Source organism: Rhodococcus sp. NPDC058532 (genome assembly GCF_042719255.1).
GTDB lineage: Bacteria > Actinomycetota > Actinomycetes > Mycobacteriales > Mycobacteriaceae > Rhodococcus_G.
Genome location: NZ_JBHXNU010000012.1, coordinates 1 through 112,737, shown reverse-complemented (window position 1 = coordinate 112,737; position 112,737 = coordinate 1). Strand labels below are relative to the sequence as shown.

The 112,737-nt window shown below is 70.4% G+C and carries 108 protein-coding genes and 3 pseudogenes (1 of these 111 only partly in view); 63 read left to right on the top strand and 48 right to left on the bottom strand.

Annotated features, from left to right (window positions below; translation table 11 throughout):
• Both ACFWQG_RS15620 and ACFWQG_RS15615 read right to left on the bottom strand, forming a co-directional pair.
• On the bottom strand, positions 1–701 hold the 5' portion of the coding sequence (locus ACFWQG_RS15620; RefSeq protein ID WP_378508536.1) for a thiolase family protein. It extends 493 nt beyond the left edge of the window; 701 of the gene's 1,194 nt are visible here — the first part of the coding sequence; its start codon is at positions 699–701; the stop codon falls past the left edge of the window.
• Between the two features lie 44 nt (positions 702–745).
• Positions 746–1,549 carry a crotonase/enoyl-CoA hydratase family protein gene (locus ACFWQG_RS15615; protein ID WP_378508535.1) on the bottom strand — a complete coding sequence of 268 codons (804 nt, stop codon included), beginning with the start codon at positions 1,547–1,549 and terminating at the stop codon, positions 746–748.
• A gap of 170 nt (positions 1,550–1,719) precedes the next feature.
• Between ACFWQG_RS15615 and ACFWQG_RS15610 the strand changes: the two genes are divergently transcribed.
• A complete protein-coding gene (locus tag ACFWQG_RS15610) occupies positions 1,720–2,688 on the top strand; it encodes an NADPH:quinone oxidoreductase family protein (protein ID WP_378508534.1) in 969 nt (322 codons plus the stop codon).
• Between the two features lie 24 nt (positions 2,689–2,712).
• Here ACFWQG_RS15610 and ACFWQG_RS15605 read toward each other — a convergent pair whose 3' ends face one another.
• From ACFWQG_RS15605 to ACFWQG_RS15580, 6 genes are all read right to left on the bottom strand, one after another.
• Positions 2,713–3,342, bottom strand: coding sequence for a TetR/AcrR family transcriptional regulator (locus tag ACFWQG_RS15605; RefSeq protein WP_378508533.1), 630 nt, complete (start codon positions 3,340–3,342; stop codon positions 2,713–2,715).
• Positions 3,343–3,410: 68 nt separating this feature from the next.
• Complete coding sequence (locus tag ACFWQG_RS15600; RefSeq protein ID WP_378508532.1) at positions 3,411–4,190, bottom strand: ESX secretion-associated protein EspG; 780 nt, start codon at positions 4,188–4,190, stop codon at positions 3,411–3,413.
• Positions 4,187–5,377: a PPE domain-containing protein gene (locus ACFWQG_RS15595; RefSeq protein WP_378508531.1), complete on the bottom strand. Its 1,191-nt coding sequence runs from the start codon at positions 5,375–5,377 to the stop codon at positions 4,187–4,189. Before ACFWQG_RS15595 ends, ACFWQG_RS15600 begins: the two co-directional genes overlap by 4 nt.
• Positions 5,378–5,407: 30 nt before the next feature.
• On the bottom strand, positions 5,408–5,716 hold the full coding sequence (locus ACFWQG_RS15590) for a PE family protein (RefSeq protein ID WP_378508530.1): 309 nt from the start codon (positions 5,714–5,716) through the stop codon (positions 5,408–5,410).
• Positions 5,717–5,829: 113 nt separating this feature from the next.
• Positions 5,830–6,180: a metallopeptidase family protein gene (locus ACFWQG_RS15585; protein ID WP_378508529.1), complete on the bottom strand. Its 351-nt coding sequence runs from the start codon at positions 6,178–6,180 to the stop codon at positions 5,830–5,832.
• On the bottom strand, positions 6,180–7,322 hold the full coding sequence (locus tag ACFWQG_RS15580) for a septum formation family protein (protein ID WP_378508528.1): 1,143 nt from the start codon (positions 7,320–7,322) through the stop codon (positions 6,180–6,182). The genes ACFWQG_RS15585 and ACFWQG_RS15580 overlap by 1 nt, the downstream gene beginning before the upstream one ends.
• A 125-nt stretch (positions 7,323–7,447) precedes the next feature.
• Here ACFWQG_RS15580 and serS point away from each other — a divergent pair, with 125 nt between their 5' ends.
• Positions 7,448–8,707, top strand: coding sequence for a serine--tRNA ligase (serS, locus tag ACFWQG_RS15575; RefSeq protein WP_378508527.1), 1,260 nt, complete (start codon positions 7,448–7,450; stop codon positions 8,705–8,707).
• Between the two features lie 98 nt (positions 8,708–8,805).
• On the top strand, positions 8,806–9,195 hold the full coding sequence (locus tag ACFWQG_RS15570; protein WP_378508526.1) for an ankyrin repeat domain-containing protein: 390 nt from the start codon (positions 8,806–8,808) through the stop codon (positions 9,193–9,195).
• Between the two features lie 91 nt (positions 9,196–9,286).
• On the opposite strand, the gene ACFWQG_RS15565 is transcribed toward ACFWQG_RS15570, so the two are convergent.
• Entirely contained in the window at positions 9,287–10,834 is a 1,548-nt protein-coding gene (locus ACFWQG_RS15565; protein WP_378508525.1) for a Rieske 2Fe-2S domain-containing protein, read from the bottom strand.
• Positions 10,835–10,986: 152 nt separating this feature from the next.
• Here ACFWQG_RS15565 and ACFWQG_RS15560 point away from each other — a divergent pair, with 152 nt between their 5' ends.
• Together ACFWQG_RS15560 and ACFWQG_RS15555 are read left to right on the top strand one after the other, a co-directional pair.
• Complete coding sequence (locus tag ACFWQG_RS15560; protein ID WP_378508524.1) at positions 10,987–11,745, top strand: lysophospholipid acyltransferase family protein; 759 nt, start codon at positions 10,987–10,989, stop codon at positions 11,743–11,745.
• A gap of 4 nt (positions 11,746–11,749) precedes the next feature.
• Complete coding sequence (locus tag ACFWQG_RS15555) at positions 11,750–12,430, top strand: vancomycin high temperature exclusion protein (RefSeq protein WP_378508523.1); 681 nt, start codon at positions 11,750–11,752, stop codon at positions 12,428–12,430.
• Between the two features lie 70 nt (positions 12,431–12,500).
• On the opposite strand, the gene ACFWQG_RS15550 is transcribed toward ACFWQG_RS15555, so the two are convergent.
• Positions 12,501–13,466: a hypothetical protein gene (locus ACFWQG_RS15550; RefSeq protein WP_378508522.1), complete on the bottom strand. Its 966-nt coding sequence runs from the start codon at positions 13,464–13,466 to the stop codon at positions 12,501–12,503.
• A 280-nt stretch (positions 13,467–13,746) separates the two neighbouring features.
• On the opposite strand from ACFWQG_RS15550, the gene ACFWQG_RS15545 reads away from it, so the two are divergent.
• The 7 genes from ACFWQG_RS15545 to ACFWQG_RS15515 all read left to right on the top strand — a co-directional run bounded on the left by ACFWQG_RS15545 (position 13,747) and on the right by ACFWQG_RS15515 (position 19,608).
• Positions 13,747–14,169, top strand: a complete 423-nt coding sequence (locus tag ACFWQG_RS15545) for a hypothetical protein (RefSeq protein ID WP_378508521.1) — start codon at positions 13,747–13,749, stop codon at positions 14,167–14,169.
• Positions 14,166–14,774: an Ig-like domain-containing protein gene (locus ACFWQG_RS15540; RefSeq protein WP_378508520.1), complete on the top strand. Its 609-nt coding sequence runs from the start codon at positions 14,166–14,168 to the stop codon at positions 14,772–14,774. The genes ACFWQG_RS15545 and ACFWQG_RS15540 overlap by 4 nt, the downstream gene beginning before the upstream one ends.
• A gap of 130 nt (positions 14,775–14,904) precedes the next feature.
• Complete coding sequence (locus ACFWQG_RS15535; protein ID WP_378508519.1) at positions 14,905–15,735, top strand: HAD family hydrolase; 831 nt, start codon at positions 14,905–14,907, stop codon at positions 15,733–15,735.
• A 120-nt stretch (positions 15,736–15,855) separates the two neighbouring features.
• Positions 15,856–17,661: an Hsp70 family protein gene (locus tag ACFWQG_RS15530; RefSeq protein ID WP_378508518.1), complete on the top strand. Its 1,806-nt coding sequence runs from the start codon at positions 15,856–15,858 to the stop codon at positions 17,659–17,661.
• Positions 17,662–17,802: 141 nt separating this feature from the next.
• Positions 17,803–18,537: a hypothetical protein gene (locus ACFWQG_RS15525; protein ID WP_378508517.1), complete on the top strand. Its 735-nt coding sequence runs from the start codon at positions 17,803–17,805 to the stop codon at positions 18,535–18,537.
• A 73-nt stretch (positions 18,538–18,610) separates the two neighbouring features.
• Positions 18,611–18,997 carry a hypothetical protein gene (locus ACFWQG_RS15520; RefSeq protein WP_378508516.1) on the top strand — a complete coding sequence of 129 codons (387 nt, stop codon included), beginning with the start codon at positions 18,611–18,613 and terminating at the stop codon, positions 18,995–18,997.
• Between the two features lie 62 nt (positions 18,998–19,059).
• Positions 19,060–19,608, top strand: a complete 549-nt coding sequence (locus ACFWQG_RS15515) for an RNA polymerase sigma factor (RefSeq protein WP_378508515.1) — start codon at positions 19,060–19,062, stop codon at positions 19,606–19,608.
• A 26-nt stretch (positions 19,609–19,634) separates the two neighbouring features.
• On the opposite strand, the gene ACFWQG_RS15510 is transcribed toward ACFWQG_RS15515, so the two are convergent.
• Positions 19,635–21,089, bottom strand: coding sequence for an alanine/glycine:cation symporter family protein (locus tag ACFWQG_RS15510; protein ID WP_378508514.1), 1,455 nt, complete (start codon positions 21,087–21,089; stop codon positions 19,635–19,637).
• Between the two features lie 119 nt (positions 21,090–21,208).
• On the opposite strand from ACFWQG_RS15510, the gene ACFWQG_RS15505 reads away from it, so the two are divergent.
• The 18 genes and pseudogenes from ACFWQG_RS15505 (at position 21,209) to ACFWQG_RS15420 (ending at position 40,936) form a co-directional block, all read left to right on the top strand.
• Positions 21,209–22,831: a long-chain fatty acid--CoA ligase gene (locus ACFWQG_RS15505; protein ID WP_378508513.1), complete on the top strand. Its 1,623-nt coding sequence runs from the start codon at positions 21,209–21,211 to the stop codon at positions 22,829–22,831.
• 60 nt (positions 22,832–22,891) lie between these two features.
• On the top strand, positions 22,892–23,281 hold the full coding sequence (locus ACFWQG_RS15500; RefSeq protein WP_378508512.1) for a hypothetical protein: 390 nt from the start codon (positions 22,892–22,894) through the stop codon (positions 23,279–23,281).
• 317 nt (positions 23,282–23,598) lie between these two features.
• The gene (locus tag ACFWQG_RS15495; RefSeq protein WP_378508511.1) at positions 23,599–23,985 is read left to right on the top strand and encodes an NADH-quinone oxidoreductase subunit A; all 387 of its coding nucleotides are present in this window, start codon (positions 23,599–23,601) and stop codon (positions 23,983–23,985) included.
• Positions 23,986–24,065: 80 nt separating this feature from the next.
• Complete coding sequence (locus tag ACFWQG_RS15490; RefSeq protein ID WP_378508510.1) at positions 24,066–24,620, top strand: NuoB/complex I 20 kDa subunit family protein; 555 nt, start codon at positions 24,066–24,068, stop codon at positions 24,618–24,620.
• Positions 24,617–25,375, top strand: coding sequence for an NADH-quinone oxidoreductase subunit C (locus tag ACFWQG_RS15485; RefSeq protein WP_378508509.1), 759 nt, complete (start codon positions 24,617–24,619; stop codon positions 25,373–25,375). The genes ACFWQG_RS15490 and ACFWQG_RS15485 overlap by 4 nt, the downstream gene beginning before the upstream one ends.
• Positions 25,375–26,685 (top strand): NADH dehydrogenase (quinone) subunit D, encoded by a 1,311-nt coding sequence (nuoD, locus tag ACFWQG_RS15480; protein WP_378508508.1) that lies wholly within the window; start codon positions 25,375–25,377, stop codon positions 26,683–26,685. The genes ACFWQG_RS15485 and nuoD overlap by 1 nt, the downstream gene beginning before the upstream one ends.
• Positions 26,682–27,389, top strand: coding sequence for an NADH-quinone oxidoreductase subunit NuoE (gene nuoE, locus ACFWQG_RS15475; RefSeq protein WP_378508507.1), 708 nt, complete (start codon positions 26,682–26,684; stop codon positions 27,387–27,389). Before nuoD ends, nuoE begins: the two co-directional genes overlap by 4 nt.
• Positions 27,386–28,696, top strand: coding sequence for an NADH-quinone oxidoreductase subunit NuoF (gene nuoF, locus ACFWQG_RS15470; protein WP_378508506.1), 1,311 nt, complete (start codon positions 27,386–27,388; stop codon positions 28,694–28,696). The genes nuoE and nuoF overlap by 4 nt, the downstream gene beginning before the upstream one ends.
• Positions 28,693–31,119 carry an NADH-quinone oxidoreductase subunit G gene (locus tag ACFWQG_RS15465; protein ID WP_378508505.1) on the top strand — a complete coding sequence of 809 codons (2,427 nt, stop codon included), beginning with the start codon at positions 28,693–28,695 and terminating at the stop codon, positions 31,117–31,119. Before nuoF ends, ACFWQG_RS15465 begins: the two co-directional genes overlap by 4 nt.
• The gene (nuoH, locus tag ACFWQG_RS15460) at positions 31,116–32,399 is read left to right on the top strand and encodes an NADH-quinone oxidoreductase subunit NuoH (RefSeq protein WP_378508504.1); all 1,284 of its coding nucleotides are present in this window, start codon (positions 31,116–31,118) and stop codon (positions 32,397–32,399) included. The genes ACFWQG_RS15465 and nuoH overlap by 4 nt, the downstream gene beginning before the upstream one ends.
• Positions 32,396–32,965, top strand: a complete 570-nt coding sequence (gene nuoI, locus ACFWQG_RS15455) for an NADH-quinone oxidoreductase subunit NuoI (protein ID WP_378508503.1) — start codon at positions 32,396–32,398, stop codon at positions 32,963–32,965. Before nuoH ends, nuoI begins: the two co-directional genes overlap by 4 nt.
• Positions 32,962–33,747 carry an NADH-quinone oxidoreductase subunit J gene (locus tag ACFWQG_RS15450; protein ID WP_378508502.1) on the top strand — a complete coding sequence of 262 codons (786 nt, stop codon included), beginning with the start codon at positions 32,962–32,964 and terminating at the stop codon, positions 33,745–33,747. Before nuoI ends, ACFWQG_RS15450 begins: the two co-directional genes overlap by 4 nt.
• On the top strand, positions 33,744–34,043 hold the full coding sequence (nuoK, locus tag ACFWQG_RS15445; protein ID WP_378508501.1) for an NADH-quinone oxidoreductase subunit NuoK: 300 nt from the start codon (positions 33,744–33,746) through the stop codon (positions 34,041–34,043). The genes ACFWQG_RS15450 and nuoK overlap by 4 nt, the downstream gene beginning before the upstream one ends.
• Positions 34,043–35,920, top strand: a complete 1,878-nt coding sequence (nuoL, locus tag ACFWQG_RS15440; protein WP_378508500.1) for an NADH-quinone oxidoreductase subunit L — start codon at positions 34,043–34,045, stop codon at positions 35,918–35,920. Before nuoK ends, nuoL begins: the two co-directional genes overlap by 1 nt.
• Positions 35,921–35,922: 2 nt before the next feature.
• Positions 35,923–37,527, top strand: coding sequence for an NADH-quinone oxidoreductase subunit M (locus tag ACFWQG_RS15435; RefSeq protein WP_378508499.1), 1,605 nt, complete (start codon positions 35,923–35,925; stop codon positions 37,525–37,527).
• Between the two features lie 77 nt (positions 37,528–37,604).
• Complete coding sequence (nuoN, locus tag ACFWQG_RS15430) at positions 37,605–39,119, top strand: NADH-quinone oxidoreductase subunit NuoN (RefSeq protein WP_378508593.1); 1,515 nt, start codon at positions 37,605–37,607, stop codon at positions 39,117–39,119.
• Between the two features lie 466 nt (positions 39,120–39,585).
• Positions 39,586–39,927, top strand: a pseudogene (locus ACFWQG_RS15425) (transglycosylase family protein); the annotation flags it as partial.
• Positions 39,928–40,099: 172 nt separating this feature from the next.
• A complete protein-coding gene (locus ACFWQG_RS15420; protein WP_378508498.1) occupies positions 40,100–40,936 on the top strand; it encodes an NAD-dependent epimerase/dehydratase family protein in 837 nt (278 codons plus the stop codon).
• Positions 40,937–40,952: 16 nt separating this feature from the next.
• Here the strand turns inward: ACFWQG_RS15420 and ACFWQG_RS15415 are convergent, their stop codons facing one another.
• Entirely contained in the window at positions 40,953–42,464 is a 1,512-nt protein-coding gene (locus ACFWQG_RS15415; RefSeq protein WP_378508497.1) for an acetyl-CoA hydrolase/transferase family protein, read from the bottom strand.
• 167 nt (positions 42,465–42,631) lie between these two features.
• Here ACFWQG_RS15415 and ACFWQG_RS15410 point away from each other — a divergent pair, with 167 nt between their 5' ends.
• The 3 genes from ACFWQG_RS15410 (at position 42,632) to ACFWQG_RS15400 (ending at position 45,893) form a co-directional block, all read left to right on the top strand.
• Complete coding sequence (locus ACFWQG_RS15410) at positions 42,632–43,099, top strand: FABP family protein (protein WP_378508496.1); 468 nt, start codon at positions 42,632–42,634, stop codon at positions 43,097–43,099.
• A 119-nt stretch (positions 43,100–43,218) separates the two neighbouring features.
• Positions 43,219–43,623, top strand: coding sequence for a VOC family protein (locus tag ACFWQG_RS15405; RefSeq protein ID WP_378508495.1), 405 nt, complete (start codon positions 43,219–43,221; stop codon positions 43,621–43,623).
• Between the two features lie 86 nt (positions 43,624–43,709).
• Positions 43,710–45,893: a thiamine pyrophosphate-dependent enzyme gene (locus ACFWQG_RS15400; RefSeq protein WP_378508592.1), complete on the top strand. Its 2,184-nt coding sequence runs from the start codon at positions 43,710–43,712 to the stop codon at positions 45,891–45,893.
• Here the strand turns inward: ACFWQG_RS15400 and ACFWQG_RS15395 are convergent.
• Positions 45,815–47,260: an ABC1 kinase family protein gene (locus ACFWQG_RS15395; RefSeq protein ID WP_378508494.1), complete on the bottom strand. Its 1,446-nt coding sequence runs from the start codon at positions 47,258–47,260 to the stop codon at positions 45,815–45,817. The genes ACFWQG_RS15400 and ACFWQG_RS15395 overlap by 79 nt on opposite strands.
• Before the next feature lie 171 nt (positions 47,261–47,431).
• Between ACFWQG_RS15395 and ACFWQG_RS15390 the strand changes: the two genes are divergently transcribed.
• Together ACFWQG_RS15390 and ACFWQG_RS15385 are read left to right on the top strand one after the other, a co-directional pair.
• Positions 47,432–48,886 (top strand): DUF4185 domain-containing protein, encoded by a 1,455-nt coding sequence (locus ACFWQG_RS15390; protein WP_378508493.1) that lies wholly within the window; start codon positions 47,432–47,434, stop codon positions 48,884–48,886.
• Between the two features lie 38 nt (positions 48,887–48,924).
• Complete coding sequence (locus ACFWQG_RS15385) at positions 48,925–49,410, top strand: hypothetical protein (protein WP_378508492.1); 486 nt, start codon at positions 48,925–48,927, stop codon at positions 49,408–49,410.
• A 77-nt stretch (positions 49,411–49,487) separates the two neighbouring features.
• On the opposite strand, the gene ACFWQG_RS15380 is transcribed toward ACFWQG_RS15385, so the two are convergent.
• On the bottom strand, positions 49,488–49,958 hold the full coding sequence (locus ACFWQG_RS15380) for an alpha-isopropylmalate synthase regulatory domain-containing protein (protein WP_378508491.1): 471 nt from the start codon (positions 49,956–49,958) through the stop codon (positions 49,488–49,490).
• A 339-nt stretch (positions 49,959–50,297) separates the two neighbouring features.
• Here ACFWQG_RS15380 and ACFWQG_RS15375 point away from each other — a divergent pair, with 339 nt between their 5' ends.
• The gene (locus ACFWQG_RS15375) at positions 50,298–51,059 is read left to right on the top strand and encodes a hypothetical protein (protein ID WP_378508490.1); all 762 of its coding nucleotides are present in this window, start codon (positions 50,298–50,300) and stop codon (positions 51,057–51,059) included.
• A gap of 67 nt (positions 51,060–51,126) precedes the next feature.
• On the opposite strand, the gene ACFWQG_RS15370 is transcribed toward ACFWQG_RS15375, so the two are convergent.
• Together ACFWQG_RS15370 and ACFWQG_RS15365 are read right to left on the bottom strand one after the other, a co-directional pair.
• The gene (locus tag ACFWQG_RS15370) at positions 51,127–51,768 is read right to left on the bottom strand and encodes a YdcF family protein (protein ID WP_378508489.1); all 642 of its coding nucleotides are present in this window, start codon (positions 51,766–51,768) and stop codon (positions 51,127–51,129) included.
• Positions 51,769–51,880: 112 nt separating this feature from the next.
• Complete coding sequence (locus ACFWQG_RS15365) at positions 51,881–54,100, bottom strand: MMPL family transporter (RefSeq protein ID WP_378508488.1); 2,220 nt, start codon at positions 54,098–54,100, stop codon at positions 51,881–51,883.
• 130 nt (positions 54,101–54,230) lie between these two features.
• On the opposite strand from ACFWQG_RS15365, the gene ACFWQG_RS15360 reads away from it, so the two are divergent.
• From ACFWQG_RS15360 to ACFWQG_RS15345, 4 genes are all read left to right on the top strand, one after another.
• A complete protein-coding gene (locus tag ACFWQG_RS15360) occupies positions 54,231–55,973 on the top strand; it encodes a cholesterol oxidase substrate-binding domain-containing protein (RefSeq protein ID WP_378508487.1) in 1,743 nt (580 codons plus the stop codon).
• 52 nt (positions 55,974–56,025) lie between these two features.
• The gene (gene ald, locus ACFWQG_RS15355) at positions 56,026–57,126 is read left to right on the top strand and encodes an alanine dehydrogenase (protein WP_378508486.1); all 1,101 of its coding nucleotides are present in this window, start codon (positions 56,026–56,028) and stop codon (positions 57,124–57,126) included.
• 33 nt (positions 57,127–57,159) lie between these two features.
• Positions 57,160–57,960 carry a crotonase/enoyl-CoA hydratase family protein gene (locus ACFWQG_RS15350; RefSeq protein WP_378508485.1) on the top strand — a complete coding sequence of 267 codons (801 nt, stop codon included), beginning with the start codon at positions 57,160–57,162 and terminating at the stop codon, positions 57,958–57,960.
• 79 nt (positions 57,961–58,039) lie between these two features.
• Positions 58,040–58,642: a ribonuclease H gene (locus tag ACFWQG_RS15345; RefSeq protein WP_378508484.1), complete on the top strand. Its 603-nt coding sequence runs from the start codon at positions 58,040–58,042 to the stop codon at positions 58,640–58,642.
• Between the two features lie 13 nt (positions 58,643–58,655).
• On the opposite strand, the gene ACFWQG_RS15340 is transcribed toward ACFWQG_RS15345, so the two are convergent.
• Both ACFWQG_RS15340 and ACFWQG_RS15335 read right to left on the bottom strand, forming a co-directional pair.
• Positions 58,656–59,567 (bottom strand): amidohydrolase family protein, encoded by a 912-nt coding sequence (locus ACFWQG_RS15340; RefSeq protein WP_378508483.1) that lies wholly within the window; start codon positions 59,565–59,567, stop codon positions 58,656–58,658.
• A gap of 314 nt (positions 59,568–59,881) precedes the next feature.
• Positions 59,882–63,364: an indolepyruvate ferredoxin oxidoreductase family protein gene (locus tag ACFWQG_RS15335; protein ID WP_378508482.1), complete on the bottom strand. Its 3,483-nt coding sequence runs from the start codon at positions 63,362–63,364 to the stop codon at positions 59,882–59,884.
• A gap of 158 nt (positions 63,365–63,522) precedes the next feature.
• Here ACFWQG_RS15335 and ACFWQG_RS15330 point away from each other — a divergent pair, with 158 nt between their 5' ends.
• On the top strand, positions 63,523–64,035 hold the full coding sequence (locus tag ACFWQG_RS15330) for an Lrp/AsnC family transcriptional regulator (protein ID WP_378508591.1): 513 nt from the start codon (positions 63,523–63,525) through the stop codon (positions 64,033–64,035).
• A gap of 14 nt (positions 64,036–64,049) precedes the next feature.
• Here the strand turns inward: ACFWQG_RS15330 and ACFWQG_RS15325 are convergent, their stop codons facing one another.
• Positions 64,050–64,424, bottom strand: coding sequence for a WhiB family transcriptional regulator (locus ACFWQG_RS15325; protein ID WP_378508481.1), 375 nt, complete (start codon positions 64,422–64,424; stop codon positions 64,050–64,052).
• A gap of 161 nt (positions 64,425–64,585) precedes the next feature.
• Here ACFWQG_RS15325 and ACFWQG_RS15320 point away from each other — a divergent pair, with 161 nt between their 5' ends.
• Positions 64,586–65,524, top strand: coding sequence for a DNA-3-methyladenine glycosylase family protein (locus tag ACFWQG_RS15320; RefSeq protein ID WP_378508480.1), 939 nt, complete (start codon positions 64,586–64,588; stop codon positions 65,522–65,524).
• Positions 65,525–65,722: 198 nt separating this feature from the next.
• Entirely contained in the window at positions 65,723–67,195 is a 1,473-nt protein-coding gene (locus ACFWQG_RS15315) for an MFS transporter (RefSeq protein WP_378508479.1), read from the top strand.
• Here ACFWQG_RS15315 and ACFWQG_RS15310 read toward each other — a convergent pair.
• Complete coding sequence (locus tag ACFWQG_RS15310) at positions 67,101–68,987, bottom strand: GAF domain-containing protein (RefSeq protein WP_378508478.1); 1,887 nt, start codon at positions 68,985–68,987, stop codon at positions 67,101–67,103. The genes ACFWQG_RS15315 and ACFWQG_RS15310 overlap by 95 nt on opposite strands.
• An 88-nt stretch (positions 68,988–69,075) precedes the next feature.
• Here ACFWQG_RS15310 and ACFWQG_RS15305 point away from each other — a divergent pair, with 88 nt between their 5' ends.
• On the top strand, positions 69,076–70,473 hold the full coding sequence (locus ACFWQG_RS15305) for an FAD-binding oxidoreductase (protein WP_378508477.1): 1,398 nt from the start codon (positions 69,076–69,078) through the stop codon (positions 70,471–70,473).
• Between the two features lie 5 nt (positions 70,474–70,478).
• On the opposite strand, the gene ACFWQG_RS15300 is transcribed toward ACFWQG_RS15305, so the two are convergent.
• Positions 70,479–71,111, bottom strand: a complete 633-nt coding sequence (locus tag ACFWQG_RS15300) for a helix-turn-helix domain-containing protein (RefSeq protein WP_378508476.1) — start codon at positions 71,109–71,111, stop codon at positions 70,479–70,481.
• A 97-nt stretch (positions 71,112–71,208) separates the two neighbouring features.
• On the opposite strand from ACFWQG_RS15300, the gene ACFWQG_RS15295 reads away from it, so the two are divergent.
• Positions 71,209–72,360 (top strand): alpha/beta fold hydrolase, encoded by a 1,152-nt coding sequence (locus ACFWQG_RS15295; protein ID WP_378508475.1) that lies wholly within the window; start codon positions 71,209–71,211, stop codon positions 72,358–72,360.
• Between the two features lie 66 nt (positions 72,361–72,426).
• Here ACFWQG_RS15295 and ACFWQG_RS15290 read toward each other — a convergent pair whose 3' ends face one another.
• The 4 genes from ACFWQG_RS15290 to ACFWQG_RS15275 form a co-directional block, all read right to left on the bottom strand.
• Positions 72,427–73,170: an SDR family NAD(P)-dependent oxidoreductase gene (locus ACFWQG_RS15290; RefSeq protein WP_378508474.1), complete on the bottom strand. Its 744-nt coding sequence runs from the start codon at positions 73,168–73,170 to the stop codon at positions 72,427–72,429.
• A gap of 31 nt (positions 73,171–73,201) precedes the next feature.
• Entirely contained in the window at positions 73,202–74,122 is a 921-nt protein-coding gene (locus tag ACFWQG_RS15285) for a 3-oxoacyl-ACP reductase (protein WP_378508473.1), read from the bottom strand.
• Positions 74,123–74,324: 202 nt separating this feature from the next.
• The gene (locus ACFWQG_RS15280) at positions 74,325–74,834 is read right to left on the bottom strand and encodes a nuclear transport factor 2 family protein (protein ID WP_378508472.1); all 510 of its coding nucleotides are present in this window, start codon (positions 74,832–74,834) and stop codon (positions 74,325–74,327) included.
• Between the two features lie 22 nt (positions 74,835–74,856).
• Positions 74,857–75,726, bottom strand: coding sequence for an LLM class F420-dependent oxidoreductase (locus tag ACFWQG_RS15275; RefSeq protein ID WP_378508471.1), 870 nt, complete (start codon positions 75,724–75,726; stop codon positions 74,857–74,859).
• 220 nt (positions 75,727–75,946) lie between these two features.
• Between ACFWQG_RS15275 and ACFWQG_RS15270 the strand changes: the two genes are divergently transcribed.
• Complete coding sequence (locus ACFWQG_RS15270; RefSeq protein ID WP_378508470.1) at positions 75,947–76,843, top strand: IclR family transcriptional regulator; 897 nt, start codon at positions 75,947–75,949, stop codon at positions 76,841–76,843.
• Between the two features lie 21 nt (positions 76,844–76,864).
• Here ACFWQG_RS15270 and ACFWQG_RS15265 read toward each other — a convergent pair whose 3' ends face one another.
• Positions 76,865–77,365, bottom strand: coding sequence for a hypothetical protein (locus tag ACFWQG_RS15265; RefSeq protein ID WP_378508590.1), 501 nt, complete (start codon positions 77,363–77,365; stop codon positions 76,865–76,867).
• 156 nt (positions 77,366–77,521) lie between these two features.
• Here ACFWQG_RS15265 and ACFWQG_RS15260 point away from each other — a divergent pair.
• Positions 77,522–77,680: pseudogene (locus tag ACFWQG_RS15260) on the top strand (alpha/beta fold hydrolase); the annotation flags it as partial.
• A 56-nt stretch (positions 77,681–77,736) separates the two neighbouring features.
• On the opposite strand, the gene ACFWQG_RS15255 reads toward ACFWQG_RS15260, so the two are convergent.
• The 5 genes from ACFWQG_RS15255 to nrdH all read right to left on the bottom strand — a co-directional run bounded on the left by ACFWQG_RS15255 (position 77,737) and on the right by nrdH (position 82,244).
• Positions 77,737–78,120, bottom strand: a complete 384-nt coding sequence (locus tag ACFWQG_RS15255; protein ID WP_378508589.1) for a VOC family protein — start codon at positions 78,118–78,120, stop codon at positions 77,737–77,739.
• A 234-nt stretch (positions 78,121–78,354) separates the two neighbouring features.
• Positions 78,355–79,317: a class 1b ribonucleoside-diphosphate reductase subunit beta gene (gene nrdF, locus ACFWQG_RS15250; RefSeq protein ID WP_378508588.1), complete on the bottom strand. Its 963-nt coding sequence runs from the start codon at positions 79,315–79,317 to the stop codon at positions 78,355–78,357.
• 49 nt (positions 79,318–79,366) lie between these two features.
• The gene (nrdE, locus tag ACFWQG_RS15245; protein WP_378508469.1) at positions 79,367–81,553 is read right to left on the bottom strand and encodes a class 1b ribonucleoside-diphosphate reductase subunit alpha; all 2,187 of its coding nucleotides are present in this window, start codon (positions 81,551–81,553) and stop codon (positions 79,367–79,369) included.
• The gene (nrdI, locus tag ACFWQG_RS15240; protein WP_378508468.1) at positions 81,511–81,969 is read right to left on the bottom strand and encodes a class Ib ribonucleoside-diphosphate reductase assembly flavoprotein NrdI; all 459 of its coding nucleotides are present in this window, start codon (positions 81,967–81,969) and stop codon (positions 81,511–81,513) included. Before nrdI ends, nrdE begins: the two co-directional genes overlap by 43 nt.
• 41 nt (positions 81,970–82,010) lie before the next feature.
• Complete coding sequence (gene nrdH / locus ACFWQG_RS15235) at positions 82,011–82,244, bottom strand: glutaredoxin-like protein NrdH (RefSeq protein WP_378508467.1); 234 nt, start codon at positions 82,242–82,244, stop codon at positions 82,011–82,013.
• 418 nt (positions 82,245–82,662) lie between these two features.
• Between nrdH and ACFWQG_RS15230 the strand changes: the two genes are divergently transcribed.
• On the top strand, positions 82,663–83,499 hold the full coding sequence (locus ACFWQG_RS15230; RefSeq protein WP_378508466.1) for a siderophore-interacting protein: 837 nt from the start codon (positions 82,663–82,665) through the stop codon (positions 83,497–83,499).
• A 23-nt stretch (positions 83,500–83,522) separates the two neighbouring features.
• On the opposite strand, the gene ACFWQG_RS15225 is transcribed toward ACFWQG_RS15230, so the two are convergent.
• The 8 genes from ACFWQG_RS15225 to ACFWQG_RS15190 form a co-directional block, all read right to left on the bottom strand.
• On the bottom strand, positions 83,523–84,119 hold the full coding sequence (locus ACFWQG_RS15225) for a CHAP domain-containing protein (protein WP_378508465.1): 597 nt from the start codon (positions 84,117–84,119) through the stop codon (positions 83,523–83,525).
• A gap of 81 nt (positions 84,120–84,200) precedes the next feature.
• Entirely contained in the window at positions 84,201–85,901 is a 1,701-nt protein-coding gene (locus ACFWQG_RS15220) for an MDR family MFS transporter (protein WP_378508464.1), read from the bottom strand.
• Between the two features lie 94 nt (positions 85,902–85,995).
• Positions 85,996–86,454 (bottom strand): MarR family winged helix-turn-helix transcriptional regulator, encoded by a 459-nt coding sequence (locus tag ACFWQG_RS15215; RefSeq protein WP_378508463.1) that lies wholly within the window; start codon positions 86,452–86,454, stop codon positions 85,996–85,998.
• A gap of 74 nt (positions 86,455–86,528) precedes the next feature.
• Positions 86,529–86,963, bottom strand: coding sequence for a MarR family winged helix-turn-helix transcriptional regulator (locus ACFWQG_RS15210; protein ID WP_378508462.1), 435 nt, complete (start codon positions 86,961–86,963; stop codon positions 86,529–86,531).
• Between the two features lie 102 nt (positions 86,964–87,065).
• Positions 87,066–88,526, bottom strand: coding sequence for an MFS transporter (locus ACFWQG_RS15205; RefSeq protein WP_378508461.1), 1,461 nt, complete (start codon positions 88,524–88,526; stop codon positions 87,066–87,068).
• A gap of 131 nt (positions 88,527–88,657) precedes the next feature.
• Positions 88,658–89,470, bottom strand: a complete 813-nt coding sequence (locus tag ACFWQG_RS15200; RefSeq protein WP_378508460.1) for an SDR family oxidoreductase — start codon at positions 89,468–89,470, stop codon at positions 88,658–88,660.
• 5 nt (positions 89,471–89,475) lie between these two features.
• Positions 89,476–90,702: an acyl-CoA dehydrogenase family protein gene (locus ACFWQG_RS15195; RefSeq protein WP_378508459.1), complete on the bottom strand. Its 1,227-nt coding sequence runs from the start codon at positions 90,700–90,702 to the stop codon at positions 89,476–89,478.
• A 34-nt stretch (positions 90,703–90,736) separates the two neighbouring features.
• Complete coding sequence (locus tag ACFWQG_RS15190; protein WP_378508458.1) at positions 90,737–91,552, bottom strand: SDR family oxidoreductase; 816 nt, start codon at positions 91,550–91,552, stop codon at positions 90,737–90,739.
• A 282-nt stretch (positions 91,553–91,834) separates the two neighbouring features.
• Between ACFWQG_RS15190 and ACFWQG_RS15185 the strand changes: the two genes are divergently transcribed.
• Positions 91,835–92,818, top strand: a complete 984-nt coding sequence (locus ACFWQG_RS15185; protein ID WP_378508457.1) for an alpha/beta fold hydrolase — start codon at positions 91,835–91,837, stop codon at positions 92,816–92,818.
• Here the strand turns inward: ACFWQG_RS15185 and ACFWQG_RS15180 are convergent.
• Complete coding sequence (locus ACFWQG_RS15180) at positions 92,724–93,311, bottom strand: hypothetical protein (protein WP_378508456.1); 588 nt, start codon at positions 93,309–93,311, stop codon at positions 92,724–92,726. The two genes, ACFWQG_RS15185 and ACFWQG_RS15180, sit on opposite strands and share 95 nt — an antisense overlap.
• A 125-nt stretch (positions 93,312–93,436) precedes the next feature.
• The gene (locus tag ACFWQG_RS15175) at positions 93,437–94,252 is read right to left on the bottom strand and encodes a MerR family transcriptional regulator (RefSeq protein WP_378508455.1); all 816 of its coding nucleotides are present in this window, start codon (positions 94,250–94,252) and stop codon (positions 93,437–93,439) included.
• An 89-nt stretch (positions 94,253–94,341) separates the two neighbouring features.
• Here ACFWQG_RS15175 and ACFWQG_RS15170 point away from each other — a divergent pair, with 89 nt between their 5' ends.
• Together ACFWQG_RS15170 and yidC are read left to right on the top strand one after the other, a co-directional pair.
• Positions 94,342–94,668: a DUF6412 domain-containing protein gene (locus tag ACFWQG_RS15170; protein ID WP_378508454.1), complete on the top strand. Its 327-nt coding sequence runs from the start codon at positions 94,342–94,344 to the stop codon at positions 94,666–94,668.
• A 120-nt stretch (positions 94,669–94,788) separates the two neighbouring features.
• A pseudogene (gene yidC, locus ACFWQG_RS15165) lies at positions 94,789–95,623 on the top strand (membrane protein insertase YidC); the annotation flags it as partial.
• 15 nt (positions 95,624–95,638) lie between these two features.
• Here yidC and ACFWQG_RS15160 read toward each other — a convergent pair.
• From ACFWQG_RS15160 to ACFWQG_RS15150, 3 genes are read right to left on the bottom strand one after another with little or no spacing between them, the layout of a single operon-like run.
• Complete coding sequence (locus ACFWQG_RS15160; protein ID WP_378508453.1) at positions 95,639–96,322, bottom strand: TetR/AcrR family transcriptional regulator; 684 nt, start codon at positions 96,320–96,322, stop codon at positions 95,639–95,641.
• A 29-nt stretch (positions 96,323–96,351) separates the two neighbouring features.
• Positions 96,352–96,996 carry a response regulator gene (locus ACFWQG_RS15155; protein WP_378508452.1) on the bottom strand — a complete coding sequence of 215 codons (645 nt, stop codon included), beginning with the start codon at positions 96,994–96,996 and terminating at the stop codon, positions 96,352–96,354.
• On the bottom strand, positions 96,984–98,234 hold the full coding sequence (locus ACFWQG_RS15150; RefSeq protein ID WP_378508451.1) for a sensor histidine kinase: 1,251 nt from the start codon (positions 98,232–98,234) through the stop codon (positions 96,984–96,986). Before ACFWQG_RS15150 ends, ACFWQG_RS15155 begins: the two co-directional genes overlap by 13 nt.
• Before the next feature lie 109 nt (positions 98,235–98,343).
• On the opposite strand from ACFWQG_RS15150, the gene ACFWQG_RS15145 reads away from it, so the two are divergent.
• The 5 genes from ACFWQG_RS15145 (at position 98,344) to ACFWQG_RS15125 (ending at position 103,431) form a co-directional block, all read left to right on the top strand.
• Positions 98,344–99,114, top strand: coding sequence for an ABC transporter ATP-binding protein (locus ACFWQG_RS15145; protein WP_378508450.1), 771 nt, complete (start codon positions 98,344–98,346; stop codon positions 99,112–99,114).
• A gap of 2 nt (positions 99,115–99,116) precedes the next feature.
• On the top strand, positions 99,117–101,624 hold the full coding sequence (locus ACFWQG_RS15140; RefSeq protein WP_378508449.1) for an FtsX-like permease family protein: 2,508 nt from the start codon (positions 99,117–99,119) through the stop codon (positions 101,622–101,624).
• Between the two features lie 163 nt (positions 101,625–101,787).
• On the top strand, positions 101,788–102,531 hold the full coding sequence (locus tag ACFWQG_RS15135) for a putative protein N(5)-glutamine methyltransferase (RefSeq protein WP_378508448.1): 744 nt from the start codon (positions 101,788–101,790) through the stop codon (positions 102,529–102,531).
• Positions 102,532–102,563: 32 nt separating this feature from the next.
• Positions 102,564–102,851: a hypothetical protein gene (locus ACFWQG_RS15130; RefSeq protein ID WP_378508447.1), complete on the top strand. Its 288-nt coding sequence runs from the start codon at positions 102,564–102,566 to the stop codon at positions 102,849–102,851.
• A gap of 91 nt (positions 102,852–102,942) precedes the next feature.
• Positions 102,943–103,431: an FBP domain-containing protein gene (locus tag ACFWQG_RS15125; RefSeq protein ID WP_378508446.1), complete on the top strand. Its 489-nt coding sequence runs from the start codon at positions 102,943–102,945 to the stop codon at positions 103,429–103,431.
• An 86-nt stretch (positions 103,432–103,517) separates the two neighbouring features.
• Here the strand turns inward: ACFWQG_RS15125 and ACFWQG_RS15120 are convergent, their stop codons facing one another.
• Positions 103,518–104,081 (bottom strand): NADPH-dependent FMN reductase, encoded by a 564-nt coding sequence (locus tag ACFWQG_RS15120; RefSeq protein WP_378508445.1) that lies wholly within the window; start codon positions 104,079–104,081, stop codon positions 103,518–103,520.
• Positions 104,082–104,202: 121 nt separating this feature from the next.
• Between ACFWQG_RS15120 and ACFWQG_RS15115 the strand changes: the two genes are divergently transcribed.
• Together ACFWQG_RS15115 and ACFWQG_RS15110 are read left to right on the top strand one after the other, a co-directional pair.
• Entirely contained in the window at positions 104,203–104,781 is a 579-nt protein-coding gene (locus ACFWQG_RS15115; protein WP_378508587.1) for a TetR/AcrR family transcriptional regulator, read from the top strand.
• A 36-nt stretch (positions 104,782–104,817) separates the two neighbouring features.
• The gene (locus tag ACFWQG_RS15110; protein WP_378508444.1) at positions 104,818–105,600 is read left to right on the top strand and encodes an META domain-containing protein; all 783 of its coding nucleotides are present in this window, start codon (positions 104,818–104,820) and stop codon (positions 105,598–105,600) included.
• Between the two features lie 18 nt (positions 105,601–105,618).
• Here ACFWQG_RS15110 and ACFWQG_RS15105 read toward each other — a convergent pair whose 3' ends face one another.
• Positions 105,619–106,218 carry a nucleosidase gene (locus ACFWQG_RS15105; protein WP_378508443.1) on the bottom strand — a complete coding sequence of 200 codons (600 nt, stop codon included), beginning with the start codon at positions 106,216–106,218 and terminating at the stop codon, positions 105,619–105,621.
• Positions 106,219–106,270: 52 nt separating this feature from the next.
• Here ACFWQG_RS15105 and nadE point away from each other — a divergent pair, with 52 nt between their 5' ends.
• The gene (nadE, locus tag ACFWQG_RS15100; protein WP_378508442.1) at positions 106,271–107,110 is read left to right on the top strand and encodes an ammonia-dependent NAD(+) synthetase; all 840 of its coding nucleotides are present in this window, start codon (positions 106,271–106,273) and stop codon (positions 107,108–107,110) included.
• Positions 107,111–107,116: 6 nt separating this feature from the next.
• On the opposite strand, the gene ACFWQG_RS15095 is transcribed toward nadE, so the two are convergent.
• Both ACFWQG_RS15095 and moaA read right to left on the bottom strand, forming a co-directional pair.
• A complete protein-coding gene (locus ACFWQG_RS15095; protein ID WP_378508586.1) occupies positions 107,117–107,359 on the bottom strand; it encodes a MoaD/ThiS family protein in 243 nt (80 codons plus the stop codon).
• 4 nt (positions 107,360–107,363) lie between these two features.
• Positions 107,364–108,431 (bottom strand): GTP 3',8-cyclase MoaA, encoded by a 1,068-nt coding sequence (moaA, locus tag ACFWQG_RS15090; RefSeq protein WP_378508441.1) that lies wholly within the window; start codon positions 108,429–108,431, stop codon positions 107,364–107,366.
• A gap of 135 nt (positions 108,432–108,566) precedes the next feature.
• Here moaA and glp point away from each other — a divergent pair, with 135 nt between their 5' ends.
• The 4 genes from glp to ACFWQG_RS15070 form a co-directional block, all read left to right on the top strand.
• Positions 108,567–109,751 carry a gephyrin-like molybdotransferase Glp gene (glp, locus tag ACFWQG_RS15085; RefSeq protein ID WP_378508440.1) on the top strand — a complete coding sequence of 395 codons (1,185 nt, stop codon included), beginning with the start codon at positions 108,567–108,569 and terminating at the stop codon, positions 109,749–109,751.
• A complete protein-coding gene (moaCB, locus tag ACFWQG_RS15080; protein WP_378508439.1) occupies positions 109,748–110,740 on the top strand; it encodes a bifunctional molybdenum cofactor biosynthesis protein MoaC/MoaB in 993 nt (330 codons plus the stop codon). Before glp ends, moaCB begins: the two co-directional genes overlap by 4 nt.
• Positions 110,733–111,146, top strand: coding sequence for a molybdenum cofactor biosynthesis protein MoaE (locus ACFWQG_RS15075; RefSeq protein ID WP_378508438.1), 414 nt, complete (start codon positions 110,733–110,735; stop codon positions 111,144–111,146). The genes moaCB and ACFWQG_RS15075 overlap by 8 nt, the downstream gene beginning before the upstream one ends.
• Positions 111,147–111,408: 262 nt before the next feature.
• The coding region (locus tag ACFWQG_RS15070; protein ID WP_378508437.1) for a DEAD/DEAH box helicase at positions 111,409–112,737 on the top strand (1,329 nt) is incomplete at its 3' end.

The following is a 112,737-nucleotide window of genomic DNA, read 5'->3' as shown; positions in this document are numbered from 1 at the left end:
GCGTCGGTGCGGAACGACGGTCGCAGTCCCGCGAGGCCCTCGGCGGTGGTAGCGGCGCGGACGGTCTCGTCGACGGTGTGCGCGACGACGTCACCGGAGGCGGTGGTGACGTCGATCGGGACGATCTCCCTGTCGAAGGTGCCCGCGGTGCTCGCGGCGGCGGCGCGCTGGTGTGACCGGGCCGCGTAGGTGTCGAGGGTGTCCCGGTCGAGCTTCCACCTCGCGGAGATCAACTCCGCCGAGATGCCCTGGTGAACCAGGCCTTCCGGATACCGCGCGGCGATTCCGGGGCCGTTCGCATCCTGCCCGATCGGGGAGGTGCCCATCGGGATGCGGCTCATCGATTCGACGCCGCAGGCGATGGCGATGTCGTAGGCGCCCGCGATGACCCCCTGTGCGGCGAAGTGCGCCGCCTGCTGGCTCGATCCGCATTGCCGGTCGATTGTGGTGGCGGGCACCGAATCCGGGAACCCGGCGGAGAGCAACGCGGTGCGGGAGATGTTCAGCGCCTGCTCGCCGACCTGTTGCACGCATCCGCCGATGACGTCGTCGACCTGCGCCGGGTCGATGCCATTGCGGTCGACGATGGCGCGCAGGACGTGGGCGAGAAGCTCGACCGGGTGGGTGCCGGATAGGGCGCCGCCGGTCTTGCCCTTCCCGGAGGCGAGCCGGACCGCGTCGACGATGACTGCGTTGGTCATGGGAGTTCCCTTCGGGACGTGGGGATCACGGTTTCGGTCATGCTTCAGCGCCCCTGCCAGATCGGTGCGCGCTTCTCGGCGAAGGCGGCCGGGCCCTCCTGGGCGTCGGCGCTGGAGAACACGACGCCGATCGCCTTCGCGTTGGCGTCCCACACCTCCTGCTCCCAGTCCGGCCCGAGTGCGGTCGCGTGGATCATTGCCTTCGACTCGCGCACCGCGAGCGGCGCGTTGGCGGCGATCGTCTCGGCGAGCTCGAGTGCGACCTCGAGGGCGGTGCCCGCGGGGGCGACGCGGTTGACGAGACCGAGGCGCCTGCCCTCGACGGCGCTGATCGGCTCACCGGTGAGGGCCATCTCCATCGCGATCTTCTTCGGGATCTGCTGCTGAAGTCGGATGACGCCGCCTGCCGCGGCGAACAGGCCGCGCTTGACCTCGGGCAGGCCGAGCGTGGCGTTCTCGTCGATGACCGCGAGGTCGCTGGCGAGGACGAGTTCGGTGCCGCCGCCGAGCGCGAAGCCGTTGACGGCGGCGATGGTCGGCTTGCCGACCCAGTGCTGGACGTAGCCAGCGAAGCCCCAGCCCGGGTGGCCGTCCGCGTCGAGGGACTGGCCGGATCCGAGCGCCTTGAGGTCGGCGCCAGCGCAGAACGCTCGTCCCGCGCCGGTCAGCACGATGACCCGGACGTCGTCGTCGGCATCGGCCCGCTCGAGCAGGGTGCCGAGGGCGGTGGACAGCGCCGCATTGACCGCGTTCATCGCGCGCGGTCGGTTCAGGGTGATGAGGGCGACGTTGCCGCGGCGCTCGTACAGCGCCGCCTGCTCGGGCGGGGTGGACGGATCGTCGGCCATGGTGCTCCTCCGGTGACGGGAACTCGCAATTACTGAACGCTCGCTAAGACACCTATCACGCCGGTGGCGAGCGGTCAACGGTCGGCTTTCGCCCAGCGACCGCTCCGGTGCGTCTGGTACTGATGGGGAGGGTCGCGCCTGCGGCCGACAGTCGAACAAGGAGAGACGGCATGCGGGCAGTGCAGGTTGTCGAGGCGATCGGGCCGGACGGAGTGCGGGTCGTCGACGTTCCGGAGCCCGACCCGGCAGGCCTGGTGGTCGTCGACCTCGACGCGGCGGGCGTCTCGTTCCCCGACCTGCTCCAGACGTCCGGCAGTTACCAGGTGGTGCGCCCGGTGCCGTTCACGCCGGGCGTCGAGGGTGCCGGGATCGTCCGGGATGCGCCATCCGACAGCGGATTTCGCTCCGGCGACCGGGTTGCGGTGCTGGCGTTCGGCGGCGCATGGCAACGGACCGTCGCGGTCCCCGCGGCGGCGGTGTTCCGGCTCCCCGACGCGGTGTCGCTGACCGCGGGGGCCGGGTTCCTGATGAACTACTTCACCGCCCACTTCGCGCTCACCGAACGGGCCGGGTGCCGTCCGGGGGACACGGTCCTCGTGCACGGCGCCGCAGGCGGGCTCGGGACGGCGTCCCTGCAGGTCGCAGCCGCACTCGGGCTCGACACCATCGCCGTCGTGAGCACCGAGGAGAAGGGCCGGGTCGCCGCGGCCCATCGGGCAACGCACACGGTCCTCGCCGACGGGTTCAAGGGCGCCGTCGCCGAGATCACCGGTGGCCGTGGCGTCGACATCGTCCTCGACCCGGTCGGGGGCGACCGATTCCTGGACAGCCTGCGCAGCCTCGCCGTCGGCGGCAGGCATGTGGTGCTCGGCTTCACCGGGGGCGAAATCCCCACCGTCAAGGTGAATCGTCTACTGCTGAAGAATATTTCGGTGCTCGGTGCCGGTTGGGGCGAGTATCTGCGGGAGGATCTCGGCTACCCGGCCCGCCAGTGGGCCGAGCTCGAGCCGCTCCTCGCGTCGGGCGTCCTGCGGGTTGCCGAACCGGTCCTCCACCCGATCGGCCGCGCGGCCGACGCGCTGCGCAGCCTTGAATCGCGGGGCGCCACCGGCAAAGTGGCGCTCGACCTCCGGCCGTGAGGGTGGGCTCACTCGATCCGGGTCCTACTTCACCCCAACGGTTTTCATTGCGATGGCGGCATACTTCCCCGCGACCTTCTCGGGGGACAGGGTGCCCTCCGCGTGGTACCAGCGGGGGATGGACTGGCACATGCCGAGCAGCGCCCGGGTCGTCTCCGCGGGGTCATCGACATCGAAAACCCCACTGGCCGAGCCATCTTCGACGATTCGCAGCACGACCTGCTCGATCCCCTTGCGCACCGCCCGGTACCGCTGCCGGTTCTCCGCGCTCAGGTACCGCACCTCTCCCTCAAGCGATGCCAACCGCGCGCGTTGCGTCATCCGCAGAACGATCGCCTCGATCACGTTCGCGAGTCGCCGCACCGGATCGTCGCCGCCGTCGGCATCGGCGTTGTGCGCCCGCGCAAGCACGTCGGCCGTCGACAACTCGAGCAGGGCAATCAGCAGCCCTTCCTTGTTGTCATGGTGGTAGTACAGCGCAGGCACCGTGACGCCGACCCGCCTGGCCACCTCGCGGACCGTGGTCCCGTGATAGCCCAGCTCGTAGAAGGCGTCGAGTGATGCCGACAGGATCGGGGTCAGTTCGACGTCGTCGAGTTGCCGCCAGCCGCCGGACGTCTCGACGAGAGCCGGCTCGTCGACGGGTTCACCCATTGCCCTACCAAACGTCTCGATCGCCACACGGTCACTGCACAGGATACCGGCCGCCGCGCCGCGTCCCGTCAGGACGAGACGGCCCCGGCCTCTGCCAGGACCTCGCGGACGGCCTGCCGAACCCGAGCATCCCCGCCCGGGCCGAGGGTGGACCAGGAGGACAGGTCGGCCGAGACGGTCGTGGTGCCGACGATGCGGCCGCAGGCGGTGTCGAACACCGTGACCGGGCCACCGACCCGGGTGGTGCCGTTGCGGCGCGTGACGGTGACGATCTCGGCGTGTGCCCGGCAGGAGGCCAATGCGTGCGCAAGCCGGTCGGCGTCCCGGTCCGCGGCGCCGAGGCCAGTCAACCTGCCCGCGACGGTCGATGGGTCGGTCACGTCCCGCAGCGCCGCGGACAGCAGCTCCGTCGGGGCACTGACGGAGCCGACCGCGAGCCCGCTGCCGCGCCCAATCAGCTCGAACACCAGGTCGGGGTCGGCGGCCGGAACCCCCGCGAGCACGTACTCGTCCGCGGCGCGCAGCGCGAGCACCGCACCGGCGGGCCCCTGCGCGAGGCAGCCCCGGAATACCTCGCCGCCGGTGTACCAGCGCACCGCGAGCTCGACGGCAGGCCGCGCCAACACCGCCACCCGGTCGACGAGGCACGGGTGCGGATTGTTGCCGCGCAGCAGGCCACGGGCGCGAAGCGAGTCCCTGGCTGCGCCGTCCGCTGCGGCGCGGGCGGTCGTCGTGTCGAACCGGGATCCGGCGGACAGCACGACAGGCAACTCGTCGACATCGAGCAGCCGCAGCACCAGGTCCAGTTCGTCGCCGCCGAGCACCGTCGACCCCACCCGCCCGGTCACCGGTCGCCGCCGATCACCGACGGGATCACCAGCCGGCCGTCGTCGAAGTGCTCGAAGCTCTTCAGGTAGTCCGGTGTCCGGTGCTCCTCGTCGTCCGTGGCGCGTCCGGTGCCCGCGCCTACCGGCGCGCCGACGGGTCCGGTCCGGGCCGCCGCATCGCCGGCGGCTGGCGCGGCCACCGGTTCGACGCCCGGCGCTGCGAGCGCCGCCGTGCCACGGCCCGCGACGGCCTGCGCCTCGCTGCCGCGGGCACCCCACCCGTCGGGGAGCGTGATCCGCGCTGCGCCGCCACCCGTGACGCCCGCTGCCGCGACCGATCCGACGGGACGGGGCCCGCCCCCGGTCCGCGGCGACATGGCACCGGCGGCCCCGCCCGCCCCCATCCCGCCGAACGCTGCCCCGCCGAACGCTGCCCCGCCGAAGACGGGGGCGGCGGCGGATGCCATTGAGGCCGTGGGCCCGGCGACGGCGCCGACCGCGGTCCCGGCGATCGTCCCGAGGTGCGACGCGGTCGCCGCCACTGCCGGGTTCTGGGCCTGCGTCAGTACCGCACCGAGCACCGCCTGCGCGGGAGTGACCGCGACGTCCGTGAGCGCAGGACCCTGGGGGACGGCGGCACGGGCTGGCTCCGCGGGCGCCGCGACCGTCCCGCCCGCGAGCGGGGGCGGCGGAGCGAAACCCTGCGGAACCGCCACGCTGTTGGACGCCGACTCGTACGCCTCCATCACCAGTGCGGCCCGCAGGTCCAGCGCCCGGTCCGCGGCCTCGGTGGCGGCGCCCGCGCCCGCCAGCGACCCACCGACCGTGTGCGCGGCCACCTGCGCCGCCTTGACCGCCGCGATCTCCGCGAGACTCGGCATCGTGGCCCGGGCCACGGTGTGCGCGGTGGCCTGGGCGCCCGCCTTCGCCGCGGTCTCCGCGGCCAGCACGGCGGCCTGCTGCGTCCACGCCTGGAACGGCGCCAACTTCGACAGCGCGGCGTCGGAGGCGACGCCCTCCCAGCCGACCCGCAACTCGGCCATCACCTTCGTGACGGTCGCGGTGGCGTCGGTGAGGCCGGTCGCGATCGCGGACCAGGCCGCACCCGCCGCCGCCAGCGGGGCAGGCCCAGGGCCCGCGTTCAGTGCGGTCGAGTTCCAGGTGGCCCCCCGCGGGAACCACACGACGCCGGTGAAGCCCATGGTCATGTCAACGCTCCTGTCGGTCGAGAGGTCGGGTCACATGCCCGCGGCGAGCGTGGCGCCGAACGACTGGTCCAGGCTCGCGTACTCGGCGGCCTGCGCGCGCAGCGTCGCTGCGGCAGACCACAGCTGGCCGATGCTCGCGGCCGCGGACGGCAGGAAACTGTCGGCGACCGAGGTGAAATATGACGCCGCCAGCACCGACACCTCTTCGGTGCCTGCGGGAGGCAGGTGCAGCGCGGGCGCGTTCGCGTCGACGGTGGCCTGCAGCCGCTGGGCGAGGGCCTCGAGCTGGGTGGCCGCGGAGAGCAGGGCGTCGGGTGAGACGAACACGTGTCCGGGCATGAGGGCCTCCTGGCAGGTTCGATCGAAATGATCCGTCAGGGGTTTTGGACGCGACCGGATCCCGGATGGTTCCCCGCGGCCGACATCCGTTCGCGTCGCCCGCGGATCCCGGGTCAGCCCCAGCCGAGTTCGTGCAGCCGGTCCTCTTCGATCCCGAAGTAGTGCGCGATCTCGTGGATCACGGTGATCGCGACCTCCTCAACGACCTGCTCCTCACTCCCGCACATTTCGAGGATCGCGTCGCGGTAGATCGTGATGGTGTCCGGCAGGGAGCCGCCGTAATGACTGTCCCGTTCGGTGAGGGCGATGCCGTGGTAGAGACCGAGCAGGCCCGGATCGTCCGCGTCGCGGCCGTCGACCAGGACGACGACGTTGTCGATTGCGGACGCCAACTCCGCCGGGATCAGGTCGAGCGCCTCGGAGACCAGTTCGTCGAACCTGGCCTCGCTCATGTGCACCGCCATCAGTTCTCCAGCGGCGCGGCACCGGGCAGCGGCGTCGGCAGCGAACGACCCTCGGGCAGCGGCGGCGGCGCGACCGGGGGCGCGCCGTTGATCAGGATGTCGCCGGTCGCGGCCCCCACGATCGGTGCGAAGCCGCCCCCCTCGAGTTCCTTGCCGACGGAGCAGTTCACCTTGCGGCTGCCCGCCAGCCAGCTGCTCAGGTCCAGGTTGTCCCAGAACAGGGTGAGGGTCTTGTTCCGCAGGGCATCCGGTGACCCGAGGTACTCGGTCGCGGCCTGCGTGCAGGTCTCCTCCAAGTACTTGTCCTGGTCGGCGACGGCGGGGAAGCCGCCCGGGAACTTCGCGCCGAGATCGACCACCGAGATCACTTCGAAGGCGTGGGCCTGCGAGCAGTCCACCGGATCGGACGGCGCGCTCTGGTTGATGCCGATGCAGGTACCGGCATCCCATACCTTCGACTGATCCTGCCCCTGGACGGGGCCGGTGACCGCGAGGACGGTGCCGGTGGTGCTCGAGCGTTGCAGCCCGCACCGGATGGTCCGCTCGCCCGCCGCCCAGCCTGCCTCCCCCGGGTTGATCAATCCGACGCTGAACTTGCCGTGCGGGTCGAAGTGCGCGCCGAGGTACTCGGTGACGGCGGGGGTGCAGTGCTCGTCGCGCAACTGGGAGAAGCGCAGGACGCTCGGGAAGCGGGAACCCGGGCCGAACTCGGCACCGGGGAACACGCTCAGGTCTACCTCGGACGCCACCTCGAACAGGTGCTCGTCGTTGCAGTCGACCTTGGTGAGGTCGCTGGCGTCCGCCTCGCTCCACGACAAGCAGTCGCCTGCTGCTGCGGTGCCGAATGCCTTGCCCGCGACCGCGCCCGTCGCGAGCGGGCCACCGGCATTGGCGTCGGGCCGCAGTTCGTCGCCGCCCTTGAATCCACCGGAGATGACGACCGTCGCGATCGCCGCGATCACCGCACCCAGCGCGACCGCGATCAGGGCGCGGCGGGTGGCCGTCGCGGACAGTTGCCTGCCGCCCGTCCACCGCTCGGCGGCGGCCCACCCGTCGCCGGACGCGGCATCGCCCCGGTCACCCTGCGGGGCGGCCGGGTCGGGTGTGGGGTCGCCGTCTGCTGCGCTGCGTTCGTCGGACATCGCCCTCCATCATGCCTGGCGGGGGCCGCGCGGTCGCCGACACACCGGAACCGAAATGAGGTGGACCCGACACTGGACCGCTCCGCGGCCGCCGGGCCGCACGCCGACCAAGTAGGGTTTCCGTCGTGATTGACCTCAAGTTCCTGCGGGAGAACCCCGACGTCGTCCGCCAGTCACAGCGCACCAGGGGCGAGGACCCCGCGCTGGTCGACGCGCTGCTCGCGGCCGACGAGTCCCGCCGCGCGGCGGTGCTCGCGGGCGATAACCTGCGGGCCGAGCAGAAGGCGCTCGGCAAGAAGGTCGGCAAGGCCTCCCCCGAGGAGCGGCCCGCGCTGCTGGACGGGGCGAAGGAGCTCGCGCAGCAGGTCAAGGACGCGGAGGCGGCACAGCACGAGGCCGACGCCGCGCTCGAAGCCGCGCAGCGGGCGATCTCGAACATCGTCCAGGACGGCGCGCCCGCGGGCGGCGAGGACGACTTCATCACCCTCGACACGGTCGGCGAACCGCCCGCCTTCGACTTCGACCCGAAGGATCACCTCGAGCTCGGCGAGTCGCTGGGCCTGCTCGACATGGAGCGCGGCGCGAAGGTGTCCGGCGCCCGCTTCTACTTCCTGACCGGCTACGGCGCTCTGCTGCAGCTCGGGCTGCTGCAGCTGGCGGCGCAGAAGGCGACCGCGAACGGGTTCACGATGATGATCCCGCCGGTGTTGGTCCGGCCCGAGATCATGCAGGGAACCGGGTTCCTCGGACAGCACTCGGAGGAGGTGTACCACCTCGAGCAGGACGACCTGTACCTCGTCGGCACCTCCGAGGTTCCGCTCGCCGGCTACCACTCAGGTGAGATCCTCGACCTGAGCGGCGGCGCGAAGCGGTACGCGGGCTGGTCGTCGTGCTTCCGGCGGGAGGCGGGCAGCTACGGCAAGGACACCCGCGGCATCATCCGCGTCCACCAGTTCGACAAGGTGGAAATGTTCACCTACTGCAGGCCGGAGGACGCGGACGCCGAACACCAGCGACTGCTCGGCTGGGAGCGGGAGATGCTCGCCGCGATCGAGGTGCCGTACCGCGTCATCGACGTCGCGGGCGGGGACCTCGGGTCGTCCGCGGCACGCAAGTTCGACTGCGAGGCGTGGGTGCCGACGCAGCAGCGGTACCGCGAGCTGTCGTCGACGTCGAACTGCACCACCTTCCAGGCTCGCCGCCTCGGGGTCCGCTACCGCGACGACAACGGCAAGCCGCAGACCGCCGCGACCCTCAACGGCACCCTCGCGACCACCCGCTGGATCGTGGCGATCCTGGAGAACCACCAGCAGGCCGACGGCTCCGTCCGCGTGCCCGCGGCGCTGCAGCCGTTCGTCGGGACGGACGTCCTGCGCGCCCCGTAGCCCCCGAGCTGTGACCGAATGTGGCACTCGGTCAGTCAGACTGACCGAGTGCCACATTCGCTCAGGCGGGGCGGGGCGGGGCGGTAGCGTCGGGTGGTATGACCGACCACCCGATCGACCCGCGGCTGCAGGAGATCGCGGAGCGGGTGTTCGACGCCGCCCGCGCAGGCGACGCCGACGCCCTGACCGCCTACCTGGACGCCGGGGTCCCGGCAAACCTGACGAACGGCACCGGCGACACCCTCGTGATGCTCGCCGCCTATCACGGGCACGCGGCCGCGGTCCGGCTGCTCGTGGACCGGGGCGCAGACGTGAACCGGCTCAACGACCGCGGCCAGTCCCCGGTCGCGGGTGCCATCTTCAAGGGTGAAGAGGCGGTGGTGCGGGTACTCGCGGCCGCCGGTGCCGACCCGCGCGCCGGGCACCCGACCGCCGTCGACGCGGCGACCATGTTCGGGCGCGAGGACTACCTGGCGTTGTGGGCGTAGTCGTCGAACGCGTCGCCCCGGTGGTTCCCTAATGTCACAGCGGATAACGCCAAGTGACCCGATGTGACATTAGGGAACCTTCGTTGGGGTACTACAGCTTGGCCGTACGGAGCTCGTGACCCTTGCTGGTCTTGCAGCGGCCGGACTCGAGGTCCCACTGCCAGCCGTGCAGGTTGCAGGTCAGGGTGTTGCCGTCGACGACACCGAACTTCGACAGGTCCGCCTTGAGGTGCGGGCAGCGGCGCTGGATCTCGTAGCCGCCGACCTCGATGGACGCGGTGTCGTCGTGCGCCTCGGCGAACCAGCCGTCCGCGTACGCGATCCGCTCGTCGGTCAGGCACTTGAAGAAGGTGTAGAGGAACTCGTTGTAGCCGCCGACCCGCCACGCCTCGAACCGGGTGGACAGGAAGATGGTGTTCACCCAGTCCGGCTCGTCGTCCCGCAGCACGGTCCGCACAAGCTCGGGTGCGATGCGGAAACCGTAGCGGTACTTGCCGTCTCCCTCGGCAGGCGCACGGACGGCGCGGTTCGGGAAGTCCAGCACGACGGTCTCGTCGCCCATCACCAGGCCGACCGGGTAGCCGATGCCGTCGCAGATCAGGTCGGACTGCGCCATGATCGGCTCGAACTTCGCACTGAGCGGGCCGATCAGCGGTTCGCCGGACGCGGGCGCCCAGGATGCCTTCTCCGCCGCGATGACCGGCGCCATCCGCTGCGCCATGTCCTCGATGTAGGCGGCCTTGTCGGAGAAGATCGCGTCGACGTCGGCGTCCGGGATCGGGTGGCTCAGGGTGGCCTGCGCGCCGTGAATGTCGACCGTCGAGCCGGGGATCATCAGCAGGCCACCGTCGTTGCCGTGGATCCGCATCTGCTCAAGGAAGACGATCTGGTCGGGGAAGATGTTGCCCTCGTCGCCGTGGTCGTCGTTGAGGTCGCGCAGCGCGGCGTCGAGGAAGACCGGCGGGCCCGCGGACGGCACCACCCAGGTGGCGTTGACCTGCTCGATGTAGCTGCGGCAGCGGTCCATGCCGCGCTGCCGCTTCTGCTTGCCGAAGTTGCGCTTGGTGCCGGCCGGGATGTCGTAGACCATCGGGTACCAGATCGCGCCCGAGTACTGCAGCAGGTGGATGTCGATCGTGCCGAACGCCTCGTGCAACACGTCCATGTCGACGGGCCGGGCGTCGTTCATGTTGAAGCAGGTGGTCTCGCCGTCGGAAACGACCAGCCCGGAGTCGCCGATCGGGCCGTCCGCCGGGGCCCGCAGCGCGATGATCATGACGTCCAGGTCGCCGTTCGGTCCCGGCACGGTGTGCTTGACGGAGTCCTGGGTCTCGAAGAACTTCGTGAAGCCGAGCTTCTCCAGCTCGCGGCGCAGGTCCGGCACCGGGTAGTCCGGCAGCAGCACCGTCGCGTCCTTGTTGACGTGCTTGGACAGTGTCTGCGGGTCGAAGTGGTCCTTGTGGAGGTGCGACACGTAGAGGTAATCGACGTCGCCGAGGGCGTCCCAGTCGAGCCCGGTGTTGTCGGGGAACGGGAACCACGACGCGAAGTAGGCCGGATTGACCCACGGGTCGCAGAGGATGGACCCCGCCTCGGTCTGGATGTGGAACCCGGCGTGTCCGACGCTCGTGACCTGCACTTCGAATGCCTCCTACGGTGATGCGACGCCTACCAGGGTAGGCGGCGGCGCAAACCGGGCCGGGTGCGCGCGGCCCGGTCGCCCGGATTGGGGTGTACATCACCCGCGAGCGCCGACGGACGCTGTGTGCGCCCACACACTAGGCTGGCCGCGTGGAACCCTTCTACAGAACGATCATCGGTGTCGCCCGCACGCTGTTCTTCGCGGAGGGGCTGCGGTTCACGATCAGCGGCGCCGAGCACATCCCGGCGTCGGGTGGTGCGGTGATCGCGATCAATCACACCGGCTACATGGACTTCACCTACGCGGGCATCCCGGCACGAGAAGTGAAGCGGTACGTCCGCTTCATGGCCAAGAAGGAGGTCTTCGACAACCCCATCGCCGGGCCGATGATGCGGATGATGAAGCACATCCCGGTAGACCGGTCCGCTGGCGCGGACTCCTACCGGGCCGCGGTCCAGGCGTTGCGTGACGGTGAGCTGGTCGGGGTGTTCCCGGAGGCGACGATCAGCCGCAGCTTCGAGATCAAGGACTTCAAGTCCGGCGCGGCCCGGATGGCGATCGAGGCGGGCGTGCCGATCATCCCGGTGGTGATCTGGGGTTCGCAGCGGGTGTGGACGAAGGGGCATCCGAAGCGGCTGGGCCGGACCAATACCCCGATCTCGATGGCGGTCGGCGAACCGATCGCCGCGGTCGGTCCGGCCGACGCGCTGACGGCGACGGTGCACGCGTCGATGGAGTCGACGCTGCACGCGCTGCAGGAGAACTACCAGCACCCGGCGGGGGAGTACTGGGTTCCCGCCCGCCTCGGCGGCGGTGCGCCCACCCTCGCGGAGGCCGATCGGATGGACGCGGAGGAGGCGGCGGCGAAGGCCGCGCGCCGGTCCGCGTCGGGCGGTGACGGGGCCTGACGGCGTGCCGGTGGATCGACGCAGGCGTCGCAGGCGGCTCGCACTCGGCGGCGGGGCCGTCCTCGCTGCCGGGGTGACCGCCGCGGTCGGGTCGATGGCGGTGATCGCGGCCGCCGCCGCCGGGCGGGTTCACGAGCCGGCCGACGCGCCGGAGGCGCCGGTGGTGATCGTGCTCGGCGCGAAGGTGCAGGACGGCAAGCCGATGTCGTTCCTCGCCGGCCGGCTCGACGTCGCGGCGGCCTTGGTGCGCGACGGCAAGGCCCGTGCGGTGCTGGTCTCGGGCGACGCCAACGGGACCTCCGGGAACGAGATCGCCGCAATGACCGGATATCTGGTCGATTCGGGGATCGACCGGGACCTGATCGTTGGGGACGATCACGGCCTGGACACCTACGACACCTGCGCGCGGGCCGTGCAGACGTTCGGGGTGACCCGCGCGCTGATCGTCAGCCAGGAGCCGCATGTCACCCGTGCGGTTGCGTTGTGCAGGCATGCCGGCATGGATGTGGACGGGGTCCGCGGCGACTGTGACTGCCGGACCATCACCGTCGCGCGGAACACCGCGCGGGAGTGGTTGGCGCGCCCGAAGGCGGTGCTGGACATGGTGTCCGGGCGACCGCCGCAGGTGGCGACACCGCCGACCGATGCGCTCGACCGCGCGCTGGCGTCGAGCGCCGGAGGATAGCCGAAAGGGCCGGTCCCGCAGGGGGACCGGCCCAGCCCGCCGGGCGTCAAGGATCGGGGAGGGGCTCCGGTTAGGAGCCGAGCAGCCCGGTCACCGAACCCATGTCGACGGAACCGAAGTCGAAGTCGAGGTCGGAGGAACCGCCGCCGATCGATCCGTCACCCTCTCCGGTGCCCGGGCCCGGGTTCGGGCCGGGATCGACCGGCCCGCCCTCGCCGACGGTGATCGTGGCGAGGGCCTGGCCGCCCGCGTTGACCGGAACGTCGTTGCCGGGGCGCTTGCCGTCCTTCGGGGTGCAGAACGACGGCGCGTTCTGGACGGAGCCGAGCGCGTTGGCGCGGGCAAGGAACGTGTCGTAGTTGGTGTCGCTGTTGTAGTTTGCGGCATCACCCGCGACCCGCACGGTGGGGGTGACGACCCCCTCGGCGAGCGCCTTGACGGTGACCGTGACGGCCGGGAGCTGGAACTGCGTTGAGCCGTCCGCGGTGGGGTTGCCCGCCATGTCGGTCTTGGTCTTCTCGACCGCGATGCCGCCGGGGGTGGTGGCGCTGGACTTCGGGCCGTTGGCGACCGTCTCGTTGTCGCCGGAGAGCCGGATGACCGTGCCCGCTGCGTCGGGGACGCCTGCCTCGTTGACGAGGATCGCGGTCGGCGCGACCCCGGTCAGTCCCTTCGACGTGCCGGGGACGACTGCGGCGGAGACAAATTCGGTGTTCGCGGGTAGATCCCAGTCGATCTTGAGGCGCTGGATGTCGACCGTGGTTGCGATGGATTCCTTGTCGGGCAGCGAGCTGACCGTCGGCTGGACGGTGTAGCTGAACTCGTCGCCCGCATTGACGGTGTCCGGCGCGGTGATGCTCATGCCGAGCGTCTGGGAAATGTGCTGGGTGAGAATCGCGCGCGCCTGGCAGGCTCCTGCGAACTCGATGGTGTTGGTTGCCGCGGCGGCGGGGGACGCCGACAGCAGGGCACCCGCCGCGACAGCGGCGGCCGCGGCGACGGGGACGGCACCACGACGGACGTGGGTCAGGGCCATGACTCTCCTCTTAGATAGTTGCTTCCGGAACAGAAGGAAAAAGTGTGATTCGGACCATAAACGAGAACTTGTTCATTAGTGTCCGAATCGACCGAAATCGTCGAAATCGCGTCTAGCGCCGAATGATGCGGCCAGCCAGAACCCCCGAATCGACACGTGTTGCACACCTGCCCCGTGTGCATGCTGCGCGTTGTCGGCCGCCACCCCACCCTCGAGGAGAGACCCCGTGATCAGACCATCCCGAATTCGCTGGGCCGTTGCCCCGGCCGCATCGGTCGTCGTGGCCGCAGGCCTGCTGCTCGCCGCGACGCCGGCATCCGCACAACCGGCCGTCTCGCCGCTCGGGGTGACCGCGGCCGACGAGGCGGGGACTCCGGTCACCGCCACCATCACCCAGCCCTCCTCGACGCCCGTCGCGGGCAAGACGACCACGATCAAGCTGGCCTTCGGCTCGAAAGTCAGCGGCAGCCTGGAGTGGCAGGTCGACGGCAAGCACGTGATGTGGAACGCCTACACCGGGGTCGACGTCGGGACCGTGACCGATTCCGCGTCAAGCAGCCTCTGGAATCATGTGTTCCTCACGCCGGGCAGTACACCCTCACCGCACGCTTCACCGGCGCAGCAGGATTCGGCAACGCCACCGCCTCGACCACCATCACGGTCACCGCGGCGACCACCGCGGCGACGACCAGGACCACCGTGACCGCACCCGAGACCGCTGTCGCCGGAACGCCGTTCGCGCTTGCGGTCACGATCTCGCCGTCCGCGACGTCCGGCACCGTCCAATTCCGTGACGGCGATACCGACCTCGGCGCACCGGTCCCGGTTGCCTACGGCAAGGCGACCCTGACGGACGCGGTGCTGGCCACGCCGGGTGCTCACGCGATCACCGCGGTCTACAGCGGCGGCCCGTCGTTCGCTGGCTCCACCTCGGCCGCGGTCACCGTCACCGTCCCCGACATTGCCACCAGCACCGTCGTCACCGCCCCGGCGACCGCGACCGTGGGTACCGCGGTCGCGCTTCAGGCAACGGTGACCCCGGCGACGGCCGGCGGAACCGTGCAGTTCATGAACGGTGCCGTCCCGATCGGTGCGCCCGTCGCGGTCGTCGACGGTGTCGTGACGTTGTCGCACACGTTCGACACCGCGGGTGCGCACAGCATCACCGCCGTCCACACTCCGGGCGAAGGCCACGCCGGTTCCACCTCCGCCGCCGCAACCGTCACCGTGACGGCCGCCGAATCCGGCGGCTCCGCCGACTTCGGGTCGCTCGACCTGGGTTCGATCGGCTCACTCTTCGGTTCCTGAGGTCCGTTCGGGTGACCGGGTCGGCGAACCGCCGCCCGGTCACCCGCGGCCGGATCCGTGCTGCGTGCCGCCGGACCGGATGCTCCGAGGCGCCCGGCGCCGGTGCCGCCGCTGCGGCAAGATGGGTGCAGTGCACGATCACCGCGATTCCAAACCCGAACTGATCGCCAGCGACGTCGACGGGACCCTCATCGACGACGACGAGCAGGTCAGCGCCCGTACCCGTGCCGCCGTGCACGCCGCCCTCGCCGACGGTGTGCCGTTCGTCCTGGCCACCGGGCGTCCGCCGCGGTGGATCGGCCCCGTCGTCGACGGCCTCGATTACGCCCCACTTGCGGTGTGCGCCAACGGCGCCGTCCTCTATGACAGCAACACCGACCGAGTGCTGCGTGCCGAAACCCTGTCTGCCGGCACCCTGTCCTGGCTCGCCGACCTGACTGAGGATGCGCTCCCCGGGTCCGGTCTCGCCGCGGAACGGGTCGGGGCCAGCGCCCACGATGCCGCAACACCGCAGTTCGTCAGTTCCCCCGGCTACGAGCATGCCTGGCTCAATCCGGACAACACGGAGATGTCCGCGGAGGACGTGCTCGCCCACCCGGCGGTGAAGTTGCTGATCCGGCTCCCCGGCATTGCCAGTTCGCACATGATCGCCCGCCTCGCCCCGCTGGTCGGGGACCGGGTCGACCTGACCTATTCGACGAACAACGGGCTGATCGAGGTCTCCGCCCCCGGCGTGACGAAGGCGTCCGGGCTGGCCGCGCTCGCGGAACACCTCGGGGTCACCGACTCCGCGATCATCGCGTTCGGGGACATGCCGAACGACGTTCCGATGCTGACGATGGCGCGGCATGGTGTCGCGGTGGCCAACGCCCACGACGACGCGATCGCGGCGGCCAACGAGGTCACTGCGTCAAACGCCAACCACGGCGTGGCCCGGGTGCTCGAACGGTGGTGGAACTGAACCCGGCCCGAACACCCCAGCTCAGAGCCGCCGGACCGCCGGATCGTCCGGGACCTCGGCGCCGCCGGGCGCGGCATCGGTCGGGTGGTAGTGTGCCGCGAGCGACGAACAGGGGGCTTGATGACCACGCCGGACTGGTTGCTGAGTATCGACTTCGGCACCTCCAACACCGCGGCAGCACATTCCGGCGCGACGAGCGGGCGGGTGGAGACCCTCGCCCTATCCCATGCGAGCAATCTGATGCCGTCGGCCGTCCACGTCGAGACGCCGGACCGGATCGCCGTCGGTGAGGTCGCGGCCAATGAGGCCACCCGCAATCCCGCCGGTTATCTCCCCGCGCCGAAGCGCCTGATCGGCGCGCCGACGATCGCGGTGGGCGGATTCACGGTGCCCACCTTCCTTCCGGTCGCGGCCGTGCTCCGCAGCGTGCTCGACCGGGCGGTCGCCGCGCACGCGGGGGTGCCGCCGTCCGGGGTGGTGCTGACCCATCCCGAGGCGTGGTCACCGGAACAGATCCAGGTGCTGGCCGACGCGGCCCGGCACGCCGGAATCGACCCGGCGCGGATCACCTTCATCTCCGAACCCCGCGCCGCGGCACAGCATTACAGCCGATCGCACACCCTGCAGCCGGGTGCGAAGATCGCCGTGTTCGACTTCGGTGGCGGCACCCTCGACGTGGCGGTCCTCACCGTCGACGAGCGGGGCGGCTTCCGGGTCATCGCCGCCCGCGGCGACAACGGACTCGGCGGCAAGAACGTCGACGCCCTCGTCGCCCGCTGGGTGGACCGGCAACTCGACGACCGCGACCCCGACCTGCGGGAATACCTGCGGCGCGGGGCACCGATCGACGTGCGGCACGCGCTGGACGAGTCGGTGCGACGCGCGAAGGAACTGCTGTCGGAGGCACCGTCGGCGACGATCACGGTGACGGGCAACGGGACGCGGGAGACGCTGCAGATCACCCGCGGCGAGTTCGACGAGCTGATCGCGCCGACGGTCGACCGGGCGGTGCACCTGACCCGCGAAACCCTGCTCGACGCCGGGGTGACCGCACCCGATCAGCTTGCCGCGCTGTACCTGACCGGCGGGACAGCGCGAATCCCGTTGGTACACGACCGGCTGCGGGCCCTCGGTCCCGTCGCCACGCTCGACGACCCGAAGACGGTGGTGGCGCAGGGAGCGCTAACCGGTCTGTCCGCCGCCCCGCCCGCCGCCCCGCCGCGTCCGGTCCCCACCGCCGCCGACCTCGCACCGACCCCGCGGGAGGAGACCCCCGCCCCGACCCGGTCCCGGCGGCCCAGCCGCACCCTGCTGGTGGGTGCTGCCGCGGTAGTCGTCATCGGCGGAGCGGCCGCTATCGGCGGAATGCTGATGCGCGACACCGGGGAGTCGGCCGACGCTGCCCCAACGTCGGCGCAGACCACCGGGGGATCGGCACCGTCCGGCGCGGACGCGACCTCGTCGGCGCCGGTCACCAATGCGAACGGTGATGCCGTCGCGAAGGAGGTCGACCAGGTCCTCGCCGCGGTCCCCACCACCCTCCGGTCGGATCTGGCCGACTGCGAGAACGGTCACCTGGTCACCGATAACGGTGGCGTGCAGGTCATGTGCAGCCTGGACGAGTCGGGCGATCTCGCCGGACTCACCACCCCGCCGTGGAACAGCGTCACGATCTCCCTCGACCAGGCCGAGGCACGGAAGGACATCATCGGTGCGCGGCGGGGGTCGCTTGAGGGACCGAACAGCACCCTCGTCGAGAGCATCGACCGGATGTCGGCCGCGGACATTTCCGCTCCGGACCCGGCGGACGGGCTCGTCGATGTCACGACCGTGAACACCAACACGGGTGTGCGGGTGACCGTGCGGGATGTGAACGGCGTCGAGGATGCGAAGAAGTTCCTGTCCCGCTCCGGTCTGGTGAACTGACCTTCCCCAGCTGGACGGGGCGGAGGGTGGGGTTCCCGCCCGCCGGAGATTTGTTTCGGATCGTCGGGAACATTGTCGGCCCGGCCCGCATCTCATTGTCGACAGCGCACGACAGAGCTTGCCGACAGAAGGGCCGAACCGATGTCCGACACCACCGCAACCACCCCCTCCACCACCGCGGCGACCGAGTACCCGACCCCGGCGACCGGAGCCGCGGCGCAGGACGCGGCAGCCCCGAGCACGCCGACCGCCGAGGCGACCTCGCCGCAGCCGGCTCCGACGTCGGTCGCCCGCGACGTGGACGGTGACGGCACCGTCGACGTCGTCCACTCGACCGACGCCGCGGGACACACCGTCACCGCCCACCTCGACGACAACGGGGAGATCACCCTGGTCGAGGCGGACACCGACGGCAACGGCACGTTCGACACCGTCGCCACCGCCGCGCCGGACGGCACGATCGTGGTCGGGCAGGACGCCGACGACGACGGCCAGGTGGACGTGATCGCGCACTACGACGCCGACGGCAGCCTGCGCCGGGTGGACACCCTCGAGGACGGTCGGCTGGTCGAGTCGACCTTCGACACCGACGGGGACGGGGCCCCGGACACCGTCAAGTCGGACACCGACGGGGATGGCCGCGCGGACAGCGTCGGGGTCGACTCGGACGGCGACGGACTCATCGACACCGTCATGATCGACACGAACGGCGACGGCTACACGGACATCCTCGCCGTCGACAGCGACGGCGACGGGGTGGAGGACTTCCGCCTCAACGCCGAAGACATCCCCTCCGACCCGGGGTACAGCACCGACCTCGGCGCCCCGGATCAGGACGCGGCCGGCTACGACACCTCGGCCGACGCCGCCTTCTGACGCGGCTCCCGCGTCGTGGTCTCGCTACCATCGATGACAGCGTTCCGCCCACCCACACCCCGGGAGTGACAGCATGCAGGATGATGACGACGCGGTCGGCGCCCTCCTCGCTGCCCTGCAGGCCGATTCGGCCGACGGTCCCGCTCCCGGGGTGTGGGAGGAGGCGTTGGCCGCCGCGTTCGCGGCGGAGCCCGGTGCCGCCCCCGCCGATCTGGTTCCGGTGATGGACGACGACGCGGTGCTGGTCGACGAGGACGAGCTGGTCCTCACCGACGACGACCCGGCCACCGAGGTGACGGCCGGGAACGACGCGGCGGGCGCTGCCGACGACCCGGACGATCCCGACCTCGATGGTGGGCCCGCCGCGGAGGAGCCGTTCACGACGGCCGACGACGCAGCGGCGGACGCCGACATCGATCTCGGTGAACCGGACAATCTCGACGGAGATTCCGGCTGGTGAACGTCCGGGTCGACGTGCCTCGCTACGATCATCCGGATACGCGAGACGCGGGGGGACGCTGAATGGACGACGTGACGCTGCTCGTGCAGGCGCGTGGTGGCGATCAGGCGGCGTTCGCGCAGCTCGTCGAGCGCCACCGCACCCACGTCTGGGCGGTGTGCCTGTCGACCACCGGTAACCGTCACGACGCCGAGGACGCACTGCAGAACACCCTGATCGCGGCGTGGCAGCATCTCGACCGGTTCCGCGGCGAGGCACGGTTCGGGACCTGGCTGCACCGGATCGCGGTCAACAACGCGCTGATGGTGGTGCGGAGCCGGAAACCGGACACCGACCTCACGGACTTCACCGATGCGGACGTGTCCGTCACGTTGACCGACGACGGCCCCGGCTTCGACGAGTCGATCGCCACCCGTGACGAGCTCCGGAGTGCGCTGGCCCGGCTGCCGGAGGACTTTCGAACGGCGCTGATCCTCCGCGAGTTCGGCGATCTCACCTACGCCGACATTGCCGAGCATCAGGGCGTCGGCGTGCAGACCGTGAAGTCCCGATTGAACCGGGCGAGAAGGCAACTCGCGCAGATCCTCGGCGAGTCCACGCGCGGCAGCTGAGCGTCGGGCCGCGCGCGGACGCGCCGTCACCGCTCGCTGACGACCGCTCCCGGGGTGTGCCACACCGAGTCGGGGAGCTCGCCGGGCAGGTCGGGATTGTCCCGGTCGGTGAACACCGGGTCGAGCCCGGCGCTCACCTGCCGGTCGTAGTCCCGGAACGCGCCGAACGCCCACTTACCGAGCAGCACGATCGCGACCAGGTTGACGATCGCCATCAGTGCCATCGCCACGTCGGCGAGCGCCCACACCGCGGCGAGCGCCATCACCGACCCCAGACCGACACCGGCGAGGACGAGCACCCGGAACACCTGCAGGGTGCGCGGGCCCGCCCCGAGGTAGGTCATGTTCACCTCGGCGTACGAGTAGTTGCCGATCACCGAGGAGAACGCGAACACGAAGATCAGCACGGTCATCAGCCAGGTCGACCAGGAGCCCAGCTCGTGCTGCACCGCCTGCTGCGTCAGCGATGCGCCCATCCCGGATCCGGTGACGCCGGGTTGGTACACCTCGGGACCGGCCATCATGATGATCATCGCGGTCGCGGTGCACACGATCATCGTGTCGACAAACACGCCGAGGGCCTGGACGAAACCCTGCTTGACCGGGTGCGAGACGGTCGCGGTCGCGGCGGCGTTCGGGGCGCTGCCCATGCCCGCCTCGTTGGAGAACAGCCCGCGCTTGACGCCGTTGAGCATGGCCGCGGCGATGCCGCCGGTGATGCCTGCCGCCGCCTCGCCGATCCCGAAGGCCCCGCCGATGATCCAGCCGAACACCTCGGGGACCCGGCCGATGTTGATGACGATGATGACCAGTGCGAGCAGGGCATAGGCCCCGGCCATGACCGGCAGCACCAGTTCGGCGACCTTCGCGACCCTGCGGATCCCGCCGAACAGCACCGGTGCGGCGAGCAGCATCAGCACCAGCGCCGTCCACTTCTGGTCGACGGTGTGCGCCTGCGCGAGCACGTCCGCGATCGTGTTGGCCTGGACCATGTTGAACGCGAACCCGAAGGTGAGCACCAGCAGGACCGCGAACAGCAGCCCGCCTGCGCGTGAGCCGAGCCCGCGCTGAATGTAGTAGGCGGGTCCGCCGCGGAAGGCGCCGTCCGGGCCGCGGACCTTGAACAGCTGCGCCAGGGTCGCCTCGACGGCGGCGGTGGCCATGCCGAACAGGGCGACGCACCACATCCAGAAGATGGCGCCGGGGCCGCCGAGGGTCAGCGCGATCGCGACACCCGCGATGTTGCCGGTGCCGACCCGCGAGGCCACCCCGACACAGAACGCCTGGAACGAGGAGATCCCGCCGCCCGCCCCGGACCGGGACGCGCCGAGCTGGCGGACCATGGCCCCGAACTTGCGGAACTGGACACCGCGGGTGCGGACGGTGAAGTACAGCCCGGCCCCGATCAGCAGGTAGATCAGCACATAGGTGTAGAGAACGTCGCTGACCGGGTCGATGAAGCGCTGCTGGATGAAGTCCACTCGACGACAGTAGGGCAGGAGCCCCCGCCGACCGGGTATCCGGTGACCGGCCGGTCGCCGCCCTAGCAAATGTGCGATGGGTCACAATGGTCGCTCACGACCCGAGCAAGGAGTGACCCATGTTGAGCACGATGCAAGACGCCCCCCTGTCGATCGCGCAGCTGCTGCGCCACGGTGCCACGGTGCACGGCGGTGCGGAGGTCGTAACGTGGACCGACGCCGGGGCTCGGCGCCGCAGCTACGCCGAGGTGGGTCGGCGCTGTGCTGCCCTGGCGCACGCCCTGCGCGATCTCGGCGTCACCGGGGACCATCGGGTCGCGACGTTCATGTGGAACAACGCCGAGCATCTCGAGGCGTACCTGGCCGTGCCGTCGATGGGCGCGGTGCTGCACACCCTCAACATCCGGCTCTTCCCGGAGCAGCTGGTGCATGTCGCGAACCATGCCGAGGATCACGTGATCATCGTCGATCCGACGCTGATTCCGCTGCTTGCCCCGCAGTTGCCGCAGCTGCGCACGGTCCGGCACGTGATCGTCACCGGCGACTCCACCGCCGGACTGGAGGTGCCCGACGGGGTGCAGCTGCACGCATACGAGACGCTGATCGACGGCAGGCCGACGGACTTCGATTGGCCGGAGCTCGACGAACGGGCTGCGGCCGCAATGTGCTATACCTCCGGCACCACCGGTGACCCGAAAGGTGTTGTCTATTCCCACCGTTCGATCTACCTGCATTCGATGCAGGTGTGCATGACGGACGGCCCGGGGCTGCAGCAGGGGGACCGCGCGCTGGCGGTGGTGCCGCAGTTCCACGCGATGTCGTGGGGCCTGCCGTACGCGGCCTTCATGATCGGGGCGTCGCTGATCATGCCGGACCGATTCCTGCAGCCTGCCCCGCTCGCCGAACTGATCGCGGCGGAACGTCCCACTTTCGCGGCGGCGGTCCCGACCATCTGGTTGGGCCTGCACCAGCATCTGGAGGCGCACCCGCAGGACATCTCGTGCATGCGCGAGGTGCTGATCGGCGGCTCCGCGGTGCCGCCGTCGCTGATGCACGCGTTCGCGGACGACCACGACGTCCAGGTGCTGCACGCCTGGGGCATGACCGAGACCTCCCCGCTCGGATCGGTGGCCCGTCCGCCCGCCGATGCCGCGGGCGACGAGCGGTGGCGCTACCGCTACTCCCAGGGCCGCTTCCCGGCGTCGGTGCGGGCCCGCCTGGTCGACGATGCGGGCGCGCCGGTGCCGCACGACGGCGCGTCCATCGGTGAGGTGGAGGTCCGCGGCCCGTGGATCACCGGGTCCTATTACGGTGTCGACGCCGCGGACAAGTTCGACGACGGCTGGCTCCGCACCGGCGATGTCGGCACGATCACCCCGGACGGCTACCTCACCCTCACCGACCGCACCAAGGACATCATCAAGTCCGGTGGCGAGTGGATCTCCTCGGTGGACCTGGAGAACGCCGTGATGGGTCACCCGGATGTCCTCGAGGCCGCCGTCATCGGCATCCCCGACGAGAAGTGGGACGAGCGTCCCCTCGTCGCGGTGGTGCTCCGTGAGGGCAGCGCCACCACCATCGACGGTCTGCGCCAGTACCTTTCGGAGAAGGTTGCCAAGTGGCAGCTGCCGGAGAACTGGACCGTCCTCGGCGAGGTGCCCAAGACCAGCGTCGGCAAGTTCGACAAGAAGCGGCTGCGCTCGCAGTTCCGCGACGGTGGCCTGGAGGTCACCCGGGTCTGATCGACCGGAGCGGGCCGCGCCTGACCCGGCGTGGCCCGCTCCGCCGGTAGCATCCCGCGGATGAGTGGCAATCGCCTGCAGGTCCTCGTCTACAGCGACGACGCGAACACGCGGGCACAGGTCGTCAGCGCGCTCGGCACCCGACCGCATCCGGACCTGCCGGAGGTCGAGTGCATCGAGGTCGCGACCGCACCGGTCGTGGTGCGCCGACTCGACGCCGGGGACATCGCGATCGCGATCCTCGACGGTGAGGCAACCCCGGCCGGTGGGATGGGCCTCGCCAAGCAGCTCAGGGACGAGATAGCGCACTGCCCCCCGATCGTCGTCCTGACCGGCCGCGCCGACGATGCGTGGCTCGCACGATGGTCGCGTGCCGAGGCGAGCGTCCCGCACCCAATCGACCCGATTCGCCTGACCGACGAGGTCGTCGCGCTGCTCCGCGGCCGCTGAGGGACCGTCGACCAGCATCGGAGTGTCGTGGCTCACACCGGTGCGCGGGCGGGGGTATGTTCGGCTCCAGGGAGAGGACATGGCCGGGTCACGCACCCGACGGTCCGCTCCGAGTGGCTGTGGAACGTGCGGTGTGCCGTGCGGTCGCGGCCGCGGGACAGCTCGCGGGAAGTGCATGCATCGGACCAGGGAGCAGGTCATGAGGCGGGTCGAGCAGGACGGGCAACGGGATCGGCACACTGCCGGTCGGCGTCCGGGTGCCGCCCGCGCCGGCATGATCCGGCGGACACTCCAGCGGGGAGAGGAGCCAGGAGGCCGTGAACGTCTACATTCCGATCCTGGTGCTCGGCGCGATCGCGATCGTGTTCGCACTGTTCTCGGTTCTGGTGGCGTCGATCGTCGGGCCGCGGCGCCTGAACCGGGCGAAACTGCAAGCGTACGAATGCGGTATCGAGCCGACGGCGCAACCGGACCGGCACGGCAGCGGGATCGGCGGTGCGACCGGGCAGCGGATCCCGGTGAAGTACTACCTGACCGCGATGCTGTTCATCATCTTCGACATCGAGATCGTCTTCCTCTACCCGTGGGCGGTGCACTTCGATGCGCTCGGCGTGTTCGGGTTCAGCGCGATGGCCCTGTTCGTCGTCAACGTCTCCGTCGCCTACGCCTACGAGTGGCGGCGCGGCGGACTGACCTGGGACTGACCGGACATCTCCGACCACCCGGGACGGATGCCGGTGCGACACACCAGGTCCGGATCGAGTAGGAAGTCGAGGCGACACGGATGGGGCTCGAGGAAAAACTGCCCGGTGGGTTCCTGTTGACGACGGTCGAGTCGATCGCTGGCTACGCACGCAAGGGATCCCTATGGCCAGCGACCTTCGGTCTCGCGTGCTGTGCGATCGAGATGATGGCCACCAGTTCCGGTCGCTATGACCTCGCCCGATTCGGCATGGAGGCCTTCCGCGCCTCCCCCCGGCAGGCCGACCTGATGATCGTCGCCGGCCGGGTCAGCCAGAAGATGGGGCCAGTGCTGCGGCAGGTGTACGACCAGATGGTCGAGCCGAAATGGGTACTGGCGATGGGGGTCTGCGCCTCGTCCGGCGGAATGTTCAACAACTACGCGATCGTGCAGGGCGTCGATCATCTGGTCCCGGTCGACATCTACCTGCCCGGCTGCCCGCCCCGCCCCGAGATGCTGCTCAACGCGATCATCGCGCTGCACGAGAAGATCGCGCAGATGCCGCTCGGGGTGAATCGGGAAGCGGCGGTGCAGGCCGCCGAGGCGGCCGCCCTCGCGGCCACCCCGACCATCGAGATGAGGGGGCTGCTGCGGTGACGGCGGACTCGCCGGAAGATCGGGCCGAGGGCCGGGTCGACGCGGAGGCGACGGCAGGGCCGGAGGGGAGCCCGCCCGCCGACGAATCCACCAGGCCCGATGTGATCGACGTCCGGCAGGGGATGTTCGGTGTCCGCGGCACCGGCGACACCTCCGGATACGGGCGCCTGCAGCGACCGGTGACCCTTCCTCCCGGCACCACCCGCCCGTTCGGGGGCTGGTTCGACACCGTCGCCGACGGACTCGACATGGCGCTGACCGAGGCCGGGGTGCCGCCGGGGGAGGCGATCGAGAAGGTCGTCGTGTTCCGCGACGAACTCACCTTCCACGTCCGGGCCAGACACCTGCCAGCGGTGGCACGCGCGTTACGGGACACTCCCGCACTGCGTTTCGAGATGTGCCTCGGTGTGAACGGTGTGCACTACCCGCAGGACTCCGGCCGGGAACTGCACGCCGTGTATCCGCTGCAGTCGATCACCTGGGGGCGCAGGCTTCGGCTGGAGGTGGCGGTGCCGGACGCGGACCCCCACGTGCCGTCGCTGTACGCCGTCTACCCGACCAACGACTGGCACGAGCGGGAGGCGTACGACTTCTTCGGCATCGTGTTCGACGGGCATCCGGCGCTGACCCGGATCCAGATGCCGGACGACTGGCAGGGCCATCCGCAGCGGAAGGATTACCCGCTCGGCGGTGTCCCGGTCGAGTACAAGGGGGCGCGGATCCCGCCACCCGATCAGCGGAGGGGGTACAGCTGATGAGCGGCGTTAGCGGCGACCCGATCGGCACCGTCTACAGTGCAGGCGGGCAGGATTGGGATGAGATCGTCGGTGCGGCAGCGCAATCCGGTGACGAACGGATCGTCGTCAACATGGGCCCGCAACATCCGTCGACGCATGGGGTGCTGCGGCTGATCCTCGAGATCGAGGGGGAGACGGTCACCGAGGCGAGGTGCGGGATCGGCTATCTGCACACCGGCATCGAGAAGAACCTGGAGTACCGCAGCTGGATTCAGGGGGTCACCTTCGTGACCCGGATGGATTACCTGTCCCCGTTCTTCAACGAGACCGCGTACTGCCTGGCCGTCGAGAAGCTGCTCGGCGTCACGGACCTGATTCCCGAGCGCGCCACCGTGATCCGGGTGCTGCTGATGGAGCTGAACCGGATCGCCTCGCACCTGGTCGCCCTGGCGACCGGCGGCATGGAGCTCGGTGCGGTCACCGCGATGCTGTTCGGATTCCGGGAACGGGAGCTGATCCTGGACGTGTTCGAGAAGTTCACCGGGTTGCGGATGAACCACGCCTACATCCGCCCCGGCGGCCTTGCGCAGGACGCGTCCGACGGCGCCATCGCCGCGGCGCGGGAGCTGCTCACCATTCTCCCGAACCGGTTGCGGGACATGGAGTTGATGCTCAATGAGAACCCGATCTGGAAGGCTCGGACCAAGGGCGTCGGCTACCTCGATCTGACCGGGTGCATGGCGCTCGGCATCACCGGACCGATCCTGCGCGCCACCGGCCTGCCGCACGACCTGCGGCGCGCCGAACCGTACTGTGGCTACGAGACCTACGACTTCGACGTCGTCACCGACAGCGGCAGCGACTGCTACGGCCGATATCTGATTCGGATCCGGGAGATGCGGGAATCGGTGAAGATCGCCCGGCAGTGCCTGGACCGGCTGCGGCCCGGCCCGGTCATGCTCGACGACAGGAAGATCGCCTGGCCGGCGGACCTCGCGCTCGGGCCGGACGGGCTTGGCAATTCGGCCGAACACATCGAACACATCATGGGCACCTCGATGGAGGCGCTGATCCACCACTTCAAGCTGGTCACCGAGGGCTTCCGGGTGCCTGCCGGGCAGGTGTACGTGGCCGTCGAGTCGCCCCGCGGCGAGCTGGGGGTGCACATGGTCAGTGACGGCGGCAGCAGACCGTACCGGGTGCACTACCGCGACCCGTCGTTCACCAACTTGCAGGCGGTGTCGGTGATGTGCGAGGGCGGCATGGTGGCGGACGTGATCGCCTCGGTGGCCAGCATCGATCCCGTCATGGGCGGGGTGGACCGGTGACCGCGGCGCACGGGTACCCGGCGGAGGTCCGGGTTCGGCTCGAGGTGGACGCCAAGGAGATCGTCGGCCGATACCCGCAGGCGCGGTCGGCGCTGCTGCCGCTGCTGCACCTGGTCCAGTCGGAGGACGGCCACGTCACCGCAGCCGGGATCGAATTCTGCGCCGCCCAAGTGGATCTCACGGCCGCGGAGGTGTCGGCGGTGGCCACCTTTTACTCGATGTACCGACGCAGCCCCACCGGGGACTACCTGGTCGGGGTGTGCACGAACACACTGTGCGCGGTGATGGGTGGCGACGCGATTCTCGACCGGCTCCGCACTCATCTCGGGCTCGACCCGGGACACACCGCCGCCGACGGCACCGTCACCCTCGAACACCTCGAGTGCAACGCGGCGTGTGACTACGCGCCGGTGGTGATGGTGAACTGGGAGTTCTTCGACAACCAGACGCCCGAGACGGCCGTCGAGTTGGTGGACACCCTGCGCGCGGGGGGCACGGCGATCCCGGTCCGCGGCGCACCACCGTGCACGTTCCGGGAGACCGAGCGGATCCTCGCTGGGTTCCCCGACCCCCGTCCGGACGCGGTGGATGCCGGCGCGGCCGGGGACGCCACCCTTGCCGGGCTGCGGGTTGCGAACGAACGGGGCATGCGGGCACCGGATCCCGCACCCGGGCCGGGCGCGGAGGGGGCGGAGCCGTCATGACCCTGACCCCGGTCCTGAGCCGCTACTGGGACGAGCCCCGATCGTGGACGCTCGAGACGTACCTGCGCCACGACGGCTACCGGGCACTGCGGACCGCGCTGGGGATGGACCCCGATGCGGTGATCGACGCGGTCAAGGCGGCGGGCCTACGCGGACGCGGCGGGGCGGGCTTCCCGACCGGGGTGAAATGGTCGTTCATCCCGCAGGATCGGGACGGAGCCGATGCCGCCCCGCACTACCTGGTGATCAACGCCGATGAGTCCGAGCCGGGCACCTGCAAGGACATGCCGCTGATGCTCGCCACCCCGCACGCCCTGATCGAAGGGGCGATCATCGCGGCGTATGCGATCCGCGCCGGGCAGGCATTCATCTACGTCCGCGGCGAGGTGCTGCCGGTGCTGCGCCGCCTGCAGACCGCGGTCACGCAGGCGTACACGGCCGGGTATCTCGGACGCGACATCCTCGGCAGCGGGGTCGACATCGACATCGTCGTGCACGCCGGGGCAGGCGCCTACATCTGCGGCGAGGAGACCGCGCTGCTCGACTCCCTCGAGGGCCGGCGCGGCCAGCCCCGGCTGCGGCCACCGTTCCCCGCGGTCGCGGGCCTGTACGCCAGCCCCACCGTCGTCAACAACGTCGAATCCATTGCGAGCGTGCCGCCGATCCTGCTGCACGGACCGGACTGGTTCCGGTCGATGGGCGGCGAGAAGTCGCCGGGATTTACGCTGTACTCGCTGTCCGGGCACGTGACCCGGCCGGGACAGTACGAGGCGCCCCTCGGGGTGACGCTGCGCGAACTGCTCGACTGTGCAGGCGGGGTGCGGGCCGGGCACCGGCTCAAGTTCTGGACCCCGGGAGGGTCGTCCACACCGCTCTTCACCGACGCGCACCTCGACGTGCCCCTGGACTACGAGGGTGTCGTCGGCGCCGGGTCGATGCTCGGCACCAAGGCGCTGCAGATCTTCGACGAGACGACCTGCGTGGTGCGGGCGGTGCTGCGCTGGACCCGGTTCTACGCACACGAATCCTGCGGCAAGTGCACCCCCTGCCGTGAGGGCACCTACTGGTTGGTGCAGGTGATGGAACGGATGGAGGCGGGCAACGGCACCGCGGCGGACCTGGAGACCCTTCTCGACATTGCCGATGGTGTCGCTGGAAAGTCGTTCTGCGCGTTGGGGGATGCCGCCGCGAGTCCGATCACGTCCTCGTTGACGTACTTCCGCGAGGAGTACCTGGCGCACTTCGAGCACGGTGGGTGTCCGTTCGATCCGGCGCTGTCCGAACTGACCACGGGGGGGACGCGATGACCGCCGACGAGCACCCCGCCGACCCGGTGACGCTGACGATCGACGGGGTCGAGGTCCGGGTCCCGAACGGCACCCTGGTGATCCGGGCGGCGGAACTGGTCGGCATCCAGATCCCGCGGTTCTGCGACCATCCGCTGCTCGAGCCGGTCGGGGCGTGCAGGCAATGCCTCGTCGAGGTGGAACTGCCGGGGCGCGAGCCCGGGGCGCCACCGGTGCGGCAACCGAAGCCGATGGCGTCCTGCACGATCGCCGCCACCGACGGAATGATCGTGCGCACCCAGCTCACCTCGCCCGCGGCGGACCGGGCGCAGCGCGGTGTGATGGAGATGCTGCTGATCAACCATCCACTGGACTGCCCGGTGTGCGACAAGGGCGGCGAGTGCCCGCTGCAGAACCAGGCGATGTCCAACGGCCGCAGTGAAACCCGCTTCGACGGCACCAAACGCACCTTCCCGAAGCCGATCCCGCTGTCCACCGAGGTCCTGCTGGACCGCGAGCGGTGTGTGCTGTGCGCCCGATGCACCCGCTTCTCCCAGCAGATCGCGGGCGACCCGTTCATCGACCTCCTCGAACGGGGTGCCCAGCAGCAGGTCGGGATCGGTGCGGGAGAGCCGTTCGAGTCCTACTTCTCCGGCAATACCGTGCAGATCTGTCCCGTCGGTGCCCTGACCGGAGCCGCGTACCGGTTCCGTGCCCGCCCGTTCGACCTGGTGTCCACGCCCAGCGTCTGCGAGCACTGCGCGTCCGGGTGCGCGCAGCGCACCGACCACCGGCGCGGCACGGTCCTGCGTCGCCTCGCGGGCGACGATCCCGAGGTCAACGAGGAATGGAACTGCGACAAGGGTCGGTGGGCGTTCGGCTATGCGACCTCCGACGACCGGCTGACCACCCCGCTGGTCCGCGGTGCGGACGGTCGCCTCGCACCCGCCTCCTGGTCGCAGGCGCTCGCGGTCGCGGCCCGCGGCCTGCGGGAGGCGGCGGGGGTTGGGGTGCTGCCCGGTGGTCGTCTCACCATCGAGGACGGCTATGCCTACGCGAAGTTCGCGCGAATCGCCATCGGCACCAATGACATCGACTTCCGGGCTCGGCCCCACTCCGCAGAGGAGGCGGCCTTCCTCGGCGCCAGGGTCGCGGGGCGAGGGCTGGGCGTCACCTACGCGGATCTCGACCACGCCCCGGTCGTGCTGCTCGTCGCGTTCGAACCCGAGGAGGAATCCCCGATCGTGTTCCTCCGCCTGCGGAAGGCGGTGCGCCGGTCGGGGACCGCGGTGCACGCGGTCGCCCCGTACCGGAGTCGCGGGCTGACGAAGCTGTCCGGTCGCCTGGTGCAGTCCGGGCCGGGCGGCGAGGCGGAGGTGCTGCGCACGCTCGGGGACGGCGACCTGCTCACCGCGCCGGGGACGGTGCTCCTGGTCGGCGAACGCGCCGCCGACTCACCGGGAACGCTCACCGCGGCAGTGGAACTGGCCGACCGCAGCGGGGCGCGGCTGGCCTGGATCCCCCGCCGCGCGGGGGAGCGGGGTGCGCTCGAGGCCGGTGCCTTCCCGACGCTGCTGCCCGGCGCGCACCCGGTCGCCGACCAGACGGCCCGGCGCCGGGTCGCGGCCCGCTGGAGCGTCGACGATCTGCCGGAGACGCTGGGCCGGGACACCGCGGCGATCCTGGACGCCGCCCGATCCGGCGCGCTTGGCGCGCTGGTGGTCGGTGGACTCGAGGTCGACGACCTCCCCGACCCGGCTGCCGCACGGGACGCGATCGCGGCCGCGGCGTTCGTGGTCTCGCTCGAACTCCGACGCAGCGACGTCACCGACCTCGCCGACGTCGTGTTCCCGGTGGCCCCCGTCGCCGAGAAGGACGGCAGCTTCGTCGACTGGGAGGGCAGGGACCGCCCCTTCCCCGCGGCCCTCATCGGGGGGACCGCCATCCCGGATCATCGGGTACTGCACGCGCTCTCGGCGAGCCTGGGGCGGCCGATCGGGCTGCCCGACGTCGCAACCGCACGCGCCGAACTCCGCGCGATCGGCCGATGGGATGGGGCGCCGGTGGCGGCCCCGGCGGCGGCCGGGGTGCCGCCGCGCCTGCCGGGACCGGGGCAGGCGGTCCTGTGCGGCTGGCGGCAACTCCTCGACTCCGGTCGGCTGCAGGACGGCGAACCGCACCTCGCTGGCACCGCACACGCCCCGGTGGCGCGGATCTCCGCGGACACCGCAACCGAGATCGGCTGCCGCGACGGTGACCCGCTCACCGTCAGCACCGACCGTGGCACCGTCACCCTGCCCGTCGCGGTCACCGATATGCCCGAGCGGGTGGTGTGGCTGCCGATGTATTCGCCGGGCAGCGCCGTCCACCGCGACCTCGGTGTGTCCGTGGGCGCCGTGGTCCGGATCCGACCGGCCCGAGTGCACGGTGGGGAGGCGCGATGACGCCGCTCCTCGCCGCGGGCAGCGACCTGTCCGCATTCGGCCGCGACCCGTGGTGGCTGGTGGTCGGGAAGGCGTTGGCGATCTTCGTCTTTCTGATCCTGACGCCGCTGGTCGCCCTCCTCGCCGAGCGCAAGGTGATGGCGTGGATGCAGATGCGGGTCGGACCGAACCGGGTCGGCCCCCGCGGCACCCTGCAGTCCCTCGCGGACGGCATCAAGCTCGCCCTCAAGGAGGGCATCGTCCCCGCCGGGGTGGACAAGCCGGTCTACCTGCTGGCCCCGATCATCGCGATCGTCCCCGCGATCATGGCGTTCGCGGTGATCCCGTTCGGCCCGGAGGTGTCGGTGTTCGGGCACCGCACCCCGCTGCAACTGACTGACCTGCAGGTCGCGGTCCTCTACGTGCTGGCGGTCACGTCGGTCGGGGTCTACGGAATCGTCCTCGCCGGCTGGGCGTCCGGGTCGACGTATCCGCTGCTCGGCGGCCTACGGTCGACCGCCCAGGTGATCTCCTACGAGGTGGCGATGGGCCTGTCGTTCGCGGCGGTCTTCCTCGACGCGGGCACCATGAGCACCTCCGGCATCGTCGCGTCCCAGGTCGGAACCTGGTATGTCTTCCTGCTGCTGCCCTCGTTCCTGATCTACGTGACGTCGATGGTCGGGGAAACCAACCGCGCACCGTTCGACCTGCCGGAGGCGGAGGGGGAACTGGTCGGCGGCTTTCACACCGAGTATTCGTCGCTGCGGTTCGCGATGTTCATGCTCGCCGAGTACATCAACATGGTCACCGTGTCGGCGCTCGCGACGACGCTGTTCCTCGGCGGCTGGCACGCGCCGTGGCCGATCAGCATCTGGGACGGCGCGAATTCCGGCTGGTGGCCGGTGCTGTGGTTCACCGCGAAGGTCTGGGGCTTCCTGTTCGTCTTCATCTGGCTGCGCGCCACCCTGCCGCGGCTGCGCTACGACCAGTTCATGAACCTCGGCTGGAAGGTACTGATCCCGGCGTCGCTGCTGTGGGTGATGCTGGTGGCTGCGGCGCGGGCCCTGCGGCTCGCGGGCCACGACGTCGCCACCACCTCGATCGTGCTCGCAGGCGGGATCGTCGGCGTTGCGTTGATCGCGGTGATCGCGCGGGCGCTGCGGCACCGCCGAGGGGGTGCCGCGGCGCCACAACAACAACCGGAGCCGCCGTTCGACCCGATGGCGGGTGGCTTCCCGGTGCCGCCGCTGCCCGGCCAGACCCTGCCCGGCCACGATCATGCCGTTGGAGGTCCACGATGACCGGATTCCTCGACGCCCTCGCCGGTTTCGGCGTCACCTTCGGGACGATGTTCAAGAAACCCAACACCGAGTTCTACCCCGAACAGAAGCCGCCGACCGCCCCCGGCTACCACGGACGGCACCAGCTGAACCGGCACCCGGACGGGTTGGAGAAGTGCATCGGCTGCGAACTGTGCGCCTGGGCCTGCCCGGCCGACGCGATCTACGTGGAGGGCGCCGACAACACCGAGGACGAACGATTCGCCCCCGGCGAGCGGTACGGCAGGGTGTACCAGATCAACTACCTCCGGTGCATCGGATGTGGGCTCTGCGTCGAGGCCTGCCCGACCCGGGCCCTGACGATGACCGACGCGTACGAAGAACTCGTCGACGACAACCGCGCCGACCTGATCTTCGGCAAGGACCGGCTGCTCGCGCCGCTGCAACCCGGAATGACCGCCCCTCCCCATCCGATGGCGCCGGGCAGCACCGACGAGGACTACTACCGCGGCACCATCACCCCCCGTGAGTCCTTTCGGCCCACACCGGGACCGGAAGGACTCACGGGCGAGGGGGCGGACTCGTGACGGCGGGCGGTGCGCTGGCGGCCGCCGTGCTCGCAGAACCGCTGACGCGGACCTCGGACGGGGAGGCCGTGCAGTTCTGGATCCTCGGTGCGCTCTGCGTGATTGGTGCGCTCGGCGTGGTGTGTGCTCCGAAGGCGGTGTACTCGGCGATCTTCCTTGCGATGACGATGATCATCCTCGCGTTCTTCTACATTGCGCAGGAGGCGCTGTTCCTCGGGGTCGTCCAGATCGTCGTCTACACCGGCGCGGTGATGATGCTGTTCCTGTTCGTCCTGATGCTGATCGGTGTCGACTCGTCCGACTCGCTGGTGGAAACCCTTCGCGGACAGCGGGTTGCCGCCGCCGTCGCGGGCATCGGCTTCGGCGTTCTGCTGATCGGCGGAATCGGCAGCGTGACGGTGTCCACCTTCGCCGGGCTGCCCGACGCGAACGTCGCTCCCGGTCCGGACGGCACGCTCGGCAACGTGCCCGCGCTGGCGGAGCTGATCTTCCTGCGGTATGTGTGGGCCTTCGAGCTGACCGGTGGCCTGCTGATCGTGGCGACGATCGGCGCGATGGTGCTCGCCCACCGGGAACGGATCGACCCCAAGCCGGACCAGAGGGCGCTGGCGGAGCAGCGGTTCCGGGACGGCGGCCAGGTCACCCCGCTCCCGAGCCCCGGCGTCTACGCCAGGCACAACGCGGTCGACATGGCGGCCCTGCTCCCGGACGGTTCCCCGGCACCCGGGTCCGTCAGCGGCATCCTCACACCCCGGCGGAGCAAGAAGGAGGGGGAGCGGTGAACCCGGAGAACTACCTGTACCTGTCGGCGCTGCTGTTCACCATCGGCGGCGCCGGAGTGTTGCTGCGCCGCAACGCGATCGTGGTGTTCATGTGCATCGAACTGATGCTTAACGCGACGAATCTCGCATTCGTGACGTTCGCCCGCATGCACGGCAACCTCGACGGGCACGTGTTCGCGTTCTTCACGATGGTCGTCGCCGCCGCCGAGGTGGTCGTCGGGCTGGCGATCATCATGGCCATCTTCCGCACCCGCCGGTCGGCCTCGGTCGACGTCGCGAATCTCCTCAAGTTCTGATGACGGCCGGAATCTGGCTCCTCGTTGCCCTGCCCGCGGCAGGTGCCGCCGCGCTGCTGCTCGTGGGCAGGCGCGGCGACCGGTGGGGGCACCTGCTCGGGTGTGCCACCGCGATCGCGTCGTTCGTGGTGGCGCTCGCACTGTTCGCCGGGATGCTCGGCCGCGACAGCGCGGACCGCGCTCTGCACGAAACCCTGCTGCGCTGGGTTCCGGTCGCGGGGCTGCGGGTCGATTTCGGGCTCCAACTCGACGAGCTGTCGGTGTGCTTCGCGCTGCTGATCACCGGTGTCGGGTCGCTGATCCACGTCTACTCGGTCGGGTACATGGCTGCCGACCCGGGACGGCGGCGGTTCTTCGGATACCTGAATCTGTTCCTCGCCGCGATGCTGCTGCTGGTGCTCGCCGACAACTATCTCGGCCTGTACCTGGGCTGGGAGGGCGTCGGTCTCGCGTCGTACCTGCTGATCGGCTTCTGGCAGCACCGGCCGAGCGCCGCCGCGGCGGCGAAGAAGGCGTTCGTGGTGAACCGGGTCGGCGACATCGGGCTGGCGGTCGCGTTGATGATCATGTTCGCGACGTTCGGCACCCTCTCCTACTCCGGCGTGTTCGGCGGTGTCGACGACGCGGGCCAGGGCACCGTCACGGCGCTCGGACTGATGCTGCTGCTCGCCGCGTGCGGCAAGTCCGCGCAGGTGCCGCTGCAGTCGTGGCTCGGGGACGCGATGGAGGGCCCGACCCCGGTGTCCGCGTTGATCCACGCCGCGACGATGGTGACCGCCGGCGTCTACCTGATCACCCGGTCCGGCGCGATCTTCGATGCGGCACCCGCCGCCCGCGCGGGCGTGGTGATCGTCGGTGCGGTCACCCTACTGTTCGGCGCGATCATCGGCTGCGCGAAGGACGACATCAAGAAGGCGCTCGCCGCGTCGACGATGAGCCAGATCGGGTACATGGTCCTCGCCGCCGGGCTCGGGCCCGCCGGATACGCGTTCGCGATCATGCACCTGCTCACCCACGGCTTCTTCAAGGCCGGCCTCTTCCTCGGTGCCGGGTCGGTGATGCACGCGATGAACGACGAGGTCGACATGCGCCGCTACGGCGGGCTGCGCATCGTCATGCCGATCACGTTCGCCACCTTCGGGTTCGGCTACCTCGCGATCATCGGGATTCCGCCGTTCGCCGGGTTCTTCTCAAAGGACAAGATCATCGAGGTCGCGTTCGGTGCGGGCGGTGTGCCGGGGCTGCTGCTCGGCGGTGCCGCGCTGCTCGGCGCCGGGATCACCGCGTTCTACATGACGCGGGTGATGCTGATGACCTTCTTCGGGACACGCCGATGGCGCAGCGACGCGCACCCGCACGAGTCGCCTGCGGTGATGACCGGGCCGATGCTGCTGATCGCGATCGGGTCGGTGTGCTCCGGCTTCCTCCTTGCCACCGGGGGAGCGTTGCAGGGGTGGCTCGCGCCCGTCGTCGGGGAACACCATGCCGACCTCCCGGTCCCGGCCTGGACGATCACCCTCACCACCCTCGCGGTGGTGCTGGTCGGGATCGCGATCGGGGTCCGCCAGTATGCGGGGGCCCGGATCCCGGTCGAGGCTCCGGCGGAAGTGTCGGCCGTGACGGTCGCCACGCGCCGCGACCTGTACGGCGACGCCGTCAACGAGGCGGTGTTCATGCGGCCCGGTGCTGCCCTCACCCGGGCGTTGTCGGTCGTGGACGACCGGGGGGTCGACGGGGTCGTTGCCGGGGTCGCGGGCGGCGTCGCGGGAGCATCGACGCGAGTCCGCAAGCTGCAGAACGGATTCGTGCGGACCTATGCGGCCTACATGTTCCTCGGCGCGGCCGCGGCGGTCGCGATGCTGGCGTTGGTGAGGTGATCGTGGACGGGTTCGCGTGGTTGAGCGCACTGTGGCTGACGCCGCTCGTCGGCGCCGCGCTCGTCGGGTGCCTGCCGTCCCGCAGGCGGGACGCGGTGAGGTGGGTCGCGCTCGGTGCGGCACTCGTGGTGTTGGCGGTGGCGGTGGTCGTCGCGGTCCGGTTCGATCCCGGCGGTGACCGGTTCCAGTTCGTCGAATCCCACGCGTGGATACCGTCGTTCGGCACCCGCTACGAACTTGGTGTCGATGGGATCGCGTTGGTCCTGGTGTTGTTGACGGCCGTGCTGGTGCCGGTGCTCCTGCTCGCGGGGTGGCGGGACGGCACCGGGGGCAGCGGCAACGCGGAGGCGGTCGCCCGCAGCAGGCGCCCCGTGCACACCCACGTCGGGCTGGTCCTGATCGTAGAGTCGATGGTGCTGATGTCGTTCCTGTCCCTCGACATCCTGCTGTTCTACATCTTCTTCGAGGCGATGCTGATCCCGATGTACTTCCTGATCGGCGGCTTCGGTGACGCGCGGGGACCGCGGGCTGCGGTGAAGTTCCTGCTGTACAACCTGTTCGGTGGCCTGATCATGCTGGCCGCGGTGATCGGTCTGTACGCGGTCACCGCCGGCGGGTCGAGTCCGTTCGCCTCCGGCACCTTCGACTTCCGCGCGATCGCGGACGCGGTGTCGGCGGGCACCCTGACGATCGACGCGCCCGTCGCCAACGCGCTGTTCCTCGGGTTCCTCTTCGCCTTCGCGGTGAAGGCCCCACTGTGGCCGCTGCACACCTGGCTGCCCGACGCCGCCGTGCATTCCACCCCGTCCACCGCCGTGCTGATGATGGCGGTGGTCGACAAGGTCGGGACGTTCGGCATGCTGCGGTACTGCGTGCAACTGTTCCCCGAGAGCACCCGCACCTTCGCGCCGGTGATCGTGACGCTCGCGGTGATCGGCATCGTGTACGGCGCGCTGGTCGCGATCGGGCAGGCCGACATCATGCGCCTGATCGCCTACACCTCGATCTCACACTTCGGGTTCATCGTGCTGGGGGTATTCGCGCTGACCAGCCAGTCCCAGGGCGGGGCGGCCCTGTACATGGTCAACCACGGGCTCTCCACCGCGGCGCTGATGCTGATCGCCGGCTTCCTGATCGCGCGCCGCGGGTCCCGGGCCATCGGCGACTACGGCGGCGTGCAGTCCAGTGCCCCGATCCTGGCCGGGACCTTCCTCGTCGCGGGTCTCGCCACCCTGTCGCTCCCCGGTCTGGCGCCGTTCATCAGTGAATTTCTGGTGCTGGTCGGCACATTCACCCGCTATCCGGCGGTCGCGGTCGTCGCGACCAGTGCGCTGGTGCTCTCCGCGGTCTACATCCTGTGGCTGTACCAGCGGGTGATGACCGGGCAGGCAGGTGCCGACCACGACCGGGTGCGGGACCTGGTTCCGCGCGAAATCGCCGTGGTGGCACCGCTCGTCGTGCTGCTGCTGGTGCTCGGCTTCTATCCGCGTCCCGCACTGGACGCAATCACACCCGCGGTCGCCGACACCCTGACCGCCGTGCACCAGGAGGATCCCGCACCGACCGTCCCGGTGACGGAGGCCGAACAGGGAGGGGGACCGCGGTGAACCCGAGTGCCGCACCGCTCGTGCTCGCGCAGGCGCCGCTTCCGGTGCCCGACATCGAGTACGGCAAGCTCGCGCCGATGCTGATCGTGTTCGCGGTCGCGGTGCTCGGGGTGCTGGTCGAGGCGTTCGCCCCGGCCCGGGCGCGGTACGGCAGCCACCTGGTCCTCGCGGTCGGCGGTCTTGGTGCCGCGTTCGTCGCGGTGCTGCTGCTGCGCGACACCAGGGGAACCGCGGTGGCGGGGGCGGTGATCATCGACGGCCCGACCCTGTTCCTGCAGGGGTCGATCCTGCTGGTCGCCCTCCTGTCGGTCCTGCTGATCGCCGAGCGTGGCCTCGAGCGCGCGGGGATCCCGGCGAACGCGGATGCGGAGGCCGTCGCGGACGCGTTCACACCGCAGGCGTCGGTGGTGCCCGGCAGCGTCGCGGAGCGGGCGGCCATCCAGGCGGGCGTCACCCGCACCGAGGTGTTTCCGCTGACCCTGTTCGCCGTCGGCGGCATGCTGCTGTTCCCCGCGTCGGGGGACCTGCTCACGATGTTCGTTGCGCTCGAGGTGCTGTCATTGCCGCTGTACCTGCTGTGCGGGCTGGCCCGCAGGCAGCGGGTCCTGTCGCAGGAAGCGGCACTGAAGTACTTTCTGCTCGGCGCCTTTTCGTCGGCATTCTTCCTGTACGGCGTGGCCTTCCTGTACGGGGAGACGGGCACCGTGCGGCTGTCGGGCATCGCGGAGCGCACCGCGTCGGGCGGCACCGCCCTCGCGCTGATCGGCACCGCGTTGCTGTCGGTCGGGCTGCTGTTCAAGGTGGGTGCGGTCCCCTTCCACACCTGGATCCCCGACGTCTACCAGGGCGCGCCAACCCCGATCACGGCGTTCATGTCGGCGGCAACGAAGATCGCGGCGTTCGGGGCGATGCTGCGGATCTTGATGGTGGCCCTGCCGGGGCTGCGGGACGACTGGCGTCCGCTGCTGTGGGCGGCGGCGATCCTGACGATGGTGGTCGGATCGGTGTTGGCGGTCACCCAGACCGATGTGAAGCGGATGCTCGCGTACTCGTCGATCGCGCATGCCGGCTTCCTCCTGACCGGGGTGGCGGCCGCCGATCGGGCCGGCCTGGCCGCGACGCTGTTCTACCTGGTCGCGTACGGGTTCGGGTCGGTTGCGGCGTTCGCGATCGTCGGCCTGGTCCGCGGTCCGACGGCCGAGGCGACGCACCTGTCGCACTGGGCGGGGCTGGGTCGGCGGTCACCGCTGATCGCGGGCACCTTCGCGGTGCTGCTGCTCTCGTTCGCGGGCATTCCGCTGACGGCCGGGTTCACCAGCAAGTTCGCGGTGTTCTCGGCTGCGGCGGGCGCGGGCGCGGTTCCGCTGGTGGTGGTCGGCGTGGTGTGCAGCGCGATCGCGGCGTTCTTCTATGTGCGGGTGATCGTGCTGATGTTCTTCTCCGACCTGCCGGAGTCGCCGCCGCAGGTCGTGGTGCCGAGCCCGCTGACGACGGCGTCGGTCGCGGTGGGTGCGGCGGTGACGGTGTTGCTCGGCGTCGTGCCGCAACCGGTGCTGGATCTGGCGGAGCGGGCGGCGCAGTTCCTGCAGTGACGCCTGCCCTCGGCCGCCCGTGACCGATCCGAGACAGCGATTCTGCGTCTTGGGCGTGCGTTCGTATGCCGGACAGGCCCGCACAGGCCCGCATCCGCTGTGATCTGGCTCACAATAACGTAACGATAACAAACTATCTCGCGAATGGTCTCGACCCGGAGCGACCAGCGCGAATCGAGTGTACGAAAGTGGTGGTCTGGACATCCGACCGGGACTGTGACGGCGAAAACCCCTGGTTTGCAAGGGCGCTCGTCGTCCGTATCGTCGGTGACGGCTCAGAGATCGACGAGCAGCACGCTCACCGAGTCACCTGCCGGACCGCCGCCTCGTCTGCCCCCGCGGATCCGGACCCGAGAACCACCCCCCAGGGGCAGCGACGAGACCATCGCGGAATCCATCGCGGTGCTCATTCCACTCCGACATCGGACTCCGGCCTCGTACGCGGCTGCGAAAGGAACCCTCTCGAATGACCATCACCCGTATTCAGACCACCACCTCCAAGGCGAAGAAGGCCCTCGGCTGGGTGGCCGTGACGGGCGCGCTCGTCGCCGTCCCGATGGGACTGGCCACCGGCACCGCGAGTGCCAACAACTGGGATGCCGTCGCGCAGTGCGAGAGCGGCGGCAACTGGGGCACCAACACGGGCAACGGCTACTCCGGCGGCCTGCAGTTCACCCCGAGCACCTGGGCCGCCTACGGCGGCACCGGATCACCCGAGAACGCCTCCAAGGCAGAGCAGATTCGGGTCGCCGAGAACGTGCTGGCCGGCCAGGGCGCTGGCGCGTGGCCGGTGTGCGGGCAGTACCTCTGAACTGCAACAGAACTGACGTCCTGATGCGCCGCTGACAGCGGTGCTCGACAGCGGTGGCCACCCCCACTCCTCGCGAGTGCGGGTGGCCACTTCGCTGTTGTTCGGGTGCGGTCGAGGTGATTCGATGGAGTCGAGTCCGTACGGGTCGTTCGATGGTGAAGGAGTGTCGATGCGAATTCTGGTGGCGGGTGCAACGGGCGTCATCGGGAAGGCCCTCGTTCCGGAGTTGGTCGCCGCCGGGCATGAGGTCTGGGGAATCACCCGCAGGGCCGCTGCTGCGTCATGGCTCGAATCTGCTGGGGTACACCCGGTTACGTTGGACATCTACGATGCCTCCGCCGTTGATTCGGTGGTGGCGGGCGTGGCGCCGGACGTGATCATGCATCAGCTGACCGCGTTGTCGGAGTATGACCTCGCGGCCAACGCCCGCATTCGCACCGTCGCCACCCGCACGCTCGTCGATGCGGCGCGGGCGCACGGCATCGAGAGGATGGTCGCGCAGTCCATCTCGTTCGTGTATCCGCCCGGCCTCGGGTCGGCCACCGAGGCCGACCCGATCGACGCGGCGGCGACCGCCACCCTCGACGGCGTTCGCGCCCTCGAATCGGCGGTGGCTGAACTGGCGGGGGGAGTGGTGCTGCGGTACGGCACCCTGTACGGCCCGGGCACCTGGTACGCCCCGGACGGGACCATGGCGGAGAAGGCACGGGCGGGAGACCTGCCCGCCGGCGACCAGGTCAGTTGCTTCCTCCATGTGAAGGACGCGGCCGCCGCCGCGGTGGCCGCGGTGAGCTGGCCGGCCGGGGTGGTCAACGTCGTCGATGACGAGCCCGCTGCGGCCGACGTCTGGGTGCCGATCTATGCCGAGTCGGTCGGCGCTCCCGCGCCGACCGTCCGAGCCGACCTCGGCCCGGGCCGTCCGGTCTCGAATGCCCGCGCCCGGGCACTCGGCTGGACGCCCCGGCACCCCAGCTGGCGGGACGGTTTCGTGACCGCCAACGGCTGATCACGCCCCGGGCGGGCTATCGGAGCATCGACCCCGTCGCGGTGAACCGCTCGTGGAACGAGAACGCCTCACCGAGCAGGTGCGGGGTGTGCCCAACGCCCGGCTGCGCCTGCGCCCGGGCCAGGTAGTCGTGCAGCATCGGCCGGAAGCTGGGATGTGCGCAGTTGTCGATCACCAGTCGGGCACGTTTGCGGGGGGAGAGCCCGCGCAGGTCCGCCAGCCCCTGTTCGGTGACGAGCACCTGCACGTCGTGCTCGGTGTGGTCGACGTGCGGCACCATCGGCACGATCGACGAGATCTGACCGTCCTTCGCGGTGGACGGGCTCAGGAACAGTGACACGTACCCGTTGCGGGCGAAGTCACCTGACCCGCCGATGCCGTTCATGATCCGCGTGCCCATCACGTGCGTCGAGTTGACGTTGCCGTAGATGTCGGCCTCGAGCATGCCGTTCATCGCGATGATCCCGAGCCTGCGCACCACCTCGGGATGGTTGCTGATCTCCTGGGGTCGCAGCGTGATGCGGCTGCGGTAGAAGTCGATGTTGTCGGTGAGCTCTGCGAGACCCTTCGCGGACAGCGCCAGCGAGGTCGCCGAGGCATGCGCGACGGTGCCGTCCTTGATCAGCCGCAGCATCGAGTCCTGGATGACCTCGGAATAGCAGGTCAGATTCCGGTAGCCACCGCGGTCGAGGCCGCCGAGGACCGCGTTCGCCACATTGCCGATCCCGGCCTGCAGCGGCAGCAGGGTGTCGGCGGGCAGGCGCCCCGCCGTGACCTCGTGCGCGAAGAAGTCGACGACGTGCCCGGCAATCGCGAGGCTCACCTCGTCGGGTTCGGTCAGGGCGCTGGCGCTGTCCGGGGTGTTCGTTTCGACGACGGCCACCACCTTCGCCGGGTCCACCCGGAACGTCGGCTGCCCGATCCGATCCTCCACCCGGGTCAGTTCGAGCGGGGTGCGGTGCGGTGGGAGCGCGGTGCCGTAGTAGATGTCGTGCATGCCCTCCATGGCCGTCGGCACCCACGAGTTGACCTCGAGGATGATCCGGTCGGCGACGTCGAGCCAGGTCTTGTTGTTGCCGACGGATGCGGACGGGATCAGGTCGCCGGACTCGGTGATGCCGGAGATCTCGACGATCGCGACATCCACCCGGCCGTAGTAGCCCTCCCACACCTGCTGCGCGACGTGCGAGAGGTGGATGTCGACATAGTCCATCCGGCCGTCGTTGATCTTGCGGCGGGCAGTCGGCTCCGACTGGTAGGGCATCCGCAGCGCGATGCCGTCGATCTCGGCAAGGGCCCGTTCGGTGTGCGCGGACACCGAGGCGCCGGTGAGCAGATTGATGGTGAAGTTTGAGCCCTCCCCGCGCACGCCGTGGATCCGCTCGGCCAGCGCGGGGATCACGGCCTTCGGGGTGCCTGCCGAGGCGAAACCGCTGATCGCAACGGTGTCGCCCGGGTGAATCTGCGCCGCTGCGGCAGCCGCCGTTGTCACCTTGGCTGCGAAGGTGGAGTTGTGGATCCTGCTCACGATCTGCTCGTTCCCTGCGTGGATGTGATGTTTAGCAGGGCTAAATGCTATCGGCCGCCGATCACCGCCCCGATGGTGGCCCACCTCACGCACACGCCACCGGTCGGGCACAATGCCGACAGCAGCGGGCGTCGAAACCCGTGATGCAACCGAGCCGGAGGTGGCACATGGGCGGGACGATCGATCCACTCGGCGAGCTGGGCGTCTTCGCGGGGACCTGGGTCGGCGGCGGCGACGGCCACTACCCGACGATCGACGACTTCTCCTACGAGGAGGAGATCGACTTCACCGCGACCCCGGGCAAGCCGTTTCTCGCGTACCGTTCCCGCACCTGGTCTCCCGGCCGGGAGCGGCCGATGCACACCGAGAACGGCTACCTGCGCAGGGCAGGCGATGCCATCGAACTGCTGGTCACCCAGCCGACCGGTTTCGTGGAGATCCAACGCGGCGACCTGATCGACGGGGTGCTGGACCTGACGCCCGTCGCGCTCGCCGCCTCACCCGACGCCAAACCCGTCCACGAGATCCGCCGCCGGATCACCGTCGACGGTGACGCGCTGTCCTACGACCTGTGGATGGCGCACGCCGACACCCCGCTCACCCACCACCTGACGGCGCGGCTCCGGCGGGCCTGACGGCCGTACCCGGCCCGACTTCTCGGCGATGAGTTTTCGTGACCGGGGCGGTCTGTACATCCGAGACCCCAACAACCGAGGATGGAACCAGGCCTCGCTCAACGGAAACGGAGCACCCGATGTCCCGTATGTTGTTCGCCAATCTGCCGGTCAGTGACGTCACCGCCACCCGAAAGTTCTTCGACGGACTCGGCTTCGAGTTCAACGACCAGTTCTGCGACGAGCAGACCGCCTGCCTGGTGATCAACGACCAGGCGATGGTGATGCTGCTCGAGGAGCCGAAGTTCCGGGTCTTCATCGCCGACGACATCTGCGACACCAGCTCGGCCCGTGAGGTGCTGTTATGTGTGTCCGCGGACAGCCGCGAGGAGGTCGACACGCTCGTCGACGGGGCGATCGCGGCGGGCGGCAGCGCCTGGATGGAGCCGCACGACAACGGCTTCATGTACAGCAGGGCGTTCCGTGACCTCGACGGGCACGTGTGGGAGGTCATGTGGATGGACATGCAGGCCGGCCAGGACTGAACACGCCCGACGACCCCGTCGGCGCCCACTTCGCCGCCGCCGTCCGCTCGACGACGGCGGCGCCGGGTGCGGCCCCGGCGGGGTTCGTGCGTCCCGGGTCGGGGCTGACGGTGCAGCGGTGCCTCGACCTGTTCGATGCCCAGCTCGTCAGCAGGCACCTCGACCTGGCGGCGCGCAGGCTGCGCGCCGCCGCGCGCGGCTACTACACGATCGGATCGGCGGGGCACGAGGGCAACGCCGCGGTCGCCGCGGCCCTGCGGCCAACGGACCCCGCTCTGCTGCACTATCGTTCGGGTGCCTTCTTTCTTGAACGTGCACGCCAGGTCGGTGGCCGCGACCCGGTGCGGGACGTGTTGCTCGGTGTCGTCGCCGCCGCCGCCGACCCGATCTCGGGTGGCAGGCACAAGGTCATCGGCCGCCGCGACCTCGCGATCATCCCGCAGACGTCCACCGTCGCCTCCCATCTGCCGCGCGCGGTCGGGTTGGCCTTCGCGGTCGAGCGGGCCGACCGGCTCGGGGTGCAGTCCGAATACCCGGCCGACGCGGTCACGGTGTGCAGCTTCGGTGACGCCTCCGCGAACCACTCGACCGCGGTCGGCGCGATCAACGCCGCCGCCAACCTCGCGCACCGCGGCCTGCCGCTCCCGCTGCTGCTGGTGTGCGAGGACAATGGGATCGGTATCAGCGTGCCCACCGCGCCGGGATGGATCGCCGCCGCGTACTCCGGCCGGGCGGGACTCGAGTACGCCACCGCCGACGGATGCGACCTCGCCGACACCTACGACGTCGCCGTCCGCATCGCTGATTGGGTTCGCGCACACCGGCGTCCGGCGTTCCTCCACCTGCGGATGGTGCGGCTGATGGGGCACGCGGGCTCCGACGTCGAGTCCGCCTACCGGACGCCAGCCGCGCTCGCCGCCGACCTGGAACGGGACCCGCTGATCGGGACCGCGCGGCTGCTGATCGGGGCGGGCGCACTCCGCCCCGACCAGGTCCTGCGCCGATCCCGGGAGGCGGGGGAGCGGGTTGCGGCGGCAGCCGATGCGGTGTCGCGGGCCGCGCCGCTGCGCACCCGCACCGAGGTGACCGCCCCGCTGCGCGCCCCGGCTCCCGCGGTCGTCGCAGGCCACGTGCGGCAGCTGCGCGCATCGGCAGAACTCGCGCCGCCGCCGGACGCGGCGCTCACAGTGGCGCGGACCGTGAACCGGGCGCTCGCGGACATCCTCGCCGCCGACCCCGGCGCGCTGGTGTTCGGTGAGGATGTCGGCCGCAAGGGTGGCGTGTACGGGGTGACCCGCGGACTCGCCGACCGGTTCGGCGCGGCCCGCGTCTTCGACACGCTGCTCGACGAGCAGGCGATCCTCGGCCTCGCCGCCGGCGCGGGGCTCGCGGGCCTACTGCCGATCCCCGAGATCCAGTACCTCGCATACCTGCACAACGCGGAGGATCAGATCCGCGGCGAGGCAGCAACATTGGGCTTTTTCTCCGGTGGGCGGTACCGCAACCCGATGGTCGTTCGGGTCGCCGGATACGGCTACCAGGAGGGGTTCGGCGGGCACTTTCACAACGACGACGCCGTCGCCGTGCTCCGCGACATCCCCGGCATCGTGGTCGGGTCCCCGGCCAGGCCCGACGACGCGGCCGCAATGCTGCACACCTGCGCCGCTGCGGCCCGGACGTCCGGCGCGGTGTGCGTGCTGATCGAACCGATCGCCCGCTACCACACCCGCGACCTGCACCAGCCCGGCGACGGCGGCTGGCTGGCACCGTATCCCGGCCCGGACGTGCACGTGCCCATCGGTGCGGGGCGCACCACCGGCGCCGGTACCGACCTGACCATCGTCACGTTCGGCAACGGCCTGTACCTGAGCCTGCGCGCCGCGAAAGCGCTCGAACGCAAGGGGATCGGGGTGCGGGTGCTGGACCTGCGCTGGCTGGTACCGCTGCCGGTGGCGGACCTGCTGCGGGAGGCGGAGGCCACCGGCCGGGTCCTGGTCGCGGACGAGACCCGCCGCTCCGGCGGGGTGTCGGAGGGTGTGCTCGCCGCCCTCGTCGACGGCGGGTTCACCGGGACGATGGCCCGGGTCACCAGTGCCGACAGTTTCGTCCCGCTCGGCGACGCGGCCCGCCTCGTCTTGCTCTCCGAACACGACATCGAGGCGGCGGCGATCGGGTTGGTGCGGGGCCGGGATCAGTCCTCCGGCAGCGTGACGCCCAGCTCGTCCGCCCGCCGGGCCACCTCCTCGGGAAAGACGTTGCGGAACAGGTAGAGATCGCTGCCCATCACCCAGCCGGGTGCCATCCGCGTCGCGTACCGCTCGAAATAGCCGAGCTGCTTGCCGAACAGCACCAACTCCTCCGGGCTCGCCACCCCCCACTGCCTGCCGATCGTCACCAGCGCCATGATGAGCGAGCTGAGCTTCAGTTCACCGAGATCGTTCGCGAACACCGGCGCCAGCACCGCGCCGACCTGGGCGCCGATCTCCGCGTCGGACGCGTCGAGGTCCGCGGTGTAGCCGAGTGCCCGGATGCCGCGGGCCACCGGGGCGTAGTCGCCGTCAAGCAACGTCGCGTGGAACATGTCCCGCAGGATCGCCCGCCATTCCTGCGGCAACTCGCCGACGATGCCGAAGTCGAGCAGCGCGATCCGGCCGTCGTCGAGGAGCCACAGGTTGCCCGCGTGCACGTCGCCGTGGAAGGGCCCGTGCAGGGTGATCGCCTCGATCCATGCCTTGACGCCGCGGCGGATCAGCAGCCGGGTATCCGGGCCGGTCGGCGGCTCCGCCGACTCCGCGTCCTCCGCGGCGTCCGGCCCGGTCTCGATGCGGTCGAACGGGAGGCCGCGCATCCGTTCCATGCAGATGACGCGCGGGCCGCAACGGTCCCAGTACACCTCGGGGGCGGTCACCCACTTGTTGTCCCCGAACGTCCACAACGCGTCCCGGAACCGGGTCTGCCGGTCCGCCTCGACGGCGCTGTTCAGTTCCGTCATCGTCGCGTTGTGCAGGTCCCGAATGATCGCGGTGGCGTTCGCGATCCGGAAGAACTCGTGCACCCGTTCCAGCTGCCGTGCACCCCAATACGCCGTCCGCAGGTCGAGCAGCATTCGGTGCCGGATGCCCGGACGCTGCACCTTGATCACCGCCTCCCTGCCGTCCGGCAGCACGCAGGCATGCACCTGCGCGACCGACGCCGCAGCCAACGGCACGTCGTCGAACTCGGCGAACAACTCGTCCATCGGAGCGCCGAGGTCGGCCTCGATCACCCCCCGCGCGGCGGCGGCGGACACCGGCGGGACGTCGTCGAGGCAGCGCAGGCACGCATTCGCGAGCGGCGCAGGGAACATCCCGGACGACGACGCCATCAGCTGACCGAGCTTGACGAAGGTGGGGCCGAGCACCTCGAAGCCGTTGACGAGGCCCTCGGATGCGGCGTCCGCCCAGCCCATGTTCCGGCGGGTGAACGGCTTGGTGACCGTCGCGAACAGGGCACAGCCGAGCAGGACCACGCCGACCACCAGCGCGCGCAGCAGCTGCGCGGGGCCGAACCGGTCCAACGCCGGAATGTGGACGGCCAGGGCGTCCGCGGGTGGCCCCGATACATAGGGGCCGCCCTGGCGCGGTAGGGATTCGGGCACAGTCAACCTCGCTTCGGTTCCAGCCCGTCACACTAGGCGGGCGGGTGCGGTTAGTCGATGGCCGGTGACCGGCCGTCCAGCCTGTCCGGGGACCGGCCCGCGAGGCGCGCCGGAAACGTCCGCTGTGCGCGGGTCCGCATCATCGGGCACGCTGACAGCAAGGAGGTACCGATGCCGAAACGGGTCCCGGTCGTTGCTGCGGTGTGTGCGCTGGTCGCGGCCGGTGCGGTGACCGGCGGCGGATACGTCGCCGGTGCCGCACCGGTGGTCGGGACCGGTCCGTGCGCGACGGATCCGCCGGCCGAGCACGAGTCGATCATCCCGAAGAAGCTCGACATCCCGATCCCGTACCCGTGGGTGGAGCCGGTGCCGTATCCCGCACCGGAATCGCCCGCCGTCCGGATCAACCCCGATCCGCTGCCCGCCGATCCCTGCGTCAACCCGTGCCCCGACCTGACCGACGTCCCGAACCCGCCCGGCGGGCTGTCGTCGACGCTCGGGGTGCCGGAGATCGGCGTCGACTTCAACCCGTTTGTCTTCGGGATCCCGGTGCCCGGACCCGACCGGGGGCCCGCGCCGGAGCCGCCGCCGACCGTGCACCCGCCGACCCAGACGGCACCCGTCGCGCCGCAGCCGCCCACCCCGCAGGTCCGCGACGTGCGGATGGTCGCGAAGGTGACCGGCGCGAGCTCCACCAACCGCACCGACAAGCGGTGGCAGATCAACGGCACCGACCTCGGCATCATGTGGGAGTCCGAGCCGGGAACGGTGGCCGTCGCCTTCGGGGACACGGTCGGCCGTGGATTCCACCCGCCCGGCGGCCAGGGCGAGGACTGGCGCAGCAACGTCCTCGGATTCAGCACCGACCGTGACCTCGCGGACGGGATGACCATCGACACCTTCGTTCAGGACAGCCGGTGTCACGCCGCGGAGGTGCTCAGCAGCAGGAAGATCGACAACGTGGAGATCACCACGATCCCCACCTCCGGGTTCGCGGTCGGATCACGGCAGTACCTGAGCTACATGTCGATCCGCACCTGGAACAGCATCCCGGCCACCTGGTTCACCAACCACGGGGGCCTTGCCTACTCCGACGACGGCGGGCAGACCTGGACCAAGGATCCGCACGCGAAGTGGGACAACATCTTCGGCGTCTCGAACTTTCAGGTCGCGGCGATGGTGCCGCAGGGCGGGTACGTGTACATGTTCGGCACCCCCAACACCCGGCTCGGGGAGGTCGCGCTGGCCCGCGTCCCCGAGGACCAGGTGCTGAACACGTCCGCCTACCAGTACTGGACGGACGGCAACTGGACCGCGGTCGGGGGTCCGCACGCGGCGACCCCGATCGTGCGTGGCACAGCGGCCGAGCTGTCGGTGCGCTACGACGAGGGGTCGGGCCGCTGGCAGATGTCGTACCTGGACACCGCCCGGACCGGGATCACGCTGCGCGCGTCCGACTCGCCGCAGGGGTTGTGGTCGGAGCCTGCCCGGCTCGTCGGCGTCGAAACCTATCCGGAGTTGTACGGTGGCTTCATCCATCCGTGGTCGACGGCCGACGACCTGTATTTCATGCTGTCGACCTGGTCCGACTACAACGTGTACCTGATGCGTGCCGAACTGGACTGAGCAACAGTACCTTCGGCGCCCGAGACGAGGAGTCGACCGTGCAGCAGTGGCCGAGCGAATGGCCGCGTCCGGCGAAGGGCATCGCCTCCGCGATCGATGCCGCGGTGACCGCAGCGGGCGCCGCCGACGCCCCCGCGTTCGGGGCGGCGACGACCGAGCTGCTCCGCTGGGAGCCCGACCAGGTGCGCGCGGTGCTCTCGGCGATGGTCCGGGCGCTGCTCGAGGACGTCCATCCCGACGGTCTCACCGGGGAGGCGGTGCAGGCCGTTCTCGAACGAAGCGCCAGGGCCGCCGCCGGGTGGCTGCCGACTCTCGACGTCGGCGCCCTCGCGGTGGTGCTCACCGGCTCCCTCGGCCTCACCGACTACGACGAGGACACCGAGCGGATCGGGTGGCCGGTGATCGCGCCGCACGCGCTGCTGGTGACCGCCGACCTGCTCGCGGCAGCACAGACACCCGCCGACCGCCACCTGCGCCGCGCGATCGGGGAGATCGCCCGCGCGGAGACCGTCGAAATGCCGTAGGTGCGCTCCGCTGCGCTCCGCGCCGGTGCGTGATGTGTACCCCGGTAGGGGTGCACATCACGCACAGTCCGCGGGGGTCAGCCGTGCAGCAGGTTGGCGCCGGCGATCATCGCCTCGACCGACGACGCGGTGGCGTCGTGCCCGAAGCCGACCGCCCAGTGCCGCCGACCGTCGTGCTCGCACAGCAGGAAGGTCGCGGTCCGGTCGTCGGCGATGCGCAGCTGGTGGAACGACAGGATCTCCAGTTGAAAACCGGCGTCGTACAGCATTGCCGTCAGCGCAGACACCGGACCGGACGCCTCCGCGGTCGCCTGGTGGATGGCGTCGCCGATGCCGAGGGTGGCCTTGAACTCGCACCGTCCGGCGCCGAGCGGGGCCACCGACCAGCGACCGAACCGGATCGGGCCGTTCGAGGGGGAGTAGGTGGCGAGGAAGGTGCGCCATCCCATGCCCGAGCAGTCGGCGCGCATCTCCCGCGGCAACGGCATGCCGAATCGGGCCGAGAACGGGTCGGTGATCGGGTGAGTGGTGTTCGCGATGGCATTCATGGGGTGGTCTTCCTGGATGGAAAGGGAGGACCAACGCGTAGCTCAACGACCCGCAGCGAGGGGTCGGTCCGAATCAGACCCCGCTACGGCGGCGAACTACGAGAATGCGCGTCATGGCGCCCCATCTTAGGCGTCGATGCGGGCCGACGCAACCGGAGCAGGCGCGGAGACGTGATGGCGGTCACTGGCATTCATTATGAACAATTGACACAGAACTGGACATCTGACCGATACAGTTGGCGAATCCGACTTCCCAGGTAGCGGCCCATGTGTCGACAGGCGGCAACGGGGCAGCGAACCCGGGGGCGTCGGTGTGAGACCTTGACCTGGAGGAAATGCATGTCCCGCTCTTCGCTCCGTCGCGCCGCGTCCGTCGTCGCCGCGACCGCCCTGCTCGCCGGTGGCCTTGCCGTCGGCGCCGGCACCGCCACCGCGGCACCCGAGTCCGACAAGACCAGCGCCGCGGCCGCCGCGCAGAAGCCGCACACGGCCACCAAGACCACCGACAACATCACCGTCACCCGGTCCGTGGTCGGGGACGGCACCGTGGCTCCCGGCCAGAAGGTCACCCTCCGCACCACCCTCTCCGTGAACAACGCCCTCGATCGCTACATCACGAAGATCAACGACTTCCATCCCGAGGGCTTCCAGTACGTCAAGGGCAGCGCCAAGGTCACCGCATGGCACCTGATCGGTGGTAGCAAGGCCGAGTCGGTCACCCCGCAGGTCGACGTCAACGACAAGCGCGTCACCGTCACCGACGCCGGATGGCTCATCTCGAAGACCGGCTCGAAGACCCTCACCCTCGACGTCACCTACCTGGTGCCGAAGTCCGCCGAGGCAGGCGACGTCTTCGACACGGGTGTCGGCTTCGACGTGTCGGGCTTCGGCACCACCCAGAAGTTCAACCCGATCGGCGCGTTCGTCACGGTCCGCAACCTCAACCCCGGTGAGGCCGTGTCCACCGGCTCCGCCGACCTCGGGTTCGGCTCGTCGGACGGCGAGGGCGGCACCACCGGTTCGGCGGGCTCCGCCATCATCGAGAACCCGTCCGGCTTCATCGCCGACGTGATCAGCGGCGTCATCAGCAACGGCAGCTGACAACCGCACGTGAGGGGCCGGACCGGGCGATGCCCGGTCCGGCCCCTTCGTCGTTCAGGCGGGCGGCTCAGTGCGGCGCGACGACCCCCGCGATCGGGATCCTGCCCGCGACGGCGGTCCGGAAGTCGATCATGGCCCGTTCCAGGTGGTCGGGCGAGGTCACCACGACGGCGCCAGCGGCACCGCGATCGGCGAGGATGGAGTTGGTGTTCCGCGCGTTCTCGACGGTCGAGCGCGAGGTGCCCTCCTCGGTGATCCGGAACCAGGGGACGCCGTTCGCGACGAGCCATTCCCGCATCGCGCGGGCCTCGGTGACCCCGTTCCGCGGCACCCCGCCGCTCACGATGATCGGTGACAGCGGATACCGGTTCGCGACCTGAAGGGCGGCCTGCAGCCGCGACACCAGTACCGGACGCATCGTGCCGTCCGGGAACAGCCCGGCGCCGAGCACCACGATGTTGGTGCCGAGCTGGTTGAGGTCGAGATTGACCGGGAACTGCGTGGTCAGGGTCTCGGTCTGGGTGCACCCGACGATCGCGGCCCGGACCGGGGACTGACATCCGCCGATCGTCGACAGGACGCCGTTGACCAGGGTGGTCGGGGTGATGTCGGCGTGTGCGGTGGCAGGCAGGGTGGCCGCGGCTGCTGCGGTGATCAGCGCGGACAGGGTGAGACGACGCAGTCGGTGCGAACGGAAACGTGGCGGCATGACACTCCTTTTCGTGTGGAGAACTCCCCCGACGGAAGGTGGTGACCGTGACCGAGTGTGCCGCAGTGGCGGCGATTCTGCACGGGGTATGAAAAGACCGGCGCGTCGCGGGTCAGTGCCCGGATCGGGACAAGGCGGACGGCCACCAGATCCGCCTGCCGATGTCGTGCGCGAGCGCGGGCACCAGCACGCTGCGGACGATGATGGTGTCCAGGAGGACGCCGAACGCGACCGCGAACCCGACCTCCGCGAGAAACACCAGCGGGAGCACGCCGAGGACCGCGAAGGTCGCGGCGAGCACGATGCCCGCGGAGGTGATGACGCCGCCGGTGACCGCAAGGCCGCGCAGCACCCCGGACCGGGTGCCGTGCCGGTGCGTCTCCTCGCGGACGCGGGTCATCAGGAAGATGTTGTAGTCGATGCCGAGCGCGACCAGGAAGACGAACGCGAACAGCGGGAACGCGGGGTCGGCCCCCGCGAAATGGAAGACATGGGCGAAGAAGAAGCCGCACACGCCAAGCGTTGCGGCAAACGAAAGCACCACCGTCGCAATGAGAATCACCGGAGCAAGCAGCGCCCGGAGGAGCAGTGCCAGCACCACAAAGATGACGACAAGCACGATCGGGATGATCACGTTGCGGTCCCGCACCGACGCGGCCTTGACGTCAACGGTGGCCGCGGTATTGCCGCCGACCAGCGCGTCGGCGCCGGGAACGGCGTGCACCGCGTCCCGCAGTCGGTGGACGGTGTCCATGGCCTCCGGTGAGTCGTAGGCGTCGGCGAGTGTCACGTTGACGATCGTCCGCCCGTCGATCGGTGCGACCGTGAGAATGTCCGGGGGGCAGCCTGTTCGGGCGTCGCCGCCGTCGCCGGCGCCAAGTTTCGCCAGCTGTGCCAGTTTGGTGTAGTCGATCTGCAGGCACACCGATCCCGGTCCGGGGGCGACTCCCGGAGTGGCTGCCGCGGCAGCCATCACGGCATCGACGGCGTCGGCGTTCGTCACGATTACCGCGGGCGCGCCGGTGCCGGGATCGAAGTGTTCGTCGTAGATCCGCTGGCCCGCAACGGCGTCGGGGGTATTGGTGAAGTTCTCGGAGGAGGTCAGGCCGCCGGTGTTGAGGCTGCCGATCCCGACCGCACACAGGATGACGAGCAGGGCGGTGGCCCCGATCCACGCGGGCCGGTCGCGGCGGCCGACGGCGGCGGCGATCCGCCCCCACATGCCGTGGGTGGCCAGATCCGCGGCCCGGTCGACACGGGGAATTTGCGGCCAGAACACCCAGCGGCCTGCCAGCGCGAGGAACACCGGCAGGAACGTCATCATCACCAGGTAGGTGCAGCCGATTCCGATCGCCGCGACCGGCCCGAGGCCCTTGTTGGAGTTGAGTTCCGAGAAGCCAAGGCACAGCAGGCCGAGGACCACCGTCACGGCGGAGGCCGTGATCGCGGGCGCGGATTCGCGCCACGCCCGGATCATGGCGTCGAATCGGCTCGGATAGCGGTGCAACTCCTCGCGGTAGCGGGCGATGAGCAGCAGGGCGTAGTCGGTGCCTGCGCCGAGGACGAGCACCATCAGGATGCCCTGGCTCTGCCCGGTCAGGGTCAGGACGTCCGCCTTCGCGAGGAAGTAGACGAGCATCGACGACAACCCCAGTGCCAGACCGGCCGAGAGCAGCGGGAAGAACCACAGCACCGGGGAGCGGTACACGACGAGCAGGATCGCGATCACCACCAGCACCGCGGCAAGCAGCAGGGTGCTGTCGAGCCCCTCGAATGCGTCGATGAACGCCACCAGCAGTCCGCCGGGGCCCGCAGGCAGCACCTCGAGGTCCGCGGTCGCTGCCGCCTTCGCTGCGTCCATCACCTGCTGCTCGGTGTCGGCGAGCCGGTCGCCGCTGACGTCGGTGCCGTTCGACTTCGCGACGAGGGGGACGTACAGCGCGGCGGTGGTGCCGTCGGCCGAGTACTGGGTGGGGGTCATCCCGGTGGCGTCGACCCCGTCCACCCCGGCGACGACCGCGGCGGCCCGCGCGATCGACGCGCGGTCCTGATCGGTGAGCGGGCCGTCCCGATGGAAGACGACGAACCCGGGGATGGTCTGGACGGTGACGAATTCCGCTGCCTCGTTCGCGGCAACGGTGGACTCCGCGGACCCGGGCAGGAAGGAGGCGTTGTCGTTCTTCTGGACCTCGGCGAGTTTGCCCTGGTAGGCGCCGCCCGCGCCGCCGACGAGGAGAACCAGGATGGCGATCGCGACGATCGCGACGACCGGCCACCCGCGGTGCGGCGCCGGGGGCGGAGCCGGGTCGGCGCCCGCGTCCAGGTCCGTCATGGCGCCTCCTCGAATGGGGTTCGGGCAACACCGATGCGCTCCAGTACAACACGCGGGTGCGGCGGTCGCCCGGTCTCCCGCATCCGCCATTTCGACGCCACTGGCATCGAAATGATCTATGTTGTTCCTCATGACTGGACCGGAGCTCACCCGGCGGGGCTTCCTCGCCGCGGCCGCGGGAGCGGCCGCGCTGACGACCACGGGCTGGGCGCCCGCCGCCGCGCTCTCCTCCGACGCCCCCGGCGTCACGCTGCCGCCCCCGCCCGACTTCCCCGACGGCATCCCGCTGTTCCAGCAGGGCTACGAGAACTGGGTTCGCGAGATCGTCTTCGACGACGTGTGGACGTGCACGCCGGCGGACGCGCGGGACGTCGTGCGGCTGGCCAACTGGGCGCACGCCCACGGATACCGGCTGCGGCCGCGCGGCACCATGCACGGCTGGAGCCCACTGACCCTGGTTCCGGGCCAGAACGTCGAGAGGGTCGTCCTCGTGGACACCCTGACCCGGCTGAACCACGTCACGGTCGCGCCGTCCGCCGAACCCGGCCGGGCCACGGTGACGGCTGGGGCGGGAGCACTGCTGATGTCGGTGCTGACCGCACTGCAGGACAACGGGCTGGGCTGGGCCAACTCGCCCGCGATCGGGGAACTGTCGATCGCGGGCGTCCTCGCGATCGACGCGCACGGCGCCACCCTGCCCGCGGACGGCGAAGCGGTCCTTCCCGGTGCGTCGTTCGGCTCGATCAGCAACCTCGTCACGGCACTGACGGCGGTCGTGTGGGACGACACCCGCCGCGAATACGTGCTGCGCGAGTTCCCGCGTGCCGACCCGCAGATCCGGCCGCTGCTTACCCACCTTGGCCGGGTCTTCATCACCGAGGTCACGCTGCAGGCCGGACCGAACTACCGGCTGCGCTGCGAATCGCGCACCGACATCCCGTGGCGCGAACTGTTCGCTCCGCCCGGATCTCCCGGTCGCACCTTTGAGCGCTTCGTTGCCCGATCGGGCCGGGTGGAGGCGATCTGGTTCCCATTCACCGACACCCCGTACCTCAAGGTGTGGACACCGACCCCGACCAAGCCGCCGCAGTCGCGGGAGGTGACCGGGCCGTACAACTACCCGTACTCCGATTCGATCCCGAAGCCGCTCACCGACCTGCTCGGCCAGATCGTGTCGGGTGTCGGATCGGCGACCCCGCTGTTCGGTCAGACCCAGCTGGCGACCTTCCAGGCCGGGCTCGCTGCCACCGGCGGCCACGACCTGTGGGGCTGGTCCAAGGACGTCCAGTTCTACCTCCGGGCCACCACCCTGCGGATGACCGCCGGTGGCGGGGTGGTGATCACCAAGCGGGCCAACATCGCCCGCGTCATCCACGAGTTCGTCAGCTGGCACCACACCCGGCAGCAGGAGCTCCGAGCCGAGGGTCGGTACCCGATCAACGGGCCGTTCGAGGTCCGGCTGTGCGGACTCGACGACCCGACCGAGGTGACGGTGGAATCGTCCGGCCCGCCGACGATCTCGGCGCTGCGGCCGCGCCCCGACCATCCGGAGTGGGACACCGCGATCTGGATGAACGTCGTCGGCGTCCCGGGGACACCGGGGATGCCCGCGTATTTCCGGGAGATGGAGCGGTTCATGCGGAGCAACTACCGCGGTGACTACGCCACGTTCCGGCCGGAGTGGGCCAAGGGGTGGGCGTTCACCGACGAGGCGGGGTTCCTGGACCCCGAGACCATCGAGGCGGTGATCCCGCAGACCTACCGGGACGGCGTTCCGGTCGGCGACGACTGGGACTCCGCGCGGGCCGAGTACAACGACCTCGATCCGCATCGGATCTTTTCGAACCCGTTGTTGGACAGACTGCTTCCCTAGCATACTGGTGGAAGGCGCCGCCCGAGATCACCACCGAACCCGAGGTACCACCATGAGGATCGGAATCCCCCGTGAACTCAAAAACCACGAGTACCGTGTCGCTGCCACCCCCGCGGGCGTCAACGCGCTCGTCGACCATGGGCACCGGGTGCTCGTCGAGACCGGCGCGGGAACCGGGTCCTCGCTGGCCGATCGGGACTACCGCCTCGCCGGCGCGCACATCGCCCCCGATGCGGACTCCACCTGGGCCGATTCCGACCTGATCCTCAAGGTGAAAGAACCGGTCCCCGAGGAGTATTTACGGTTGCGTGGCGATCAGGTGCTGTTCACCTATCTGCACCTTGCCGCGTCCCGCGAATGCACCGATGCGTTGCTGGCCGCAGGCACGACGGCGATCGCCTACGAGACCGTCCGCACCGCGGACGGAACTCTGCCGCTCCTTGCCCCGATGAGCGAGGTCGCTGGCCGGCTCGCGCCGCAGGTCGGTGCTCATCACCTGATGGCATCCTCCGGTGGACGCGGCGTGTTGATGGGCGGTGTTCCCGGTGTCCGCCCGGCGGATGTCGTGGTGCTGGGCGGCGGTGTCGCCGGGCAGAACGCGACGGCGATCGCGGTCGGGATGCACGCCGCCGTCACCGTCCTCGACGTCAACCCGGCGCGGCTGCGGGAACTCGACGCCAGCTACGACGGCCGGGTCCGTACCCTCGCGTCCACCCGCTACGACCTCGAGCGGGCCGTTCTCGACGCGGATCTGGTGATCGGCGCGGTCCTGATCCCCGGTGCCCGTGCCCCCAAACTGGTGTCGAACGAGCTGGTCTCCCGGATGCGGCCGGGGTCGGTGCTGGTGGACATCGCCGTCGACCAGGGCGGGTGCTTCGAAGACACCCATCCGACCACGCACGATGCCCCGACGTTCCCGGTGCACGAGTCGCTGTTCTACTGCGTGGCCAACATGCCCGGCGCGGTGCCGCGGTCGTCGACGTTCGCGCTGACCAACGCGACCCTGCCGTATGTGCTCGCGCTCGCCGACCGGGGCTGGCGCCGCGCCACCACGGAGGATCCGGCGCTCGCTGCCGGCCTGGTCGTTCAGGGCGGCGGCGTGCGGTCCGCTGCCGTCGCGGCGGCGCACGGCTACCTGGTGCAGGTCGCGTAGCGGCGGCGGCGTGCTCGCCCTACGGTGAGACCCATGAGCGGCGCGATCGACATCCGGCGGGACGGCGGCATCGTCACCTGGACGATGAACCGGCCCGAGACCCGCAACGTCATCTCCGAGCCGGACATGGTGCAGGCGTTCGAGGACGCCATCGCCGCGGTCAACGCGGACGGCACCGTCCGCGTCGTGGTGCTCGCCGCGAACGGGCCCGCCTTCTCGTCCGGCGGCAACGTCAAGCACATGCGGGACCGCGCGGGAATGTTCGGGGGCGCCCCCGCCGAGGTGCGGGACGGCTACCGGCGGGGCATCCAGCGCATCCCGCTGGCGCTGTACCACTGCGAGGTGCCGGTGATCGCGGCGGTGGGCGGCCCGGCCATCGGAGCGGGCTGCGACCTGGCACTGATGTGCGACATGCGGGTCGCGTCGTCCGCGGCGCGGTTCGCGGAGAGCTTCGTCAAGCTCGGCCTCATCCCCGGCGACGGCGGCGCCTGGCTGCTGCCCCGCGCGGTCGGGTTGGCGCGGGCCGCGGAGATGGCGTTCACCGGCGATGCGATCGACGCCCAGACCGCACTCGACTGGGGCCTGGTCTCGCGGGTCGTCGACCCCGACGACCTGGCGGCCACCGCGCAGGCCCTCGCCGAGCGGGTGGCGGCGAACCCGCCGCAGGCGCTGCGGATGACGAAGAAGCTGCTCCGCGAGGGCCAACACCAGAGCCTCGAATCGCTGCTGGAACTGTCCGCGGCGATGCAGGCGCTTGCCCACCACACCCGGGACCATCACGAAGCCGTCGCGGCAATGCTCGAGAAGCGCCCGCCCGAGTTCGTCGGCGAGTAGGCGGCGCCGCGCGCGCCAGGAAAGTGGGATCGGCCACCCCCGCCCCGTTTGTCGGTCCGTCACCGTAAGGTGTACAACCGTGATCATCGTCAGTACGGACGGCTCCTGCCTGCGGAATCCCGGTGGCGCGATCGGCTGGGCCTGGGTGAATCATTTCGGCCCAAGCAGGTCGGGTGGCGAGCGGTCGGGGACCAACCAGATCGCCGAGTTGCGCGCGCTGCTTGAGGCGATCCTGGCGCATCCCGGTGACGAGCCGTTGCTGATCGAATCCGACTCGCAGTACGCGATCAAGTGCGCATCCGAGTGGGTGGCAGGCTGGAAGCGGAAGGGGTGGCGCACCTCGTCCGGAGATCCGGTCAAGAACGTCGACCTGATCCGCGATATCGACCAGGCGCTGGCCGACCGGACCGGGCCGGTGCGGTTCCGGTGGGTCCGCGGCCATGTCGGCAACCACTACAACGAGGAGGCGGACCGGCTCGCCGGTGAGGCCGCCCGCGCCGTTGCGGCAACGGCCGTGCACACGCCGACCCGGACCGCGCCGCACGTCCCGTCCGCGGCGCCGGTGGCCCCCGCCTCGCCCGCGAAGAAGACGCGCCAGCGCCGGACGCCGGCAAGGGCAGCCGAATCCGAGCCCGGCCTGTTCGACCTGCCCGCCGATGCGAAGGAACTGACCCTGTTCTGAGCGGGATTCGGTGTCAGAGACCGAATATCCGGGCCGCATTGTCGTGGCACACCCCGCGCACCCATGCGTCGCCGATGCCGAGACGCGCGACCGCCTCGAGCGCGTGCACGTACGGGTACGGAATGTTCGGGAAGTCGCTGCCGAACAGGATCCGGTCACCGAGGTCCCGCAGGCGTCCCGCGTCGGCGGGATCGGACGGCGCCAGGTCGCCGATGAAGTCGGTGAACGCCATCGTCGTGTCCAGCATGACCGACTCGTACCGGTCGGCGAGGTCGAGGAACGCCGTGTACTCCGGCATTCCCATGTGCGCGATGACCAGCGGCAGCCGGGGGAACCGGGCCAGCAGCGTCTCGATCCGGTCCGGACCGGTGAATCGCCCCGGCGCCGGGCCGGAACCGCAGTGGATGACGATCGGGGTGCCCGCATCCTGCAGTTGACCCCAGACCTCGTCCAGCAGCGGATCGTTGGGATCGTAGTCGCCAACCTGAATGTGCGACTTGAACACTCGCGCGCCGGAGGCGAGGGCGTCGGCGACATAGCCGGGGGCGCTCGGTTCCGGGTAGAAGGTGCTGGTGTGCAGGCAGTCGGGATTACGTGCCGCGAACTCCACCGCCCACTGGTTCAGCCAGGCGGCCATGTCCGGCTTGTGCGGATAGATCATCGACGTGAACGCGTGCACGCCGTACGACCGCAGCCGGTCCAGCCGGACGTCCTCGTCGTGCCGGTACTGGATCGGCCACACCACCCCGGTCAGCGGCCCGGCGGAGTCGAAATACGCCCACACCTTGTCCATCACCTGCTTCGGCATGAAGTGGGTGTGCACATCGACGATGCGGTCCAGTCCGTGGTCGTTGCGGAAACGGACCACCGCATCGACGTCGGCCTGCCGGTCGTCCGGGGTCGTGGTGTCGGGTGTCTCGCACATGCCCTCCACCCTGCCAGGCGGCAACCGGCCTCGGCCGGACGGTCGACAGCGGCGGCTGTCGGCAATACCGTGACGGGCGGTCCGATTCATCCTGGCGGGCCGACCCGACGAAAGGACACCCATGCTCACCACCGTGATCAACGCGATTCTCGGAGCCACCGGCAACGTCGCCGCGGGCAGCAGCGGATACCAGATCCAGCCGGGCACCCTGCCGTTCGGCAGCTGACGGGTTTCCTCCGATCCGTCGAACGGGCGGCTACCGGGCGGGCCACTCGGCCGATGCTCCGGTAACCGCCCGTTCGGGGATGGGCGGGTCAGAACGCGACGCCGAGGTCGCGCATCCGCTCCCGGTACACCTCGACGTTCCCGAGCTTGACGGATTCGTAGCCGCGGACCAGGTCCGGCAGCCCCGCGATCTCGACGGCGCGGTCGTAGCCCTCGGCGGTCAGCGTGCCCGCCAGCCCCCGCACCGTCGCGGTGTAGTGCGCGAGCAGTTCGCGCTCGACCTTCCGGACGTGGGCGTAGCCGAACGGATCCAGTCGGGTGCCCCGCAGCACCTTCCCCTTCGCCAGGACCTTCAGCGCCACCTGAGACTTCGGTCCGAGGCCGATCTTCGTGCTGCGACCGAGCGCCCGCAGGGCAGGCGGGTGCAGCCGGTAGGTGAGCTTCGCCCCGCCAGGAACCTGATCCTGCACGGCCGCGACGAAGTCGGGATCGACGAGCAGACGCGCGACCTCGTACTCGTCCTTGTATGCGGTGAACTTGTACAGGCCACGCGCGACGGCCTCGCTGAACTCGGTGCGGTCGGTGACCGCGCGTTCCGCCGCCCACACCGCCTGCACCGCATCGACGTACCGGCGGGCGACCGCCTCCGACTGGAAGTCGATGAGTTGTCCGGCGCGCAGCCCGACCAGACGCCGCACCTCCCCGTCGACCGACGTTCCGGAGAGCAGGTGTGCGGGAACGGGTTTCGGTGCGCGTTCGGCGCGCTGGGTCGCGGCACGGAAGTCGTCCGGCGCGGCGACCGCGGCCCGACCCCACCGGAAGGCGGCGATGTTGGTGTCGACGGCGACCCCGTTGATCCTGATCGCCTCCTCGATCGCCCCGGCGGGCAGGCGCAGCCCGCCGCTCTGGACGGCGGCGCCGATCAGCAGGAAGTTCGCGGCCGCGGTGGTGCCGAACAGGACGTCGGCGGCGGCCAGCGCGTCGAACGAGGCCATCGATGCCGACACGGATCCCAGCCGGGCCACGAGCAGCTGCTCGTCCGGATGCCGAACATCCTTGTCGTACACCATGTCCCCGGTCGGCGTCCGGCTGGTGGATGCGACGACGGCGGTGCTCGCCGGGTCGCCGTAGCCGAGGTTCTTCGGGTCGGCGGCGGTCAGCAGGTCGAACGCGATGATCGCGTCGGCGCTGCCCGGGGTGAGCCGGTTCGACGGCTCCAGCGCCCCGGTGGAGAAGCGCAGGTGCGAGACCACCGGTCCGGCCTTCTGGCTCAGGCCGATCTGGTCGAGGGACTCGACCTCGTAGCCGGCGCGCAGCGCGGCCGTGGCGAGCACCTGGTTGACGGTGACGATGCCGGTGCCGCCGATGCCGACGAGGTAGACGTTCCGGGTGCCGACCGGCGCGGGCAGGTCCGGTGCGGCGACCGCGGGCGGGACGGGCCGGGACTTCCCGGCCAGCGTGCTCGTCCCCGGTACCTGCTCGGCGGTGACGAACGATGGGCAGTCGCCGTCCAGGCAGCTGTAGTCGGTGTTGCAGGAGGTCTGGTCGATCCGCGTCTTGCGGCCGAACTCGGTCTCGACCGGCTGCACGGACAGGCAGTTCGACTTGGTGCCGCAGTCGCCGCAGCCCTCGCACACCGCCTCGTTGATCACCACGCGGGTGGTGCGCGCGGGCAGGGTGCCGCGCTTGCGCTGCCTGCGCGCGTCGGCCGCGCAGTGCTGGTCGTAGATCAGCACGGTGACGCCCTCGACGTCGCGGAGCATCCGCTGCGCCTCATCGAGCCGGTCCCGGTGCCACAGCAGGGTGCCCTTCGCGAGCTGCTTCCTGTTATGCCGCTTGGGTTCGTCGGCGCAGATGACGATTCGCTTGACGCCCTCGGTGGACAGCTTGTGCGTCAGCTGCGCGACGGTGAGCATGCCCTCGGCGTCCTGGGCTCCGGTCATCGCGACGACCTCGTTATAGAGCAGCTTGTAGGTGATGTTCACCCCGGCGGCCACACACGCCTGCACGGCGAGCTGGCCGGAATGGAAGAAGGTGCCGTCGCCGACGTTCTGGAACAGGTGCGGAATGTCGGTGAACGGGGCCTGCCCGATCCACTGGCTGCCCTCGCCGCCCATCTGCGTGAGCCCGGTGACCGCGCTGTCCTCCCGGTTGGAGATGGTGACCATGGTGTGGCAGCCGATGCCGCCGCCGCCGATCGACCCCTCCGGAAGCGCGGTGGACCGGTTGTGTGGGCAGCCGCTGCAGAAGTACGGGGTCCGCGTGGTCGGCAGCACCTCAAGCGAGAGTTGCGGCGGCAGCGGCCTGGTCAGTTCCACGACATCGCGCAGGACGCGGCGCAGCGGGCCGAGCAGCCGTCCTGCGGTCAGCTCGCCGTCGACCGGCATCAACGGGCTCCCCGCGGAGTCCTTCTTGCCGAGGATCTGCGGGGCGTGGTCGGTGCCGTAGAGGATCTCGCGGACCTGGGTCTCGACGAACGCGGTCTTGTCCTCGACGACGATGACGCGGTCGAGGCCCGCCGCGAACTCGCGGACCCGGTCGGCGCCGAGGGGGGTGGGCATCCCGATGCGCAGCAACCGGATTCCGGCGCGGTGCATCGCCTGTTCGTCGACACCGAGATCGAGCAGCGCCTGGCGCAGGGCATCGAACGTGGTTCCGGTCGCGGCGAATCCGATTCGCGCGGCGGCCGGGTCGACCTCGACGACGTCCAGGTGGTTGGCGGCACCGTAGGCGCGGACGATCTCGGCCCGCGGGCCGTACAGGTCGGCCTCCGCGATCACGCTGTCCGTCGGGACGGCCATCGGCCGCTGCAGGTACGTGAACGGCCGCCCCTCCCAGTCGATCTCGGGGACGGTGATGTCGAGGTTCGAGACCGATCCGTCGACCGTCCACGCGCCGTCGGCGACATCGGCAACGATCTTGAGCGCGACGATGCACCCCGACGCCCGGGACAGGGCGATGCCGTGCACGCCCAGCGTCACCAGTTCGGCGGCGTTCCGGGGGAACAGGACCGGAATGCCGAGGGCGGCGAGGGAGCGCTCACTGACCGCGGGCACCGTCGACGACTTCGAGGCGGGGTCGTCGCCGACGAGCAGCAGCATGCCGCCGCGGGCGCTGACCCCGTACATGTTGGCGTGCCGCAGCGCGTCGGTCGCGCGGTCGACGCCGGGGCCCTTGCCGTACCAGACGCCGACGACGCCGTCGTGGGTGGCGGTGCCGCCGAACGGGGTCAGGTCGGCCTGGCTGCCCCAGACCGCGGTGGCGGCGAGTTCCTCGTTCAGGCCGGGAACGAAGGTGATGTCGTGCTCGGCGAGCACCGTCGGCATGCCGTGCAACATCTTGTCGACGCCACCGAGGGGGCTGCCCTGGTAGCCCGAGACGAAGGTGGCGACGCGGTGTCCCGCGCGGAGATCACGCAGGTGCTGCTCGACGAGCAGGCGGGCGATGGCCTGGACACCGGTCAACAGCATCGGCCCGGATCCGGGCCGGTAGCGGTCGTCGAGGTCGTAGGGCGTCGCGACGGCGGCGCCGGGGGTGACGGCGGTGCCCGGGCGATCGTCGAGTTCGGTCATCTGCGGTCACCTGTTCCTTGCGCTGTATCGTCACCGGCGACATTTCGTTCGCTCGGTGCAGCAATAATTGGTCCGGGTGCAGGGGGCGTCAACAGTTGCCGAAACAGCGTGACAGGATGACTAGTTGTGATGCGCATCACTCTCGGGAGGTCAGCATGGTGATCAGTATCGACAAGCTCGACGCGGCTCTGCTCCAGGAGCTAACCGACGACCCGCGTGCCCAGATCATGGACCTCGCAGGTCGGCTGGGCGTCGCCCGCAACACCATCGCGTCCCGGATGCGGCGACTCGAGGAGTCGGGAGTGGTCACCGGGTACCGCCCCGAGGTGGACCTGCCGACGCTCGGGTTGCCGGTGCAGGCGTTCGTCGGTGCCGAGACCGTGCAGGGCCGGTTGCAGGCGGTGATTGAGGACCTGCGCGCCATCCCCGAGGTGCTCGAGGTGCAGACCACCACCGGCCGCGAGGATCTGCTGATCCGCATCGCGGCACCGTCACACGAGGAACTCCTCCATGTCCTCGAGGGGATTCTGAGCGTCGACGGGGTCGCCCACACGTCCACCACCCTCGCGTTGACGACGCCGGTGAAGTACCGGACGCAGCCGCTGGTGGATCACATCACCAGGGAGGCCGGGCACGGGCGGTCCGCCGCCTCCTACCGGGCCGACCCGTGACATCGCGAATCTGCCTACTTCCCTGAGACTTTCGTCATATGGATGAGGCGGGCGGGCGCGGTGCGGTATCCCTCGCGGCCGACCGCGATCGGCTCGGCGCCGGGCCTGCGGGAGAGCGCGATCCGGGTCAGTACCGCCAGCCGGTCGGGTCCGGCGACGTGCCCCAGGTCGACCCCGGCCCGGATGCCGTGCCGGTCGTCGCACGCGCGGGCGTCGTCCGCGCACTGTCCGCGGACCGGGCAGTCCACGCACAGTGCGGCGACCCGCGCCGTCGTCTCCTTCGACGCCCGCACCGGCGGGAACCACCACTCCTGCGGGGTCTGCGCGCAGTGCCGGTCGGGGTCGAGGTACCAGCTGTCGTAGGTCGATCCGTCCATCACGGTGCTCATCTCGTCCTCCCGCTCCCCGCGTCGATCGCGGGTCCGGTGGTCAGCCTTCGGCACCGGACCCCGGCCGCGACAGGGCCGAACGTCCCGGGCCGGACAGGGCGTTGCATGACGTCCGCCACTGTGTGGCCGGTCACGGCCGAGGACGTGCCTATCGTGGAGTCATGTCCGTTGCCGCCTCCGGGTGGGGCGCGTCGGTGGAGACCGTCCACCGAAGTGACCGCCCGCTGCTCCTCGCCGCGTCGCTGTCGACGCTGGGGCGGGGGCGCGCCGACCCCTGCCATCGGGTCACCGCGGACGGTGCGCTGTGGCGGACGTCGCTGATGCCGACGGGGCCGGTCAGCTACCGGCTCGTGCAGCAGGATGCGACCTCGGTGCACTGCCGGGCGTGGGGCGAGGGCGCCGTCGAGTTTGTCGACAGCCTGCCCGACCTGCTCGGTGAGTGCGGCGCGGCAACCGATTTCGCGCCGGAGCATCCCAAGTTGATCGAGGCGCATCGCCGCCTTCCTGGGCTGCGGATCCCCCGCACCGGACGGGTATTCGAGGCGCTGGTGCCCGCGATCCTCGAGCAGAAGGTGCACGGCATCGCTGCCCACGCGTCGTGGCGCAGGCTCGTCGCCGCGCACGGTGGCGTCGCACCCGGTCCCGTCCCTGCGGGGATGCGGGTGCCGCCGCCCGCGCCGGTGTGGCGCCGCATCCCGTCGTGGGAGTACCACCGCGCCGGTGTCGACCCGAAGCGGTCCCGCGCCATCGTGACCGCCGCCGCGGTCGCAGACCGGCTCGAGCAGGCGGTGGGGATGAACCCGGGTGATGCCGAGGCCCGACTGCGGGTGGTGCCGGGGATCGGGCCGTGGACGGCCGCCGAGGTCGCGCAGCGGGCGCTCGGTGACGCCGATGCGCTGTCGGTCGGCGACTTCCACCTCGCCGCCGTCGTCGGCTGGTCGCTGCTCGGGCGGCCCCTCGACGACCCCGGCATGGTCGCCTACCTTGAGCCGCTGCGGCCGCACCGGTATCGGGTGATCCGGCTGCTGGAGGTGAGCGGCCAGGCCGTCAAGCCGAAGTTCGGGCCCCGCACCCCGGTGACTGATCATCGTGATCGCTGATTCGGGCGCATCGGCGGCCTGATGAGCACCAGATTCGGGAGGAGCTGCGCTGTCGGATCATCACATGGAGAATCGCTCCATCGGCCGTGGCGCACGGTGGAGGGTTTCTCCGTGGTGGGCGCACCAGCGGCTTCGTAGGGTTTCCCACGGTCACGGGTGATGTCCGATTCCCCGTCGCGTTCACCAGGAGCTCCACCCATGCCGACCGCAGCCGCGCCGACGGGCGCCGACCGTGACGACGCCGCCCTCGAACGGCGCGTCGTCGGCAAGGTCGCGCGCCGCCTGATCCCGTTCCTCGCGATCCTGTACTTCGTCAACTACCTGGACCGCACCAACATCGGGTTCGCGAAACTCACGATGAGCGACGAACTCGGGATGACCGCGACGATGTTCGGTCTGGCGTCGGGACTGTTCTTCGTCGGCTACCTGATCTTCGAGGTGCCGTCGAACCTGGCGCTGCACAAATTCGGCGCCCGGATGTGGATCGCCAGGATCATGTTCACCTGGGGCATCCTCGCCGCCGCGATGGCCTTCGTGCCGAACGTCACCTCGCTGTACATCGTGCGGATCCTGCTCGGCGTCGCCGAGGCGGGCTTCTTCCCCGGCGTCCTGCTGTACCTGACGTTCTGGTTCCCCGCGAAGTACCGGGTGCGGCTGATGGGCATCTTCCTGCTCACCCTGCCCGCGTCGTCGGCGATCGGTGCCCCGCTCTCGACCGCGATCATGCAATGGGGCGACGGGTTGTTCGGGCTGTCCGGCTGGCGGTTGATGTACCTCGTCGAGGGCCTGCCCGCGGTCCTGCTTGCGGTCGTGACCTGGTTCTACCTCACCGACAAGCCGCATCAGGCGACGTGGCTCGACGCCGACGAACGGAACTGGTTGGTGCGCACCATGGACGCCGAGAAGGCGTCCGCCGCGGACGAGCACACCACCCCGGTGTGGCAGACGCTGCGCAACCCGCGGGTCATCGCGCTCGGCGTCGTCTACTTCGGCGTCACCTACGGCCTCTACGCGTTGAGCTTCTTCCTGCCGACGATCGTCGCCGGATTCAAGGAGACGTTCAACACCGACTTCACGGTGTTCGAGACCGGGCTGATCGTCGCCGTGCCGTTCGTGATCGGTGGCATCGCGATGGTGTTCTGGAGCAGGCACTCCGACCGCACCGGGGAACGCATCTGGCACGTCGCCGCGCCATCGCTGCTTGCCGCGGTGTCCATTCCCGTTGCGCTGTACCTGAACTCGCCGTTCGCGGTGATGGCGGTCGTGTCGCTGACCGCGATCGGTGTGCTGTGCGCGATCCCCGTCTTCTGGTACCTGCCGACGACCTTCCTATCCGGGGTCGCCGCCGCGGCGGGCATCGCGATGATCAACTCGATCGGCAACCTGTCCGGGTTCGGCGCCCCCTACGTCACCGGGTGGCTGACCGACCTGACCGGCAGCGCCAAGGCAGGCCTGTGGGTGGTCGGCGCGGTGCTGCTGCTCGCCGCGGTCCTGGTCGTCGCGCTCAGCCGTCGTGACACCGGACGGCTCAGCCGTCATGACACCGGACGGCTCAGCCGTCATGACACCGGACGGCTCAGCCGTCGTCCAGCCGGAGCGCACCGGAGCGCAGCCGGAGCAGCAACTGCAGATCCAGCGCTCGATCCGGATCCCGCCACTTCTTCCCGATGAGCCGGTCGATGGACTCCAGCCGCTGGTAGAGGGTGTTGGCGTGGATCGCGAGGTCCGCCGCGGTCGCCGCGTGCCTGCGGTTGTGGTCCAGGTAGGAGGCGAGGGTGTCCAGTAGCGGCACCCCACGCTGCCGCTCCTCCCGCAGCAGCGGCCCCAGCATCTGCTCGGTGATCGCGGCCAGCTCCTCGCGGCCGGTGCGGCTGAGCAGGATCCGGTAGACCCCCAGCCGGGACGACGCCGCGATCCGGGAGTGCCGCCCCAACGTCTCCAGCACGTCCACCGTCTGCTGCGCCTGCGTGTACGCCCGGGCGAGGGCCTGCCCGCCACGCGCCGGATCGGAGACGCCGACCGTCGGCGCGGTGTCGGGCTGCGCCCACCGCGCGATCAGCGCATCCGGGTCCAGACCGGGAACCACCGCGATCACCCGGGACCCGTGCTCGGCGACGACGGTGCCCGATGGCAACCGCATCTGCTCGATCGCGGCCCTGGTCCGGGGGACGTCCGAGTCCGGGCGGGCAACCGCAACCGTGTACGGGCGGTCCGGGCTGATCCCGGCGAGGCGGAGCTGCTGCTCGGCCTCGGCGGGGGCGGGCGCGGGCCGGGTGATCAGGTCGACGAGCAGGGCGTCCCGTGCCCGGCGGCTCGCCTCGAGCGCAGCCCGCTCGCCGACCAACGCCAGCGCGATCACCGGCGCCGCCCGCTCCAGGATCAGCAGCAGCGGCTCGTCGGGGGCGCCCGTGGTCAGCAGCAGCAGCACCCCGAGCCGGTCGCCTGCGGCGCGCACCCCGCGACCGACCAGCGTTCGCCCGTCGCCGACCGGGGTGCTCGCATGCTCCCCGGCGCCGGAGTCGAGGGCGTCGAACACCGCCCGGACCGCGCCCGCGTCCAGGGTCGCGGGCGGCTCGTCCGGCGCCGGCGCGAAGTACGCAGGCCAGCCCGCCGACGCCGACACCTCCGCGACCAGGTCCCGGACCCCACCGCCCCGGAGCACCACCTGGGTGAGCGCCCGATCCCAGCGCAGCGTCCGTTCCAGCTGGTCCGTCCGGCGCGCCAATTCGGCGTTCGCGGCCTCGAGCTGCGTCACCGTCGCTCGCGAACGGAGCAGGGTGCGGGCGTTGTCGATGGCAACGGCGGCGTGCGCCGCGAGCGCGGCCAACAACGCCACCTCGTCGTCGCCGAACGACCGTTCCTGACGCTTGGCAGCGCACACGGCGCCGAGGATCCGGCCGCCGTGCCGCAACGGAACGGCGAGCAGGCCGCGCATGTTCTCGGCGCGGGCCGCGACGTCGGCGGGCCCGGTGTGCGGGAAGCTCGGATCTTCGCGGTAGTCGGGGGTCCAGGCCGGGGCGTCCCGCATCATCACCCGACCCATCAGGCCCTCGGTCGGCGACAGCGTCAGCCCGAGCAGGTGCGAGGTGTATGCGCCGCTCGCCACCTCGATCACCAGGTTGTCGCCGCGGACCAGACCGATGTAGACGAGGTCGACCCCGAGCAGGCGGCGCGCCTGCGCCGCGATCTCGGGGAGCAGTGCCGACGGATCGTGGAGGGTGGTGAGCTGCGCGGCGATGTCGTTGAGGGCGGCGAGTTCGGTCGCGCGCTGCCTGCGCTGCTCGAGCAGCAGGTGCAGGCGGACCGCGGCCTGGGTGTCCCGCTCGATCGCGGTGGTGTCGGCGTCGCCCGCCGCGAGCAGCCGGTCCCGGTGCGCGATCAGGTCGTCCGCGGTGGCGTCGCCGAGGAGCAGGTGCAGCCAGCCGTCCCGCATCGGTTCCTCCTCGGCGTTGGTGGGAGCCATCGGTATGGAGACATCATCCACCATCTCCGGTCGGCCACGGAGAATCGGTCCATCGATCGGGCGGGCCCGGACGACTAGCGTCGAGACCATGACTGTCGACGCCACCTCGACCCGCCTCATCGAACTCGCGGACGAGTTGACGCGCGCGATCCCCGCCGACCGGGTGGTCACCGACCCCGACGTGATCGAGCCCTACCTGCACGACGAGGCGGAGTGGGCCCCCTACGGCACCCCGCTGCTCGTGGTCCGGCCGCGCACCGCCGAGGAGGTGCAGATCGTGGTCCGGACGTGCCTCGCCCGCGGCGTCCCCGTCGTCTCACGCGGCGCGGGCACCGGACTGTCCGGCGGCGCCAACGCGATCGACGGCGGCGTGATCGTCTCGTTCGACAAGATGAACGCGGTCAAGGAGATCAACCCGCTCGAACGGCTCGCCGTGGTCGAGCCGGGCGTCGTCAACGACGACCTGCGGGCCGCGTGCGCGAAGGAAGGGCTCTGGTACCCGCCGGACCCGTCAAGCGCCGCCTGGTCGACGATCGGCGGCAACGTGGCCACCAACGCGGGCGGGCTGTGCTGCGTCAAGTACGGGGTCACCCGCGACTACGTGCTCGGCATGCAGGTCGTCACCGGCACCGGTGAGCTGGTCCGGCTGGGCAGGCGCACCGCCAAGGGGGTTGCGGGCTACGACCTGGCCGGGCTGATGGTCGGGTCCGAGGGCACCCTCGGTGTCATCACCGAGATCACCGTCAAGCTGCGTCCCCTGCAGGAACCGCAGCGGACGATCGTCGGCTACTTCGACTCGACGGTCGACGCGGGACGGGCCGTGCGGGCGGTCGCCGAGGACGGCCTGACCCCGTCGGCGCTGGAGCTGATCGACCGGCAGTGCCTGGTCGCCGTCGACGCCTGGAAGAACATGGGCCTGTCCGCCGATGCGAACGTGCTGCTGCTCGGGCGGATCGACACGCCCGGCTCGGTCGGCGACGCGGAGGCCGAGCGGATGCTGGCCTGCTTCGACCGCTCGGGGGCGACCTGGAGCGCCCAGTCCACGAACCAGCAGGAGGCCGACGCGCTGTTCCTGGCCCGCAGGCTCGCCTACCCGGCGATGGAACGGCTCGGTCCGGTGCTCACCGAGGACATCTGCGTCCCGAAAGCCGTTGTCCCGGAGATGCTCGAGCGCATCGAGCAGATCGGGCAGCGGCACGCGACGACGATCGCATCCATCGCGCACGCCGGTGACGGCAACCTGCATCCGCTGCTCATCGCCCCCCGCGACGATGACGACGCCCGGATTCGCGCCCAGGCGGCGTTCACCGAGATCATTGACGCAGCAATTGAATTCGGAGGAACCGTCACCGGTGAGCACGGGATCGGCCTGCTGAAGATGGATGGCCTCGCGCAGGAACTCGACCCGGCCGTGATGGACATGCATCGGGTCGTCAAACGAGCCCTGGATCCGCACGGAATCATGAACCCGGGCAAGGTGTTTTAGGACACCTACGGTGCCTGCAGCAGGGCCAGGCCGGTGCTGAGCAGTTCGCGTTCGAGGTCGTCGAGGGGCTGCGGGTGCTCGCCCCCGCGTTCCCAGGCGGCGAGGGCGGCGATGACGAACCGCGCCATCAATGCCACCCTCCGGGACCGGGCCGGGGGGTCGAGGTGGGTCAGCGTGCCCGCGATGTCGGTGAACAGATCGTGGACCACGGTGACCGACTCGGTGCGCGGCTGCTGCGCGGTCGCCGCGGCATCGAGGTCGAAGATGTCGAGCGGCAGCGTCGCGAGCCACTGCTCATTGAACCGTGCCCAGTGGCTTGGTCGATTGCGCCGCACCTCGGTGACCAGGGGCAGAACGTAGGCGCGAACCATCGCGGCGCGGGTGTAGTCGTGCTCGGCTCGGGCCGTCGCGATCAGCGCCGCCCGCGCGGCATTGACCGGAACGGTGTGCAGGTCCCAGACGGCGACGAGCAGGTTCTCCCACGACCCGAAGTGGTAGGTGATCGCCGAGTTGTTCTTGTGGCCGGCGGCCTTGACGACCTCGCTCGCGCGGACGCCGTGCAGCCCGCGTTCGGCGACCAGTCGTTCGGCCGCGTGGACGAGAGTGAGACGGGGTATTGACAGTGTGGCGCGCGTCACGGTAATAAGAAACCCTTCTTAACTCTTTCCGAGGCTCGTCCTCGTACCCCGTTCGGAGGCACCCATGCGTCAGGCACGTTCCGCAGTTCCCGTTCGAATGATAGGGGGACTCGCGGTCGCCGCCGTCGCCCTGACCGGCTGTTCCTCGAACGGCGACGATTCCGCCGCGTCCGCCCCGCAGCCCGGCGACGTGCTGTCCAGCGCCGCGCTGACCAATGCCGCGGTGCTGCCGAGCGCCGCACGCAACGAGCTGATCACCTACTCGTCGGTGAACGGCAACGGCCAGCCGATCGTGGTGTCCGGCACCGTGGCGATCCCGAAGGGGACCGCGCCCGAGGGCGGCTGGCCGGTGATCAGCTGGGCGCACGGCACCACCGGCATCGCCGACACCTGCGCCCCGTCGGGGGACACCGCCGACGGTGCGTCGCATGACTACCTCGAACGCACCATCGCCCCCCTCGACAAGTGGCTGCAGCAGGGCTACGCGGTGGTCCGCACCGACTACGAGGGCATGGGCACCCCCGGCGACCACACGTACCTCAACGCGCAGTCCGAGGTGAACGCGATGACGGACATCGTCACCGCCGCCCGCCGCCTGGACGACTCGGTCGGGACGAAGTGGATCGCGGTCGGGCACAGCCAGGGCGGAGCCGCCGCGATCAGCGCGTCCGACCTGGGCGTCACGCGGGACGAGGGCCTCGACCTGGTCGGGGCGATCTCGCTCGCCCCGGGCAGCGGCCTGAGCCAGACCCCGGAGTACATCAAGGGCGGCAGCCAGGCGGTGCAGCCGGTGCTGAGCTTCCTGCCGATCACCCTGCTCGGCGCGGCGGCCGCGGACCCGGCGGTCGTGCCGGAGGAGATCGTCACGCCCGCCGCGGATCCGCTGATGAAGGCGGGCCGCACCGGCTGCATCGCCGACATCCGTGCCGCGATCGGTGACATCCAGGTCAACTCGGTGATCCGCCCCGACGCCGACCTCGGCCCGTGGACCGAGTACCTGCGCAAGCAGGAACCGGAGAACGCGACCCCGGCCGTTCCGGTGCTGGTGCAGCAGGGCACCGGCGACACCGTCGTCGCGAAGCCGCAGACCGATGCGCTGGTGAAGACGCTGTGCGGCAAGGGATCCCCGGTGGTGTACCGGGACTATGAGGGCGCCGACCACCGCGGCGTGATGATTGCGTCCTTCGACGACGCCGCCGCCTTCGCCGCATCGGTCCTCGCCGGTGACGAGGTCCAGCCGAGCTGCTGACCCGGCTTCGCCTGTGAGTCCTTTTGGCCCACGTGGGGGCCAAAAGGACTCACAGGCACGAAGTGCCTACCGCAGCTTGATGGCGCCGCCGTCGACCATCAGGGTCTGGCCGGTCATATAGCTGGCGTCGTCGCTGGCGAGGAACACTGCGACCCGGCCGATGTCGGACTCGGGGTCGCCGAACCGGTGCAGCGGGGTCTTCGCGAGCATCACGTCCTCGACCTCGGGATTCGCCTTGATGTATGCGGCGACCCCCTCGGTCAGCGCGAGCGGCGAGATGAGGTTGATGTTGATGTTGTCGGGACCCCACTCGTTGGCGGCGACCCGACTGATCGCGCGGATCGCCTCCTTCGCCGCGGCGTAGGACCCCTGCGTCACGTTGCCGTCGATGCCCGCGCCCGAGGCGAAGTTGATCACCGACCCCTGAGTCGCCTTCAGCTGCGGGTACGCGGCCTGCATCAGCCAGAACGTCGGGTAGAAACCGGTCCCGAACGACAGGTCCAGCATCTCCTGGGTTGTGTCGATCAGCGGCGCCTGCCGGGACGCATGCGCGTTGTTGACCAGGACGTCGACCCTGCCGAACGCGTCGACCGCGGCGGCGACGATTGCGGCCGCGTTCTCCTGCTTGGAGATGTCGACGTTCAGGAACCGGCCCGCCCCGGCGAGCTCCGCCTCGAGGGCCTGCCCCGCGTCGTCGTTGATGTCGACGAACAGGACCTTGGCGCCCTCCTTGACGAACGCGCGGACGATCCCGCGACCGATTCCGCCTGCGCCGCCGGTGACGATGGCGACCTTGTTGTCCAGCCTCATGCCGTGCTCCTTCGGATCGGAATGAACGGTGTCAGTCGATGGCGAGTGCGGCCTTCTCCAACGCCGCGATCCCGTACGCAGCGTACGTCTCGTACTGGCCGCGGCCGGTGAAGTAGGACGACAGCTGCTGGTCGAGCTCGTCGACGGTGAACGCGGAACCTGCGGCGTCGAAACGGTTCTCGACCTGCGGTGCGGCCATCAGCGCGACCATCTTGCCGTAGACCACGAACACCTGGCCGGTGATCTCCTTGGAGGCGGGGGAGGCCAGGTAGGCGACCAGGGTGCCGACCCGCTCGGGGGCGAGCGGGTCGAGGCCCGCGGTGGCGTCGGCCTCGCCGAACGCCTCGGCGGTCATTGCGGTCCTGGCGCGCGGGCAGATCGCGTTGGCGGTCACGCCGTAGCGGGCGAGGCCCTGCGAGGTGGACAGGGTCAGCGCGGTGATGCCCGCCTTGGCTGCCGAGTAGTTCGGCTGCCCGGCGGAGCCGAACAGGAACGCCTCCGAGGAGGTGTTGACGATGCGGCCGTAGACGGGAGCGCCCGCCTCCTTGCTCAGGTTCCGCCAGTACTGGGCGGCGGCGACGGAGGTGGCGGCGTGGCCCTTGAGGTGGACGCGCAGGACGTCATCCCAGTCCGACTCGGTCAGGTTGAAGACCATCTTGTCGCGCAGGATGCCCGCGTTGTTCACGAGGATGTCGAAGGAGCCGAAGTTCTTCACGGCCTCGTCGATCATCCGGCCACCGAGCGTCCAGTCGGAGACGTCGCCGGTGACGCCGATGGCCTGGCCGCCCGCCGCGCGGATCTCCTCGGCGACGGCGTGCGCGGCATCGCCCATGTCGTTGACGACGACGGCGGCGCCCGCCTCGGCGAGTGCGAGGGCCTCGGCGCGACCGAGCCCGGCGCCGGCGCCGGTGACGATCGCGGTCCGGCCTGCCAAGCTGACTGATTCACCCATGGAACTGTCTCCCGTGTGTTCGGTTGCCGCGGTTCATCCTGCGGCGCTGGGTTCGGAAACTAGTATTCATTCTAGTTCCCTGCAAGGTTGTGTCCCACCTGTCGGTGGCGGGTCCCGGTGTCGCGTCCCGGTGTTCGGGAGTGCCCGGGGTTGGCGGCGCGGAGGCGGAGGCGGACGTCCGCCACCGCACCAGCCACGGGCGTCAGGACGAGAAGCTCAGCGGTGCCCCGGTCGCACCTGCGGAGAGAATCTCGCGCGCCTCGTCGCGGCCGTCGAGCAGGCGGTTGGTGCGGACGGTGACCTTCCATGCGCCGTCGACCCGGGCGAACTCCCAGCGATTCGCGGTGATCCGCGCGACCCGGTTGACGCCCTTCTCGGTGTCCCGCAGCACCAGTTGGGAGTGGCAGGTCGCGACCGCGGTGTCGCCGTCGAGCACGATGTGCGGCGGCCCGACCAGATGCGCGCAGCCGCCGTGGATGTACGACTGGTGGTTCTTCGATCGGACCATCGCCTCGATCTCCCCGCGCCCGGTCATCGACCCGGTGTCGACGTCGTACACCCCGTCCTCGGTCCAGATGTCGGCGACCGTCTCGGCGGAACCGCTGTCCACGGCCGGGCCGTAACCGCTGATGATGTCCATGATCGCGAGGCGGTCCTCGAGCAGTTGCACCCGGTCGGCGAGTCGGGCGACGAGCTCGGCGGTGTCGGTCATCTGGGGTCCTTTCGGTTGGGTCTCAGTCGAATTCGATACCGAGGGGGACAGCCAGCTCGGCCAGGGCGGCCAGCTGGTCGCAGTAGTGGTCGACTCCGGACGCGTCGAGGGTGACCCCGGCGACGGTCGCGCCTGCGTCGCGGAGTCGGGTCAGCGCGCGGATGGCTCCCTCGGCGTTTCCGGTCGGGTCGAGGGCCCTGCCCGCGGCGAGGGCGATCTCCATCCCCTCCGGGACGGGCGCCTTCGCGAGCATCGTGGTCAGGTCGTCGAGCCGCAGCCCGAACGGCACCCAGCCGTCGCCGAGTTCGATCGCCCTGCGCAGCGAGCGGGGGGTGCGACCGCCGATCCACAGCGGCACCCGATCCTGGGTCGCGTGCGGCTCGACGACCAGGTCGGCGAAGTCGTAGAACTCGCCGTGGTACTCGGGTGTCGCCCGGCCCAGCGCAGCGCGCAGCGCCCGGAGCGCGTCGTCGGCGCGGGCGCCGCGACCGGTGAACTCGGCCCCGAGCAGGTCGAACTCCTCGCGCAGGCTGCCGACGCCGAGGCCGAGGGTGAGGCGGCCGCCGCTGATCCGGTCGAGGGTGCCGTACCGCTTCGCGATCTCGAGCGGGTGGTGGTAGCCGAGGACGAGCACCTGGGTGAGCAGCCGGATCCGGGTGGTGGTGGCGGCGAGGTAGCCGAAGGTGGCGAGCGGGTCCCAGTAGGTGCCGCCCCGGTCGGCGGCGATGTCGGTGGGGACCGCGACGTGTTCGCTGCATGTGACGTGGTGGTAGCCGAGCCGGTCCGCGGCCGCGGCGATGGTGGCGACGTCGTCGATGCCCGCGCCGACCTCCCAGTCCGCGCGGGTGGCAGGGTGCTGGATGAGCACCGGGGTGACGATCCCGATTCGCATGGCCTTCTCGCTCCCGTCCGCGGGGGATACGGGACCCGCGCCCGGTTTCTACCGCACCGCCACGCCGGGACGGGGGACCTTCTCGGTGAGCGGGACAGGGTAGTTTCCGGCAGGTGTTCCCGATCACTACCGGATTTGCTACAGTTTTAAGAATTGATTTCAGTTTTGGGAGGGCGGCCGTCGCACGGGCCGCTACCCCACCGGACCTTCAGGAGTCGTCATGACGGTCACCACCGAAGCGCCTGCCCGCAAGACCCCCCGCGAGGGCGGCCGGGAGGTTCCGCCCTCGATGGTCGAACGCATGACGCTGATCCTCGACGCCTTCGACGGCCGCGCCGCCCGCCTCACCCTCGAGGAGGTCGCCTGCCGGTCGCAGCTGCCCCGCTCCACCGTGCACCGGATCCTGGACTCGCTGGTCAAGCTCAATTGGGTCGAGCATGCCTCGTTCGGGTACCGGCTCGGGCGTCGGGCGCTGGGCACCGGCGGCGACGGGGGACACGCCGAGATCCGTGAGGCGGCGGCACCGCTGCTGCACGAGCTGCACATGCAGACCGGAATGGTCGTCCACCTGTCGTTCCTGGACGGCAACGAGATGGTCTACCTCGACAAGGTTGGGGGGCGGATGGCGAGCTCCATCCCGTCCCGGGTCGGCGGCCGGCTGCCCGCGCACTCGACCGCGTCCGGCAAGGCATTCCTGGCGTGGCTCGACCCGGAGCGGGTCGACGCCGTGTGCGGCGACCGGCTCGTCCGGGCCACCCCGAGCACCATCACCACCCTCGGCACCCTGCACCTGGAACTGAACCGCATCCGGCAGCGGCGCGGCCTGGCGTTCGAGCGGGAGGAGTCGACCCGCGGCGTTGCCTGCGTCGGTGCCGCCATCCGCGGGCCGGAGGGGCCGGTGGCGTCGCTGTCCCTCAGCGGGGACGTGCGCACCGCCCCTCTCGAGCGGGTGGCTCCGCTGGTGGTGGACGCCGCACGGGAGATCGGCCGCACCCTGTACCCCGAGCTGGGAGCGACGCGGCGCGCCGTGCAGCCCGCCGCGCCGGTCCCGACCGACACCTGGTCGCCGGAGGCGCGGACCCGGGTCCTCGGCGGCCGGGCAGGCGGCTGGATCTAGGACCCACCGGCAGGGGCGAGGTCAGCGGTTGTCCCTCGCCGCCTGCCTGCGATCGCCGGCCGCGATCGTCGACGCCTCGTACTTCTTCCGTCCGGGAGACTCCCGGGTCCGGTCGACGCGCATCGCGCCGTCGGTGTGCACCTTGCCGGTGCCCGCGCCGGCACCGTCGAAGGACGGCGCGTCGGTCCGCGCCGCCGCCAGCCGCTCCTGCTTCAGCTCGAGGGCCGTCTGCTCGGCGACGACGGCCAACCGGCGGCTGACGCGGGCGAGGGCGTCCTCGAACAGTTCGGCCTTGCGGGCGTTGCGCGTGTTGGCGTCCTTGCCGGCGCCGCGGGCCCCCTTCCCGACCACCTTCGCCGCGCCCGCACGCCGGTAAAGCTTCACATACTTGTTGCGGGCCTTGCGGATTCGACCGTGCAAGGCGATCAGGTCGTCCTCGTCGAGGTCGGCCATCCGCGTCTTCTTCGTGTCGCGGATGAGCAGGAACTCGTCTTCGTCCAGGGACTTGAGCAGCTTCGCCATCTCGACTCCGATCCGGTGCCTTGGGATGCCGGTCATGGTAGTCCCGGTCGGCGGGCGGCGCCGGGGGACGCCGCGCAGGCAGGGACCGGCGGCGGGCATCTCGCTGATCGGGAATATCCCCCCCGGCGGACGGTCGGAGCTGGCACCGTCGGGAGCATGACGAGCGAACTGACCTACGAGGGCACCAAGCGGGAGGTCGCCACCGACCTCGGTGTGCTCCGATACCACGAGGCAGGCGACGGCCCGCCGTTGCTGCTGCTGCACGGCTCCGGCCCCGGCGTCACCGGGTGGCGCAACTACCGTGGCGGGGGGGGGGGGGGTGGGGGGCGGCGTGTGGCTCGGCTGGCGGGGGGTTTTCCTTGTTTCCCCCGCTAGCCTGCCGTCTCCCACAGACCCATGATGTTCCCCTCGGGGTCCTTGAAGTACGCGGCGAACCCCATCTCGCCGACCACCGTCTTCTCCCCCACCGGCTCCCCACCGAGGGTGGTGATCTTCGCCAGCGCGTCGTCGATGCTGGCGACGTCGATCGTGATCACCGGACCCTGCGGGAACGATGGCTCCCGTTCAAACATGCCGCCGCCGATGTAACCCGGTTCGGCGGGCATTCCGGTGTCGGCCGTCGGCCCGGTGGCCACACCGGTGTAGTTGTACTCCGGAATCTCGTGGTACTCCCAGCCGAACACGTCCCGGTAGAACGCTCGTGCCCGGTTGCCGTCCGAGAACGGGACCTCGAAATGCACCACCCGACCACTCATCGCCGCCTCCTGACGCTTGGTGAATGTCACGTTCGACGCTAGACCGGTTCGGGTCGCGTTAGAAGAGCACCGAGCGCCAACACCAGCCACCTGACCGCCCCCCACCCCCCTGACCGCCCCCGCCCCCTGACCGAATGTGGGATTCGGTCAGGTGAAGTGATCGAATCCCACATTCGGTCAGGGACGGGGTGGGGGTCGGGCGGGGTCGCGGTCGGGCGGCAGCGGGAGGGGGCGCTAGAAGTCCCAGTCCTCGTCTTCGGTGTTGACGGCCTTGCCGATGACGTAGCTGGAGCCGGAGCCGGAGAAGAAGTCGTGGTTCTCGTCCGCGTTCGGGGACAGCGCCGACAGGATCGCCGGGTTGACGTCGGTCTCGTCCTTCGGGAACAGGCCCTCGTAGCCGAGGTTCATCAGTGCCTTGTTCGCGTTGTAGCGGAGGAACTTCTTGACGTCCTCGGTGAGCCCGACCTCGTCGTAGAGGTCCTGGGTGTACTCGACCTCGTTGTCGTACAGCTCGAACAGCAGCTCGAACGTGTAATTCTTCAGGTCGTCGCGCTCGGCCTGGGTGAGCTGCTCAAGTCCCTTCTGGTACTTGTAGCCGATGTAGTACCCGTGCACGGCCTCGTCGCGGATGATCAGCCGGATCAGGTCCGCGGTGTTGGTGAGCTTGGCCCGCGACGACCAGTACATCGGCAGGTAGAAGCCCGAGTAGAACAGGAACGACTCGAGCAGCGTCGAGGCGACCTTCCGCTTGAGCGGGCTGTCCCCGGTGTAGTACTCGAGGACGATCTCCGCCTTACGCTGCAGGTTCGGGTTCTCCTCCGACCAGCGGAACGCGTCGTCGATGTCGCGGGTGGAGCACAGCGTCGAGAAGATGCTCGAGTAGCTCTTGGCGTGCACCGACTCCATGAACGCGATGTTGGTGTACACCGCCTCCTCGTGCGGGGTCAACGCGTCCGGGATCAGCGAGACGGCGCCGACGGTGCCCTGGATCGTGTCGAGCAGCGTCAGGCCCGTGAACACCCGCATGGTGAGCTGCTGCTCGTGCGCGGTCAGCGTGTTCCAGGACGGGATGTCGTTGGAGACCGGGACCTTCTCGGGCAGCCAGAAGTTGCCGGTGAGACGATCCCACACCTCCGCGTCCTTCTCGTCGGGGACGCGGTTCCAGTTGATCGCCGACACCCGGTCGATCAGCTTGATCTTCTGGCTCACGATGCCCTCACTCCATTCGAAAAGTCGTTAGCAAGACTCATAGCATGCAACTGACGCAACCCTCCACCTCGGTGCCCTCGAGGGCCATCTGCCGCAGGCGGATGTAGTACAGCGTCTTGATGCCCTTGCGCCACGCGTAGATCTGCGCCTTGTTGATGTCGCGGGTGGTGGCGGTGTCCTTGAAGAACAGCGTCAGCGACAGGCCCTGGTCCACGTGCTGGGTGGCCGCGGCGTAGGTGTCGATGATCTTCTCGTACCCGATCTCGTACGCGTCCTGGTAGTACTCCAGGTTGTCGTTCGTCAGGTAGGGCGCCGGGTAGTAGACGCGGCCGATCTTGCCTTCCTTGCGGATCTCGATCTTCGACGCCACCGGGTGAATGGAGCTGGTGGAGTTGTTGATGTAGGAGATCGACCCGGTCGGCGGGACGGCCTGCAGGTTCTGGTTGTAGATGCCGTGCTGCTGCACGGACGCCTTCAGTTCACGCCAGTCGTCCTGCGTCGGGATGTGCACGCCCGCGTCGGCGAACAGCTGCCGGACCCGCTCGGTTGCCGGCTCCCACACCTGGTCGGTGTACGTGTCGAAGTACTCGCCCGTGGCGTACTTCGACTCCGGGAAGCCGGCGAAGTAGCTGCCGCGCTCCTTCGCGATCTCGTTCGACGCCCGGATCGCGTGGAACACCACCGTGTAGAAGTAGATGTTGGTGAAGTCGATCCCCTCGGCCGAGCCGTAGTGGACGCGTTCGCGGGCGAGGTAGCCGTGCAGGTTCATCTGCCCGAGCCCGATCGCGTGGCCCTCGTCGTTCGCCCGCCGGATCGACGGCACCGAGTCGATGGACGTCTGGTCGGCGACCGCGGTCAGCGCGCGGATGGAGGTCTCAATGGTCTGCGCGAAGTCCGGCGAGTCCATCGTCTTCGCGATGTTCAGCGACCCGAGGTTGCAGGAGATGTCCTTGCCGACCTTGCTGTAGGTGAGGTCGTCGTTGTACTCGGACGGGGTGGAGACCTGCAGGATCTCCGAGCACAGGTTCGAGTGGGTGACCTTGCCAGCGATCGGGTTGGCGCGGTTCACGGTGTCCTCGTACATGATGTACGGGTAGCCGGACTCGAACTGCAGCTCGGCGACGGTCTGGAAGAACTCGCGCGCCTTGATCTTCGACTTGCGAATCCGCTTGTCGTCGACCATCTCGTAGTACTTCTCGGTGACGTTGATGTCGGCGAAGGGCTTGCCGTAGATGCGCTCGACGTCGTACGGCGAGAAGAGGTACATGTCCTCGTTCTTCTTCGCCAGCTCGAACGTGATGTCCGGGATGACGACGCCGAGGGACAGCGTCTTGATCCGGATCTTCTCGTCCGCGTTCTCCCGCTTGGTGTCGAGGAAGCGGTAGATGTCGGGGTGGTGCGCGTGCAGGTACACCGCGCCCGCACCCTGACGGGCACCGAGCTGGTTCGCGTACGAGAAGGAGTCCTCGAGCAGCTTCATGATCGGGATGACGCCGGAGCTCTGGTTCTCGATCTTCTTGATCGGGGCGCCGTGCTCGCGAACGTTGCTGAGCAGCAACGCAACTCCACCGCCGCGCTTGGACAGCTGCAGCGCCGAGTTGATCGCGCGACCGATGGACTCCATGTTGTCCTCGATGCGCAGCAGGAAGCAGGAGACGGGCTCGCCGCGCTGCTTCTTGCCGGAGTTGAGGAACGTCGGGGTCGCCGGCTGGAACCGGCCGGAGATGATCTCGTCGACGAGCTGCTCGGCGAGACGCTCGTCGCCCGCGGCGAGGGTCAGCGCGACCATGCACACCCGGTCCTCGAAGCGCTCCAGGTAGCGCTTGCCGTCGAACGTCTTGAGCGTGTACGAGGTGTAGTACTTGAACGCCCCGAGGAACGTCGGGAACCGGAACTTGTGCGCGTACGCGCGGTCGATCAGATCCTTGACGAAGTTGCGGGTGTACTGATCGAGAACCTCACGCTCGTAATAGTTCTCCTTGATCAGGTAGTCCAGCTTCTCGTCCAGGTTGTGGAAGAAGACGGTGTTCTGGTTGACGTGCTGCAGGAAGTACTGGTGCGCGGCCTCGCGGTCCTTGTCGAACTGAATCTCGCCGTTCGGGCCGTACAGGTTCAGCATCGCGTTCAGCGCGTGGTAGTCGAGCTCCCCCGCGGACGAATCGGGTCGTGCCGTAGCGCGCTCTACACTCCCAGCCGGGGCTGCGTCTGTGATGGTCGGTGCCACTGTTCACTCTCCATGAAATGCTCGAGACCGTCACGGACGGCCACAACGTCGTCGGCGGTGCCCATGAGTTCGAAGCGATACAGGTACGGAACCTGACATTTCTGCGAAATCACGTTGCCGGCATAGCAATACGACTCGCCGAAGTTCGTATTACCGGCTGCGATCACCCCTCGAATGAGGGAACGGTTATGCGTGTTATTGAGGAATCTGATGACCTGCTTCGGCACGTAACTGGTGTCTCGGCCGGTCACCGTCGTCCCGCCACCGTAGGTGGGCAGGATCAGGACGTACGGTTCATCGACCTCGAACGTGCCGTCGCGGTCGTGCAACGGGATGCGGATTGCGGGGATTCCCAGCTTCTGCACGAAGCGATGGGTGTTCTCCGATGCACTGGAGAAATAGACCACCGAGGTCACGGCCGATCATCTCCGTAGGTCTGCTCGGGTGACGGGCCGCTTCAGGCGACGCTGGCCGTCAGGGACTTGATGCGATCCGGGCGGAAACCGGACCAGTGGTCGTCACCGGCCACCACGACGGGCGCCTGCAGGTACCCGAGAGCCATCACGTAGTCACGCGCCTCGGCGTCCTCGGAGATGTCGATGACGGAGTACTCGACGCCGGCCTTGTCGAGCGCCCGGTAGGTCGCATTGCACTGAACGCACGCCGGCTTGGTGTAGACGGTGATGCTCATGTAAGTCCTCTTCCCCTTGGCTTACGAACGGATCAGTGACGGACGACGAACAGTGGTGCTGGCACCTCGCGAAACACGGTCGGACACGCCCACCGACGGCGGGATCGGGACGTTGTCATGTGACGTCGATCTCACCTACCGAGCAGTCCGTCGGCCCTGTTTCTCAGCCTTGTCGGCCCTGTTTCTCGACCGTTCCGGCACTGCCCTCTCGGTGTTCTAGACACTACACCTAGTGGCCGACATATCCACACAGCGCGAGATGTTGTGAACCACAATCGTGAAATTCCCAGGTCGCGCGACGCCGAGGGCGACGCGCCGCAGGTCGCACCGGCGTGTCGCCCATCACACTTTCCTTCGTTCACGCCCCGCCAACCAGCGGGTGTGCGGCATCGCGCAGCAACACCCCTACTGTTGGTGCGTGCCCGCCGACGACGAACCCCGATTCCGCGCCAGCGTCGCCGCAGCGGCGACCCTGTCCCCCAGCCTGCGGCGACTCCGGTTCACCGGTCCCGAACTCGCGGGGTTCACCTCGAGCGGCGACCCCGACGAGCGGGTGCTGATCGACTTCGAGGACGCGGCCGATGACCGCCGGCACAATCGCAGCTACACCGTCCGGGCGTGGCACCCCGGCGCCCGGATGCTCGATGTCGACTTCGCCGTGCACGCGGGCGGCCCCGCTGCCGAGTGGGCGCGGACCGCGGTCCCCGGCGCCGCCGTCCGGGTGTCCCGGCCCAAGGGCTGGTACCGCCCACCGGTGGCCGCCCGGCGACTGCTCGTCCTCGCGGACCTGTCGGCGCTGCCCGCCGCGGGCCGGATCGTCGAGTCCGTTTCGGCCGGGGTCGCGGTGCACGTCGCCGCCGAGGTCCCCGACGCCGCCGACGAGCAGACCTGGGACAGTGCCGCGGACCTGAGCATGACGTGGCTGCACGGAACCGGTAACGGGGCGACCCCGAGCGCGCTGCCTGGGGCGCTGCCCGACCTCGTCGCCGCGCATCGGCCGGACTATGTGTGGGCGGCGGGCGAGACGGGCGCCTCCCGCACGGTCCGCGGGTATCTGCGCCGAACCCTCGGCTGGGCGCCGGAGCGGTATCACGTGATGGGCTACTGGCAGGCGGACAGGGAGCGGTGGCTGGCGCGCTACGCCAAGGTCGAGGCGCAGATGGAGGAGCTGACCGCCCGCGAGCTGACGTCCGGGCGGAGCCTCGAGGAGGTCCGGGACGCGATCGACGACGCCCTCGACCGGGCCGGCCTGTAGCGGAACCCCAGCGCCGAGCCGGTTCAGGCGCCGAGCCGTCCGAACCCGACGACGGCGGAGTCGGACGCCCAGTCGATGCGGTGCACGCGAATCCGGCCCATCTCGTTGCCGCCGACGGTGGTCGCGGTGCCGCCGTCCACCGCGACCACGATGTTCGTGTGCTGACCCACCCAGCTGGTGTTGTCGTACAGCACGACGTCGCCGACCACCGGACGGTAGCCAGCCTCGGCGGCCTCGAACCGGCCCTGCGACTCGTAGTACTCCTGCAGCGTGTAGACGCCGGGGATGCGCCAGTGCCCGGAGTTCGGGTTCGACAGCGGCATCCCGGCCTCCCGCATGATCCAGCTGACGAAGTCAGCGCACCACGGTTCGGTCACCCCCTCGGCGTAGAAGGTGCCGGGTCGCTGCGCGTCGTGTTCGGCGGCGAGGAGGTCGACGACCCGGGCCTGCTCCGCGGACAGCGCGGCGCGGTCGATGTCGGGGAACGCGGTGGTGTCCCAGGGCAGGTAGCGGCTCGGGACCGTCAACAGCACGCCCGCGACGAGAACGGCGAGCGCGGTGACGGCGGCGGCCGTCCACCCGAGCACGCGGCGACGGGTACGGGCCTGGGTCGGCGTCATGGGACCAACCTAGCCAGAGAGGAACAGTGTGGGATGCCTCCCGGCATCCGGGAGGCATCCCACACTGTCACCGGGACGCGGTCAGCGCGTGGCGTTCCGTCCGGGTCCGGAGTCGTACTCGGCCCGGTCCTCGAGCTCGTCGATCTCCGAGATCAGCTCGGGGTCGGCGCCACCGATCGACACGGTGTCGGCCGCGCCCTGCGCTGCCCGCTCGGCCGCCAGCTGCTCGATGCCGCTGTGGGTCTTGAGCGCGACCTCCTTGAGGAAGGCGATCGCGACCAGGCTCAGCAGCGCGAGGATGCCGGAGATCAGGAAGATTCGGGCGGTGGCGTCCCCGTAGGCGGCGCGGACGATCTCGGCGATCGGTGCGGGCAGGTCGTTCAGGTTGGACAGGCCCGCGCCGGATCCGCCCGCCTGGCTCATGTCGACGCCGCCCGCGATCAGGCCCTTGGTGATCAGGTCGGCCACGTGGGTGGACAGCACCGCACCGAGCACGGACACGCCCGCCGCGCCGCCGAGCGACCGGAAGAAGGCCACCGTCGCGGTCGCCGACCCCAGGTCGGTCGGTGCGACGTTGTTCTGCACCGGCAGCACCAGGTTCTGCATGGTCATGCCCATGCCCGCACCGAGGATGAACAGGTACACCCCGACGAGCGCCATGTTCGTGCTGTGGTCGGTGGTGCCGAGCAGCAGGAAGCCCGCGGACATGCCGAGCGCGCCGACGATCAGGAAGCGCTTCCACTTGCCGTACTTGGTGATGAGCTGACCGGACACGGTTGCCGAGATCATCGACCCGATCACCATCGGCAGCGTGAGCAGGCCCGCCGCGGTCGGCGAGTAGCCGCGCGCGATCTGGAAGTACTGGCCGAGGAACACCGCGCCACCGAACATCGCGACACCGACGGCGATGCTGCCGAGGGTGGCGAGGGTCATCGTCCGGTCCTTGAACAGGCGCAGCGGAACGACGGGGTCCTTGGCCCGGGTCTCGGCGAAGATCGCCAGGCCGAGCAGCACCACGCCGACCGCGACGAGCTCGTAGGAGGTGGCGGAGGCCCACGCGAAGTTCTTGCCCGCGAGGGTCACCCAGATCAGCAGCACGCTCACGCCGGCGGCGATCAGGGTGGCGCCGACGTAGTCGATCTTCACGTCCCGCTTGACGACGGGCAGGTTCAGCGTGCGGCCGATGACGACGAGGGCGATGACGGCCAGCGGGGCGCCGACGAAGAAGCACCAGCGCCAGCCGAGCCAGCTGGTGTCGACGATGACGCCGCCGAGGAGCGGCCCCGCGACGGTGGCGACGGACATCACCGCGGCCATCGGTCCCTGGTAGCGGCCGCGTTCGCGGGGGCTGAACATCGCGGCGATGACGATCATGCCGAGCGCCTGCAGGCCGCCGAGGCCGAGGCCCTGGATGACGCGGAACCCGATCAGCATCGGGACGCTGGTCGCGAGGCCGGAGAGCACGGAGCCGAGGGTGAACACCACCAGCGACAGCTGGACCAGGAGCTTCTTGCTGACGAGGTCGGCGAACTTGCCCCAGATCGGCGTGGTCGCGGTCGACGCGAGGAGGGTCGCGGTGACCACCCAGGTGTACTGGTCCTGGGTGCCCTTGAGTTCGGTGATGATTGTGGGCAATGCGTTGGAGACGATCGTCGACGAGAGGAACGCGACGAACATGCCGAGCAGCAGCCCGACGAGGGCCTCGACCTTCTGTTTGTGGGTCATGCCGTCGATGTCGGCGCCGGTGGCTGGCGGACTGTCCGGGGATTGCGACGAACTCATGCTCACTCCTGTGGGGACTGGATCCGCACGCGATGGGCGCCGGAATGGACGAGCGGCCGACGAACCGTCGGCCGCGGGGGTGATGGTGACAAGGTCAGTGGGTGGCGGATGCCTGACGGGGCCTGGCCCCGGCCGTGCCGAGCAATCGTTCGAGGCGCGCGGTGAGATCCTGCACCTCGTCCTCGGTCCAGTCGGCGAGCGCGGACATCGCCCACTCGAGCTGCACCTCCCGATGCACCCGGAGCGCCTCCGTCCCCGCCTCCGACAGCGAGAGCAGGCTGGCGCGGCCGTCGAGCGGGTCCGGGGTGCGCACGACGTAGCCGAGCGACTCGGCGTGCGCGACCTGCCTGCTGAGCGCGGACTGCGTCACCCGCAGGTCCTCGGCCATCGCGCTCGGGCGATGCCCCTGCGCGCAGGCGATGTGCGAGAGCAGTGCGCCGAGGGGTGGCGGCAGCATCCCGGGATGGGTACCCCGCGCCGCGACCGCGCGCGCGTGCCGGACCAGAGAACGCAGCGACTCGATCAGATTCGACGCGGATTCCGGACTGACCATCTCACCCTCCATTAGTTGATGGTTGCAACCATATACCCAGTTGATTGCATCCAGCAACTAATGTGGCGTGGCGCTCACCCCACCTCGTCGCCGAGCCTGCGCAACAGCGCCGACAGCGCCCGCAGGTCGTCCGGGTCCCACCTCGCCAGCTTCCGCCGCCACACCGCGATGTGCTCGTCCCGGTGCGCCACCAGCCGCACCCGACCCTCGGGTGTCAGTTCGACCAGGCGCGCCCGCGCATCGGACGGGTCCGAGATCCTGCGCGCAAGCCCGAGCCGGGTCACGGCGTCCACCTGCCTGCTCAGCGTCGACTTCCCCACCCCGAGCACCTCTATCAGCGTTGCCATCGGGACCGCGTCGGCCCGGCGAGTCAGCAGCATCAGCAGCGGATAGCAGGCCGCGTCCAGCTTCGGGTCGACGGCGGTGGCCCGCGCGCGGGCGCTGACCCCGCCGCGCCGCCACATGTCCACCAACTCGGATTCGAGTTCGTCGATCGGATCCGGATCCACGCGCGCCGCTTCCTTCCCATGCCACCGCCCGCCCGGCTTGCCGCCGAGTTGCGATTCCGTTCACGTCCCGCCCCGATGCACGATCGTGCACGACCGCTGTCACTACGCGGTCGCCAACCCCTCTCGCACCTCGGCCCCCTCCCGCCGGGTCGACGTCCGTGCGAGCGGGCCGGACGCGACCACGGTGAGCACCAACGCGAGTGCCGCCGCGCCAGCACCGACACCGAACGCGATCACGAACGCGCCCTCCCTCGGCAGGACGGTGCCGGCGACGGTCAGGGTCGCGAGCAGGGTCGACACCAGCGCGCTCGAGAGTGAACTGCCGACCGTGCGGCAGATCGAGTTGACGCTGTTCGCGACCCCGGTCTCGGCCCGGCTCACCTCCGCGACCAGCATCGCGGGCAGCGCCGCATAGGCGAGGCTGATGAAGACCTGCACCGCGACCATCGCGACGATCACCGACACGGTCAGGTCGTGGGACACCGCAATCAGCACGAAACCACCAACCCCGACGGCGCAGGAGGTGATCATCACCGCGCGGGCACCGAAGCGGTGCAGCAATCGACCGCTGGCGGTCGATGCGATGACGCCGGCGACGGCGCCGGGGAGCAGGTACACCACCCCGGTCTCGAAGATCGTTGCGCCGAACCCGTATCCGGCGGCCTCGGGCGGCGTCTGGACGAGAACGGAGCAGGCGAGGAACGCGACGAACATCGCGGCGCCGACGAGCATCGCGGTGATGTTCGCGACCAACACCGGTCGGTGGGTCAGCATTCGCGGCGACACCAGCGGCTCAGCTGCGCGGCGCTCGAACGCGAACCACCCTGCCAGGACGGCGATTCCGGCCGCCGCGCAGCCGACGGTCGGCGGGGACCGCCAGCCCCAGTCGCCGCCCTCGGACAGCGCGAGCAGGACCAGGATCAACCCCACCGCGAGCAGCACCGCGCCGGTCCAGTCGAGGGTGCCCGCCGCAGCCCGTGCCCGGGGCGGGACCGCGACCACGGCCGCGGCCAGTGCGACGGCGCCGACCGCGGACGCGAGCCAGAACACCCGCCGATAGTCGCTGTCGTCGTGGACGAGCAGTCCGGTAACCACCATCCCCGCGGCGCCGCCGACGCCGAGAGTGCCGGACAGCAGGCCCATCCCGCCGACCAGTCGGTCGGTAGGCAGCTCGTCGCGCAGCACCGCGATGCCGATCGGGAACAGCGCGAACGACGCGCCCTGCAGCACCCGGCCGAGAACCAACCACGGCAGCGTCGCTGCCACCGCCGCGATCAGGGACCCGCACAGCACCGCGACGAGCACACCGATCAGCACCGGGCGTTTGCCGCGCAGGTCGGCGAGGCGGCCGAGGATCGGGGTGGCGACCGCCGCGGCGAGGAGGTTCGCGGTGAGCACCCAGCCGACCGCGGATCGATCCTCGCCCAACTGGATTCCGATGCGGCCCACGATCGGCACGACCACGGTCTGCAGCACCGAAATGGTCATCACGATCAGGCACAACGCCGGCAGCAGCAGCGTCGGCGCCTGCCGGGGCGGCTCCTCCACCCGGGTCGTGGTCATCGCGCACGCCGATCGGCTCCGGGGAGGGGGAGCTGGGCCACGGGCGACTCCTTCGACGTCGGGTGCTGTGCGACACACATTCGCACAGGAGTCCCCGGGTGCCCCTGGTCAGGTCCGCGTCCGGCGCGCGATCAGCTGCCGAACGGCGCTCCGTTCCGGTACGGGAGTGCGTCACCGAGCCGCTGGCCGCCGTCGATCACCATGGTCTCGCCGGTGATCCAGGAGGCGGCGTCGGACGCGAGGAACGCGATCGCCGCGGCGATGTCGCCCGGTTCGCCGATGCGGGCCAGCGCGGTCGAGGCAGCGACCTGCGCCTCGTGTTCCTTCCACAGCGCCTCGGCGAGCCTGGTGCGCACCACGCCGGGGGCAACCGAGTTCACTCGCACCATCGGTGAGAGTTCCAGTGCCAGTTGCTTGGTCAGATAGATCAGCGCTGCCTTGGACACGTTGTACAGGCCGATGCCCGGTTCGTGACCGAGCCCGCCGATGGACGCGGTGTTGATCACCGATCCGCCGTGCTCCCCCATCCACGCCTCGGTGGCGATGCCGGTCCACAGCAGCGGCGCCCACAGGTTCACGTCCATCGTCTTCGCGAACCGGCCGTGATCCTGGGCGATCAGCGGACCGAACGCCGGGTTGGTTCCCGCGTTGTTGACGAGAATGTCGATGCTGCCGAATCGTTCGAGTGTCAGCGCGATGCAGCGACGGGCCTGGTCCTCCTCCACCGCGTGCGCGCCGACCCCGATCGCGTTACCGGTGACATGCGCACCGCCTCCGGCGCTGCTGGTAATCGACGCCGCGGCCTCGTCCGCGGCCTCCTGCTTGCGGGAAGTGAGAACCACGTTGGCGCCCGCGGCGGCGAGTGCCTGCGCGGCAGCAAGACCGATGCCGCGGGAAGCACCGGTGACAATCGCGGTCCGCCCGGTCAAGTCCGTGCTCGTCATGGTTCTCAGTGCCCTTCCGGTCGCAGGTCGCGGTACCGGCGGAGTTCGCGGCGGGCGAGGGCCCGCTTGTGCACCTCGTCCGGTCCGTCGGCGAGGCGGAGGGTGCGCAGGTGCGCGTACGCCATCGCAAGGGGGAAGTCGTCGGTGACGCCAGCGCCGCCGTGCACCTGGATCGCGCGGTCCACGATCGTCAGTGCGATGGTGGGCGCGGCCACCTTAATCGCGGCGATCTCCGTCTGCGCCTGCTTGTTGCCGACCGTGTCCATCAGGTACGCGGCCTTGAGGGTGAGCAGCCGAATCATCTCAATGTCGATGCGCGCCTCCGCGATCCAGTCCTGAATGTTCGCGTTGTCGGCGACCGGCCTGCCGAACGTGACCCGGGACTGGGCGCGCCTGCACATCAGCTCAAGTGCCCGCTCGGCCATCCCGATGGCGCGCATGCAGTGGTGAATGCGGCCGGGCCCGAGCCGGGCCTGGCTGATCGCGAAGCCCTCCCCCTCCCCCTTGAGCACGTCCGTTGCGGGGACGCGCACGTCGGTGAAGTCGATCTCGGCGTGCCCCTCGCGGTCCTGGTAGCCGAAGACGGGCAGTCCGCGCAGCACGGTGACACCGGGCGCGTCGATCGGGACGACCATCATCGTCTGCTGCCGATGCGTCGGCGCGGTCGGATCGGTCTTGCCCATCACGATCATCACCTTGCAGTTGCGGTGCAGGGCGTTGGACGCGAACCACTTTCGGCCGTTGAGGACGTATTCGTCACCGTCCCGGACCATCGACAGCTCGACGTTGGTCGCGTCGGAGCTGGCGACCCGCGGCTCGGTCATCGCGAAGGCGGAGGCCATCGTGCCGTCGAGCAGCGGCTTCAGGTACTTCTCCCGATGCTCCTCGGTGCCGAAGAGTTCGAGTACCTCCATGTTTCCGGTGTCGGGCGCGTTGCAGTTGCAGGCCTCGGACGCGAGATGGCTGCGGCCCATGATCTCGGCGAGCGGCGCGTACTCGAGGTTGGTCAGGCCAGCCCCGGTCCCGGGATGCGGATGGAAGAGATTCCACAGTCCCCGCCTCTTGGCCTCGACCTTGAGGTCCTCGAGGATCGGCGGCTGGAAGTGCGGGTCGCCGGAGGCGCGCATCTGCTCCTCGTACACGGACTCGGCCGGGTACACGTGCGAGTCCATGAAGGCCTGCAGGTCCTCCTGCAGCTGCGTGGCGCGTTCCGAGATGTCGAACAGGGACATGCGAACTCCTGACGGATGGGAGGGACGGGCGAGGTCAGCCCCGGTCGAGCAGGGACGCCTGGTAGCGGCGCATCCCGCGCAGCCACCGGTCGTAGTCGGCACCCTTGTGCCGGAACATGTCCAGCACCTGCGGGTGCGGCAGGATCAGGAACCGCTCCTCGTCGATCGCGGCGAGGGTGTCGGCGGCGACCTGGGCAGGCTCGAGGACCTTGCCCGCCGAAGTGACGGCCTTCGCCGCCGCCGCACTGAGTACGCCGGCGTCCTCCTCGGGGAACAGCAGTCGGGTGTTCACCCCCTGGGGGCACAGGCAGCTGACCTTCACACCCCGGTCGCCGTAGGTGACGCTGAGCCACTCGGCGAACCCGACGGCGGCGTGTTTGGTGACCGCGTAGGTGGCGCCGCCGATCTGGGTGAGCAGTCCCGCGGCCGACGCGGTGCTGACGAAGTAGCCGTCGCCGCGCTCGACCCAGCCCGGAACCAGCAGTCGTGCGGCCCGAACATGGGCGCGGAGATTGACGTCGAGGGCCAGGTCCCAGGCGCCGTCGTCGGCGTCGAGGCCGGGCGCCCCGGTGATGCCAGCATTGGCGAAGTACAGGTCGACGGGCCCGAATTCTCTCTCCGCCAGGGCGATCAGGCCGCGGATCGCGTCGGTGTCCGACACGTCGGCGACCGCGGCGACCGCGGCGGCGGGATGCGCGGCGTTGATCGTGTCCGCGACGTCCCGCGCCGCGGGCCCGACCAGGTCCGCGACAACGACCCGCGCGCCCGCGTCGACCAGGGCCCGCGCGAGCGCGCCGCCGATGCCGCCTCCGCCCCCGGTGACGACGGCGACCTTGCCTGCAACCTTCACTGCCGACCCCCGCTCTCGCGCCGATGCCGCCTCGCCCCAACTATATAGTTGAATCCGGCGTCAAGTTCAAGCCGTGCGGCTCGTCGGAACGACCACCGGACGCCACTACGACAATCTGTAGTAATAGTCCCCTGCTACCCGGTCGCCATCGGCTAGGTTGATCGCATGGGGATGCTGGGGCGGCCTGATCCATCCACCGACTACGGGGATTCAACGGCGCGAACGGACGGAAATCGACAGGGCGAGGGCGCATCCGGGGAACACCGGCCGCCACGACACACGGTGCGATGGGCCCTCGTCGGACTGCTCGCCCTGATCGCCGCCGCCGTCGCGATGTCGGCGGTGGTCCACCGGTGGCAGACCCCACGCGACAAGCAGGCGATCGAGCAGTTGATTGGCCCCGAGCACCGGTACGTCGAGGTCGACGGGCATCGGATGAGCGTCGCGGTCCAGGGCTCCGGGCCGCGAACCATCGTCCTCATGCCCGGCCTCGCCACCCCGGAACCGATCCTCGGCTTCGCCCCGCTGGCCGAACGCCTCGCCGAACAGAGCACGGTCGTCACGATCGAACCCCTCGGCTACGGGCTGAGCGACGGCACCGACACCCCCCGCACCAGCGACGCGATCACCAACGAGACCCGGTCCGCGCTCCGGGAGCTGGGACTCGGCGGTCCGTATGTCCTGATGCCCCATTCGGTTTCGGGGCTGTACGCGATGTGGTGGGCCAGCCACCATCCGGATGAGGTCGCCGCCGTGGTTGGCCTGGACGACGAACGCTTCACCGCGGACGGCGCCACCGACTCCCCCGACTGGCCGAGATGGATGGCCGGCGTCAGCGCCATTGGCGGCACTCGAGATCTGATCTCCCTGGACAACACCACCGACTACCTGGGACTGGCCGCCGACTACCGGGCGAGCCTCGGCGACGCTTCCGAGTACACCGAGGACCAGCAGGAGCTGTACCTACGCGCATACTCATGGATCCTGAATCCGACCGTGCTGGACGAGATGGCGCGCGGAGCGGAGAACGTGCGGGCGGCCGAGGGAGTCGTGTTCCCACCAACGCTGCCCGCCCTGTCGATCCTCGCCGATTCCTCGCTCGAGGTGGAACCGGAGTGGGAGCCCGCTCACCGCGCCTCGATCAGCAACCCGGCGATCCAGCAGGTCACGATCATGGACGGTCATCACTATCTGTTCCACGCCAACGCCTCGGCGGTCGCCGAACTGACCGAGCAGTTCCTCGACGCGCATCTCCCGACCCGCTGACCGCCAGCGCGGGTTCGCCGTCCGCAAGGACCGAGGGGTCGTCGAGGTACAAACTGATGCGGTCGATCTGCTCGGTCATCCTGCGTGCGGGGAGCAGTGCGGGAAGCCGCGCAGTGACAGGCGATTTCAGCACCAGGTCGACCCTGGTGCCGTCGGCGTTCGGAAGGTGCAGGCGCCCGGCCCTGACGGTCGGTACCGTTTCGTTGAACCGGCGACGGGGCCTGATCGAGGCGATACTGGCCCGGTCGACAATGGCGACGACTGCACCGGACTGACGAAGGACGAGCGATGTGTCGGTCAGATAGTGGGGTCTGGTGCGATGCACAGCCAGATGGCCGAACAACGCGATCAGCGACCACACCGAGATCACCGCGACGATCACCCGAAGCCACAGATGCGGGAGCAGCACATGAACGACCGCGATCTCGATGACGGTTGCGGCGGCGAACGCCAACGGCAGGGCGATGGTGCCTCGTGCGGAGGTGAGCACCACGGCGCCGGGTTCGACACCCAAGTGTCGCCCGCGGATCCACAACCACAACGCGTGGTGGGCCCTGACCTCGGCCCGGACGAGCGGCAGCAGCGAAACCCGCCGCGCTCTCCGGCGCCACCCAGGACTCATCGCGCTTGCCTTGGCGTCGACACGCGGGTGCTCAGTTCCTGCTGAACCCGTCGTACCACTTCGCGTTGCGCCTCGTCCGGGATCACGTCATCGAGCTGGAGTGCGGCACCCGCGGACGCATTGGTCGTCGTCGCCAGCCTCGATGTGCCGATCGGCACCTGCTGCGAGTCGACGAACTCGAGCAGCAGGTCCGTCACCGCGGCGATGTCCTTCTCCACCAACCGCGGGGCACGGCCCTCGAGATTCGACCACTCGTCAAGCACCGCGAGATACCGCGCGCGGTGCTCGTCATCGGCCATCGTGGTCTCGTAGACGGCGAGGAATCCCTCCGGCGCCTTCCCCGACATCACGAGCGCCTCGACCAGGTCTCGATCGCGGCGAAGCGCCGAACCGACCGCCGTGGAGGGGGTATTGTCGATGACGGCGGACACAACCGCCGTCAGCCCCGCGGGCAGTACCGAAATGGGGTTTCCGCGTTCGGCTTCGGCGAGCATGTCGGTGAGTTGTGCCCTGCGGCGCGCGAGCTCGGCCTGCTGGGTCTCGATGGCGCTGACTAACGCCCGTAGATCGGCGACGACGTCGCGCACGTCGTCGTCCGTCTTGCCGTCGGTGAGGATCGCCGCGATCGAGCCGAGGGGAACCCCGCCCGCCGCCAGCCAGCGGATCCGCATCAGCCGGACGGCGTCGTCGATGGTGTACTCGCGGTAGCCGTTGGATCGGCGTTGCGGCTCCTCAAGCAGGCCGAGCCGATGATAGTGGCGCACCGTTCTCGTCGTGGTGCCAGCAACCGCAGCAAGCTGCCCGATCCTCATGACCCGAGTCTCAACCATGACGCTGCGTCAAGGTCAAGCCGCGTCTGCCGCACTGCGAAGCGCTCGCGGACCTCGGTACGCTGTGCCGCATGGCGAGGATGTGGTCACCACTGGCCCGGAGGCTGACTCTGGTTCAGCTCAGCTGGGTGGCCGTCCTGACGCTGGTGATCTCCGCGGCGACGACGATGGCCGGGCCGACCACGGTGGTCGGGGCCGCTGTCGCGATCATTCTCCTGCTCGCGATCGCCGGACAGGGCTCGTTGTCCCGGCTGCGCTCGCTGACCGAACCGACCGCGGGCCCACCACGAGACGAGCAGCGCCTCCGTGGCGCGTTCCGGCGGCAGAGCGCCCCGGACACCCCCGGTCGGCCCCGCCAACCACGAGCACCCGGACGGGCCCTGGCCGCCGCGCACTGATGCCGCGCGACCCCCTGGTCGACCGTCCTTCCACGCCGTGGTGATCCGCAGAGGATCCGGCGTGCCCCCTACCCGCACGATGCCGTGTGACGCTGCGTCGTGCAGCAAAGAGGTGCTCCAATGCTCGATTTCATCTATTACCCCGTGTCCGCGATCCTGTGGTTCTGGCACAGAGTGTTCGGCTCGGTCCTTGGCCCCGACAACGGGTTTGCCTGGGCGTCGGCGGTGGTGTTCCTGGTCTTCACCCTCCGTGTCTTGCTCCTCAAGCCCGCGATCAAACAGGTCCGCACCACCCTGCAGATGCAGGAGTTGCAACCGCAGATCAAGGCCCTGCAGAAGAAGTACGCCGGTGACCGGCAACGTCAGGCGAGCGAGATGCAGAAGCTGCAGAAGGAGCACGGGTTCAATCCGCTGATGGGGTGCCTGCCCGCGCTGGTTCAGGCGCCGGTGTTCCTCGGGCTGTACCACGTGCTGCGGTCGTTCAACCGCACCGGAACCGGGCTGGGCAACCTCGGAATGTCCCCCGAGGCCAACGCGAACACCGCGAACTACGTCTTCAGCGCCGCCGATGTGCAGTCGTTTCTCAGTGCCCGCCTGTTCGGCGCGCCGATCTCCGTCGCGGTGACCAGCCCGCAGAGCACGCTGGCGTCGTTCGCTCCGTACGGCGGAGTCCCGACCGTCGCGACGATTGCCGCGGTGGCGGTCCCGCTGATGGTGCTCGCAAGCCTTGCCACGCACTTCAACGCGAGGGCATCGGTGCGGCGGCAGAGCACGGACGCGGCAGCCAACCCGCAGGCGGCGATCATGAACAGGGTGATGCTGTGGATCTTCCCGCTCGGCGTCCTGGTCGGCGGACCGTTCCTGATGATTGCGATCTTGCTGTATTGGGTGAGCAACAACATCTGGACCTATGGCCAGCAGCACCTCGTGTTGGCCCGCATCGACCGGGAGAACGCCGCGAAGCGCCGGGTCAGGCGGTGATGCGCAGCGCGTTCACCCAGAGCCGGGTCGCGGTGCGGGTGAGGGCGTCGAGGTCGATGCCGTCCTCCTCCGCGGCATCGCCGGTGACGAAGTACCCGAACGCGAGTCGGCTGATCATGCCGGAGAGGGCGCGCGAGGACAGCAGCGGATCGAGGTCCACGTCGGCGAGCCCGCGCTTCTGCAGCGCCTCGATGCTGCGGGCGTTGCGCCGCACGAAGGCGTCCGCCCTGCGCTGCCGCAGCATTCGGAACTCGGGGTCGACGCTGGCGACCTGCTCGAGCAGGCCCATCAGCTTCGCGTTGCGGCGATACGCCTCGAAGTACGCCCGGTTGCTCGCCTCGATGATCGCGGCCGGATCGCCGTCGGCGTCCACGTGCGGCATGCCGGGATGCATCATGTCCTCCTGCGCGAGCTCGAGGACGGCGGCGAAGATCTCCTCCTTGCTGGCGAAGTAGGTGTAGAAGGTGCCCGCCGAGCACTTGGCTGCCGTGGTGATGTCGATCAGCCGCGTGTCCAGGTAGCCGGACTGTTCGAACACGGTGCGGGCGGCGGCGATGAGCGCGGACCGCGTGCGCAGCCCCCGCTCGGTGGCGGGGAGGTCACGGAGCAGCGCCGAGTTCGCCATCGACGGCGGGACGTCCTCGGGGATGGGTCGTGCTGCTGATCGTGCCATGTACACAGTTATAGCCCTGGGGCGCCGGATCAGGACCGCAGGTGCGCGAGGACCGCGAGCACCCGACGGTGCCCGCTGTCCGATGCCGACAGCCCGAGCTTGGCGAAGATGTTGCCGATGTGCTTGCTCACCGCGGTGTCGCTCACCACGAGTCTGCGGGCGATGTCGGTGTTGCCGAGCCCCTCCGCCATGAGGCCGAGCACCTCGGATTCGCGTGGGGTGAGGGTGCGGATCGGGTCGTCGGCGCGGCGCCGGCTCATCAGCTGGGAGATCACCTCGGGATCCATCACGGTGCCGCCGCCGACCACCCGGTGCAGGGCGTCGACGAACTCCTCCACCCTGCCGACCCGCTCCTTGAGCAGGTAGCCGACCCCGGACGCCCCGCCGGAGAGCAACTCCCCCGCGTACCGGTCCTCGACGTATGCGGACAGCACCAGCACCGGGAATCCGGGGCGCCGCCGGCGCGCCTCGATCGCGGCCTTGAGTCCCTCGTTGGTGAACGTCGGCGGCATCCGCACGTCGAGCACCGCGCCGTCCGGCGGGTCGGCCTCGAACGTGGCGAGGAACGTCTCGGCGTCGTCGACGGCGGCGGTCACCTCGACCCCGACGCTGCCAAGCAGCAGGACGAGGCCCTCCCGCAGCAGCGCGTCGTCCTCCGCGATCAGAATCCGCACGGCAGTGCCACCTCGATTCTCGTCGGCCCGCCGAGCGGGCTGTCCAGCGTCATCGTCCCCTCGAACGCTGCCACGCGGCGCCGGATCCCCGCCACTCCGCCGCCCGCCGCGGCGACGGCCCCGCCGACGCCGTCGTCCCGGACGTCGATGACCAGCGCCGCGCCCCGCTCGTCGTCGCGCGTGGACAGCGTCACCCGGACCTGCCCGGCGCCGCTGTGTTTGGCGACGTTGGTGAGGGCCTCGGCCACGACGAAGTAGGCGGCCGCCTCCACCGCGGCCGGTGCCCGCCGCAGCCCCTCGGTGTCCAGGACGCACGGCACCGTGCTGCGGCCCGCGAGCGCGGAGACCGCCCCGCCGAGCCCGAGTTCGTCGAGGATCGGCGGGTAGATGTCGTGGACGAGCGTCCGCAGTTCCGACAGCGCCTCCGCTGCCGCGTCCTGGGCCCGCAGCAGTTGCGGCCGCGCCTGATCGGGTGCAACCCGCAGGGAGCGTTCCGCGAGACCGAGCATCATGACGACGGCGACGAGCCGGTTCTGGGCGCCGTCGTGCAGGTCGCGTTCGATGCGGCGCAGTTCCGCGGCGTGCGCGTCGAGGGCGGCGGCCCGGCTCACGGTGAGCGCCGAGACCCGTTCGGACAGTTCGGTTTCCCGACCCGGGGCGAGGAGATTCCGCGCCAGACCTGCGATCCCCCGCGCCAGCAGCGGCGTCACCCACCACGCCAGGGTCAGATATCCGACCCCGACCAGCGGCGCCGCCGCCGCGCCCCACCACGAGGTGACGGGATAGAGGTTGCTCACCGGCTCGTCCGGCGGCAGCGCCCACCAGTAGAACGGGATCGCAAGGGAGTTCACGGCGGCGAGCGGGAGAACGATCGCGACAAGCCCGGACGTGAGCGCCGCGACGGAATGGACCGCGACCCACCCGAAGTCGCGGCGCGTCGACGGCGCGGTGAGCAGCCGGCGCAGGTCGTCGACACCGGGACGGTCGGAGACGGTCGGATACCGCTCGGGCACCTGCCGACCCGTGTACGCGGACGATCGTCGCCGCGCCCGGCCCGCCCACCACCGGAGCGCCCGCACGTAGGTGGGCACCGCGAGCCAGCCGACGATCAGGATCAGCATCGACCCGACCACCAGTCCGACCACGAGGAAGCAGAGCGAGACGACGGCAGCACCGGCCTCGACCACGAGGAAGCGGACGGCGCGCCACCGCTCGTTCAGGCGTTCGGTCCACTGCATCACCCCAGCATGCCGCACGCCGGCGGCGCCGTCGGTACAGCTGGCTACACCATCGATCGGGTACCGCACGGGATGTTCTGCGGCGTCGCCGATTCCTAGCGTTGTCGCCATGACCTCCTTCACCTCTCCCCTGCCCCCGGTGCAGAGTCCCCCGCAGTCGGCGGTCCGGCTCGCCGACGTGAGCAGAACGTACGGTTCTGGGCGCACGCAGGTCACCGCGCTCGACGCCGTCAGCCTGTCCCTCGCCCCGGGCAGTTTCACCGCGATCATGGGTCCGTCGGGCTCGGGCAAGAGCACGTTCCTGCACTGCGCTGCCGGACTCGACCGGCCCACCCGCGGGTCGGTGTGGCTCGGCGACACCGAGATCAGCGCCCTGAAACCCAAGGCCCGCACGATCTTCCGACGCGACCACATCGGGTTCGTGTTCCAGGCGTACAACCTCATGGCCGCACTCACCGTCGAACAGAACGTGACGCTGCCGCTGCTGCTGGCTGGCCGCCGCGCGGACCGCGCGCACCTCGACCACGTGCTGGACGCGGTCGGCCTGGCCGACAAGCGCCGCCGACGGCCCGCCGAGATGTCCGGTGGCCAGCAGCAGCGGGTCGCGATCGCGCGGGCGTTGATCACGCGGCCGCACGCGGTGTTCGCCGACGAGCCGACCGGCGCGCTCGATTCCCGCACCGGACGCCAGGTGCTGGACCTGCTGCGCCGCACCACCACCGACCTCGGTCAGACGATCGTCATGGTCACCCACGATCCGGTGGCCGCCGCGCACGCCGACCGGGTGCTGTTCCTCGCCGACGGTCGTCTCGTCGGACGGATGGATGCACCGAGCGCCGCGGCGGTCGCCGACCATATGACCCATCTCGGGGAGTGGTGAGCATGCGTCGCTCCCGTCTGCCGCGGCTGGCGCTCGCGAACGTGCGGCAGCGCCGGGGCAGTTTCGCGGCCGTGTTCGTCGCCGTGTTCTGCGCGGCGGCCCTCACCTGCGGGCTGGCGGTGCTGTTCGAGTCCGGGATCCGCGGCGGCGTCACCCCGCACCGGTATGCGGGGGCCGACGTCGTCGTCGGCGCGCCGCAGGCCCTGGACGTGCGTGAGGGTGTCGACGAACCGTTCGTCGAACGCGCACTGCTCCCCGACTCCGTGGTTGACGACCTGTCCCGGATGCCGGGGGTGCGGGCGGCGGTCGCCGACCGCGCGGTGCCGCTGGCCACCGACGACGGTGCCCTGCGGACCGCGCACCCGTGGTCGTCGACGGTGCTGGCGCCGTACACGCTCGCCGACGGCCGCGCCCCCGCGGCGTCCGACGAGGTCGTGGTGACCGGGGGCGGCACGGTCGGTGACCGGATCACGTTGCGGCACGGCGGTATCGGCGACGAGTACACCGTCGTCGGGGTCGTGTCGGCCCCCCGGCCCGAGCCCGCCGACCGGCTGGCGACGGTGTTCCTGTCCGACGCCCGGATCGGCGACCTGTGGCCGCACCCCGGCGGGGTTGCCGCGGTCGGTCTGCTCGCCGACGACGGGGTGGACGCCGACTCGCTCGCGGCACGCGCACGAGACGCGCTGCCGGGCCTCGACGTGACCACCCACACCGGTGACGGCCGCGGCGACGTCGAATTCCTCGATGCCGGTGCCGCCCGCAGCGAGCTGATGGCGCTGTCCGCGGCGTTCGCGGGCGTGGCGATCCTCATCGCGATGTTCGTGGTGTCGAGCACCCTGTCGCTGTCGATCCAGCAGCGCCGCCGCGAGTTCGCGCTGCTGCGGGCGACGGGCGCAACACCGGGCCAGGTGCACCGGCTGGTCGGCACCGAGGTGCTGCTCGTCGCGGGCGTCGCCGCGCTGCTCGGTACCGCACCCGGCTACGCGCTCGCCCGACTCCTGCGCCTCCAGTTCGTCGACGCGGGGGTGCTGCCGACGGACTTCGCGCTCGCGGCGGGTCCGATCCCCGCCGTCGTCGGCGCCGTCCTCGCGCTCGTGACGGCTCGGATCGCGGGCGCGGGCGCGGCCCGCCGTCCGGCCCGCCTCGATCCCACCGAGGCGCTGCGGGAATCCGCGGTCGAACAGGCATCCCTCGGCTGGGGTCGGCTCGTCACCGGGGTCGTGTTCGGCGTCGGCGGTATCGCGACGTCGCTGTTGCCGATGGTGCTGCCGGGTCCGGCGGCGCTCGCCGGTGCCGGCGGGTCGGCGATGCTGCTGGTGATCGCGGTGGCGCTGCTGGGCCCGGTTCTCGTCCGCGGCGCGGTCCGCTGGTTCGGCGGGCCGCTGCGCCGCAGCGGGTCCCCGGCGCGGGTGCTCGCCGCCGCGAACGCGGGCACCCGGTCCCGGCGGCTGGCGTCCGCGATCACCCCGCTGGCGTTGGCGATCGCGATCGGCGGCGTCCAACTGTTCACGCAGGACACCGTGTCCGCGGCCGCCGACGACCAGTCCCGCAGCGGCATCACCGCGGACCTCGTCGTCACCGGACCGGCCGGGCTGTCCCCGACGCTGATCGACGGCATCACAGCGAACGACGCTGTCCGTCAGGTGAATCCGATCGCCCGCAGCACCGCCCTGTTCAGCACCGGCGGGGAGAACCCGACCACGCAGACGTACCCGGTCCAGGGCATCGACCCGGCAACGACCGCGTCCACCCTCGACCTCGATGTCCGCGGCGGCGACCTGGGACGGCTGCGGGACGGCACCGTCGCGCTGTCCACCGACGCGGCGTTCGCGATGAGCGCCCGCATCGGCGGCACCGTCGCGCTGCGGCTCGGCGACGGCACCCTCGTCACCCCGGAGGTGGTCGCGACGTATGGGCGCGGCCTCGGCTTCGGCGACGTGACCCTGCCCGTGGCGTCGGTGCGCGCGCACACCACCTCCGGCCTGACCGACATGCTGCTGGTGTCCGCGCATCCCGGCCGCGTCGACGAGGCGCGCACCGCGATCACCGCGCTCGGTGGCGTCGCCGTCGCCGACCGCGGCGAGTTCGCGGCCGCCGGGCAGGAGCAGCGGCGCATGCAGTCCGGCGTGAACCTGGTGGTGCTGGCCGTGCTGCTCGGCTACCTCGCGGTGGCCGTCGTGAACACGCTCGTGCTGGCCACCGCCGAACGCGGCCGCGAGTTCGCGCTGCTCCGCCTGGTCGGGGCGAGCACCCGGCAGGTGCGGGCGATGATGCGCACCGAATCGGTGATCGTCGTGACGGTCGCGGCGGTCCTGGGCACGGTGATCGCGGCACCCCCGCTCGCGGGGATCGCGGTCGCGGTGTCGGGGCAGCCGATCCCCACCGTGTCGCCCACCGTCTACGGGCTGCTCATTGCGGGCACGGTGCTGCTGGGGCTGGTCGCGATCGCGGTCCCGACCCGGACCGCGATGCGCGCCGACCCGGTCGCCGCGATCGGCACCCGCGAGTAGCGGACCCGGGACGCGCGGCCACCGAGTTCGCCTGCGCGCGGCGCGCCGGTCGGCGACGATGGTCGGGTCCGCGCGTCTCCGTATCGACAGGCAGTGAGGTCCACCCACGTCCACGCAGCCCCCCGAGCCCGACCCGCCCACCGACCCGAGCGGCGTCGAAGCCGTGCTCCGCCGGGCCGGGTGCGTGTTCGCCGAGGAGGAGGCCCGCCTGCTGCTCGGGGCGGCGCGGGACGGCGCGCACCTCGCCGGGCTGGTTCGGCAGCGGGTGACCGGGCGCCCGCTCGAACAGATCCTCGGGTGGGCCGAGTTCTGCGGCCTGCGGGTCGCCGTCGCGCCGGGCGTCTTCGTCCCCCGCCGGCGCACCGAGTTCCTCGTCGAGCAGGCGACCGGGCTGCTGCCGCGGGCCGGGGCGTCGGTGCTGGACCTGTGCTGCGGGTCGGGGGCGGTCGGTGCGGCGCTGCTGTCCACCTCGACGGTCGTGCTGCACGCCAGCGACATCGATCCGGTCGCGGTCGCCTGCGCCCGCCGCAACCTGCCCGCCACGCCGGTGCACTGCGGTGACCTGTACGACCCGCTGCCCGCGGAGCTGCGCGGCCGGGTCGACGTCGTGGTCGTGAACGCCCCGTACGTGCCGTCCGACGCGATCGCGACGATGCCCGCGGAGGCGCGCCTGCACGAACCGCGCACCGCGCTCGACGGCGGACCCGACGGCGTCGACGTCCATCGCCGGGTCGCGGCGGCGGCACCGGGGTGGCTGGCGCCCGGCGGTCACCTGCTGGTCGAAACCAGTCGGCGGCAGGCGCGGTGGACGGCCGATGCCTGCACGCGGGCCGGTCTCGTCGCCCGGGTGGTGCACTCCCCCCGGCTCGACGCGATCGTCGTCGTCGCGGAGGCGCCGATACGTTAAGGCCAGCGCGTGAGCCCGGTTATGCTGCGGCCGTGACCATCTCCCTGTGTGTGCTGCTGTGGGCCCGTCCCGGCGAGGAGGACGGCCTCGTCGCCTACGAGGATCGGGTGCTCGAACTCGTCACCGAGCACGGCGGCCGGGTGCTGCAACGCGCCCGCACCGACGGTTCCGGCGGGCAGCCGCTCGAGATTCAGCTGTTCACGTTCGCGAGCCAGTCCGCGATGGACGGGTACATGGCCGACGACCGCAGGCTCGCGCTCGCCGCCGAACGCGACCGTGTCGTGGCCCGCACCGAGATCATGCCGGTCACCGTGCAGTGAGGGCCAGCGGCAAAAGCCGTTGCCGCACCGACTGCGGTGTCCGTACCGTCGAGGTGACCGCCGTGCCGTCTATCGAAGGACCGATCGCGCCATGCTCCCCGTCACCGAGGCCGACATCCGGGCCTCGTTCGTCAACTGCTCCAAGGGTGACGCCAAGCGCCTGTCCGTCCCGAGGGACCTCGCCGACCGCCCCTGGCAGGACCTCGACTTCCTCGGCTGGAGCGATCCGACGTTGCGCGGCCGCTGCTACATCGTCGTCCCCCTCGGCGACGACCTGGCCGGGGTGGCGTTCCGGTACGCGACCGGCGGAACGGGCAAGGCGCAGATGTGCGCGATCTGCAAGACCACCCACACCGGCGGCGGTGTGTCGCTGATGACCGCGACGAAGGCGGGTGACGCGGGGCGACGCGGCAACACGGTCGGCATCTACATGTGCACCGACCTCGCGTGCTCGCTATACGCCCGCAACAAGCGCCGCCCCGCCGCCGGGAACCGCTACCGGGAGAGCCTCACCGACGAGGAGAAGGTGGCGCGGGTGCGCGACAACATCACCGCGTTCGTCACCGGCCTGTCGACCTGACCGTCCCGGGAACGAACACGTCCCGAACGCGTCCGGGCCCGGACGGTGCGTGACGCACCCTCCGGGCCCGGTAGACCGGCTTCGGGTCAGGCGCTGACCAGCTCGCCAGCAGCGGCGACCAGGCCGGCGACGACGGCGGCGACGTCGGCGGCAACCTCGGCGTTCTCGCTCGGGTGCTTGTCACCGAACTTGTCGAACGTGCCACCGATGGAGATGGAGACGTCCTCGACGACGGTGCCGCCGGCGATCCGGACCGCCTTGCGGGTGTCCTCGTGCGCCCAGACGGCGGCGTTCGGGGACGGCGATGCGCTGATCACGGCGACCGGCTTGTCCTTGACCGCACCGGCGCCGAACGGGCGGGAAATCCAGTCGATGGCGTTCTTCAGCACGGCCGGAATGGTGCCGTTGTACTCGGGGGTGACGAGCAGCAGGGCGTCGGCCTCACCGGCGGCCGAGCGCAGCGCCTGCGCGGCGGCGGGTGCGGCGTCGCCGTCGATGTCCTCGTTGTAGAACGGCAGCTCGCCGAGCCCCTCGTAGATCGTGACCTCGGCGCCTGCGGGGGCGCCCGAGACCGCGGTCTCGGCGAGCTGGCGGTTGACGGAGCCCGCGCGCAGGCTTCCGACGAGGACGAGGACACGGGTCTGAGACATACGGGCTTCCTTACGAGGTTCGTTGGGCTGGCTCGATCCAGCACGACCAGCTTAACCGGACCGCGGTCCGGTTGTATTCCCCGGCGGGTAGCATCACGGCGTGCAGTCCACCCCGATCCCGATGGCCGAGACCCACGAGGCCGAACGCTGCGACGCCGCCCGCAACCGCGCATTGTTGCTGGATGCGGCGGCGCTGCTGGTGGCCGAGCGGGGCGTCGACGCGGTCACGATGGACGCCGTCGCCGCGCGGGCCGGTGTGGGGAAGGGCACAGTCTTCCGTCGATTCGGCAGCCGGTCCGGCCTGATGCACGCCCTCCTCGACCACACCGAGAGCGAACTCCAGCACGCCTTCCTCGCCGGCCCCCCACCGCTCGGGCCCGGCGCGGACCCGCTCGACCGGCTGATCGCCTACGGCCGGGCCCGGCTGTCGATGGTTGGGGTGCAGGGCGACGTGCTGCGCGCGGTGGAGAGCTCGCCGGAACTGCGGTTCGGCGGGCCCGCCCGCAATGTCGCGCTGACCCACGTGGTCACCCTACTCCGGGGCACCGGCACCCCGGGCGACCTGCCGATCCTCGCGCACAGCCTGCTCGCCCCCCTCGAGGCGTCCCTGGTCCTGCACCAGGTCCGCGATCTGGGGATGCCGATCGACCGCGTCGCCGACGCTTGGGAGGACCTGGCACGCCGGGTGACATCGGCCTGATCCGAATCGGCCGCGCCGGTCACTACCCTGCACGTCATGCGCACTCTCCGACTCGCAGGCCTCATCGCCCTGACCGCCGCCCTCGCGGCGTGCTCCGACTCCAGCACGGCGTCGCCGGAGTCCCCGCAGGCCGATCTGCTCGGCCGCACCTTCGTCTCGACCACCGTCGACGGCACCCCGATCCCCGGCGGCGGGCCGCTCACGGTCGAGTTCGTCGAACCGGACCGGCTGGCGGCAACCGCGGGCTGCAACCGGGCCACCGGCACCGCCGACTTCTCCGGCGGCACGATCACCGCGGGCGCACTGGCGACCACGATGATGGCCTGCGTCGGGGACGTCGGCGAATCCGACGCGTGGCTGACCGAGTTCTTCACCGCGAACCCGCAGTGGAGCCTCGACGGCGACACCCTGCACCTGCGCACCGGCGCCGCGGACGTCACCCTCCTCGACAAGAAGGTCGCCCAACCGGACCGCCCGTTGACGGGCACGACGTGGGTGGTCGATTCCACGATCAGCCCGACCGCGGTCACCGCGTCCCGCGCGATCGAGGAGTCGGCACCGTCCCTGCAGATCGGGGACGACGGCGCGGTCACCGGCTCGACCGGATGCAACACCTTCACCGGCACCGCGCAGGTCGCCGACGACAGCGTCACGTTCGGTCCGCTCGCCACCACAAGGAAGATGTGCCCGCCGGACGTCGCGGAGGTCGAACGCGCGGTCCTGTCCGCACTCGACGGCGCCACCACGGTGACGATCGACGCCGACCGGATGCGCCTGATGAACGACAACGGCACCGGGCTCGGCCTGCGCGCGCGCTGACCGGCCGGTGCCGCGGGATCAGTAGTTGGTGTCGAGCCAGGACCCGAGGATCCGGGCACTGGCATCGACCTGCGCGGGCCAGTCCATCGCGGACTCGTCGGCGTGGTCGCTGACGTGCTTGACCAACCGGCACCGCACACCCATCCTGGCGCAGGACGCGGCCACCGCGAATCCCTCCATGTCGACCAGGTCGGCGCGGCGGGACAGGTCCTCGCGCAGCACCGGGTCGGACACGAACACGTCGCCGGTGGCGAGCACCGACCCGTCGCCGCCCTCGAGTGAAATCCGGTCCTGCGCCGGGTAACCCAGGGTGCGCAGCACGTCGGCGCTGAGATCGTGGTTGAGCACCTCGGACGGCACATACAACCCGCTCGACGCGCAGGCGGCGTCATCTGCGCTGTGATGGCCGCGCAACGCGCCCGCGGTGCCGATGTTGACCACCGTCGGGCGGGCACCGTCCGGGTGCGCGGCCAACGCCTCGGTGACCGCGATCGCCGCGTCGACCTTCCCGATCCCGGTGACGAGCACCTCGAACCGCGGCGGCACGTGCGCGGCCTCGGCGAGCGTGGCGGAGACGACGAGGACGGGGAGCGGGTGTTCGCGAATGACATGGGTCACGCCGAAAACAGTAGTCTGCGCGCGGCGCCGGGCCCCTCGCTAGAGTCACCGCATGGCCACACTGCGTGCTCGAATCCTGCAGGAACTCGGCGCGAAGCCGACGATCGACCCCGCCGCCGAGATCCGGGACCGGATCGACTTCCTCAAGGCATACCTGCGGTCCACCCCGGCGAAGGGCTTCGTGCTCGGCATCAGCGGCGGACAGGACAGCACCCTCGCCGGGCGGCTGTGCCAGCTCGCCGCCGAGGAACTCCGGGCCGAGGGTCGGGGCGCCGAATTCGTCGCAGTCCGACTGCCGTACGGGGTGCAGGCCGATGAGCACGACGCGCAGGTCGCGCTGACGTTCATCGAGCCGGACCGGTCGATCACCGTCAACATCAAACCGAGCGCGGACGCGGCGGCAGCGGAGAGCGCCGCCGGGCTCGCCGAGGTGCTCGGGCACGACGGCGCGCTGCGGGACTTCGTCCGCGGCAACGTCAAGGCCAGGGAGCGGATGGTCATCCAGTACGCGATCGCGGGCGAACTCGGCCATCTCGTGGTCGGCACCGATCATGCGGCGGAGGCGATCACCGGGTTCTTCACCAAGTACGGCGACGGCGGCGTCGACGTCACCCCGCTCACCGGGCTGTCCAAGCGTCAGGGTGCGGCCCTGCTCCAGCATCTCGGTGCGCCGGACAGCAGTTGGCGCAAGGTGCCGACCGCGGATCTCGAGGACGACCGTCCCGCGCTGCCCGACGAGGAGGCATTGGGCCTGCGCTACAGCGAGATCGACGACTACCTGGAGGGCCGCGACGTCACCGCCGCGGTCGCGGAGAAGCTGGAGGGCATGTACCTGGGCACCCGGCACAAGCGCACCGTCCCGGTGTCCCCGCTCGACGACTGGTGGCGGTGACGCCGGTCAGCCGCCCGCGAACGGGGGCAGCACGTCCACCCGCGCCGCGGCGGGCGCGTCGAGGTCGCGGGTGAGTTCGTCGTTCTGTAGGAACGCGGCGACCCGCAGCACCCGTTCCATCGCCGCGCCGTGCCGGTCGGCGAGCGCGGACCGCAGATCGCCGAGCGTGCCGCCCGCCGCCAACGGCACCTGCTCCGCCCCGCACCGCGCGGCCTCCGCCGCGGCCGCGAAGTAGCGCACCGTCACCATCGTCTCAGCCACCGATCGCTCCCATGCTGCGTTGCGGCGGCGCGAAGCCAGCCGAGTCGATGCCGTGCCCGGCCCACTTGGTCCACATCGCGCCCCGCCACAGGTCGGCGAGTTCGGTGTCGGTCGCCCCCGACCGCAGCGCCGCACGCAGGTCGGTCTCGGCGTCACTGAACAGGCAGGACCGCACCGTTCCCTCCGCCGTGAGCCGGGTCCGGTCGCAGTCCGCGCAGAAGTTGCGGGTGACCGAGGCGATGATCCCGACGGTCGCGGGGCCGCCGCCGACCAGCCACTCCTCGGCGGGCGCGGCCGGATCGTCCCTGCCGACCGCGGCCAGCTCGAAACGCTCCCCGAGCACCTCAAGCAGCCGCTGCGCGTCGACCATCGCGTCCCGATCCCAGGCCTGATCCGCGTCGAGGGGCATCTCCTCGATGAACCGCAGGTGCACCCCGGCGTCCAGGCACCACTGCAGCAGATCCGCCGCACCCACCAGGGTTTCGGGCATCAGCACCGCGTTGACCTTCACCGGTGCCAGGCCTGCGCGGGCCGCGGCGCGGATCCCGGCGAGCACGGACGGCAGCCGGTCCCGCCGGGTCAGCTCCGCGAAGTGGGCGCGGTCGACCGTGTCGAGGGAAATGTTGACCCGGGTCAGCCCGGCGTCCACCAGCCCCCGCGCCCGGTGCTCGAGACCGACGGCGTTGGTGGTCATCGACAGCGGAATGCCGGGAACCGCGGCGGCGCAGCCCCCGATGATCTCCTCGAGGTCGCGGCGCATCAGCGGTTCGCCGCCGGTGAAGCGCACCTCGCGGACACCGAGATCCCGCACCGCGATCCCCACCAGCCGGACGATCTCGTCGGCGGACAGCAGCCGCTGCCGCGGAATCGAGGGCAGCCCCTCCGCCGGCATGCAGTAGGTGCACCGCAGCGAACACTTCTCGGTGATGGACACCCGCAGGTCACGGGCGACGCGGCCGAAGCGGTCCACCAGCTCCGGGGAGTCCGGCCGGTCCCGCGCATCGGTGGTCGCGCGCACGCGCGGCAATCCGATCGACACGGGGCGCAGCGTTGCGGTCATCAGCTCACCACCTTCGTCATCATTCGAGTATGACCGCAAACGTGTGTCGTCCGCGTTGCCACGCCACCACGGGCACGCGGTCCGGCGTGTGAGTGCCCGCCGCCTAGAATCGGCGTTCACGCCACAGGGAGGGTCATGACCAGCAGATCCGTCGACGAGCACGCGCAGGCGATCCGGGCGGCGCTTGCCGCAGCGCTGACGCCCCGCGCCGAGGAGGTTCCGGTCCGCGACGCGCTCGGCCGGGTCCTCGCCGGCGACGTGTCCGCGGAGATCGACCTGCCGGTGTTCCGGAACTCGCAGATGGACGGCTACGCGGTCGCCGCGGCGGACGTCCCGCACCCGCCGGTGACGCTGCCGGTGGTCGGCACCGTCGCCGCCGGTGACGCCGGACCCCGCCACCTCGCCGCCGGGACGGCCGTGAAGATCATGACCGGCGCACCGGTGCCACCGGGCGCCGACTGCGTGATCCCGGTCGAGGACACCGCGCCGGACGGCACCGGGGTGCGCATCCTCGCGTCCCGGCGGCCGGGTGACTTCGTGCGCGAGGCGGGCAGCGACGTCCGTGCCGGCGAGACGCTGCTGCGGGCCGGCGCGCGGCTGACCGCCCGGCAGCTGGCGATGTTCGCGGCGGTCGGTCTCGCCCGGGTGCCGGTGCTGCGGCGGCCGCGGGTCGCGGTGATCGCGACCGGCGCCGAACTGGTGCCCGCAGGCACGACGCTGCGGCCCGGCCAGATCTACGAGTCGAACTCGACCGGCCTTGCCGCGTGCGTCACCGCCAACGGCGGCGACCCGGTCCTGGTGGGGCGCAGTTCGGACACCCCTGCCGAGTTCGGGGACCTGCTGACGCGGGCGGTGGCGACCGCCGACGTGGTGCTCACCTCGGGTGGCGTGTCGATGGGCGACTTCGAGGTGGTCCGGGAGGTGCTGACCCCGCTCGGTGGGTGGTTCGGGCATGTGGCGATGCAGCCGGGCGGACCGCAGGGCCTGACCGTCGTCGACGGGGTTCCGGTGCTCAGCTTCCCCGGGAACCCGGTCAGCAGCCTGGTCTCGTTCGAGGTGTTCGCCCGCGCCGAACTGCGTCGCGCGGCCGGGCTCGCGGCCCGGGCCACCGGTCGTGCGACACTCACCGCTCCGGTGCAGTCGCCGCCGGGGAAGCGGCAGTTCCTGCGGGGCCGCCGGGTCCCCGGCGGGGTGACACTGGAATCGGGACCCGGATCCCACCTGGTGGCGGCGCTGGCCAGGGCGGAGGTACTTCTCGACATTCCGGAGGACGTGACGACGATGCAGGCGGGAGACGACGTGCGGGTGTGGGACCTGTGAGCGGCGACCTGACACACCTCGACGGCGAGGGGCGGGCCCGGATGGTCGATGTCGGGGCGAAGGCCGTCACCGCCCGGGTCGCGGTCGCGGCGGGCGAACTGCGCACCACCGCCGAGGTGATCGCGTTGGTGCGCGCCGACGACCTGCCGAAGGCCGACGTGCTGGCCACCGCCCGGATCGCCGGGATCGCCGGGGCGAAGCGGACATCCGAGCTGATCCCGCTGTGCCACCAGATCGCGCTGTCGTCGGTGAAGGTCGAGTTCGGGTTCACCGACACCTCGATCACCATCGAGGCCCGCGCGAAGACCACCGGGCAGACCGGCGTGGAGATGGAGGCGCTGACCGCGGTCGCGGTGGCCGGGTTGACGCTGCACGACATGGTCAAGGCCGTGGATCCGGCCGCGGTCCTCGACGGGGTGCGGCTGCTGACGAAATCGGGTGGCAAGCGCGGCAACTGGGCACGCGAGGACGCCGCGGGCCGGTCGCCTGCGGCCGGGGTCGCCGATGCGGGGCCCCGATCCGCGGTCGTGCTGGTGGCGTCCACCGCCGGCGCGGCGGGGAGCAGGGCGGACACCACCGGCCCGGCGCTGGCGGCCTGGCTGGACGGTCTCGGTTTCGCGGTGCGCGGGCCGCTGGTGTACGCGGACGCGGACATCGACGCGGGCCTCGCCGACGCCCTCACCGGTCACCCCGCCCTGGTGGTGAGCACCGGCGGCACCGGGGTCTCGCCGACGGACCGCACGCCCGAGGCCACCGCGGCCGTCCTCGACCGCGAGCTGCCCGGCGTCGCGGAGTCGCTGCGGCGCAAGGGCGCCGAGCAGACCACGTTCGCGTCGCTGAGCCGCGGCCTGGTTGGGCTCGCTGGCCGGACCGTGGTGGTGAACCTGCCCGGCTCCACCGGCGGGGTGCGGGATGGCATGGCGGTACTGGAGCCGATTCTCGACCATCTGCTGGCGCAGGTGGCCGGTGAGGGGATGCACGATGCGTGAGCTGTTGGCCGCGATCTCGGACCGGCCGCTGGACGCGGCGGCGGTGGACGCCGCCGTCGCCGGGCCCGAACACGGTGCGGTGGTGCTGTTCAGCGGCGTCGTCCGCAATCATGATGAGGGACAGTCTGTTTCCGCGCTCGAGTACTCGGCGCACCCGGACGCGGAGACGTTTCTGCGCCGCTGCTGTGAACAGGTGTCGGCGGAGTCCGGGCTCCCCGTCGCCGCCGTGCATCGGGTGGGCCCGCTGGCCGTCGGCGACCTGGCCCTCGTCGCGGCGGTCGCGGCGCCGCATCGCGCCGAGGCGTTCGCGGCGTGCGCGTTGCTGGTGGAGCGGATCAAGGCGGAGGTGCCGATCTGGAAGCGTCAGCACTTCGACGGCGGTGTCACCGAATGGGTTGGGCTGTGACGCCGAGGGAGAGCACGCCACCCATGGTGTGACCCAGGCAACGGCCCGGCACCCGACGGGTCGGCTATGCTGGCACCCACATGGCGCGAGTCCCACTGCGCCAGCCGTCGTGGAACGGTTTTCACGTGCCAAGCACGAACTCTTCTTACGGCGATCGATTTTGCCCACCGGCAATCTCGCCAGACTTGTGCTGATGAGGCGCGTGAACCCGCGGGTTCCCGTGCTGCGCAGCGCAACCCGATGCCCGAAAGGCACTCGACACATGACCGCGTCCTTCGCCGAACTCGGCGTGCCCGCTCCCCTCGTGACGGCGCTCGCCGACGGTGGAATCACCGCCCCGTTCCCGATCCAGGTCGACACCCTGCCCGACACCCTCGCCGGACGTGACGTCCTCGGCCGCGGAAAGACCGGCAGCGGAAAGACCCTCGCCTTCTCCATCCCGATGGTGACGCGCCTCTCCGGCGACCTGGCAGCCAAGCGCAGGCCCCGCACCCCCCGCGGTCTCGTGCTCGCCCCGACCCGCGAACTCGCCACCCAGATCACCGCGACCCTGCAGCCGATGGCCGACGCCGCGGGCCTGCGGGTGACCACGATCTTCGGCGGCATCTCCCAGCACCGTCAGGTGAAGGCGCTCGACGCCGGGGTCGACATCGTCGTCGCCTGCCCCGGGCGTCTCGAGGACCTGATGAAGCAGGGTCTGGTGTCCCTCGACGCGATCGCGATCACCGTCCTCGACGAGGCCGACCACATGGCCGACCTCGGATTCCTGCCCGGTGTCACGCGAATCCTCAAGGCCACCCCGGACTCCGGGCAGCGGCTGCTGTTCTCCGCGACCCTCGACAACGGCGTCGACATCCTGGTCAAGAAGTTCCTGCACAACCAGGTGCTGCACTCGGTGGACGAGGCAAACTCCCCCGTCGCCGCGATGACCCATCACGTGTTCGACGTCGCGGGGACCGCCGAGAAGAAGGACCTGGTGCACAAGCTCGCCTCCGGGACCGGCCGCCGAATCCTGTTCATGCGCACCAAGCATCAGGCACGCAAGCTCGCCAAGCAGCTCACCGAGTCCGGCATCCCGTCGGTCGACCTGCACGGCAACCTCTCGCAGAACGCCCGCGACCGGAACCTGGCCGCGTTCTCGTCGGGTGAGGCGCGCGTGCTGGTGGCCACCGACGTCGCCGCCCGCGGTGTGCACGTCGACGAGGTCGCGCTCGTCGTCCACGTCGACCCGCCCGCCGAACACAAGGCATACCTGCACCGGTCGGGCCGCACCGCCCGCGCGGGCAGCGCCGGTGACGTGGTCACCGTCGTCCTTCCCGAGCAGCGCAAGGATCTCGCGCTGCTGATGCGCAAGGCCAAGATCACCGTCACCCCGCAGCAGGTGACCGCGGCCTCCCCCGCGGTCGTCGACCTGGTCGGCGAGATCGCACCGCACGTGGTACCCGCCCCGAAGCCGGCGACGCAGCCGAGCGGGCAGGGCGGCGGTCGTCGCGGCGGCGGGCAGGGCGGCGGGCAGCGCCGCGGCGGCCAGAACGGCGGCCGCCCGGCGGCCGACGGCGGCGGCCGACGCCGCGGTCAGGGCGCGGCGGAC

Bases quoted from the DNA above. Each gene is read 5' to 3' on its own strand.
- ACFWQG_RS15615 (WP_378508535.1), bottom strand. From the start codon at position 1,549: ATGGCCGACGATCCGTCCACCCCGCCCGAGCAGGCGGCGCTGTACGAG.
- ACFWQG_RS15610 (WP_378508534.1), top strand. From the start codon at position 1,720: ATGCGGGCAGTGCAGGTTGTCGAGGCGATCGGGCCGGACGGAGTGCGG.
- ACFWQG_RS15605 (WP_378508533.1), bottom strand. From the start codon at position 3,342: ATGGGTGAACCCGTCGACGAGCCGGCTCTCGTCGAGACGTCCGGCGGC.
- ACFWQG_RS15595 (WP_378508531.1), bottom strand. From the start codon at position 5,377: ATGACCATGGGCTTCACCGGCGTCGTGTGGTTCCCGCGGGGGGCCACC.
- ACFWQG_RS15590 (WP_378508530.1), bottom strand. From the start codon at position 5,716: ATGCCCGGACACGTGTTCGTCTCACCCGACGCCCTGCTCTCCGCGGCC.
- ACFWQG_RS15585 (WP_378508529.1), bottom strand. From the start codon at position 6,180: ATGGCGGTGCACATGAGCGAGGCCAGGTTCGACGAACTGGTCTCCGAG.
- ACFWQG_RS15580 (WP_378508528.1), bottom strand. From the start codon at position 7,322: ATGTCCGACGAACGCAGCGCAGCAGACGGCGACCCCACACCCGACCCG.
- ACFWQG_RS15570 (WP_378508526.1), top strand. From the start codon at position 8,806: ATGACCGACCACCCGATCGACCCGCGGCTGCAGGAGATCGCGGAGCGG.
- ACFWQG_RS15550 (WP_378508522.1), bottom strand. From the start codon at position 13,466: ATGGCCCTGACCCACGTCCGTCGTGGTGCCGTCCCCGTCGCCGCGGCC.
- ACFWQG_RS15530 (WP_378508518.1), top strand. From the start codon at position 15,856: ATGACCACGCCGGACTGGTTGCTGAGTATCGACTTCGGCACCTCCAAC.
- ACFWQG_RS15525 (WP_378508517.1), top strand. From the start codon at position 17,803: ATGTCCGACACCACCGCAACCACCCCCTCCACCACCGCGGCGACCGAG.
- ACFWQG_RS15520 (WP_378508516.1), top strand. From the start codon at position 18,611: ATGCAGGATGATGACGACGCGGTCGGCGCCCTCCTCGCTGCCCTGCAG.
- ACFWQG_RS15515 (WP_378508515.1), top strand. From the start codon at position 19,060: ATGGACGACGTGACGCTGCTCGTGCAGGCGCGTGGTGGCGATCAGGCG.
- ACFWQG_RS15505 (WP_378508513.1), top strand. From the start codon at position 21,209: ATGTTGAGCACGATGCAAGACGCCCCCCTGTCGATCGCGCAGCTGCTG.
- ACFWQG_RS15500 (WP_378508512.1), top strand. From the start codon at position 22,892: ATGAGTGGCAATCGCCTGCAGGTCCTCGTCTACAGCGACGACGCGAAC.
- ACFWQG_RS15490 (WP_378508510.1), top strand. From the start codon at position 24,066: ATGGGGCTCGAGGAAAAACTGCCCGGTGGGTTCCTGTTGACGACGGTC.
- nuoD (WP_378508508.1), top strand. From the start codon at position 25,375: ATGAGCGGCGTTAGCGGCGACCCGATCGGCACCGTCTACAGTGCAGGC.
- nuoF (WP_378508506.1), top strand. From the start codon at position 27,386: ATGACCCTGACCCCGGTCCTGAGCCGCTACTGGGACGAGCCCCGATCG.
- ACFWQG_RS15465 (WP_378508505.1), top strand. From the start codon at position 28,693: ATGACCGCCGACGAGCACCCCGCCGACCCGGTGACGCTGACGATCGAC.
- nuoH (WP_378508504.1), top strand. From the start codon at position 31,116: ATGACGCCGCTCCTCGCCGCGGGCAGCGACCTGTCCGCATTCGGCCGC.
- nuoI (WP_378508503.1), top strand. From the start codon at position 32,396: ATGACCGGATTCCTCGACGCCCTCGCCGGTTTCGGCGTCACCTTCGGG.
- nuoL (WP_378508500.1), top strand. From the start codon at position 34,043: ATGACGGCCGGAATCTGGCTCCTCGTTGCCCTGCCCGCGGCAGGTGCC.
- nuoN (WP_378508593.1), top strand. From the start codon at position 37,605: ATGCTGATCGTGTTCGCGGTCGCGGTGCTCGGGGTGCTGGTCGAGGCG.
- ACFWQG_RS15420 (WP_378508498.1), top strand. From the start codon at position 40,100: ATGCGAATTCTGGTGGCGGGTGCAACGGGCGTCATCGGGAAGGCCCTC.
- ACFWQG_RS15410 (WP_378508496.1), top strand. From the start codon at position 42,632: ATGGGCGGGACGATCGATCCACTCGGCGAGCTGGGCGTCTTCGCGGGG.
- ACFWQG_RS15405 (WP_378508495.1), top strand. From the start codon at position 43,219: ATGTCCCGTATGTTGTTCGCCAATCTGCCGGTCAGTGACGTCACCGCC.
- ACFWQG_RS15390 (WP_378508493.1), top strand. From the start codon at position 47,432: ATGCCGAAACGGGTCCCGGTCGTTGCTGCGGTGTGTGCGCTGGTCGCG.
- ACFWQG_RS15380 (WP_378508491.1), bottom strand. From the start codon at position 49,958: ATGAATGCCATCGCGAACACCACTCACCCGATCACCGACCCGTTCTCG.
- ACFWQG_RS15375 (WP_378508490.1), top strand. From the start codon at position 50,298: ATGTCCCGCTCTTCGCTCCGTCGCGCCGCGTCCGTCGTCGCCGCGACC.
- ACFWQG_RS15370 (WP_378508489.1), bottom strand. From the start codon at position 51,768: ATGCCGCCACGTTTCCGTTCGCACCGACTGCGTCGTCTCACCCTGTCC.
- ACFWQG_RS15365 (WP_378508488.1), bottom strand. From the start codon at position 54,100: ATGACGGACCTGGACGCGGGCGCCGACCCGGCTCCGCCCCCGGCGCCG.
- ACFWQG_RS15360 (WP_378508487.1), top strand. From the start codon at position 54,231: ATGACTGGACCGGAGCTCACCCGGCGGGGCTTCCTCGCCGCGGCCGCG.
- ald (WP_378508486.1), top strand. From the start codon at position 56,026: ATGAGGATCGGAATCCCCCGTGAACTCAAAAACCACGAGTACCGTGTC.
- ACFWQG_RS15350 (WP_378508485.1), top strand. From the start codon at position 57,160: ATGAGCGGCGCGATCGACATCCGGCGGGACGGCGGCATCGTCACCTGG.
- ACFWQG_RS15340 (WP_378508483.1), bottom strand. From the start codon at position 59,567: ATGTGCGAGACACCCGACACCACGACCCCGGACGACCGGCAGGCCGAC.
- ACFWQG_RS15335 (WP_378508482.1), bottom strand. From the start codon at position 63,364: ATGACCGAACTCGACGATCGCCCGGGCACCGCCGTCACCCCCGGCGCC.
- ACFWQG_RS15325 (WP_378508481.1), bottom strand. From the start codon at position 64,424: ATGAGCACCGTGATGGACGGATCGACCTACGACAGCTGGTACCTCGAC.
- ACFWQG_RS15320 (WP_378508480.1), top strand. From the start codon at position 64,586: ATGTCCGTTGCCGCCTCCGGGTGGGGCGCGTCGGTGGAGACCGTCCAC.
- ACFWQG_RS15315 (WP_378508479.1), top strand. From the start codon at position 65,723: ATGCCGACCGCAGCCGCGCCGACGGGCGCCGACCGTGACGACGCCGCC.
- ACFWQG_RS15310 (WP_378508478.1), bottom strand. From the start codon at position 68,987: ATGGCTCCCACCAACGCCGAGGAGGAACCGATGCGGGACGGCTGGCTG.
- ACFWQG_RS15305 (WP_378508477.1), top strand. From the start codon at position 69,076: ATGACTGTCGACGCCACCTCGACCCGCCTCATCGAACTCGCGGACGAG.
- ACFWQG_RS15295 (WP_378508475.1), top strand. From the start codon at position 71,209: ATGATAGGGGGACTCGCGGTCGCCGCCGTCGCCCTGACCGGCTGTTCC.
- ACFWQG_RS15290 (WP_378508474.1), bottom strand. From the start codon at position 73,170: ATGAGGCTGGACAACAAGGTCGCCATCGTCACCGGCGGCGCAGGCGGA.
- ACFWQG_RS15285 (WP_378508473.1), bottom strand. From the start codon at position 74,122: ATGGGTGAATCAGTCAGCTTGGCAGGCCGGACCGCGATCGTCACCGGC.
- ACFWQG_RS15280 (WP_378508472.1), bottom strand. From the start codon at position 74,834: ATGACCGACACCGCCGAGCTCGTCGCCCGACTCGCCGACCGGGTGCAA.
- ACFWQG_RS15275 (WP_378508471.1), bottom strand. From the start codon at position 75,726: ATGCGAATCGGGATCGTCACCCCGGTGCTCATCCAGCACCCTGCCACC.
- ACFWQG_RS15270 (WP_378508470.1), top strand. From the start codon at position 75,947: ATGACGGTCACCACCGAAGCGCCTGCCCGCAAGACCCCCCGCGAGGGC.
- ACFWQG_RS15265 (WP_378508590.1), bottom strand. From the start codon at position 77,365: ATGGCGAAGCTGCTCAAGTCCCTGGACGAAGACGAGTTCCTGCTCATC.
- ACFWQG_RS15255 (WP_378508589.1), bottom strand. From the start codon at position 78,120: ATGAGTGGTCGGGTGGTGCATTTCGAGGTCCCGTTCTCGGACGGCAAC.
- nrdH (WP_378508467.1), bottom strand. From the start codon at position 82,244: ATGAGCATCACCGTCTACACCAAGCCGGCGTGCGTTCAGTGCAATGCG.
- ACFWQG_RS15225 (WP_378508465.1), bottom strand. From the start codon at position 84,119: ATGACGCCGACCCAGGCCCGTACCCGTCGCCGCGTGCTCGGGTGGACG.
- ACFWQG_RS15220 (WP_378508464.1), bottom strand. From the start codon at position 85,901: ATGAGTTCGTCGCAATCCCCGGACAGTCCGCCAGCCACCGGCGCCGAC.
- ACFWQG_RS15215 (WP_378508463.1), bottom strand. From the start codon at position 86,454: ATGGTCAGTCCGGAATCCGCGTCGAATCTGATCGAGTCGCTGCGTTCT.
- ACFWQG_RS15205 (WP_378508461.1), bottom strand. From the start codon at position 88,526: ATGACCACGACCCGGGTGGAGGAGCCGCCCCGGCAGGCGCCGACGCTG.
- ACFWQG_RS15200 (WP_378508460.1), bottom strand. From the start codon at position 89,470: ATGACGAGCACGGACTTGACCGGGCGGACCGCGATTGTCACCGGTGCT.
- ACFWQG_RS15195 (WP_378508459.1), bottom strand. From the start codon at position 90,702: ATGTCCCTGTTCGACATCTCGGAACGCGCCACGCAGCTGCAGGAGGAC.
- ACFWQG_RS15175 (WP_378508455.1), bottom strand. From the start codon at position 94,252: ATGAGGATCGGGCAGCTTGCTGCGGTTGCTGGCACCACGACGAGAACG.
- ACFWQG_RS15170 (WP_378508454.1), top strand. From the start codon at position 94,342: ATGGCGAGGATGTGGTCACCACTGGCCCGGAGGCTGACTCTGGTTCAG.
- ACFWQG_RS15160 (WP_378508453.1), bottom strand. From the start codon at position 96,322: ATGGCACGATCAGCAGCACGACCCATCCCCGAGGACGTCCCGCCGTCG.
- ACFWQG_RS15150 (WP_378508451.1), bottom strand. From the start codon at position 98,234: ATGCAGTGGACCGAACGCCTGAACGAGCGGTGGCGCGCCGTCCGCTTC.
- ACFWQG_RS15145 (WP_378508450.1), top strand. From the start codon at position 98,344: ATGACCTCCTTCACCTCTCCCCTGCCCCCGGTGCAGAGTCCCCCGCAG.
- ACFWQG_RS15140 (WP_378508449.1), top strand. From the start codon at position 99,117: ATGCGTCGCTCCCGTCTGCCGCGGCTGGCGCTCGCGAACGTGCGGCAG.
- ACFWQG_RS15125 (WP_378508446.1), top strand. From the start codon at position 102,943: ATGCTCCCCGTCACCGAGGCCGACATCCGGGCCTCGTTCGTCAACTGC.
- ACFWQG_RS15120 (WP_378508445.1), bottom strand. From the start codon at position 104,081: ATGTCTCAGACCCGTGTCCTCGTCCTCGTCGGAAGCCTGCGCGCGGGC.
- ACFWQG_RS15115 (WP_378508587.1), top strand. From the start codon at position 104,203: ATGGCCGAGACCCACGAGGCCGAACGCTGCGACGCCGCCCGCAACCGC.
- ACFWQG_RS15110 (WP_378508444.1), top strand. From the start codon at position 104,818: ATGCGCACTCTCCGACTCGCAGGCCTCATCGCCCTGACCGCCGCCCTC.
- nadE (WP_378508442.1), top strand. From the start codon at position 106,271: ATGGCCACACTGCGTGCTCGAATCCTGCAGGAACTCGGCGCGAAGCCG.
- ACFWQG_RS15095 (WP_378508586.1), bottom strand. From the start codon at position 107,359: ATGGTGACGGTGCGCTACTTCGCGGCCGCGGCGGAGGCCGCGCGGTGC.
- moaA (WP_378508441.1), bottom strand. From the start codon at position 108,431: ATGACCGCAACGCTGCGCCCCGTGTCGATCGGATTGCCGCGCGTGCGC.
- glp (WP_378508440.1), top strand. From the start codon at position 108,567: ATGACCAGCAGATCCGTCGACGAGCACGCGCAGGCGATCCGGGCGGCG.
- ACFWQG_RS15075 (WP_378508438.1), top strand. From the start codon at position 110,733: ATGCGTGAGCTGTTGGCCGCGATCTCGGACCGGCCGCTGGACGCGGCG.